This is a genomic window from Pectobacterium peruviense, from assembly GCF_002847345.1.
In the GTDB taxonomy this organism is placed as follows: domain Bacteria; phylum Pseudomonadota; class Gammaproteobacteria; order Enterobacterales; family Enterobacteriaceae; genus Pectobacterium; species Pectobacterium peruviense.
The window spans coordinates 1-115343 of record NZ_LXFV01000016.1; the positions used below are offsets into that span (position 1 = coordinate 1).

Sequence of the window (115343 nt, forward strand, 5' to 3'; positions counted from 1 at the left end):
AGGCACATTGTGCCCGCTATTTTTTACGCTGTCAGGTGTAAGCACAATGTTTTCAAGCACCGCCAGACAAAAATACTCTCTTCCCTACTCGGCTTTTCCAACTAACTGTTCCAGCAGATCGATATGCAGCGGATCGTCATTGAGTGCGGGAATATAGTGGAATGCCTCTCCACCAGCGTGCAGGAAGATTTCACGATTCTGTTCCTCAATCTCCTCCAACGTTTCCAGACAGTCAGCGGCAAAACCGGGGCACATAATCTGAATGTGTTTGACGCCCTGTGCAGGTAGCCCCTTCATGGTTTCATCTGTGTAAGGCGTCAGCCAGGGCTCACGGCCAAAACGCGACTGGAAGGTCATCATTATTTTACCTTCCGGCAACCCCAGTGCGGCAATCAGCGCCTCTGTGGTCGCTCGACAGCGCTGCGGATAGTCATCCCCTTCATTGGCATAACGCACCGGAATGCCGTGGTAGGAAATCACCAATCTGTCCGGTTCGCCATGTTCAGCAAAAGACTGCTCAACACGGTGCTTCAACGCCGCAATATAAGCAGGATGTTCAGCGTAATCACGGATAAAACGAATCGCAGGCAACTGGCGGTTATCACGCAGTTGTGCAGCAAGCCCATCCCACACGGCGGCGGTCGTTGAGCAGGAATATTGCGGATACATGGGCAAGACCACCAGTTGCGTTACACCTTGCGCCAGTAGCTTATCCAGCGCTGAACGCAAGCTGGGCGAACCATAGCTCATGCCTAGCTCAACCGGCGTGTCTGACATACGTGCAGCCAGCGCCTGATGCTGTCGACGGCTAATCACCAACAGCGGCGATCCCCCTTCCATCCAGACCGATTGATAGAGCTTCGCCACTCGTGGGGAACGAATTGGCAGGATGATACCGCGCAGCAGCGGCCACCATAGCAGACGCGGCGTATCCACAACGCGTCGGTCGCTCAGAAACTCAGCCAGATAACGCCTCACCGCCTGCGGCGTCGGGGCATCGGGTGTCCCTAAGTTCACCATCAGCACGCCGTATTTCTCTTGTTTCATCGCCGTCTTCCTTTTATGGAGAAGCAGGCTTTCTTTCAGCCCGCCACTGCGTAACATCAGATTCCTATTGTAGCGAAAAAAAGCTAAACAAATACGGGTAGATAACAAGGGTAATACCGATGCTACTAATAGAGGAAAATAAACAAGAGAAGGTTTCAGAACGAAAAAATGCCAGACAATTGTCTGGCATTCAGAGGGTGGAATCCGGTTCGCTTAGAAAAATTAGCCCAGAATGGTTTCCAGTTCTGCGCGAACTTCTTCCACTTTACGCGTGCCTTCCACTTTGAAATAGCGCGTGTTGCCTGCGTCAGCTTCTTTCTGATAGTAAGAAACCAGTGGCGCAGTCTGCTGATGGTACTCAACCAGACGCTTGCGCACGGTATCTTCCTGATCGTCCTTACGAATGCTCAGATCTTCGCCTGTCACGTCGTCTTTGTCTTCAACTTTAGGCGGATTAAATTTTACGTGATAAACACGACCGGACGCCGCATGTACGCGACGGCCAATGATACGATCGATGATCAGTTCGTCAGGAACTGCGAATTCGATAACGTAATCCACATCGATGCCAGCATCTTTCATAGCATCGGCCTGCGGAATGGTACGTGGGAAGCCATCCAGCAGAAAACCGTTACGGCAATCGTCCTGTGCGATGCGCTCTTTAACCAGAGCAATAACCAGTTCATCAGTGACCAGTTTACCCGCGTCCATGATTTCTTTAGCCTGCTTGCCCAATTCAGTACCGGCTTTTACCGCTGCACGCAGCATGTCACCCGTGGAAATCTGCGGAATACCGTATTTTTCCATGATGAATTGAGCCTGAGTACCTTTGCCTGCGCCCGGAGCGCCCAGCAGAATAATACGCATCGCGTAAATCCCCTTGCTATGTAATATTTATAAAATAAATTTGAAAAACGCTGAACCATACCATTCCAGACGCTTATGCTCAAGGAACGGGCTCGGTTCAGCATCGCGTAGGCAGATGAAAAAAAGTCAGATACCTAAAAATATGGTTTGCCGCCTGCCCAATGTTGCCATTCAGTGTAGACGAAGAAACCCTCGTAAGAGGAAGGAAGAGTAAAAATCGGGGAAGACCCCGGTTGGTTCCGGGGTCTGAAGAACATCAATATCAGGCGCTTAATAGCTGATTCATACGACGAATGAACAGGTTCGGATCGTCAAGCGTACCGCGTTCGGCTAACAGAGCCTGATCCAGCAGCAGTTCAACCCACTCGCCAAATTCAGCCTCATCAGAAACGTCAGCTGCACGTTTAATTAACGCGTGCTCCGGGTTCAGTTCAAAAATGTACTTCACTTCTGGCGCCTGTTGGCCCGCAGCGGCGAACAGTTTCGCCATCTGCGTACTCATCTCGTCGGCATCCGTCACGACAATCGCAGGCGTATCGGTCAGACGGTATGTGAAACGCACGTCCTTAACGCGTTCGCCCAGCAGAGTTTTCACTCGCTCAACAAACGGCTCCAGCGCTTTTTGTGCTTCTTTCTGCGCATCGTTTTCTTCATCAGCCAGTTTATCCAGCGTGTCATCCGCTTTGCTGACAGACTGGAAGGATTTACCGTCGAACTCGGTCAGGTAGCTCATCATCCATTCGTCAATGCGCTCGGACAACAGCAAGACTTCGATACCTTTCTTACGGAACAGTTCGAGGTGTGGACTGCTCTTCGCCGCTGCATAGCTGTCTGCGGTGATGTAGTAGATCTTATCCTGACCTTCCACCATCCGGCTAACGTAATCTTCCAGCGATACCGTCTGCGCGGAACTGTCGGATTGCGTGGTAGCAAAACGCAGCAGTTTCGCGATTGCTTCACGATTGCTACCGTCTTCCGCTGGGCCTTCTTTCAGCACCAAGCCGAATTGTTGCCAGAACGTTTGGTATTTTTCCGCGTCATCTTTCGCCAGTTTATCCAGCATTTGCAGCACACGCTTGGTCAACGCATTACGCAGGTTCTGCGTCACACGGCTGTCCTGCAAAATCTCACGGGAAACGTTCAACGGCAGATCGTTAGAATCTATCAGGCCGCGAACAAAACGCAGGTAGTTCGGCATGAACTGTTCGGCGTCGTCCATAATGAATACACGTTGAACATACAATTTCAGACCGTGTTTATGATCGCGATTCCACATATCCCACGGTGCATGTGCGGGAATGTAGAGCAGGCTGGTGTACTCCTGCTTGCCTTCCACACGGTTGTGGCTCCAGCTCAGCGGATCGGTAAAATCATGGGAGATGTGCTTATAAAATTCGTTGTACTCATCATCGCTGACTTCAGATTTACTGCGCGTCCACAGGGCTTGTGCCTTGTTAATTTTTTCCCAACTAACGGTGGACTCACCGCCTTCTTCTTCGCTTTCTGTCTGAGATTCGATTTCTACTGGCAGCGCGATATGGTCGGAATATTTGCTGATGACAGAACGCACACGCCAATCATCCAGAAACTCGTCTTCACCTTCACGCAGGTGCAGAGTGATTTCCGTTCCGCGATCGTCTTTGGTGATGTCAGCAATCGTGTAATCGCCTTCACCGGCAGATTCCCAATACACGCCCTGATCGGCATTTGCGCCCGCAGCACGGGTACGCACGGTCACTTTATCCGCAACGATGAAGGCAGAGTAGAAGCCCACACCAAACTGACCAATCAGTTGGCTATCTTTAACCTGATCGGAACCCATTGATTCCAGAAAGGACTTGGTGCCAGATTTCGCAATAGTACCGAGATTATCAATCACTTCGTCACGGTTCATACCGATACCGTTGTCAGAAATCGTCAGAGTACGTTTTTCTTTATCCGTAGACACGCGCACGCGCAGGTCGCCATCGCCCGCATACAGTTCTGGTGTGGACAGCGCACGGAAACGTAGCTTGTCTGCCGCATCGGAGGCGTTGGAGATCAATTCACGCAGAAAAATTTCTTTGTTGGAATAAAGCGAATGGATCATCAAATGCAGGAGTTGCTTAACTTCGGACTGGAACCCGCGAGTTTCTTGGCCTTTCATACTCATTGTTGCTTACCTCAATCCTAATATTATTCAGGCTGATTAAACTGACGATAAGTAGCAAGTGGGGATAAACCAAGATGATTTCAAGGGGTAAATTTCAGCGGATCACGAAAATGGTGGAGAAGAAAAGAAGACTGCGGCTGCCAGATAGTGACGCTGACAGCCGACAGATTAAAACCGGAAAGGCTGACGACCCGCGAGCGAATGGGAAAGCGTCGTGCCATCGACCATTTCCAGCTCACCGCCAACGGGAACACCGTGTGCAATGCGGCTTGCCATCACGCCGTGTTGCGCGCAGAGTTCAGCGATATAGTTCGCTGTAGCATCGCCTTCTACCGTCGGATTGGTAGCCAAAATGACTTCGTTTACCGATTCCACGTGCAGGCGCTCTTCCAACCGCCCCAAACCGATGTCGTCCGGGCCAATGCCATCCAGCGGCGACAAATGCCCCATCAGTACAAAGTAACGACCGGCAAACTGCCCCGTCTGTTCAATAGCATGAATATCAGCCGGGCTTTCTACAACGCAAATCTGCCCATTTTGCTGACGGCGCGGATTCGAGCAAATCGCACAAACGTCCTGCTCGGTGAATGTCCGACAATCGCTACAGTGACCGATTTCGGACATCGCCCGCGTCAACGCCTGCGCCAGGCGCATACCACCGCTGCGGTTACGTTGCAGCAGTTGAAACGCCATGCGCTGCGCCGACTTGGGCCCAACGCCCGGCAGGCAGCGCAGCGCTTCCATCAATGATTCAAGAAGCGGACTGGTCTGCATTAGAACGGCATCTTGAAGCCCGGCGGCAATTGCATACCGCTGGAAACCGATGCCATTTTTTCTTTCTGCGTTTCAGCGATGCGGCGAGCGGCATCGTTGAACGCTGCTGCGATCAGATCTTCCAGCATCTCTTTGTCGTCTTCCATCAGGCTTGGATCGATCTCAACACGGCGGCAGTTATGCGCACCGTTGATCGTGATTTTCACCAGACCCGCGCCCGATTCGCCCGTGACTTCCAGATTCGCCACTTCTTCCTGCATCTGCTGCATTTTTTCCTGCATCTGCTGGGCTTGCTTCATCAGGTTGCCAATTCCACCTTTACCAAACATAGTTTTCTCTCTATCACGTCGGGCTGCGCACTCGCAGCGGTTAAACAGGGCGGATACTTTCTTCGTCCAGTTCCGCATCAAAGAAACGCCGCAGCGTTTGAATCGTTGTATCGTCTAGAATCGACTGACGCGCCTGCGCCAGCTTCTCTTCATATATGGCCTGACGCCACTCCAGCGGCGTTCGCACCGCTGGGTTGTCGTCTTCCGTAATCAGTAATTCTACAGGATGCCCATAGTGAGCCGTCAATGCGTCCAGCAGCGTCTTTTGCGCCGCAGGCGAATTCAGATGCCGCTGAGATGAACGTAGATGCAGATGCATCTTGCCTGCCTCATCACTCTCTTTAAACGCATTGAGTGCCAGCTGTTGTACCAGCTTTGGCAGCGTCAGGCGATGGATTTCCGCCGCCCATGGATCCCGTTCCAATGACTCTTCCGCCAGTCGTGCCGCCAGTTCAGGCGTTTTTTCGTGCTCTAATGCCGAACGCAGCGCTTTTGGCGTCGCCACATCGACCTTCTCTTCCTCGACTTTATTCTGCGCCCGCCAACGGTACGCTTCCGGCTTTTTAGGCTCGGTGGAAGAGGTTTTCGCGTTTTGCCGTTGAATGCTGCGCTCAGTTACCGAAGCCAATCGCTCCAGCGCTGAGGTTGCCGGCCGCGTGTTGTCAGACGCTGCCGGTTCAGCCTTTTTTGGTGGTGTACTCCCCTGTTTTCGCAGTAGCTGACTGCGAGCCTGTAACAGTTGGGAAGTCGCATCAGGTAATTCACTCTCACTCTGCTGATCCGCAGAACCGACCGTAGCAGTTGGTTCCCCTAACGGCGGTGCATACGCGGAGGCATCCATCGGCGGTTCGGGAGAATAAGATGACGGTAGTACGTCGCCATGAGATTCAGTGTTGTGCGGCATTGGCGCACGAGCCATCGTCGATGTCGTTGCCGCAGGTTGCTGCTGTGCAGTCGGCTGGATAGAAGGCGCACGCGCAGCCTGAGCAGGCGCGGCACTTACTGGAGCAACAGGTTCGGCAATAATCTGGCTGGGATGAAACGCCAACGCTCTCAACAGCGTCATTTCAGCGCCCATCCGACGGTCTGGTGCAAAAGGCAGTTCTTTGCGACCAATCAGCATCGTCTGGTAATAAAGCTGCACGTCCGCAGGCGGCAACGCTCGCGCCAACTCTCGGATACGGGCTTCAACTGCCGCGTAATCATCGCCCAACGCCGCAGGCAGCAGTTGAACCATCGCAATACGGTGTAACAGCGTCTGGGTTTCCACCAATAGTGATTCCCAGTCCACGCCCCGAGCCGCAACCTGATCGAGCAGTGACATCACCTGTGCACCATCGCCTTTCGCCAGCGCTTCAATCAGTGCCAACGGTTGCTCATCATCCAGCGTACCCAGCATTTGGCTGACTGAAGCCGTCGTGACCTGCCCCTGCCCCATGGCAATGGCCTGATCGGTCAGACTTAACGCATCACGCAGGCTACCATCGGCAGCACGCGCCAGAAGCTGCAACGCACGTGGCTCACTGACGAGATTTTCCGCCTGTAGTACCTGTTCCAAATGCGCACGAATCTGTTCGACATCCAGCGCTTTGAGATGAAATTGCAGACAACGCGACAGAATGGTCACTGGCAGTTTCTGCGGATCGGTGGTCGCCAACAGGAATTTGACGTGCGGAGGTGGCTCTTCCAGCGTTTTTAACAGCGCATTAAAGCTGTGGCGCGATAACATGTGTACTTCGTCAATCAGGTACACCTTGAATCGTCCACGCGCAGGGGCATACTGCACGTTATCCAACAGATCGCGCGTGTCTTCGACTTTAGTACGAGATGCGGCGTCGATTTCAATCAAATCGACAAAACGACCCTGCTCGATTTCTCGGCAGTTATCACACTGGCCGCACGGCGTTGCCGTCACGCCCTGTTCGCAATTCAGCCCTTTTGCCAGCAAACGGGCAATCGTCGTCTTCCCGACACCGCGGGTGCCAGAAAACAAATAAGCGTGATGGATTCGACCTAAGGAAAGGCCGTTAGCCAACGCGGTCAGGACATGTTCCTGACCGACAACTTGGGTAAAGGTTTGGGGACGCCACTTACGGGCAAGAACCTGATAGCTCATCAATACCGCAACAGTCGAGTTATTGAGGCGATCATGCTAACACAGCCACGCCGCTATCGGCGAGACTGTTATGATTAATGTCCGGGGAAGTCAACCAAGCTATAGCAGGTTACACCCATCTCAGTCAGGCGTTGCTCGCCACCCAGATCGAACAGGTTAATGATAAAAGCGGCATCGTTTACCGTGCCACCCAGACGACGGATCAACTTCACCGTAGCTTCAAGCGTACCGCCCGTTGCCAGCAGATCGTCGATCACCAGCACATTATCGCCAGCGGAGATCGCATCGGCATGAATTTCCAACGTATCTGAACCGTATTCCAGCTCATAGCTTTCACTGATCGTTGGACGTGGCAGTTTGCCCGGTTTACGCACGGGAACAAAACCCACACCCAGCGCCAGCGCAACTGGGGCGCCAAACAGAAAACCACGCGCTTCGGTGCCGACAACCTTCGTCACACCGGTGTTGCGATAACGGTTCGCCAGCATTTCAATACTGGCCGCATAGGCCACAGGATCTTCCAGCAGGCTGGTGACATCACGGAACAGTATGCCCGGCTTTGGATAATCGGGTATGCTTTTGATACTGTTTTTAATTAATTCTGCCTGCTGCTGCGCTGTTACGGTCGTCATAGTTGTGCCTGATAAAACGTTCTGAACATACAAATGCCGGTCGCCACAAGGCTTTTATCATCGCGTGATGCGATGAATAAGCATTATGACAAAGAGGAAAATGGCGACCCGTGCACGAAAACGCTCAAATCTAGTCAAAGTGACGGATAAATGCAACCATCCGCACTCTGGGTGGGTATTTTTTGTCTACCCGTCACGGAGGCCGCCGTTTGCGCTATCTTTTCGGATCCGCGCCCTGCGTTTGTTGTTCTGGATCAACCACAGGTAAACGAAGCATGAAGGTCAGCAAAATAGTTAAAATGACCAACAGCAAGATCCTGACCCAGACTAGCTTGACCAGCCAGAGCGAAAGCGCGAACGTCAGCAGAATCATAGTGACGGCCTTCCACTTGGCTCCTGGCGGCAAGGCTCGGTGTTGCTGCCAGTGGCGCAGATAGCTGCCAAACCAGGATCGGTACAACAGCCAGTCATGAAAACGCGGGGACGAGCGGGCAAAACACCAGGCGGCCAGTAACAAGAATGGTGTGGTCGGTAATAAAGGCAATACGACACCCAACGTTGCCAGCACAACGGAAACCCACCCCAGTATAATCAGCAACACGCGATACATATTCACCTTTATGCTTTGTTCACTACCAAATATGTTTTGTCTACTCAATATGCTTTGTCTACGACAATATCCATCACACTTTATCACCACCTTGCCTGATGGATTAGTTAAGATATCCTCATGCAGTAGATAAAGCGACGTAGGCTAGTTATGCGATATGCCACGCGCTGGCACACCACATAAAGGCAGCTTGCTGAATCATCAGCCTTACTGTAAGGGAAAAAAGTGAATACGCATCAATTGCTGCAGGCGCTTGAACAACAAATTAACACGCTGGCGAAAGAGCTTGAACCGTTGGCGGATAAAGCCGTGCCGCAATCTCGCTTTGATCGTCAGCTTTTTAGCAGCTACGGCACCCGACTACGTGACTATCGCGCCGAGGTTGAACAAAACCTGCATGCAATAAAACAGCTGGTCGCCGAACAGCGCACCGATCGTGTGGCATTTCTGGCTGAAAAGCTGGTTAGCCAGATAGCGGCATTGCAGCGTGAACTGGCAACGCAATCATTGCGCAAGCAAGAGCAACGTGCCGCACCACAACAGGAAGATGTGTATCACAAACTGGCGGAGCATCAGGATTATGAACGCCGCTTGCTTTCCATGATTCAGGATAGAGAAAGTCTGCTCATTACACAGACGCTTTTCAGCGAGCAACAACGGCTGCAAAAAGAGCTGGCCGCGCTGGAAGGACGGCTGTCACGCTGCCGTCAGGCACTATTACGCCTAGAGCGCCAGATCGAACGCCGGGAACAAGGACTGTAGCGCTGCAGCTTCGCCGAGAAAGGAGAGGTACTGATTTATGTCACTTGAAAACGCCCCACCCGAAGTCAAGCTGGCGGTTGATTTGATTATGCTGCTGGAAGAAAACCAAATCGACCCTCGTATCGCGCTAGCCGCACTGGCAATGGTACGAGCCGATTTTGAGAAAAAGCTCTCGCAAGAAGAAAGCAATGCTGAATCCTCCACCCAAGGCAAATAGCTCAGCGCTTTAAAGACAAGAGGTGTTAACGCGGGCGAACCACGACTTACTCAGCAGGTTTGCGTAACGCAGGGCTAAAATGCAACATATCGATAAAGGCATCCACCAGCGCTGGCGCTTCCTGATCGAGATCGAAACTTTCCGGCATAAATAACCAGTTTTCCATCACGCCGGAAAAATAAGCCCGCAGCGCAATCGCCGCACGACGGGGATGAATGTCCGTTGGCAACATTCCCATGCGGATGCACTTAATCAGGTTTTCTTCGATATCGACATAGCAGGAAAGATAAAGCTCTTTGCGTGCATTATACGATTGCAACATTTCACCGACAAACTCACATTTGTGAAAAGCGATCTCCATAATGGAACGCCAGTGAGTATCGCTAACGGTTAAACGCAGCATATAAATCAATAATTCACGCATCACACGGAGTGGATTATCAGGGAATTTTGTCTGATACTCTATTTCAAACTCACTGATTTTTGACTCTGCCAGAGCCCAGATTTCATCAAAAATTTCGGCTTTGTTCTTAAAATGCCAATAAATAGCACCGCGGGTCACACCAGCAGCAGTCGCAATGTCAGACAATGAAGTCGCAGACACACCATGCTCAGAGAACACTCTTAACGCAGTATCCAGTATCTGTTGCCGGGTTTCCTGAGCCTGTTTTTTGGTTTTTCGTGCCATGATAATTTGGTTTTTCGTGCCATATCGCTGTATTTGAAGGAAAGTGAGATTTACATACATTCAAGTATGTATGTAACATAGCATGAACATAAGACTATAGCAGCAATGGGTTTTTGAGCTTGTGATCCATTGGTCAATTTCAAATCGGACACTTGAGGTTTATCTATGAACAAAAACAGAGGGCTAACGCCTCTGGCGGCAGTTCTGATGCTTTCTGGCGGCTTAATGCTTGCAGGATGTGATGACGGCAACAATCAGCAAGGCGGCGCACAGCAGCAGATGCCTGAAGTGGGTATTGTTACGTTGAAAACGGAAGCACTGAATGTTATGACCGAACTGCCGGGCCGTACAAGTGCTTACCGCATTGCAGAGGTTCGCCCACAGGTTGGCGGTATTATCCTCAAACGCAACTTCGTTGAAGGATCTGACGTTAAATCTGGCGCATCGCTGTATCAGATCGATCCTGCGACATACCAGGCAAACTATAATAGCGCCAAAGGCTCACTTGCTCAGGCACAGGCTCAGGCAGAAATTGCCCGCCTGACGGTTAACCGCTATAAACCACTGCTGGGCACCAACTACGTCAGCAAGCAGGATTACGATCAGGCAGTTGCCACTTCTCGTCAGGCTGACGCAGCGGTTCAGGCAGCTAAAGCAGCAGTAGACACTGCACAAATAAATCTGGCGTACACCAAAGTTAATTCCCCAATCGAAGGCCGCGTGGGTAAATCCACGGTGACGGAAGGCGCATTGGTGGCCACCGGCCAAGCAACGGCATTAACGACCGTACAGCAGTTGGATCCAATCTATATCGATGTCACGCAGTCCAGTAATGATTTCCTGCAACTGAAGAGAGAGCTGGAAAACGGCACGCTGAAACAGAATGAAGGCAAAGCGAATGTTCGCCTGCTGTTGGAAAACGGTACCGAATATGCCGAAGCGGGTACATTGGAATTCTCTGATGTAACGGTAGATGAAACCACAGGTTCCATCACGCTGCGCGCTATTTTCCCAAACCCACAGCATAACCTGCTCCCCGGTATGTTTGTACGAGCTCGCCTCGATTCCGGTGTTAACCCAACGGCCTTGTTAGTACCTCAACAAGGTATCACCCGCGATCCGCGTGGTCAGGCTACGGCGATGGTTGTTGGGGAAGGCGATAAAGTGGAGCCACGCACGCTTAAAACCAGTAAAGCAATTGGTGACAAATGGTTGGTTACCGAAGGCTTGAAAGCGGGCGATCGCGTTATTGTCACTGGTCTGCAAAAAATCAGACCCGGTGCGCAGGTGAAAGCTAAAGAAGTCGCTCCAGAAAATCAGCAGGCGCAACAAGCGTCAGCAGAACCCGCGAAGTCTTAAGACGTTCTAACAGGAGCCGGTACAATTCATGGCTAAGTTTTTTATAGATCGACCCATTTTTGCATGGGTGCTCGCCATCATGGTGATGCTGACGGGGTTGCTGGCAATTGTTAAATTACCCATTGCCCAGTATCCAACAATCGCGCCACCCGCGATTGAAATAACAGCAAACTATCCTGGGGCCGATGCATCAACACTGCAAGATTCCGTTACGCAGGTTATCGAACAGAATATGAACGGTATCGATAACCTGATGTACATGTCATCAAGCAGTGACTCCTCAGGTACAGTCCAGATTACGCTGACCTTTGAGGCTGGTACCGATCCGGACATCGCGCAGGTTCAGGTGCAGAACAAGCTGCAACTGGCCATGCCTCTGCTACCGCAGGAAGTACAGCAGCAAGGGGTTAACGTTCAGAAATCAAGTAGCAGCTTCCTCATGGTTGCCGCCTTCATTAGTGAAGACGGTAAAATGTCGCAGGAAGATATCGCTGACTACGTGGCCGCTAACGTTAAAGACCCTATCAGCCGTACATCTGGCGTAGGTGACGCGCAGCTATTTGGTTCCCAGTACGCCATGCGTATCTGGTTGGATCCGAACAAGCTTAATAACTATCAGTTAACTGCAGGTGACGTCAGCGCAGCAATCCGTGTTCAAAACAACCAGATCGCCGCAGGACAATTAGGGGGCGCTCCACCGGTTCCCGGCCAGCAGTTGAACGCCTCGATCATTGCGCAAACCCGTCTGAATTCAGCAGAAGAGTTTTCTAAAATACTGCTGAAAGTTAACGCGGATGGGTCTCAGGTTCGCCTTAAAGACGTCGCACGCGTTGAGCTGGGTGCAGAAGGCTACGACGTTATCGCACGTTTCAATGGGAAACCTGCTGCCGGTATCGGTATAAAATTGGCAACAGGCGCGAACGCGCTGGATACCGCAACTGCCGTAAAAGATGCCCTGACGAAAGCGGAAGAGTTCTTCCCTTCTGGCCTGAAAGTCGTTTACCCGTACGATACAACGCCCTTCGTTAAGATCTCGATCAGCGAAGTAGTGAAAACGCTGGTGGAAGCTATCGTACTGGTATTCCTTGTGATGTACCTGTTCCTGCAGAACTTCCGTGCCACGTTGATCCCAACAATCGCAGTGCCGGTCGTCTTGCTGGGGACCTTTGCTATCCTCTCCGCGTTTGGTTATTCGATAAACACCTTGACGATGTTCGCGATGGTTCTCGCCATCGGGCTTCTGGTGGATGATGCCATCGTCGTCGTGGAAAACGTAGAACGTGTTATGGCGGAAGAAGGTCTGCCGCCTAAAGAAGCGACCAAACGATCCATGGAGCAGATCCAAGGCGCGTTGGTCGGTATTGCACTGGTGCTGTCCGCCGTATTCATCCCGATGGCGTTTACTGGTGGTTCAACAGGGGCAATCTATCGTCAGTTCTCCATCACAATCGTTTCGGCGATGGTGCTGTCGGTTCTGGTTGCGTTGATTTTGACACCAGCACTTTGTGCAACACTGCTGAAACCCATCGCCAAAGGCGATCATGGTGAGAAAAAAGGCTTCTTCGGCTGGTTCAACCGGCTGTTTGAGAAGAGCACGCAGCACTACACCGACAGCGTGGCGAATATCCTGCGCAGCACTGGCCGTTATCTGGTCATCTATCTGCTGATTGTTGTGGGCCTGGCACTGTTGTTCTTACGTTTGCCAACGTCTTTCCTGCCGGACGAAGACCAGGGGGTTCTCCTGAACATTGTTCAGTTACCTTCAGGTGCAACGCAGGAAAACACCCAGAAAATCATGGACAGAATGACGCAATACTATCTCGACAATGAGAAAGGTAACGTCAAGTCTGTGTTTACCGTGACGGGCTTCGGGTTCTCTGGTCGTGGGCAGAATGCCGGTTTGGCCTTCGCCAGCTTGAATGACTGGAGTGAACGAAGCGGCGCAGAAAATAAAGTTATGGCGATTGCAGGCCGAGCAAACGCGGCCTTTAGCCAGTATAAAGAAGCTATGGTTTTCGCAGTCAACCTTCCTGCGATTATCGAACTGGGTACCGCAACAGGTTTCGACTTCCAGTTGATTGACCAGGCTAACCTTGGGCACGCAAAACTGACGGAAGCACGTAATCAGTTACTGGGCATGGCAGCACAACGCCCTGATACGCTGGTGCAAGTTCGTCCGAACGGGATGGAAGATACACCGCAATTCCGTCTTGATATCGATCAGGAAAAAGCACAAGCACTTGGTGTGTCACTGTCAGATATCAGCTCAACGTTGGCAACAACGCTGGGTGGTTCTTATGTGAATGACTTTATCGATCGCGGTCGCGTGAAGAAAGTTTACGTTCAGGCCGACGCGCCTTTCCGTATGCTGCCAGATGACATCAAAAACTGGTACATCCGCGGTAGTAACGGACAGATGGTGCCATTCTCCGCCTTCACGCAGAGTCACTGGGAATACGGTTCACCGCGTCTGGAGCGTTATAACGGCCAGCCATCCATGCAAATACAAGGCGAAGCGGCTCCAGGTAAGAGTTCCGGTGACGCCATGGCATTGATGGAAGAGTTCGTCACTAAATTACCGCAAGGTATCGGCTACCAATGGACGGGAATGTCCTATCAAGAGCGGTTATCAGGCAACCAGGCTCCCGCAATCTATGCTATTTCATTGATTGTCGTGTTCCTGTGTCTGGCGGCGCTTTATGAGAGCTGGTCAATTCCGTTCTCCGTCATGCTGGTTGTTCCATTGGGGATCATCGGTGCATTGATTGCAGCGAATATGACGGGTCTTGAAAATGACGTTTACTTTAAGGTGGGTCTGCTAACAACCATAGGGCTATCGGCGAAGAACGCCATATTGATCGTCGAATTTGCTAAAGATCTGATGGAAAAAGAAGGGAAAGGACTGATTGAAGCAACGCTGGATGCTGTTCGTATGCGTTTGCGTCCAATCCTTATGACATCACTGGCCTTTATCCTCGGTGTAATGCCACTGGTAATCAGTAGTGGTGCTGGTTCCGGTGCACAGAACGCCGTTGGTACTGGCGTAATGGGCGGGATGATTACGGCAACCGTGCTTGCTATCTTCTTCGTTCCGGTGTTCTTCGTTGTTGTCCGCCGTCGCTTCGGCAAGAAAGTGGACGACACAACCGCTCACTAAGACAGAACATCACCGATATCTCTTCTAAAAGGCCGCCTAGCGGCCTTTTTTACGTCCCTCCCCTCACTTCCCGACGCACCAAGTTGTTTTCATCTTATCCGTATCTACAGCGGCTTAGAGAATACTGCCGCCTCACAGAAACATAATAGTTGATCCTGATGCTAAAAAAGCGCAACATGATAGATATATTATAACATAACAATTGAGGCAACTATGAAAGCGGGTATTCATCCTGACTATCGCACAGTGGTATTTCATGATACCAGCGCGGATGTCTATTACAGGACTGGGTCAACCATTAAAACCGATCGGACCATTGAGCTTGAGGGGACCGACTACCCTTACGTCGTCATTGAGATTTCTTCGGCATCACATCCCTATTACACCGGGAAGCAAAAAGAATATTCCAAAGAAGGTAGCACGGCGCGCTTCCAGCAGCGTTTCGGGAACTTCTTCAAGTAATCAGAGAGGGTTATTAAATGCAGGTGCTTAGTTCGCTGCGTTCAGCAAAGAATCGCCATAAAGATTGTATTGTGGTCCGCCGTCGTGGGCGAGTTTACGTTATATGTAAATCCAACCCGCGCTTTAAGGCCGTGCAAGGCGGAAAAAAGAAAAAAGGTTAATCTTTCCCTAGCGCATCCCGCTACAGTCTGCGTTATGATACTAACAAGGCTGTACGGGATTACTTTCATGAAAAAACAGCTGAAACAATAAGATAACGAGTCTCCCTCCATCTTATCAATTGAAAGCCTCTTCGCATTACTTCTGCCATTACTCATATTTTCAGATAGAAATAATTAAATAATCCGCAGCCAAGTTTATTCTACGCTGACTGCGACAACAAAAAATCAGAGGTTTAATCAAAATAAATAGCAATGAAAACCTTATCTATTATCCGCGAATTTTACGAACACTTTTGCTATAGTCATATATAGAATGACGTAATCGTAACCAACACGGTAGAGCTATACTTAAGGTTAAGTCATGATATGTTGGTATTTACGCCAACCCTATTTCGCGACATAGTAGATAGTAGGAGGTAAGAAAATCTCTGTTTTTTCATTCATTGCTGAACGAATCACAATGCATCAACGTATTGCCTGTAACAGCATGAATACGAAACAATGCTAATGTCTTTATCTTGCAAGTTTCATCAGTCTACCTGTTTACCAGGTGTTAACCGCAGTAACACTGAATAACGGCTTAACGGAGGGATTGATATGGATGAGTACACACCGAAACATTATGATATTGCCCAACTCAGATTCTTATGTGAGAATCTGTGTGACGAAAGCATAGCAACGTTAGGCGATAGCAGTCACGGCTGGGTCAACGATCCAACATCTGCGATCAATCTCCAATTAAATGAACTTATTGAGCATATCGCTACGTTTATTCTCACATTTAAAATAAAATACCCTAACGAAAGTGAGCTTTCAGAGCAGGTTGAAAAGTATTTGGATGATACTTACGTCTTGTTTAGCAACTATGGCATTAATGATGCTGAACTACGGCGCTGGCAGAAATCCAAAGCAAAATTATTCGGAATGTTCTCAGGGGAGAACGTCTGTACGCCTGCTAAAACTTAAGCAATAATTTATTTATATTTTTTAACCACCAGGTACTGTTTGCATAGGCCATTATGAAAAAAATCGACTATTTGATGCGTTTGCGTAAATGCACAACCATTGACACTCTCGAACGTGTTATTGAAAAAAACAAGTATGAGCTCTCCAATGATGAACTGGAGATGTTCTTTTCCGCAGCCGATCATCGTCTGGCTGAACTGACAATGAACAAACTCTACGACAAAATCCCTACCGCAGTATGGCGATACGTACGTTAATTTCTAACGACTCGCATACAAAAACTGACATTAAATACACTGCGCCGATAATATTATCGGCCTTTGTTTTTATTATCTTTTAATGCATTAATTAAGTAATACTTGTAACAAATTGTATTTTTAATATTAAGTGAAAATGAAAATCGCCCCTCACTTCACGCTTATTCCCCCACCACTTATCATTTATAACAATCGCATCGATAACATTACTAATAGTATATCGTGTGATAAAAACAGAGGGCGTAATAATTGCCGCGATTATTACTCGCTAAGCAAAGAAGCATGAGTAATCTTTCCAGAAAACCGAGAGCAGGAAATGAGACCTATAGAGCCGAAAATGGTGACTCAGAGCTTATGCTTGGAGAGCGACTTAGGGTATGTGGCAAAGGATGGGATCTATGGGTAGAAAACAAAGGTCGATCTGACGATAGCGTGATTATACAGAAGCTAAATTGGTGGAGGCCCCGCCAGCTACATCCCGGCACACACGTCTCCTGCTGCGGCTGCTTCCTTCCGGATCTGACCGAGTCCACAGGTTAGTGTTGCGGGAGAACCGACAGGGCCTCCATTGACGACTTCATAACAGCCTGCACATCATAACCACAGCGTGTCACAAAGCGGTGGGCATTATCGGCGATGAGATAGGCAATTGCAAGCTAACCCATACTAACCGTTGTTTTCTTACTCACCTCACTATGCCACTATGATGATCAATCGGCTTAGAAACACGGGAACACCCGCGGATGTCAGAAGAAAACGATAATTTCCGCCAACGCGTTTTTCAAATTGTCGCGGCGATTCCTTATGGGAAAATAGCGACCTATGGCGACATCGCGCAGCTTGCCGACTCACCCAGAGCATCAAGGCAAGTCGGCGGAGTGTTAAAACGCCTACCGAAAGACAGCAAACTCCCCTGGCATCGGGTAATCAATCGTAAAGGCGAAATATCGCTAGTCGGTGGAGATTATGTGCGCCAGAAGTCTGCATTGCAGGCAGAAGGCATCATTTTTAATCGTCAGGGAAAGATTGATCTTGCTAAATATCGTTGGCAATACGCGCCATAACGGCGCGTATACCTATGTATTACCAGACTGGCTGCGGAGCCATTGATGACGATGCAGGCTGCCCCTGAAGCATATGAGGGGTCTGATTCGTCGGGTTAGATATCATTGATTCCTGATTTTTCGCCGGTAAGGGAACAGAAGCGACAGGTACCAACACCAAATCGGCGTTATTTACCCCGTTGCTAATGACCGGCAAGACGTTCTCCGTCACCATGACGATACGATTGTCGATCGCAATCGCTGCGCTAAGTAAGATACGCGCGTTGGGCTGAATATCAGCTGGGTTATACGGCAACTCAAATTGGAAAGGAGCCTGCTTTCCTTCCGTACGTGTCACGCGCTGAGTAATCACTTTTGAAGGCGCATCAGCCAGAGATGCATCAGATACTGTGACGGTCAAAACCGCGTTGTGAGGTAGCGCAATGCGCTGACGAATATTTACAGTACCCGTTACCGCTGGCATCGCAACAGCCGGGCGCTGAGAGGAAACACTGGTGACAGGTGCACCTGTCTGAGGAGAAACACCATAATCACTTCTCTGTGCACATGCAGCCAGAGTCATCGATAACGTGATACCGCCTAAGATATGCCATAATTTCATTCGGTCAGTCTCCTTTATTATTGTCAGACTACCGGCATCGAAGACCGGCACTCATAAACAGTATGAGTCACTAAACACAATAATGATGGTGCAAAATTCTGATTTTTTTCCTGAAAACCGCACATTCATTATAATAAAAGTCCATGAGTGGATATTTTATACCTTTAAAAACAAATAGATAATTACCCATCTGCATCCATTGAGGCCGATACCATGAGTCAATCACTACAACACCTTCTCGACCTCCTGCATTTAGAGAAACTCGAAGAAGGACTATTTCGCGGACAAAGCGATGATTTGGGGCTACGCCAGGTCTTTGGTGGGCAGGTCGTCGGTCAAGCTATGTCGGCCGCTAAGCAGACCGTTCCTGTCGAGCGTAACATTCACTCTTTTCATAGCTACTTTTTGTTACCCGGCGATAGTCAGAAACCGATTATTTATGACGTTGAAAACCTGCGTGATGGCAACAGTTTCAGCGCTCGCCGCGTTAGCGCCATCCAGAATGGTCGCCCCATTTTTTATATGACTGCGTCATTTCAAAGCCATGAGGAAGGATTTGAGCACCAAAATGTGATGCCAGATGTCGCACCGCCAGAGGCGCTGAGATCCGAGCAAGAAATTGCACAAGATATGCAGCATCTTCTGCCCCCCCGCTTTCGCGATAAATTTATTCAGGCCAGCCCGATTGAGATGCGCCCGGTTAAATTCCATAACCCGCTAAAGGGCGAAGTAGACGAGCCAATACGACACGTCTGGTGCCGTGCCAGCAGCCCGCTACCGGACGATAAGCGTATTCACCAATATCTGCTTGGCTATACGTCTGACTGCAATTTCCTACTCACCGCCTTACAGCCTCATGGCGTTGGCTTTTTGGAACCGGGTATGCAGGTCGCCACGATCGATCACTCAATGTGGTTCCACCGTGATTTCCGGCTGGACGACTGGCTGCTCTATACCGTGGAAAGCACATCCGCATCCGGCGCTCGTGGCTTCGTTCGTGGGCAATTCTATACTCGAGAAGGCGTGCTGGTTGCATCCAGCGTACAGGAAGGCGTGATGCGTCGTCGCCAGCAGTAAATCTGCTGACAAACCATATTACATCGCTAAAACAACGCAGTTTGAACAGCGTTAGCCGTAAAGCAAAACAGGCGTGGAGTTTCCTCCACGCCTGTTCACTGTATCTGAACTGCCTTACTTATTGGTTGTAAGCGCTCTCGCCATGGCTGTTAACATCCAGACCTTCGCGCTCTTGCTCTTCAGGTACACGCAGACCAACGATCATATCCGCTACCTTGAAGGCGACAAATGCCACCACGCCAGACCATACCAGACAAACAATCACGCTGAACAGCTGTACCCAAACCTGATGTGCCATTGTCACACCTTCTGCATAGCCCGTTCCACCCAGCGATGCCGACGTGAATACCCCCGTCAAGATACAACCAACGATACCGCACACGCCGTGAACACCGAACACATCACACGGGTCATCCACACGCAGCCATCTTTTCAGTACCGTTACGCCCCACAGGCCTGCAACACCACCAGCCAGACCGATGATCAGAGCGCCACCCACACCAACCGTACCCGCCGCTGGGGTAATTGCCACCAGACCTGCGATACAGCCAGAGCACGCCCCCAACAGAGAAGGCTTACCGCGCACCAACCACTCACCGCCAACCCATGCCAGAATCGCAGCAGCAGTTGCAACAACCGTGTTCAGGAAAGCCAGAGCAGCGACACCGTTCGCAGCACCCGCAGAACCCGCATTGAAACCAAACCAGCCGATATACAGAATCGCGGTACCGATAAACACCATTGGCAGGTTGTGCGGTTTGAAGGCTTCTTTACCAAAACCAGCGCGTTTGCCCAGCAGGTAAGCACCAACCAATCCAGCAACCGCGGCGTTGATGTGAACGACCGTACCACCAGCAAAGTCTAATGCGCCATCCGCCGCCAGATAGCCACCGCCCCATACCATGTGCGTCATTGGCAGGTAAGAGAATGTCAGCCACAGCCCAACAAAAATCAGCACAGCAGAGAAACGAATACGCTCAGCGATCGCCCCGACAATCAACGCAACGGTGATACAGGCGAAGGAAGCTTGATAAGCCACATGCACAAACTGGTAGTAGGTGCCGCTGATGGACTCAATCCCAATACCTTTCAGCATAAACGTACTGAAACCACCGAAGAAGGCGTTACCTTCGCTGAAGGCCAGGCTATACCCGTAAACCACCCACAGGATACAGACCATCGCGAACGTTACGCTTACTTGCGTCATCATGGACAGAACGTTCTTAGAACGGATCAGGCCGCCATAAAACAGTGCGATGCCCGGTATAGTCATAAAGAGTACCAATGCGGTACAAATCATAATAAAAGCGTTATCCGCTTTATCAATCGTCGGTGTCGCAGCCATTGCCCAGGACGGGAGTAATGCCGCCACACCGAGACCTAATGAAGAGAGTAGTTTTTTCATTTTCATCCATCCCTATTTACGTATCTACGCTAGGTGTTGTTAAAGTGCGGCTTCGTCAGTTTCACCCGTACGAATACGGATAACCCTTTGCAACTCGGCGACAAAAATTTTGCCATCACCAATTTTTCCGGTGTACGCAGCTTTGCTGATGACGTCGATCACTTCGTCCAGTTGGTCGTCTGCAATCGCGATATCAATTTTTACCTTGGGTAAAAAGTTAACGCTGTATTCTGCGCCACGATATAGCTCCGCGTGCCCTTTCTGACGACCAAATCCTTTCACCTCAGTGACGGTGAGCCCCTGGATGCCGACAGAAGATAACGCTTCACGTACATCTTCCAGCTTGAATGGTTTTATCACCACAGTAACCAGTTTCATTTATCTTCCCCCTAGCCATTACGTTCAGGCTTTCGCCCGCCACTTGTTCGATTACGTACTCTATGAAGTCGGTCTACGTCATGATTAAAGCAAACGGTGTGCCATAAATGATTTATCTGGCATAAATCAGGAGGGAGAACGCGATTAGAGAGAGAAAAGTGCAAAAAGCAAACGCGATAGGAATGGAATAGTGAAGAATTCGGAGCAAGCATTGCACTAAATTAGTGCATAGAGAGTATTTTTAGTGCAGAGCGAGTAAAAACTAGAATCACGATGCTTACTGATGGTGCGAAGCGATGCGTAGACTGTTGGTCTGCACCATACGAGGCAGTGCAGACCGTGGCATTACCGATAATCGTGTTATGCAGGGCAAGATTCCGTGCTGATGGCAGCGAGATCCTCTCCGGCCAGCTGTAATTGATACATTTGATAATAACGCCCCTGCTGTTGCAGCAGTTGCTCGTGCGTTCCCCGCTCAACCGTTTGCCCATGATGGAGCACCATAATCGTGTCGGCCTCAACGATAGTGGAAAGCCGATGGGCGATGATAATCAAGGTCGTCTGTTCCCTGATGATGCGCAGCGCCTTTTGCACCGCCTGCTCCGTGCCTGAGTCGATATTCGCAGTGGCCTCATCGAGAATCAGGATTTTAGGCGTTTGCACCAAGACTCGCGCAATCGCTAACAGCTGTTTTTGTCCGGTAGACAGGTTGTTTCCTTGCTCACCGATGCGCGTATGCAATCCTTCAGGAAAATCTCGAACCAGTTCAGCAAGCTGTACCACTTCCAGCACGTGCCAGACGGCCTCTTCGCTGATATCACGTCCCAGCGTCACATTCACAAACATCGACTCCGCCAGCACAACGGGATCCTGTTGGACCATTGCCACATTTTGGCGCAAAACGGTATGAGAGAGCGTCGATAGCGGCCGACCATCAAGCTGAATTTCACCCTCATCTGGCGCGTAATACCCCATAAGCAAGCTCGCTAGTGTACTTTTCCCACTACCGGTATGCCCGACTAAGGCGACAAATCCGCGATCAGGTATCGTCAGAGAAATATTCTGTAGCACACGTTTTTCTGTGCCATAGGAGAAAGAGACATCGTCAATATCGACGCGCCCGGTAACCAGAGGACGCTCGTCATTGCCGTAGGTCTGCTTTTTGCCATCCATCAGTTCAAAGATACGTTCACCAGCGACGACCGCCTGCTGTAACATGGACTGCTGGGTGGTCAACTCAATCAGTGGTTCATTCAGGCGGCCAAGGTAGTTGATAAACGCGTACAGAACCCCAACGCCAACCGATCCCATCGAGCTAAAACCAAATTGCATCAACAAGCCACACAGTACCATCGCGGCAAATAAGCTCAGCAGCGGCCGCAGCAAAAAACCTTCCAGACGCAAGGCCTTCATACGCGCTTCATAATGTTTATGGCTGGCTGCACCCAACTTCTTGCCAAAGTGTGCCTGCTGGCGAAATTGCTGAATGACGCCCATGCCATTGATCACTTCGTTGAAACCATCGTTAATGTCCGCCAGATAGCTTCGCACCTTGCGCACCGTCGGCGTACTAAAGCGATGGTATAGCACCATGACCGTTGCGACCGCGGGGAAAATCATCAACGCGACGAGCGCCATCTGCCAGTTCAGACTGAACATCGCCACCAGCATTGCACCAACCAACGCCGCACTGCGTAATACCGTTGACACCACCATGACGTACAGATCTCTAACTACTTCGGTGTCATTGGTGACGCGTGAAATCAACTGTCCAACAGGTTGTGTATCAAATGTGCTAAGCGGCTGACGCAACGCGGCATCCATTACATCAATACGCAGTTGCTGAACAACACCCACAGCGACCCGATTAAACAACAGCGTCTGAAAATAGTGCAGCGAGGCTGCCAGAATTTGCAGCAGGATATAGGCCATTGCCAAGCCAGCCGCAATCGCCAGCGGAAATTGATCTTTTGCCACCAGATCGTCAATAAAATAACTGACCAAGACGGGACCAGAAACTTCAGCGATAGCAGCAATCCACAGCATCAGGACACCCTGTAACAACGGTTTCCGCCAAGGGGAACCATAAGCTAGCAGACGTTTCAGGGTGGGCCAAAACCGTTGAGGGCTATTCATTTTCCGCTCCTTCCAACTGCGGCACATCATCCAGCGCCGCCTCCAGTTGTTGATAACGGTACATATCTCGATACCAACCGGGCTCTGCTGCCAACGCTCTGTGCGTGCCACGCTGCGCTGTTTGTCCCTGTTGCAACACCACGATTTCGTTCGCTTCAGTTAGCGCGGACAGGCGATGTGCGCTGATGATCAGCGTCCGTTTCTCACCCCATGTTTTGAGATTCTGTAAAATCTGGTGCTCCGTTCGCCCATCAACCGCAGACAGCGCATCATCCAACACCAAGATCTCAGCATCTAGCAATAACGCACGCGCAATCGCAATCCGCTGTTTCTGACCGCCCGATAGCATCACACCACGCTCGCCAACCTCGGTCTGGTAGCCCTGAGGCAAACGCAGAATATCGTCATGAACACTCGCAAGCCGCGCCGCCTGTTCAACCTCTTGTTGCGTGGCATCAGGCCGCCCTAGTGCAATATTTTGCGCTACCGTGTCCGAAAACAAAAAAGGCATTTGCCCTACAACGGCAAAACGGCTCCGGAGTTCATCCAAACGAATCGTGTTCAAGGGACGATCGTGATAGCGAATCTCTCCCGGCAGAGTATCGAAATGACGTAAAATCAACGCCAGCAGCGTACTTTTCCCTGACCCTGTCGGCCCACATAACCCCAGCATATTCCCCGGCGCCAACGTAAACTGAACATGTTGTAAAGCATCACGGGTATTATCCGGGTAGCGAAATGCAGAGAGATTCACTTCCAACACGCCCCGTCCGGCAGGCAATGACTCTTCACCGTCTTTCACCACCAGCTCTTCCGCAAGCATCTGACGAATGCGGCCATATGCCGCGCTGCCACGTTCCACAATATTAAACATCCAGGCTAGCGCCAGCATCGGCCAGATCATCAATCCCAGATACATGACAAAGCTGGTCAATAAACCCAGCGTTATCGAACCGTTAATCACCATCCAACTACCGCCACCAATCGCCAGCAAATTTGAAAGCCCGACGGCAATATAAATTGTGGGATCGAAGCGTGCATCAACCTGAGCGACGTGCATGTTTTTAGCGCCGGCATCCGCCGCAACCTGTGCGAAACGCGAAGATTGGTAGTTTTCCAACCCAAAGGCTTTAATCATCCGAATGCTGGTTAAGCTTTCCTGCGCCTGATCGTTAAGCGAAGAAAACGCCGCCTGTGCGGATTTAAAACGGTTATGCAGTTGGGTGCCGTAGCGTTTGATGAAAAGTGCCATGACAGGCATGGGGAGCAGCGCCAGCAGGGTAAGTTCCCAGCTGATTTGAGTGCACATGACAACCAGCACAGCACAGCCCATCACCATCGAATCGACCAGCGTCAGTACGCCCTCCCCGGCGGCAAAGACTACGCGATCGACATCGTTCGTGGCGCGCGCCATCAGATCGCCAGTACGATTGCGTTGGTAAAATGCAGGATGCTGGCGACTCAGTTGGCGGTAAAAATCCTCTCGTAACTCAACGGCCAACTGGTATGACGCCCCAAACAGGAACACGCGCCACACGTACCGCAATAGATAGACCATGACGGCGGTAAGCAGCATCACGCCAATCCACTTCATCATTTCGGTCATCGACATGCCGTGTTGCGTCACACCATCGACAATAACGCCGACCAGTTTTGGAGGGAGTAATTGTAGAATAGCAATCGCAATCAATAGCGCGACCGCACCCAGATAGCGCCGCCATTCACGACGAAAATACCAACTCAGTTGAGCAAACAGTCTCACGCGGTTTTCATTCCAATAGCCAAATGGGTCATGACAGACTCAGAAAAGTGATTATTAAAAGACGGATGCAGGGTGAATCACAGGGATAAAGGCAGTGCCGTGGTATGTTTGATTCGTTCCATAGCAAAGCTAGATGTTACATCGACCAGCCCGGGAATACCATTCACTAACCGCTTATAGAAATCATCATAGCTTTTCATATCAGCGACCTGGACCTGCATCAGGTAGTCGTATTCGCCCGCCATGCGATAAAAGGCCAGCACTTCCGGCATGTCGGACACCACGCGAGTGAAGGTCTGATACCAGTCACGATTGTGCTGCTGCGTTTTCAATAAGACAAACGCGGTTAGCCCTAATCCCAGACGTTCATTATCCAGCAGCGCCACCCGAGCCCGAATGATTCCCTCTTCTTCCAGACGCTTAAGACGTTTCCAGCACGGCGTGGATGTCAGATTAACCGCATCAGCCAGCGTCTGAAGCGAAAGCGTGCAATCCTGTTGCAACATACTCAGCAGTGTTCGATCAATTTTATCCAGCATAGTGTTACCCAATATGTTTTACCCAACATAACGCCGATCCATAGAAAGCGTTTCCCTACTTTCCGCCATTAAGAGATAAAAGCAATGTTCTTTCCGCCCAAACGCGAGGGGATGGCATTATTGGTGCCATCAGTATAGCTGATGACCTTAATGACTTTTGCAGCAAGACCATCACCGTCACCATGATTTTTAGGATAGCGACCCTTCCTGTATCTCGATAGTAAAAACATCCCCACATGAATCAATAAAGAGTAAATAATTCCCTTAAACTACCCATCAAGAGATAAAAAGGTAATTTTTTTATCCTGAAAACTCGTTAATCTATTCGCATAGCTATCTAACCGAGTTTTCATCATGACTAATGCCTGGGTTAAAAATGCCATCAGCGCTATCGAAGCAGATTTTCAGCGTTCGGCTGATACGCATCTTATCCGCCTTACCCTGCCGGATTATCCCGGTATCTATTTTTATCTCAAAGATGAAAGCACACATCCCAGCGGTAGCCTGAAGCATCGACTGGCGCGCTCCTTGTTTCTCTACGGGCTGTGTAACGGTTGGATTAAAGAAGGCACGCCAATTATCGAAGCGTCATCTGGCAGCACCGCTGTATCAGAAGCGTATTTTGCACGCCTGCTTGGCTTACCGTTTATTGCCGTCATGCCGTCCTGCACCGCAAAGAGAAAAATAGAGCAAATCGCTTTCTATGGCGGACGCTGCCATTTTGTTGAGCAGGCGGGACAAATCTATGCCGCATCCGAACAGCTCGCGCAAGAGATGAACGGCCACTATATGGACCAGTTCACCTATGCGGAACGCGCCACTGACTGGCGTGGCAACAACAATATTGCCGACAGTATTTACCGCCAGATGGCTCGTGAACCCCATCCTGTACCAGACTACATTGTGATGAGTGCCGGTACGGGCGGCACATCAGCCACGCTCGGGCGCTACATTCGCTATCAGGGGCTGGATACGCAATTGGTCGTCGTCGATCCAGAAAACTCCGTTTTCTACGACTGCTATCAGAAACAGGATCGTTCCATCATTGGCCCGTGCGGCAGTCGGATAGAAGGTATTGGTCGCCCGCGTGCCGAGCCTTCTTTTATTCCAGGTGTTATTGATAGCATGATCAAAGTGCCGGATGCTGCCAGCATCGCAACACTGTACTGGCTGGAAAGCGTATTAGGCCGAAAAGCGGGTGCCTCTACCGGCACGAATGTCTGGGGCATGCTGCAATTAGCCAAAGAAATGGTTAATCGTGGCCAAAAAGGTGCGATTGTGACCCTGTTATGTGACAGCGGCGAACGTTATCTGGACACCTACTACAACAGCAGTTGGGTAGAAAAAAACATCGGCGACATTGGCCCTTACCTCAACGCCCTGAACAATCCGAAGATGTCCGCTATCATGCAGGAACCCAGCCTAGCGTGAGGCTGGTGTATTCAGCGCGCGGACACAGCGCTGAATACAGGCTATTTTTCAGGTAACCTGGTTTCAGGTAACATAGCAACTTTGCACCGCAGTGCGTTAGAGACGTCTTGCGGTTAACGTCGCGTTAAGGTGAATGAAGAATGAAACGTGCTGTTGTCGTTTTTAGCGGTGGACAAGATTCCACAACCTGCCTGATTCAGGCTCTGCAACATTATGATGACGTCCACTGCATCACCTTCGATTACGGACAACGCCACCGCGCGGAAATTGATGTCGCCCAAGAACTCAGCCAGAAACTGGGTGCAACGGCGCATAAGGTTCTGGATGTCGGCTTACTGAATGAACTCGCCACCAGCAGCCTAACGCGCGACAGCATCCCGGTTCCTGATTACGACGCCAATGCACAAGGCATTCCCAACACCTTCGTTCCGGGAAGAAACATTCTTTTTCTGACTCTCGCTTCTATCTACGGCTATCAGGTTGGTGCAGAAGCCGTCATTACTGGCGTGTGTGAGACCGACTTTTCCGGTTACCCAGACTGTCGCGACGAATTCGTAAAGGCGCTAAATCAGGCTATTGTCCTTGGTATCGCCCGCGATATCCGCTTTGAAACTCCACTAATGTGGCTCAATAAGGCCGAGACCTGGGCGCTGGCGGATTATTACCAGCAGCTCGATACCGTGCGTTACCACACGCTAACCTGCTATAACGGTATCAAGGGTGATGGATGTGGTCAGTGTGCCGCCTGCCATTTACGCGCAAACGGACTCGAACAATATCAAAAAGACGCTGTAGCGGTCATGGCCTCACTGAAGCAGAAAGTCGGGTTACGCTGAGACTTCGGCACACAAAAATTTCACACAAAGTAAAAATAGCATGCCACTTCGTACAGAAGCGGCATGTTGCTTTATGTTAACGACGAATCTCGTTTAAGTGTTCCAGTAACTCACCCTCAAGCGGCAGTGCTTTTTGCGTCAATAAATCAATGCAGACAAATGTCAGCGTTGCATCCGCTACATCACTTTCATCAGACACTCGGGTTATCTTCTGACTGATCACGCCACTTTTCGTATTCATCTGAAGTAATTCACTATCAACACGCAGAACGTCACCGAGAACGGCAGGCTTGCGATAGTTGATATTGATGTTCACTACGACGAAAGCAATGTTGTTACTCTGCATCCAGCCAAAAGCGGGCAACGTTTCCAGCCATTGCCAACGCGCCTCTTCCAAAAACTCCAGATAGCGCGCGTTATTAACGTGCTGATAAACATCAATGTGATAACCACGAACGGTAATGAAAGTCTGCATAACACTCATGCTCCTGTGACAAAACCAACAACTGGTATGACCTGACAATTAGCCTAGCAGAGGTTCGCAGCCCCGAGGAAGTGCTCAACTGGGCTGCGACCGGTATCACAGTATTAAAAGCATCACAGTTTTAAACGAGAGAGATTACGTTCAACTAATGCAGCGCCAATTCCTGGGACCTCAGTTAATTGATCGATCTGGGTAAAAGCGCCATTTTGCTCACGATAGCTAACGATCGCTTCCGCTTTTTTAAGGCCGACACCGTTCATTATTTCAGCCAAATCCGCAGCGTTCGCCGTATTAATGCTTACCTTATCCTCATCACCATCAGGAAGCGTTGCTTTTTCCGCTTTCTGATCTGCTGGCGCAGACTTCACCGCCGTCGCTGTACTGTCAGCGGCTTTAGCTGCAGCCTGGCCCAGTAATGGCAACCCAGACAAACTCATTCCAATGATCAAACACAGTGCTTTTATTCCTGATTTTTTCATGCTGTTTCCTCCTTGTGTGTGACAGCACGGCTACCTTGCCGCAGACCCATCAACACCGCAAACAGCAGAATTTAAATGTGGAAAAGGCCGCGAAAGCGGCCTTTAGTTGTTGCAACGATTTGCAAATTTTTGCGGAGCTTATTGCTGTTCCTGCGCCGCATTGCCTATCTTGATTTTCGCTTCACTACGCAAGCTGGACAGCAGAGAATCAAACAGCGCGCCCAGAGAACCTTGCTGAACCTGGCTGGCAAACTGTGTTTTCTGCTCATCGCTTAGCTGATGTGGCGTCACGCTATCCAGCGCAGCCAGCACGATGTTACCCGCCTGATCCTGAGTAATCGCATAGGACGGCTTATCTTTTTGTGGATGCGGCATAGCAAAAATCGCCTCAGCCGTTGCATCACCTTGAGAGATAGAAGACATCGTTTTTGCTTCACCAAAGCTCAACCCGGCAGCTTTAAGCGCGTCATCTTTGCCTTGCTTCAGCTCAGCCAGAATTTTTTCAGCGTCCACGCGAGCCTGCTGTTCAGCCTTCTGACGCTTCAACGCCTCTACGATCTCGGTACGAACCTGATCCAAAGGGCGAGTGCTTTCAGGCTTGTGCTCAGAGATACGCAGAACAAAAGCACGGTCACCGTCAACGTTAATCACATCAGAGTTGTTGCCCGCAGCACCGTTCTCACCCAGCAACGCACCGCTAAAGATAGCCTGCGTTACCGGTTGGAAGTTCAGCGCGGCTGGAACCTTCTCACGCGTGAACCAGTCTGTCTGCGTTGCTTTCACGCCGGCCGCTTCTTCTGCTGAAGCCAGAGATTCGTTGTCATTGCTTGCCGCTTCGCTGGTTTTTTGTTGCAGCGCATAGTAACCATCCTGCGCTTTCTCGTGCTTCACTTTCTCAGCAATCTCGGCACGCACTTCGCTCAACGGTTTGACCTGCTGTGGCTGAACATCATCCAGACGCACAATCAAATAACCAACAGATGATTTAATCGCTGCGGAAACCTGACCTTTCTCCGTCAGTTTTGCCTGCTTAAGCTCATCAATCATGCTGTTTTCGTCCATCCATCCCAGATCGCCACCGTTGCGACGTGAGATGATGTCCGTTGATTTTTCTTTCGCTAACGCAGCGAAGTCGACGCCTTGCTTAAGCGAATCCAGAACAGATGCTGCATCGGCCTCATTCTTCACCTGAATAACGCTGAATTTTTTGCGTTCAGGTTGGGAATAGTCGTTCTTATTCTGTTCGTAGAAATCGTTGATAGCCGCATCGTCCACTTTCACGCTATCCATGATGCTTGCTGCATCCAGCGTGATATAGCTGACTTTGAATTCTTCTGGTGCGATGAAATTCCCTTTGTTCTGGTCGTAATAGCCCTGAACTTCATCGTCAGCAACCGCTTGAGCTTTTGCCTTGGCAGCAATATCAATGGTTGCCACACGAACAACGCGATCCTGCGCAGCCAGTTTCACCAGATTATCGATCTCCTGCGGCAGCAGGAACGATGTATTGCCAAAACCGCGAATCAGCTGTTGTGAAGTCAGTTGCTTACGCAGCATCTGAGCATACATATCCGGCGTTACGCCCAGTCGACGAACCTGATCCAGATACTTTTCATTATCAAAACGGTTATTTGTCTGAAACGCGGGAACGTCAAAGATCGCCTGTTTGATTTGCGCATCACTGATGTTTAGTCCCAGCTTGTTGGCATACTGATCCAACAAGGTTTCATCAATGAGTTGGGAGAGTGCCTGCCTACGCAACTGCTGCATGTAACCGTCATTACTCGCCAGGAGAGAGAAATTCTCACCCAGGGTTTCCTGCTGACGACTGCGTTCGTTTTGTACCGCCTGCTCAAGCTGTGCACGGGTAATTTCCTGCCCGTTCACCTTTGCAGCGTAATCTCCTGAACCACCAATAAGATAATCACCAACGCCGGTTAAAACGAATGATGCGATGATCAAAGCAAGAATAATTTTGAGCACGACGTTATTCGCGGCCGTACGTAAATTGTCCATCATAATGTGACAACACTCCGCTGTAGAATGGATAAAACTCCCTGCGCTGGCCGGAGCCATGCATCCTTGCGACTGCTATAGCCCAATACAAGGCTAGGGCGCACTTAAGCTTATTGCCCGCCACGTTCTGTCGAGTGTCGGGAATGTATAGTCCTGATAAATAAAAGGCACATCATAAAATGATGCGCCTCGTATCTTACCCTACCAATATCATTGCGTCAGGTATTGTTTGGCACCCGAAGTGGTTATCAGCCAAACCTGTGACGTAATAATCAGTTAACGGCGTCTTTCAGCGTTTTACCAGCACGGAATCCTGGTACTTTTGCCGCAGGGATACTGATTTCCTTACCAGTTTGCGGGTTACGACCGGTACGCGCAGCACGTTCACGCACTGAGAAAGTACCAAAGCCAACCAAAGCAACATCATCCCCTTCTTTCAGGGATTCGGTAACGGAACCAATAATTGCATCTAACACACGCCCTGCTGCCGCTTTGGAAATATCAGCATCTGCGGCAATTTTGTCGATCAATTGTGACTTGTTCACTCTGTCATCCCCTCTGGAATTCTCTTATCGCGCTTCAATGTCCCAAGACGCGACACGTAACTTATAATCAATACTGTCATGTCTTAGCCAGTTACGGCTAAAACTAACAGTGCTCTAACTTAGCGGTACAAAAAAAAGCTGGCAAGCACGATTTCACTCACCAGCCCTGATTTTCTCTAGGGTTTTTGCGACAGGTCACTATTTTGCCTTGGCCTTGGCTCTGGCTTTAGGGGTCGAGACCACCTGAATACCAGAAGGCGCATTCTGCAACGCTAACGCCAACACTTCCTCGATACGTTTCACCGGATGAATTTCCAGATCGGCAATCACGTTCTGTGGGATTTCTTCCAGATCGCGCTTGTTGTCATCAGGAATCAATACCGTCTTGATACCACCACGATGTGCGGCCAACAGTTTCTCTTTCAGACCGCCAATCGGCAGCACCAAACCACGCAGGGTAATCTCACCCGTCATCGCCACATCAGCACGCACCGGGTTACCGGTCAGACAAGAAACCAGCGCAGTACACATCGCGATGCCCGCACTCGGGCCGTCTTTTGGCGTCGCACCTTCAGGAACGTGAACGTGGATATCACGCTTCTCGTAAAAATCAGTATTGATGCCTAATTTTTCCGCTCTGGCGCGAACGACGGTAAGCGCAGCCTGAATCGACTCTTGCATGACCTCACCCAACGAACCGGTATAGGTCAGTTTACCCTTGCCCGGCACGCAGGCGGTTTCAATCGTCAACAGATCGCCGCCAACTTCCGTCCAGGCCAATCCAGTCACCTGCCCTACGCGATTTTCATCGTCCGCACGGCCATAGTCAAAACGCTGTACCCCAAGGAAATCCTTAAGGTTATCGCCCGAAATCTGAATATGCTTAGTGGATTTATCCATCAACAGCGTTTTTACTGCTTTACGGCACAGTTTGGAGATTTCACGCTCCAGACTACGCACGCCAGCCTCACGCGTGTAATAACGGATAATGCCAACAATTGCACTGTCTTCTACTGAGATTTCGCCCGTTTTCAGCGCATTACGTTCAATCTGCTTCGGCAGCAAGTGCTGCTTGGCGATATTCAGTTTTTCGTCTTCGGTATAGCCAGAAAGACGAATGACTTCCATACGGTCAAGCAACGGCGCTGGGATGTTCATGGAGTTAGACGTCGCAACAAACATCACATCGGACAGATCGTAGTCGACTTCCAGATAGTGATCGTTAAACGCGACGTTCTGCTCAGGATCGAGTACTTCCAGCAAGGCAGAAGCCGGATCGCCACGCATATCGGAAGACATCTTGTCGATCTCATCCAGCAGGAACAGCGGGTTTTTCACCCCGACTTTCGCCATTTTCTGGATCAGTTTGCCAGGCATTGAACCGATATAGGTACGGCGATGCCCACGGATCTCCGCTTCGTCACGCACGCCACCTAGCGCCATGCGCACATACTGACGTCCAGTCGCTTTGGCGATAGACTGGCCGAGTGAGGTTTTACCCACACCTGGAGGCCCTACCAGACACAGAATCGGCCCTCTAATCTTGCTGACACGGCTCTGTACTGCGAGATATTCAAGGATACGTTCTTTCACACGATCCAGACCATAATGGTCGGTATCCAGCATTTCCTGCGCTTTCAGCAAGTCTTTCTTCACTTTGCTGCGCGCATTCCACGGTACCTGCACCATCCAGTCGATATAGCTGCGCACCACCGTCGCTTCCGCAGACATTGGCGACATCATCTTCAGCTTTTGTAATTCAGCTTCGGCTTTTTCACGCGCGTCTTTCGGCATTTTTGCCGCTTCAATCTTACGCTTTAACGCTTCGTGTTCATCCGGTGCGTCATCCATCTCGCCCAGCTCTTTCTGAATGGCTTTCATTTGCTCATTCAGATAGTACTCACGCTGGCTCTTTTCCATTTGCTTCTTAACACGGCCGCGGATTCGTTTTTCTACCTGCAATAGGTCGATTTCGGATTCCATCATCGCCATCAGGTACTCTAAGCGTTCAGTGATGTCGAACATTTCAAGTACAGACTGCTTATCAGCCAATTTCAGCGGCATATGCGCAGCAATGGTGTCGGCTAAACGCGCGGCATCGTCAATGCTGTTCAGAGATGTCAGAACTTCCGGCGGAATCTTCTTGTTCAGCTTGATGTATCCCTCAAACTGATTGATTGCCGTGCGCATGAGAACTTCCTGCTCGCGCTCATCAATCGCCGGGGAATCAAGATATTCTGCGTGTGCAGCGAAATGCTCACCGCTGTCAGAAAGCGTCGTAATACGCGCACGCTGTAACCCTTCGACCAGCACTTTTACCGTGCCGTCTGGCAGTTTCAGCATTTGAAGAATTGAGGCTACTGTCCCTACCGAGAAAAGATCGTTAATACTTGGCTCATCCGTTGAGGCCTCTTTCTGTGCCACCAGCATGATCTTCTTATCATGATCCATTGCGGCTTCAAGGCACCGAATCGATTTCTCCCGACCAACAAACAACGGAATGACCATGTGCGGATAAACCACCACATCGCGCAATGGCAATACGGGGATTTCTATGCGTTCGGAACGCTCAGGGTTCATAGAGCTCTCTCTTAGTTTCGTTTCCGCCAGGTTATGGGAATCTCGTGAAACGCGGTTTTCACGGTTTCATCAAATAGGTATTTGAGTATATGGGGATAAATGTCTCACATTCAACGACCAGCATGCGTGTAAAAAACAAATGGGGGATAAATCCCCCATTTTTATTTTTTGATACAGCCAAATTGATTAATTATTCGCCGGAAGCCTGCTGTGTCTCAGGCTTGCCATAGATCAGCAATGGCTCGGACTGGCCCGCAATAACAGATTCGTCAATGACGACTTTATCCACGCTATCCAGAGATGGCAGGTCATACATGGTATCGAGCAGAGCAGCTTCAACGATAGAACGCAGGCCGCGAGCACCAGTTTTACGCGCCATTGCTTTCTTGGCAATCGCCGTCAGCGCTTCATCGCGGAATTCCAGATCAACGCCTTCCAGATTGAATAGCGCTTGATACTGTTTGGTCAGCGCATTTTTCGGCTCACGCAAAATCTGAATCAGTGCGTCTTCGCTCAATTCTCTCAGCGTCGCAACGACAGGCAGACGACCGATAAACTCAGGAATCAAACCGAATTTAATCAAATCACCCGGTTCAACATTGCTTAACAGCTCGCCTTCGGTCGCTTTTTCAGCCGATCCTTTAACCGTTGCATTAAAGCCGATGCCGCGTCCCGTATCGGTACGTTGCTCGATCACTTTATCTAGCCCAGCGAACGCACCGCCACAGATAAAGAGGATCTTGGAGGTATCAACCTGCAAGAACTCTTGCTGCGGATGCTTGCGCCCACCTTGCGGCGGAACCGCTGCGATGGTTCCTTCGATCAGCTTCAACAGCGCCTGCTGCACGCCTTCACCAGACACATCACGGGTGATAGACGGATTGTCTGACTTACGAGAAATCTTGTCGATTTCATCAATATAGACAATCCCACGCTGCGCTTTCTGCACATCGTAATCGCACTTCTGCAACAACTTCTGAATGATGTTTTCAACATCTTCACCAACGTAACCGGCTTCGGTCAGCGTGGTAGCATCCGCCATAGTGAACGGAACATCCAGGAAACGCGCCAGCGTTTCAGCCAGCAGCGTTTTACCGCTCCCGGTCGGACCGATCAGCAGGATATTACTTTTACCCAGCTCGATCCCGTTGCTGCTGTCACCATTACGCAAGCGTTTATAGTGGTTATATACCGCAACAGCCAACACCTTCTTGGCCTGTTCTTGACCAATGACGTAATCGTCAAGGTGGCGGCGAATTTCGTGCGGCGTCGGCAACGCACTGCGCTCACGGTGTGGCGCCACTTCTTTAATTTCTTCGCGAATAATGTCGTTACACAAGTCAACACATTCATCGCAGATATACACCGACGGCCCGGCAATCAGCTTACGCACTTCATGCTGGCTTTTGCCGCAAAAAGAGCAGTACAGTAACTTTCCTGAACCGTCTTTGCGCTTATCTGTCATGAGTTAAACCTCTTCTTCGTCTTTTGCCCGCAGGCCAACCACAGCGATATCGCTACAACGAACGCCGATACTTATAGCCAATACGCGTCAAATAACCCCGCACAACAGACTATCGGTCGAACACTGATTTTTAGCTACACCAAAACCGCTACTATGGCGGAGAATTACCCACGGTTAGTGAATACGGAGTCTACCAAACCGTATTCTACTGCCTCACTGGCAGAGAGGAAACGATCGCGCTCTGTGTCTCTCTCTAACGCTTCAAGAGATTGTCCCGTGTGTTTCGCCATCAGCTCATTCATTTTGGCTTTCACTTTCAGTATTTCTTTGGCATGGATTTCAATATCCGTTGCCTGCCCTTGGAAACCACCCAATGGCTGGTGAATCATGACGCGCGAGTTAGGCAAGCAAATACGTTTGCCTTTGGCTCCCGCCGTCAACAGGAATGCGCCCATTGAACAAGCCTGTCCCATACAGATCGTGCTGACATCCGGCTTGATAAACTGCATGGTGTCATAAATGGACATACCCGCAGTAATCACGCCACCTGGAGAGTTAATGTACAGATAAATGTCTTTTTCTGGGTTTTCGGCTTCCAGAAACAGCATCTGTGCCACAACCAGATTCGCCATGTGATCTTCAACCTGACCAGTCAGGAAGATTATCCGTTCTTTTAGCAGACGGGAATAGATATCGTAAGAACGTTCCCCACGCGAGGTCTGTTCAACCACCATCGGCACTAACGCCATATGAGGTGCTTGTCTTTCTTGTTCGCCACTGTATGACATTCACGTCTCCTAGATAAAATGCGTCCGGCACTCTTATTGCGTTGTTCAATCATTGCATTGCTCAATTCTACTAGAGATAGGTAGGGATGACTATGGAACCCCACCCCGCCCTGTTGAACAACCCAACGGCCGAGAATCCTTACCTGCTGTGCCAGCGTTTCCTCTTCAGTGAGTGGGGGCACATGCATTGTATTTCAAGCTTACACTATCAATCGCTCTCTATTAAAGAGCCAATTGTTTTATTATTAACACGTTATCGGCACAGCAAATCTGTGGTTTAACTCTTTGCCTGAACTAATAAATTCTCTGCCTAAACTAATAAATTCTTCGCCTAACTTAATAGTAGTGCAATTTCAGGCGGTCATCCCTTGCGTATTGTCTGACGAGAACGAAGACGTTCAACACCGAAGATCAAAGATCGCCTGAACGATCGCCATCAGCACAACGATTACGCAACGCTATAAGCAAAAAGCCCGCGCCATAAGGCACGGGCTTTAATAGGGAAGCACCCTGCTACGCAATAAACAATGTTGATATCAACAAGGTTTATGCCGTAGTCGTTTGATTCATCAGTTCGTTGAAGCTTACTGATTTCTCAACCACTTTGGCTTTAGCAAGCACAGTTTCTACCGCTTGCTCTTCCAGAGCGACGTTACGCATGTTGTTCAGCAGCTCTTTATTCTTGCTGTAGAACTCGATAACTTCCTGCGGATCTTCGTAAGCAGAAGCCATCTCTTCGATCAGTGTATTAACGCGTGCTTCGTCAGCTTTCAGCTCGTTGCTGCTGATCACTTCGCCCAGCAGCAGACCGATCACAACACGGCGTTTCGCTTGCTCTTCGAACAGCTCGCGCGGTAATTCCTGCGCTTGCTTCTCGTTGCCGCCAAAACGCTGTGCAGCCTGACGACGCAGAACATCGATTTCGCCATCGATCAGTGCAACTGGCACTTCGATTTCGTTTGCGTTGATCAGCCCGTCCAGAACCTGAGTTTTCACACGGTTACGCACCGCGCCTTTCAGCTCACGTTCCATATTTTTACGAACTTCAGCACGCAGACCTTCCTGAGAACCATCAGCCACGCCGAAACGTTTGATGAATTCTTCAGTCAGTTCAGGCAACTCACGCTCTTCAACTTTCTTCAGGACGATAACGAACTGAGCCGCTTTTCCTTTCAGATTTTCAGCGTGGTAGTCTTCTGGGAAGTTCACGTCGATAGTGAATTCTTCGCCCGCTTTGTGCCCAACGATACCATCTTCAAAACCAGGGATCATGCGGCTCTGGCCCATTGCCAGTACAAAGTCAGACGCTTTTCCGCCTTCGAAGACTTCACCGTCGATAGAACCCGTGAAATCGATCGTTGCACGATCTTCTGCTGTTGCAGCACGGTCGGTTTCTTTCCATGTTGCCTGTTGCTTACGCAGCGTGTCCAGCATGGTATCAACGTCAGCATCAGTCACTTCAACAACCGGTTTTTCAACTTCGATTGCTTCCAGACCTTTCAGTTCGACTTCCGGGTACACATCAAACTCAACAGAGTAAGTGAAGTCGCCACCTACGGCATATTCGCCAGGGATATAGTTAGGCGCGCCAACCGGATTAATTTTTTCTTTGATGATAGCGTCAACAAAGTTGCGCTGCATCAGGTCACCCAATACGTCCTGACGCACAGAGGCACCATAACGCTGAGCAACAACATTCATCGGCACTTTGCCTTTACGAAAACCGTCAATACGTACTTTTTTGGCCGCGTTGACCAGCTCGCTCTTCACCGCACTCTCAATGATGTCAGCAGCAACGGTAATCGTTACGCGACGTCCCAGACCTTGAGTGGTTTCAACTGAAACTTGCATCTTGTTACCTCAAAAAATCACAGTGATCGGTCAACCCCAAAACTATTCTCGCGACGAAAAACTCTCACGACAGCAAAGCTTATTCAGACTGCCACCACCTAAGGTGCACCGCACGAATCAACCCCGCAGAACCGGGAAATTGCCAACCCCGTCCTTGTAGTCAGAAGCGTCCCGAATACATTCAGGAAAAATAGACGCAGCATTATAGCGATATAGAGAGGATGAGTCGAGAACGGCGGGCAGACTATTACAGCAACGAATTCACACTTTTTGTCAGTAACCCGCTCCGATATGTCAGGAACGGGCCATATTCATGACTTAAGAAAGGATGCCAGCACCACCGCAGGGCGGTGAAGAAGGGACGGCGTTTTGCAAGCTGACCCACTCTTTTGTCGTATACGTATGCAGCGCTAACGCATGCACCGAACCCGCAAGTTCCGCAGCCAGTACGGCATAAACTGCGCGATGTCGCCCAATCACGCGCTCCCCAGTGAATTTATCGCTGACCAGCACAACTTTAAAATGACTTTCCGCTCCAGCAGGCACGTTATGCCGATAGCTTTCGTCAGTGACCTCTAAATGAACGGGTTCAAAACCCACACGCAGCTTCTCTTCTATCGTTTCACGCATCATACGGCTACCCTTTCGGCTTGGGGAAAATGGGAGATCAACGTGACATGACTGTCATTCACCGATGCCCGAATCATTATATACCCGTAATACTTCAAGCCGCATGTGCGTTGGCTGCACTCACTCACCCGAATCACTTACTTGAGTAAGCTCATCGGGATTCCTTCCCTTGCCGCCTTCCTGCAACTCGAATTATTTAGGGTATAACCTTAGCGGTTTTCAACCTGTTATGCGTAAAAACGGCATGACGAGCAGAAGCGAGTTCTCAACAGGTTGATATGTAATCGACGGTATTGATGTGACAAAAACAGTTTTTTCAGGTCAAAAGCATGAAAAAGATGAATTTCAGGACAATTTACCTGCTATCGACTCTTTTTCCTGCCAGTGGCGATGATATGATATCAACAATATTTGTCAGCTCACCACACTAATCATTATTGAGAAAATACGAATGTTAAAAAAATTATTTTTCCCTCTTCTGGCCGTCATCCTGCTTGCCGGGTGTGCAGCAAAAAGCAACACGCTGAACGTCACCCCAAAAATTAGCCTGCCTTCTCAGGATCCTACGCTGATGGGCGTGACGATTAGCATCAATGGTGCAGACCAGCGCGCCGACCAGGCTCTGGCAAAAGTGAATCGCGATGGACAACTGGTTACGCTGACACCTTCCCGCGATCTGCGCTTCCTGCTGCAAGAAGCACTGGAGAAACAAATGACCGCGCGTGGTTACATGATCGGCACTGGCGGCCCAGTCGCCTTGCAGATCGTGGTTAACCACCTGTACGCCGATGTCTCTGAAGGCAACCTGCGTTACAACATCACGACCAAAGCAGATATATCCATCATGTCTCAGGCCGCAAATGGCAACAAGCAGGTGAAAAACTACCGCTCAACCTATAACGTTCAGGGCGCTTTCACTGCGAGCAACGAAAAAATCACTGATGCGGTTAACACCGTGTTAGGCGATGTCATCAACGACATGGCGCAAGACACCAGCGTAAGCAGCTTCGTCAAAGAAAACGCCCGTTAATTTCTGTACGCCGCTTCCCTTGCTCCTGACCTATCGCGGAGCAAGGGAAAGGACTCTTCATGTTTAGTCGCATCATTACTTTATTCAGCCAACGTAATTCGCTTTTTATGCTGTTACTTGGCTTCGCTTCCGGTTTACCACTGGCATTGACCTCCGGCACATTGCAAGCCTGGATGACCGTCGAGAATGTCGATCTGAAAACCATTGGTTTTTTCTCTCTGGTTGGCCAAGCCTACGTATTCAAGTTTCTGTGGTCCCCGCTGATGGACCGCTACACCCCACCGTTTCTTGGCCGACGCCGTGGCTGGCTGATTCTCAGTCAACTTCTGCTGATTGCTGCCATTATTGGTATGGGGTTTATGAACCCAGCTCGCGATCTCTGGTGGCTGGCTACGCTGGCGGTTCTGGTCGCGTTCTGCTCGGCTTCTCAGGATATTGTTTTTGATGCCTATAAGACGGATTTACTTCCCCCTGAAGAACGCGGTACGGGTGCGGCTACCTCAGTATTAGGCTACCGGCTTGCCATGCTGGTTTCAGGTGGACTGGCGCTGTGGATGGCCGATCGCTATCTCGGCTGGCAGGCAACCTATTGGCTGATGGCAGGGCTAATGCTAATCGGGGTATTCGCTACTTTGTTAGCGCCGGAACCACTGAATAGCCAGCCTGCGCCGCGCACTATGGAGCAAGCGATTGTTGCCCCTCTACGCGATTTTTTCGAACGTAATAACGCCTGGCTCATTCTTCTGTTGATCGTCTTATACAAACTCGGTGACGCCTTTGCGATCAGTTTAACGACAACCTTCCTGATACGCGGCGTTGGCTTCAATGCGGGTGATGTCGGGCTGGTTAATAAAACGCTTGGGCTATTCGCGACCATCGTGGGCGCGATTTACGGCGGATTACTGATGCAGCGGCTCTCATTGTTCAGAGCGTTGATGTTGTTTGGACTCCTCCAGGCCGTTTCCAATGCAGGATACTGGCTGCTGGCTATCACAGATAAAAGTCTCTTCACCATGGCCAGCGCTGTTTTTCTGGAAAATCTCTGCGGCGGTATGGGAACAGCAGCCTTTGTCGCACTGTTGATGACGTTGTGTAATAAATCCTTCTCAGCTACACAGTTTGCCCTGCTCTCTGCCCTTGCAGCCGTCGGGAGGGTTTACGTCGGCCCTATTGCAGGCTGGTTTGTCGAATCCTACGGCTGGGCATGGTTCTATCTATTCTCGATTTTTGCCGCATTACCGGGCTTGGCAATCCTGATGATTTGCCGCGAGACACTAGAATTTACTCAGAAAACAGACACCTTTCAGTTACGCACACGCTTTCAGAATTATTACAAAAAGGCCTTATATGTGTTAGGGCTAGGAGTGATATTACTGGCACTCTGGCTCATTCTGCTCATCAGCAATGCGTTGGAATGGTCTTCATTACATCTGTTGGCAGAATACCTGCTCACCGCAGGCTGTACGTTCGCACTGTCGGGCATTTTCTTCGGTAGCTTGCTGGACTATCTGTCACTCAGACGAGCGTCTAAGCCATCCGTACACTGATGATATTCGTTCAGGTAGCGCCATTTGCTGCCTGAACCTATTACACCATTTTCTTTATTTAATTATTTTTTTCATAATTATCTTGCTAGAGGAAATTTTATTTCCTCGTAAAATCTCTCCAGAAATAATTTCATTCGTTATCAAAAACACATGTTGTGCAAAAAACCTCACCAAACTAACAACAGAAAATAAGCGTTACAGTCAGTTGTAATTTCTTATTATCCATCCATACTCTCATCTGGGTAGCCGCTTAATTTGCTGTTTTTAAATACCATTTTTATTTTGGCTATCTTTGTGACATTAAGGGCAAAAAACAGCAACAATCGGCTGACATAACCTTAATCATGTTTACAGTGCAGTAACCTTCCCGTAAAATGCCCGCTCGCATGAAATGACAATAGAGCCCTTGTTATTGAGGTCGCTAGATGAGACTCAAGAAATACAATAAAATTTTTGGGATGCTGTCTTTATTTGCAGCCACTGTTCTACTGAGCGGTTGCGATATGGCGCTAATGAACCCCAAAGGAGAGATCGGGTTAGAACAAAGATCGCTAATACTGACTGCCATCGGGCTGATGTTGATCGTTGTGATTCCCGTTATCGTTATGACGATAGCTTTTGCCTGGAAGTTCCGTGCTTCTAATGAAAAGGCAAAATATACCCCGAACTGGTCACACTCCAACAAGATAGAAGCTGTAGTCTGGACTGTACCAATTATCATTATCGTTATTCTTGGCACGATTACCTGGAAGACGACTCACTCGCTTGATCCGTACAAGCCGCTGGTATCAGACGTCAAACCTATCAATGTCGAAGTTGTTTCGCTTGACTGGAAATGGTTGTTTGTTTACCCAGATCTTGGTATCGCTACGGTTAACGAATTGGCTTTCCCTGCCAATGTGCCTGTTGCATTCAAGATCACATCCGACTCCGTGATGAACTCCTTCTTCATCCCTCGTCTTGGTGGACAGATTTATGCCATGGCCGGAATGCAGACGAAGCTCCATTTAATTGCTAATGAACCGGGCAAATATGACGGTATCTCTGGCGGTTATAGTGGTAAAGGCTTCTCTGGTATGAAGTTCACAGCGATTGCCACACCAACCCAGCAGGAATTCGATCAGTGGGTTGCGAACGTTCGTGCGTCCGCCAAGACACTGAATACCATGGATGAATTCAACACGTTGGCTAAGCCAAGTGAATTCCATCCTGTCGAATACTTCTCCAGTGTCCAGCCGGATTTGTTCAATAATATTATTCGCAAATTCATAGGCAATGACATGAACATGCAACATCATGGTGAAGGCATGAAGCCCGATGAAAACATGCAACACGGTGAGGGTATGAACATGGGCGAGCATAGCTCGCACAAAGGAGCCGAGGGATAATACGATGTTCGGAAAACTTACACTCGATGCGGTTCCGTACCACGAACCCATTATTATGGTCACCGTGGCGGCGATCATCGTTGGTGGCCTTGCGCTGCTGGCGGCAATCACTTATTTAGGTAAGTGGAAATGGCTGTGGGCCGAGTGGTTTACCTCCGTAGACCACAAGAAAATCGGTATCATGTATATCATCGTCGGTTTGGTGATGATGATACGTGGTTTTGCCGATGCCATCATGATGCGCGGTCAGCAGGTTCTTGCCTCTGCCGGGCAAGAGGGCTTCCTAAACGCTCACCACTACGATCAGATCTTCACCGCGCACGGTGTCATCATGATCTTCTTCGTGGCAACCCCATTCGTTGTTGGCTTGATGAACCTTGCGGTTCCCTTGCAGATCGGTGCGCGTGACGTTGCTTTCCCATTCTTGAACTCCCTCAGCTTCTGGCTGTTTGTGGCTGGCGTTATCTTGATCAACCTCTCTCTCGGGGTCGGTGAGTTCGCGCAGACTGGCTGGGTGGCCTATCCGCCGCTTTCAGGAAAGGAGTACAGTCCCGGCGTCGGGGTCGATTACTGGATATGGAGTCTACAGATATCCGGTATAGGTACCACGCTGACTGGCGTTAACTTCTTCGCGACAATTCTGAAGATGCGTGCGCCAGGCATGACGCTGATGAAAATGCCAGTATTTACCTGGACAGCGCTGTGTACCAACGTGCTGATCATTGCCGCATTCCCGATATTGACCGTTACCATTGCGCTGCTGACGCTTGACCGTTACCTCGGCACCCATTTCTTTACCAATGATATGGGTGGCAACATGATGATGTACATCAACCTGATTTGGGCATGGGGTCATCCTGAGGTTTACATTCTGGTGCTGCCGATATTCGGTGTTTACTCCGAAGTGGTTGCTACCTTCTGTAGAAAACGTCTGTTTGGCTACACCTCACTGGTGTGGGCAACCATTGCGATTACGGTTCTGTCGTTCATCGTTTGGCTGCACCACTTCTTTACCATGGGGTCCGGCGCGAACGTCAACGCCTTCTTTGGTATAGCCACTATGATTATTTCAATCCCAACCGGGGTTAAAATCTTCAACTGGCTGTTCACTATGTACCAAGGTCGTATTCAGCCTCACTCCACGATGCTGTGGACCACGGGCTTCATCATCACCTTCACCATCGGTGGGATGACAGGCGTACTGCTGGCCGTACCGGGCGCAAACTTTGTCTTGCACAACAGTCTGTTCCTGATTGCTCACTTCCATAACGTGATCATCGGCGGCGTGGTGTTTGGTTGCTTCGCGGGTATTACTTACTGGTTCCCGAAAGCCTTTGGTTTCACGCTGAACGAAACCTGGGGTAAACGCGCGTTCTGGTTCTGGATTATCGGCTTCTTCGTTGCCTTTATGCCGCTGTACGTCCTCGGCTTCATGGGAATGACGCGTCGTCTGAGCCAGCAAATCAACCCTGAGTTCCACGCCTTGCTGGTTGTGGCCTCCATCGGTGCAGTATTAATCGGTATCGGTGTACTGTGTCAGGTTATCCAGTTCTACGTCAGTATCCGTGACCGTGACCAGAACCGCGATCTGACAGGCGACCCGTGGGGTGGACGCACGCTGGAGTGGGCAACCTCTTCTCCTGCACCGTTCTACAACTTCGCTATCGTGCCGCATGTTGACGAGCGTGATGCTTTCTGGGAAGCGAAAGAGAAAGGTGAAGCATACAAACGTCCTGCCAGCTATGAAGAGATTCACATGCCGAAGAATACCGGCGCAGGTGTGATTATCTCGGCATTTAGCCTGGTATTCGGTTTCGCTATGATCTGGCATATCTGGTGGCTGGCCATCGCTGGCTTCGCAGGCATGATTGTGACCTGGATTGTGCACAGCTTTAATCAGGACGTGGATTACTACGTACCGGTTAAAGAAATTGAGCAAATTGAGAATCAGAATTTTGATCAACTCAGTAAGGCAGGCGTGAAACATGTCAACTGAAACTCTGACTAACCACAATACTGCCCATGCTGAGCATGGGCACCACGACACAGGAGCCAACAAGGTCTTCGGCTTCTGGGTCTACCTGATGAGCGACCTGATCATTTTCGGGTCACTGTTCGCAACGTATGCAGTACTGGTTAACGGTACTGCGGGCGGCCCGAGCGGGAAGGACATTTTCCAACTGCCCTTCGTGCTGGTAGAAACGTTTGCACTGTTGTTCAGTAGTATTACCTACGGCATGGCAATGATCGCCATGAACAAGGGCAACAAATCTCAGGTTAATACCTGGCTGGGTGTGACTTTCTTGTTCGGTCTGGTGTTTATCGGGATGGAAATCTATGAATTCCATCACCTGATCGTGGAAGGTTATGGCCCGGATCGCAGTGCGTTCCTGTCTGCTTTCTTCGCGCTGGTCGGCACCCACGGGCTCCACGTAACGGGCGGTCTTATCTGGTTAGTCATCATGATGATTCAGGTGTCCAAACGTGGCCTGACTGCAACCAACAAAACGCGTCTGATGTGCCTGAGCCTGTTCTGGCACTTCCTCGACGTGGTGTGGATTTGTGTCTTCACCGTTGTTTATCTGCTGGGGGCAATCTAATGAGTCATTCAACAACCGATCATGCAGGTGCCAGCCACGGTAGCGTTAAGTCATATGTGATAGGGTTTGTTCTGTCCGTTATTTTGACAGTCATTCCTTTTAGTATGGTCATGAGCGGCACTGCCTCACATAACGCCATTCTTTTCACGGTGGTGGGATGTGCAGTTGTTCAAATTCTGGTGCATCTGGTGTACTTCCTGCACCTGAATACGTCCTCAGAAGAGCGCTGGAACGTGGTGGCTCTTGTGTTTGCCGTCCTGATTATCGCGATTGTTGTCGTGGGCTCCATCTGGATTATGATGAGCGCACACCACAATATGATGATCCAGTAACCGAGCCGTAAAAGATGATTAAGCAATACCTGCAAGTTACTAAACCAGGAATTATTTTCGGAAATCTGATTTCCGTTATCGGTGGGTTTCTCCTTGCGGCACAAGGCCGCATTGATTATCCCTTGTTTCTCGCCACCCTCGTGGGTGTGTCGTTAGTCGTTGCGTCTGGCTGCGTGTTTAACAACGTCATTGACCGCGACATCGACAAGAAAATGGAGAGAACCAAAAATCGGGTTCTGGTAAAAGGACTGATTTCGCTGAAGGTAACGCTGGTTTACGCATCGCTGTTAGGTATTGCGGGCTTTGCTCTGCTGTACATCGCAGCCAACCCGCTGGCTATGTGGCTGGCGGTGATGGGCTTCGTCGTGTATGTCGGTGTGTATAGCCTGTACATGAAGCGGCATTCTGTTTATGGCACGCTGATTGGAAGCCTGTCCGGCGCAGCACCACCGGTTATCGGTTACTGTGCCGTCAGCAACCAGTTCGACGCTGGTGCGCTGATCCTGCTGTTAATCTTTAGCCTGTGGCAGATGCCGCATTCCTACGCGATTGCGATTTTCCGCTTCAAGGATTATCAGGCAGCCAACATCCCCGTTCTGCCAGTGGTGAAAGGTATCTCCGTTGCGAAAAACCACATCACGCTCTATATCGTCGCATTTGCAGTAGCAACATTGATGCTGTCTCTCGGCGGTTATGCAGGCTACAAATATCTGATCGTTGCCGCAGCAGTCAGCGTGTGGTGGTTGGGTATGGCGTTGTCTGGCTATAAAAACGCGATTGATGACCGCGTATGGGCAAGAAAACTGTTTGTTTTCTCCATCGTCGCGATTACCTCACTGAGCGTCATGATGTCCGTGGATTCAATGGCTCCAACGCATGAAGTCCTACTGACCTACCTGCGTTAATCACAAGCCACGTTCTATGCATTAAGAAAAACAGGTGGCTCGTCCACCTGTTTTTCTTAATGCAAACGTCCTACACGCTACTCTTCGGGTCGTCACAAACGACGTTGAAAACGCTCCCTGCATTTTTTCTTTTCCCCCTATTTCCCCTTCCGCCAAATCACGTAACAAACCTATCGTTTACTGTCTGGCCAATAACACACTAAAATAGCGCCAATTGTTTTCAGAGGTAATGAATGAACGATAATAAAATGACCCCAGGCGAATTACGCGCCACATGGGGCTTGGGTGCCGTTTTTTCACTACGCATGCTTGGCATGTTCATGGTGTTGCCCGTTCTGACCACCTACGGTATGGCATTACAAGGTGCCAGTGAAGCGCTGATCGGGATTGCGATTGGTATCTATGGCCTGATGCAGGCTATTTTCCAAATCCCCTTCGGTCTGGTCTCCGACCGCATTGGCAGAAAGCCGTTGATCGTCGGGGGGCTGCTGATTTTTGCACTTGGTAGCGTCATCGCTGCACTGAGCGATTCTATTTGGGGCATTATCCTTGGCCGAGCATTGCAAGGCGCGGGCGCCATCTCTGCCGCCGTCATGGCGCTGCTTTCTGACCTGACTCGTGAACAGAACCGAACCAAGGCCATGGCATTTATCGGCGTAAGCTTTGGCGTCACCTTTGCTATCGCGATGGTCATTGGCCCTATCGTTACTCACGCCTTCGGTTTGCAGGCGCTCTTCTGGGGCATCGCCGTCCTGTCACTCGCGGGTATTGCTATCACGCTGACCCTGATTCCTTCCGCACCAGCACACGTCCTAAACCGAGAATCAGCGATGGTGCGTGGCAGTTTCCGCAAAGTACTCGGCAATAGCCGCCTGCTGAAACTGAATATCGGCATCATGTGTTTGCATATTTTATTAATGTCGAGCTTCGTCGCGCTACCCCGCGCAATGGAATCCGCAGGACTGGCTCCGCAGGAACAATGGAAAGTCTATCTAGTCACCATGCTGGTCTCCTTTGCTGGCGTCGTGCCTTTCATCATTTATGCTGAAGTGAAAAGACGGATGAAGCAGGTCTTCATCGGCTGCATCGTGGTACTGGTAGCGGCAGAGATTGTTCTGTGGGCGTCAGGTAACCATCTCTGGCAAATTATCGTCGGCGTACAGCTGTTTTTCCTGGCTTTCAACGTCATGGAAGCACTGTTGCCATCGCTAATCAGCAAGGAATCACCCGCGGGGTATAAAGGCACTGCAATGGGCGTTTACTCCACCACACAGTTTATCGGTGTAGCAATTGGAGGAAGTCTCGGTGGCGGGCTGTTTGAGCTTTATGGTGCATCAGCCGTGTTTATGGCTGGCGTGGCTATTGCGGCCATCTGGCTACTTGTCAGCTTCACCATGCAGGAACCGCCCTACCTTAGCAGCCTGAGAATCGCACTGTCCGATTTAGCATTGCAGGATAGTGAGCTGGAACAAAAAATTCGCACCCAGCCAGGCGTCGCCGAAGTGGTTATCGTGCCGGATGAATACAGCGCCTACGTGAAGATAGACAGCAAAAAGACCAATCGCCAACAGTTAGAACAATTAGCGGGTCAAGCCTAAGTTAAGCAAAAAGCCAGCTTTCGCTGGCTTTTTTCATCGGCAGATGGCTAAAAACATCAATCACGGAAGTTGGTAAATTGGAACGGCTGTCCCAGATTGCCACCACGAATCAACGCCATCACACCCTGTAAATCGTCACGTGCTTTACCGGTGACGCGTACCTGTTCACCCTGAATCTGCGCCTGCACTTTCAGCTTGCTGTCTTTAATCAGCTTGATGAGTTGCTTCGCCAGCGTAGTTTCAATACCTTGCTTCAGCTTCGCTTCCACACTGTACGTTTTACCGCTGTGTTCCATCTCTTCAGGGATTTCCAGCGCACCGCCTTCAATACCTCGCTTAACCAGCTTTTCACGCAGAATATCAACCAGCTGTTGTACCTGAAAATCAGATTCGCTGGCCACTTTGATACTCTGTGATTTCTCATTCAGTTCAAAGCTGGCCGGAACATTACGAAAATCCCATCGGGTGCTCAGATCGCGTGTCGCATTTTCCACCGCGTTACGGACTTCCTGCATATCAATTTCCGAAACAATATCGAAAGATGGCATAATTCGCTCTCCTGACAAATTTGGCTGGCGAGCATAATAACCGCTCTTCTGCGATAAGCAAGATGCCAGACACGATCCCGATTTTTACTCTGCATCAGGTAAACAGGCCGAATAGCACAACATCACGATGTGAATGATAGCCTAAGATGAGCGATCGACAGCGCCCGCATCAAACAAGGGAGACGCACATGAAAATCACCGTTCTTGGCTGTGGCGCGCTGGGCCAACTTTGGCTCGCCGCGTTACATCAGCAAGGGCATGATGTCCAAGGATGGCTGCGCATTCCGCAACCGTATTGTTCGGTCAATGTCACCATGTTGGACGGCCAGCACTGCAATCTCAACCTGACAGCTAACGATCCCGATCATCTTGCCCAGAGCGAACTGCTGCTGGTCACGCTAAAAGCCTGGCAAGTTTCCGATGCCGTTACCGTACTGTTGCCCCAGCTTAACCCACATTGCACGATTCTGCTGTTACATAACGGGATGGGTACGCGGGAAGAGTTGCCGTCACTACAGCAGCCGCTGGTGCTCGGTATCACCACTCATGCAGCACGGCGCGACGCAACCAACGTTGTACACATTGCCGCAGGCACGACGCATATCGGTACGTTTAACGGCGACAGCAGTCAAAGTCATTTAGCTGAAATGCTGCATCAGGCCTTGCCGGATGTCGCCTGGCATACCAACATTAGCGCCACTTGCTGGCTGAAGCTGGCAGCTAACTGCGTCATCAATCCGCTAACGGTGAAATATCACTGCACCAATGGCGAGCTTTCTGCGTATCCGGAGCTTATTGCCTCACTTTGTCAGGAAGTGGTCAATGTCATGGAACGGGAAGGCTTCCATACATCGCGAGATAGCCTGCTTATCTACGTTAATCAAATTATTCAGAACACCGCGGCAAACACCTCATCAATGTTGCAGGACATCATCGCTCAGCGGCATACCGAAATTGACTACATCACTGGGTATTTACTGCGCCGTGCGCGTCTCCACGGCTTAATACTCCCCGAAAATGCCCGCCTGTTTGACTATATTAAGCAAAAGGAAAATGATTATGACCGCATCGGCGCTGGTGTGTCTGGCACCTGGTAGTGAAGAAATTGAAGCCGTCACCACCATAGATTTGCTTGTCCGCGCGGGTATAACGGTAACACTCGCTAGCGTAGCCAGCGATGGCAATCTTGAAATCGTCTGCTCACGCGGAGTCAGGCTATTGGCCGATGCGCCACTGGCTATGGTCGCCGATCGGCCTTTCGATGTCCTGGTGTTACCGGGTGGGCTAAAAGGCGCGGAGTGCTTCCGCGATAGCCCAATTCTGGTGGAGTGCATTCGACAGACGCATCTGGAAGGAAAAATTGTCGCCGCGATGTGCGCCACGCCTGCTCTGGTGCTTGAATATCATCAGTTGTTCCCCGTGGGAAACATGACGGGCTATCCCACATTCAAAGAGAGCATCGCGCCAGAGAAATGGATGGAAAAACGCGTCGTCTACGATCCACGCGTGAATTTGCTAACCACACAAGGGCCTGGCACCAGTATGGATTTCGCTCTGAAGATCATTGATTTGCTGCTGGGGAAAGAAAAAGCCGCCGAGGTCGCCGCGCAGATCATCCTGCCGCCGGGGATTTATAACTATCGCGATTAGCGTAGATGAAAAAGGCGCGTACGCGCCTTATTCTATTACGGACGGTATACCTTCACATTGCTAAAACCTTGCTCACGCAGGTAAAGCGCCTGCAAGCGACTCATCACGCCACGCTCGCAGTAAAGCAGGTAGGTTTTGCTCTGATCCAAATCGCCAAACTGCGTACCCAGCTTGTAGAACGGTAAGGATTTGATTTCGATCTGAGCCAATTCAAGCGGCTTATCATCCTGTTCATCTGGAGAACGGATATCCAGCAGTACGTCGGTTGGCGCAAATGATGCAACCGTTTCGACTTCAACCACTTCTTGCTTGGTCTGCTCGGCGATCTCACGAATATCAATATTGCGCGCTTCGCTCACCACACGATCCAGGATAGAGAAATCAAAGTGGCCCTCTTCGGCCTCAATCTTCGCTTTCACTGCCTTCACCGTCGGGCTTTTGGAGATCACACCGCAGTATTCCGGCATCGTTTTAGCGAAATCTTCCGTGCCCAGTTCGCGAGCCTGTTTGATAATGTGTTCTTTATCATGAGAAATCAGCGGGCGCAGAATCAGGGTATCGGAGGCATTGTCGATTAAACGCAGGTTAGTCAGCGTCTGGCTGGAAACCTGCCCTAACGCTTCACCGGTCACCAACGCCTGAACACCGTAACGCTCGGCAATTTTGGAGGCAGCACGCACCATCATACGTTTCAGCACGACGCCCATCTGGCCGTCATCGACCTTCTCCAGAATTTCACCGACAACGGGATCGAAATCGATAGCAACAAAACGAACACGGTGTGAACTTCCAAAACGGTTCCACAGATAATGTGCCACCTGTTTCACACCAATCTCGTGTGCTGCGCCGCCAAGGTTGAAGAAGCAGTAATGCACGCGGCATCCGCGACGCATCAACATATAGCTGGATACACCGGAGTCGAAACCACCGGAAATCAGTGATAACACATCTTCCTGCGTGCCAATCGGATAGCCGCCGATCCCCTCATTGCGACCTTTAATCAGCAGCAGACGATCCTGTTCGATTTCCAGATGCACAGTGACCTGCGGCGCAGTGAGGTTGACTCGCGCAGTCTCAATATGCTGGTTCAAACCGCCGCCAACATAGCGCTCCACGTCCTGTGAGCTAAACTCATGCTTACCGCGGCGTTTTACCCGCACACAAAACGTCTTGCCTTCCAACCGTTCACGATACAGCACCAACGCCTGTTCAAAGATGTTGTGCACGTCGGTATAGGCGTGGTCTTCAACTTCCAGAATATGGTGAATACCCGGAATTCTCGTCAGTGCATCACGAATCGCTTCACGCTGATTTTCGTCTTTAGCCCGAACTTCGATATGATCCCAGTGACGGACAACCGCCAGCGTTTCATCATAGTGTTTTAATACGTTGCGAATGTTTCCGGTTAGAATCTTGATAAAGCGCAACCGAACAGATTGGCTCTTGATGGTGATTTCCGGGAACAATTTAATGATAAACTTCATGGTGGCTGTCGTTACTTGATCAGAAAGGTGTAAATAAATTTACCCTGGGCACTAAAATCACGTTATCGGTAAAATCAGCCAGAACAGAGATGATTTTACCAATAGCATCCAAGGCGCGGAGTATATCATTATATGCAGATATACTGTGCGTTTTAACCGTATAATCGTCGCGCCATCCACGGATGACCAAACGCAACACCACGCTTTGCCGCCACAAGCCAACGGCGTATAACACCAGGATTCCGAAACCACTATGCCTAAGAAGACCGAGCAGCCAGTCAGCTTTGAAAGCTCACTGAACGAACTGGAAAAAATCGTTACCCGCCTCGAATCAGGTGAACTGCCGCTGGACGATGCGCTAAATGAGTTTGAGCATGGCATCCAGCTCGCTCGTCAAGGGCAGCAAAAGCTGCAACAGGCCGAACAGCGCGTACAAATTCTGCTGAGCGACGATCCCGATGCGCCGCTGTCACCGTTTACGCCGGATAATGACACGCTATGACCGATTTCAGCGCGCAACTGAATGCGCATTATCAACGCACTAACCGTATGTTGGGGCATTTCATCGCCAACCTCCCCTTTCAGAGTAGTCCACTGGTCAATGCGATGGAGTATGGCTCACTCTTAGGGGGCAAACGCCTGCGTCCGTTTCTGGTTTATACTACTGGTGAACTGTTTGGCATGCCGCAAGAAAGTCTGGATGCTCCAGCTTCGGCAGTAGAGTGTATCCATGCTTATTCATTGATTCATGACGATTTACCGGCGATGGACGACGACGATTTGCGCCGCGGACAGCCGACCTGCCACATCAAATTTGGCGAAGCCACTGCCATTCTGGCGGGCGATGCTTTGCAGACGTTGGCCTTCTCCATTCTGGCCGATGCGCCAATGCCGCAGGTCTCTGACCGCGATCGGCTGGCGATGATTTCAGAACTCGCGCAGGCAAGTGGCGTAGCTGGCATGTGCGGCGGTCAGGCTTTCGATCTGGAAGCAGAAGGCCATCAGGTCGATCTGACTGCATTAGAGCGGATTCATCGCCACAAAACAGGCGCCTTGATCCGCGTCGCCGTTCGGATGGGTGCGCTAGCCGCGGGTGATACTGGCCGCGCAGCATTGCCCCATCTGGATCGCTACGCCAACGCGATTGGGCTCGCCTTTCAGGTTCAGGACGATATTCTCGATGTTGTTGGCGACAGCGCGACAACAGGCAAACGTCAGGGTGCAGACCAGCAGTTAGGTAAAAGCACCTACCCCAGTTTACTGGGGTTAGATAACGCACGAAAAAAAGCACAGGAGCTCTATCAGGAATCACTGGCATCGTTGGACGATCTTGTCGCATCCAGCCCGATCCCCCTGAATATTGCGCCACTACAAGCGCTGGCGAATTTCATCGTTGAACGCGATAAGTAATTACTTAATGAGTCTCTAATGAGTTTTGATACCGCGAAGTACCCTACATTGGCGTTAGTGGAAACACCGGATGAACTTCGGTTGCTACCGAAAGAGAGCCTGCCAAAGCTGTGCGATGAGCTGCGCCAATATCTGCTGGACAGCGTCAGTCGTTCAAGCGGACATTTTGCTTCAGGGTTAGGGACGGTTGAGTTAACGGTTGCGCTGCACTACGTCTATAACACGCCTTTTGATCATTTGGTATGGGATGTCGGCCATCAGGCTTACCCACACAAGATCCTCACAGGTCGTCGCGATCGTATTTCAACGATCCGCCAAAAAGGCGGTTTGCACCCCTTTCCGTGGCGCGATGAAAGTGAATATGACGTATTAAGCGTCGGACATTCATCCACCTCAATCAGTGCTGGACTGGGTATGGCCGTTGCCGCCGAGCGTGAAGGCAAAGGTCGCCGTACCGTTTGTGTAATCGGTGACGGCGCAATTACCGCAGGCATGGCCTTTGAGGCAATGAACCACGCGGGCGACATTAAATCCGATCTACTGGTTGTGCTGAACGACAATGAAATGTCGATTTCGGAAAACGTCGGCGCATTGAACAACCATCTCGCACAGCTGTTATCCGGCAAGCTATACGCCAGCCTGCGTGAAGGCGGTAAAAAGGTCTTATCCGGCCTGCCACCCATCAAAGAACTGGTGAAACGCACCGAAGAGCACCTTAAAGGCATGGTTGTGCCAGGTACGCTATTTGAAGAGCTGGGCTTTAATTATATTGGCCCAGTTGACGGCCATGACGTTCAGGCATTGACGCATACGCTGAAAAACATGCGCAATCTGAAAGGCCCACAGCTTCTGCACATCATGACGAAGAAAGGCAAGGGTTACGCCCCCGCCGAGCAGGATCCGATCAGTTGGCACGCGGTACCAAAATTCGATCCAGCCAGCGGTACGTTGCCAAAAAGCAAAGAAGGCGCACAACCCACCTATTCCAAAATCTTCGGTCAATGGCTACAGGAAACTGCAGCCAAAGACAGCAAGCTCATGGCGGTCACGCCGGCGATGCGCGAAGGATCCGGCATGGTGCAATTTTCCCGCGACTATCCGCAGCAATATTTTGACGTGGCGATTGCCGAACAACACGCCGTCACATTTGCTGCAGGTCTGGCTGTCGGTGGCTATCATCCGGTCGTCGCTATTTACTCTACTTTCCTGCAACGCGCCTACGACCAGGTCATCCACGATGTCGCAATCCAGAATCTACCGGTTCTGTTTGCTATCGATCGCGGCGGTATTGTTGGTGCAGATGGACAAACGCATCAGGGTGCATTCGATCTCTCTTTCTTACGCTGTATCCCGAATATGATCATCATGACGCCTAGCGATGAAAATGAGTGCCGTCAGATGTTGCACACAGGCTATCACTACCAGAAAGGCCCTACGGCAGTGCGCTATCCACGTGGAAACGGTACGGGTACTGAGCTGACACCACTATCAGAGCTGCCAATCGGCAAGGGTGTGGTGCGCCGTCAGGGAGAAACGATCGCGATTCTGAATTTCGGTACACTCTTGCCAGAAGCTCAGGCTGCGGCAGAGAAATTAAACGCCACACTCGTCGACATGCGTTTTGTGAAACCGCTGGATGAAGCATTACTTGAAGAGCTGGCTCAGTCTCATAGCACGTTTGTGACGCTGGAAGAGAATGCGGTTATGGGCGGTGCGGGGAGCGGTGTGAATGAATTCTTGATGGCGAAACGCCTTGCTGTCTCGGTACTAAACATTGGGCTACCAGACGTATTTATCCCACAAGGTTCGCAGGAAGAAATTCGCGTCGATCTGGGTCTGGATGCCGCAGGCATTGAGCGCAGAATCACGCAGTGGATGGAATAAGCGATTAACGCAAACCGGGGCACATGGCCCCGGTTCAATAGTGCCGTAACGTCAGAATATCGGCCAATGATGGCCTATAAAATAGATAATTCCCGCAGAGATCACCCCTGCGACGATATCATCGATCATGATCCCCATACCGCCATGCACGTTGCGATCAAACCAGCGAATCGGCCAAGGCTTCCAAATATCCAGACAGCGAAAGACGAAAAATCCCGCCGCTACCCATTGCCAGCTATCCACCGGGATCGCCATCAGGGTAATCCACATACCGACAAATTCGTCCCAGACGATGCTGCCGTGATCGTGAACACCCATATCTTTTGCCGTTTGATGACACAGGTAAACACCGATACAAATACTCAGCATCACCAACAGCGAATACAATTCAAGCGGCAGGAAAGACATGAGATACCACAGTGGAATCGCTGCCAGCGATCCTACCGTACCCGGCATCCAAGGCGATAAACCGCTACCAAACCCCGTCGCCAACAAATGCCACGGATTACTCAGCCGTAAGCGACGTTTTGCCACTTCAGCGCCTTTCGTCTTATTCTCGGAATCAGTTTTGCTCGCTAAAATGGTCATACCCCTTCCAGTTCAGCTCGGTCGCTTTATTATCCCTGAAAAAACGTAATCCTTCAGATGAAGGCCCGATTTGCCCGATACAGGTATAGGTGGCACCGAGATGCCCCAAGGCAAGCTCCAGCGCACCACGGTTAATTTCCGGCACGGTAAAGCACAGCTCATAGTCTTCACCACCAGATAACGCCCAGCGCAAAGCCTGTTCTTCGTCAGTACAGCTTCGCAACCAATCAGATTGTGGGATCGCATCCAGATGAATACGCGCACCGCATTCGCTGGCTTTAAGTATATGCTGTAGATCAGAAATGAGGCCGTCGGAAAGATCGATAGCCGAGCTGGCGAGATCGCGCAGCGCCTGCCCTTGCAGGATTCTGGGCTGAGGACGAAGATGACGCTGAAGCAGCCCTTGCCGCGCTCCATCATCATCAACGTGAAGTCGATTCTGGAGGATAGCCAGGCCAGCAGCGCTATCACCTAATGATCCAGTAACATAAATCCAATCGCCAATTCTGGCCCCACGGCGCGTTAACGCTCGGCCAACAGGCACCAGACCGTGGATAGTCAGCGTAAGGCTAAGCGGACCGCGCGTCGTATCACCGCCCACCAACTGCATGCCATAGTAATCAAGCAGTTCAAATAAGCTGTCACTGTACGCGGACAGCCATTGGCTGTTGCTTTGAGGTAGGGTAATAGCGAGAGAAAGCCAGGCAGGATCGGCGCCCATTGCAGCCAGATCGCTTAAATTCACTGCCAGAGATTTGTAACCCAGATCGGCGGGATCGATATCAGGTAGGAAATGAACACCAGATACCAGCGTGTCGGTACTCACCGCCAGCATCTGCTTATCTGCCACCGTCAGTAACGCACAGTCATCACCGATGCCTAATTCAACATCGCGACGTGAACTTCGAACCCGATTAAAATAGCGGGCAATAAGGTCAAACTCACCTTCAACCATAACCTTTCCAGCCAGCCTATCATTCAAAAGCGATCAGGGCCGGATATCCGGCCCTGATTCGATTCATTTTACTTCTTGCCTTTCCGTACACTCGGAGCAGCTTTGTCGAGCACGCCATTCACAAACTTATGGCTATCTTCAGCGCCGAAGATTTTAGCCAGTTCGATGGCCTCGTTAATCGCCACCTTGTAAGGAACGTCTTCGCGCTTGCTCAGCTCAAACATCGCCAAACGCAGAATCGCTTTTTCAACCTGTCCCAATTCGTTAATCTGGCGAGACAGGAAAGGTGCCATCAGTTGATCAAGCTTCTCAGCTTGAGTGGCAACGCCCGCCAGCAATTCACGGAAATAGGTAATGTCGACATCTTTGACATCCTGCTCGCTCAGGAATTGGTGTTCAACATCGGCAATATCATTTTTAGATAATTGCCAGGAGTAAAGCGCTTGAACCGCACATTCACGAGCGCGGCGACGAGCAGCAGGTTTCACGGAATTCCCCTTACTTAATCAGGCTTACTTAATCGCTTTCAATACATTAATCATTTCTAGCGCGGTCAAGGCAGCTTCTGCACCTTTGTTCCCCGCTTTCGTGCCAGCACGCTCAATCGCCTGTTCAATACTTTCCGTCGTCAGAACGCCGAAAGAAACAGGGATTTCGCTGTCCATCGCAACGGAGGACAGGCCAGAGCTACATTCGCCAGCAACAAATTCAAAATGCGCTGTTCCACCACGGATGACCGTTCCCAGAGCAATAACAGCATCATAACCGCCATTTTTCGCACTTTTAGTCAGCGCACGAACCGTCAATGGCAGTTCGTAAGCACCCGGCACCCAGACAACGGTGATGTTTTCGTCTTTAACCTGACCGATGCGTTTCAAGGCATCAATCGCACCTTGCAGCAGGCTGTCGTTAATAAAATGGTTAAAACGCGCAATCGCAATCGCCACACGAGCATCAGGAGTAGCAACAACACCTTCGATAACGTTCATAGCTTTCCTTTATCTGGTCTTTATGCCCCGTAGGGGGGCGGATTCTATCATAATTTTTGCTGGCACGTATTCGGTTTTGTCGAACACGCACCGCGTATTTACATGCACATCAGAATTTGGGTCTCAGGCGTAATCGTAAATCTGGGCCAACCTGGCGCACCTCTGCGATGTCAAATTCCGGTGCCTGAGACAGCTGATTCAGCCCAGGCAAGAGGCACAGCGAACGGGCATTTTCACCCAATAGTTTGGGGGCAAGATAAACGATAAGCTCATCAACGACACCAGCATTAAGCAGCGCCCCTGCCAGACTGGCACCCGCTTCAACCCAGACAGAGTTAATCTGACGTCTTCCCAGCACCATCATCAGCGCCACCAGATCAACCCCACCATTGTGCTGCGGTAGCATGACTTGTTCAACGCCCAGTGGCCATGCCTGCTCATCAGCCTGCACCCGCGCTAGCCAGGTCTCACCCGGTTGGCTAACAATCCGATGCTGTGGTGTAACCCGCTGTTGGCCGTCCACAATGACCCGAACAGGCTGTCTGAGATCGGCTTCGGAATAGCGCTTCTGGACATCAGCATCCAGCTCTGACCACCGTACAGTGAGAGAAGGATCGTCGGCCAAGACTGTCGCACTGCTGCTTAGAATCGCCGCACTCTCAGCGCGAAAACGCTGTACATCCTGCCGCGCCTGCGGTGAAGTAATCCACTGGCTTTCTCCCGATGCCATCGCAGTGCGCCCATCCAAAGATGCCGCCATTTTGAGTTGTACGTAAGGAAAACCCGTCCGCATGCGTTTCAGGAAACCTACATTAACTTTCTCGGCTTCAGCCATCATCAAGCCATGACTAACGGCAATCCCCGCCTGCTGTAAGCGATGTAAACCACGACCCGCAACCTGCGGGTTTGGATCCTGCATTGCAGCAACCACACGGGAAACGCCAGCAGTAATCAGCGCATCGGCGCAAGGCGGCGTTCGGCCATGGTGGCTGCACGGTTCCAGCGTGACATAGGCCGTGGCGCCATGCGCACGTTCCCCCGCCATTCTCAGCGCATGTACCTCTGCGTGAGGTTCACCAGCACGGAAATGGTAGCCTTCGCCGACAATTTCGCCATCACGCACGATCACGCAGCCAACATTAGGGTTGGGTGCTGTCGTAAAACGGCCACGGCGCGCCAGTTCTAACGCTCGCGCCATGTATAATTCATCCTGCGGCGACTGGCCGTTTTCCTGAAAAGCACTCATTCCCGAACCTCTTATCTCTGTCGAATCGACACGATTTAATCCTGCAAACGCGCAATCTCTTCGCCAAATTCACGGATATCTTCAAAGCTGCGATACACCGATGCAAACCGGATATAAGCGACTTTATCCAGCTTTCTCAATGCTTCCATCACCAAATTCCCCACCATCTTGGTGGTCACCTCTCGTTCTCCGGTAGCACGAAGATGAGATTTAATGTGATTAATCGCCATTTCGACGTCATCAGAACTCACAGGCCTTTTTTCCAGCGCCTTTAGCATGCCGCTGCGCAATTTATCTTCATTAAAAGGCTCGCGCACTTCATTGCTTTTGATGACTCGCGGCAGTACCAGTTCAGCCACTTCAAACGTGGTGAAACGTTCATGACAAACCAGACACTGCCGACGACGACGGACTTGCGAACCTTCGCCGACCAGACGGGAATCAATGACTTTGGTATCAACAGCGGAACAAAACGGGCAATGCATGATGTGTCCTGACCAGTAATCCTTAACGTAGAGACAGTTTACCCTGAATTAACGGACTAACCAAAACTCCTGATCCACGTTGCGAAGGGTTTCGCATCTCTTCTGATAGCGGGATGAAAAAAGCCGCCTCTCCTATGACTCAGGCTTAATCACAGCTAAACTCAGCAACAGGGATTAACGGATCAATGAATATACCCTAAATAATTCGAGTTGCAGGAAGGCGGCAAGCGAGGGAATCCCGATGAGCTTACTTGAGTAAGTGATTCGGGTGACTGAACGAAGCCAACGCACATGCGGCTTGAAGTATGACGGGTATAAAACATCGAAAGGGGAACCACAGATATGAGAACCCGATATCGCGTACTGACCTTCCTGCCAGCACTACTTTTGCTTGCAGGGTGCGCCGAACAGCGCCAGATGCCAAAATTGCAGAATCAGATAGGTCAGTTAAATCAGCAATTACAAACGCTGACCGATCAGGCCACCGCGTTAGAACGACAAAATGCGTTGAACTCCCAATCCACCTCTGGCGTTTATTTACTGCCCGCAGCACAAACCAGCACCATGCTGGAAAGCAGTATTGGCAGACTCAGCGTATCGCTACGCAATATCGAGACAGAAGCGAATGGAACAAGTGCGTTACTGCACATTCGCACACTTGATGCGAAAGGGCTGCCAGCCTTTGGCGCACAGCTTGATTGGGGACGACTCGACCCCGTGAGTGGTAAACCTTTAGCTGGCGACACACAGACACAGTCTTTTGTTGTCTCTCCCACGCTGTTACCAAAATCCGAAGCACTTATTGAATTACGTCTGAGCGGCCTGTCGCCGGAAGAACTTGGTTTTGTTCGAGTGCATCAGGTTCAGGAAATACAAAGTCCGCCACCTGTTGCCGCAACCGAGTCCCCCTAACACATGTCCCTGCGCTAAAATGCAAAAAACCCCGCAACGCGGGGTTTTTTATGTTTACGGTCAGCAGATTAAGGCAGGATAGACGGTTGGTCCGCCCCTTCTTTTTCCACTTTTTGAACCAGCAGGTGTTCACGCGTCATACCCAGTTTCAGCGCCAGAGCAGAAGAAACGTAGATAGAAGAGATCGTACCGATGATTACACCGATAAACATCGTCAGTGAGAAGCCATGCAATAACGCGCCACCGAAGACCATCAAAATCAAAATCATCGCCAGCGTGGTTGCTGAAGTGATGATGGTACGGTGCAGCGTCTGCGTCAGAGAAATGTTGGTAATTTCGTAAGGCGTTCCACGACGAATCTTGCGGAAGTTCTCACGAATACGGTCAGACACGACGATCTTATCGTTAAGTGAATAACCAATTACCGACATCAGCGAGGCAATTATCGTTAGGTCAACCTCAACATAAAACAGAGATAGTAGACCCATCGTAATAATTACATCGTGCGCCAAAGCCAGCACGGCCCCCAGCGCCAGACGCCATTCAAAGCGAAAACCGATATAAATAAGAATGGCAATCAACGCAGACAACAGCGCCAATGCGCCTGCCTGTGCCAAATCGCTTCCCACACTCGGCCCGACGAACTCAATACGTTTTACCGTTGCATGCTGCTGGAAGGTATCATTCACCACCGTCAGCACTTTGTTACCGAGCGCTTCGTTTTCGCTGCCAGAAACGGGTGGCATACGCACCATCACGTCACGGCTGCTACCGAAATTCTGCACCTGCGGCTCTGAAAAACCAGAGGTTTCCAATGAGCTACGCAGTACATCGAGATCGATAGGTTTCTCAAGGTTAATCTCAATGACTGTACCACCGGTAAAGTCGAGCCCCCAGTTGAAACCACGTACACCCATGATCGCGATAGAGATAATGATCAGCAGACCGGAAATCACAAATGCCAATGTGTCCCAGCGCATGAAATCATAGACTTTACGCCCATGGTTTAGTTGTTCAATGCTGTATTCCTGTGCCACAACGCACTCCTAGATAGACAGTTTGTTGATACGTTTACCGCCGTAAAGCAGGTTAACGATGGCACGAGTACCGACGATCGCCGTAAACATTGAGGTCGCAATCCCAATAGCGGTAGTGATAGCAAACCCTTTGATAGAGCCTGTCCCCACAGCGTACAGGATGATGACCTTAATCAGAGTGGTGACGTTCGCATCAACAATCGAGCTAAATGCACCTTTGTAGCCCTCATGAATAGCCTGCTGCACAGAACGGCCATTACTGAGTTCTTCCTTGATACGTTCGTTGATGAGTACGTTAGCATCCACTGCGACCGCCAGCGTAAGCACGATACCCGCGATACCCGGCATGGTCAGCGTAGCCCCTGGTAGCAGCGACATCACGCCAACAATCAATACCAGGTTAGCGACCAGTGCACTCGTTGCGATGACACCAAACTTCTTGTAGAAGAAGACCATGAAGAGGATCGATGCGATCAAGCCCCACAAGCAGGCTTCCAGGCCCTGAGTGATGTTTTGCATCCCCAGCGTTGGACCAATGGTACGTTCTTCCACGATCTGGATTGGAGCAATCAGCGCACCCGCACGTAACAGAAGAGAAAGCTGACGTGCTTCGTTCGGGTTATCAATACCAGTGATACGGAAGCTGTTACCCAATCGCGACTGAATCGTCGCCACGTTGATGACTTCTTCGTGTTTTTCCAGTATCGAACGACCCGTAGCATCTTTCTTGCCGCTGTCTTTGTATTCCACAAACAGCGTTGCCATCAGCTTGCCGATACTGTCCTTGGTGAAGTTGGACATGGTGTTGCCACCAGCGCTGTCCAGAGAAATATTCACCTGAGGCTGATTGTATTCATCCGTACTTGATGTCGAATCGGTAATATGGTCGCCCGTCAGAATCACGCGTTTGAACAACACAACGGGTGAACCGTCACGCATGTTTTTCACTTCAGAGTCGCCCGGCACACGGCCGTTCGCCGCTGCAGTCGAATCAGCATTACTGTTGACCAGACGGAATTCCAGCGTAGCAGTTGCGCCAAGAATTTCTTTCGCGCGCGCCGTATCCTGAATACCCGGTAACTCAACAACGATGCGGTCAGCACCCTGACGCTGTACCAGCGGTTCGGCAACGCCCAGTTGGTTCACACGGTTACGCAGGATATTGATGTTCTGCTGTACTGCGTATTCACGTGCTTCACGCAGACGCTCGTCAGACATCACTGCGCGTAGCAAGTTGCTACCGCTGCTGCTGAGAACCAGATTGCGGTGACGAGACGTCAGATAATTGAGGCCATCATCACGCGTTTGAGCATCACGGAAACGAATTTCGACGCCGTAATTATCAATCTTGCGCACAGCGGCATAAGGAATGTTCTTTTCACGCAGATCGCTGCGCAAAGAGTCCATGGTTTGTTCTTGCAGTTTACCCAGCGCTGTATCCATATCCACTTCCATCAGGAAGTGGACGCCGCCGCGCAGGTCAAGCCCCAATTTCATCGGTTCAGCGCCTAACAACCGCAGCCAGGTTGGCGTGGCAGGTGCAAGGTTTAGCGCGACGACGAATTTTTCGCCCAGCTCATTAACGAGCGCTTCACGCGCGCGGAGCTGAATATCAGGGTTAGAGAAGCGAGCCAGAATTGCACCGTTTTCCAACGCAACTGACTTACTGGTAATATTTTGTTCTTTTAGAACATTCTGGACTTGGATCAGCGTCGTTTCGCTGGCGGCGGTTCCCCGCGCGCCAGTAACTTGTACCGCCGGATCCTCACCATATAGGTTAGGAAGTGCGTAGAGCAGGCCGACAAACAACACCACGACCAGCATCAGGTACTTCCACAAAGGATAACGATTTAACACGGCAGTTCCCTTCGGGAAAATCGGAAATTACAGGGCCTTAATCGTGCCCTTCGGCAGCACGGCAGCCACAAAATCACGTTTGATAACCACTTCATTGGTTTCGTTCAACGCAATCGCAATATAGCCAGTGTCGGACACTTTGGTCACGCGACCAACCAGACCGCCAGTCGTTAAGACTTCATCACCCTTGCCGATGGAGTCCATTAACTTTTTGTGTTCCTTGCCGCGTTTTTGCTGAGGACGCAGGATCATAAAGTAGAAAATCAGACCAAAAACGGCCAGCATAATAACCAGAGAGTACGGGCTTCCCTGAGCCGGAGCGCCGGTTGCAGCTACAGCATCGGAGATGAAAAGACTCATTTAAATATCCTCTTTTTTGTCAAAAGATAAGCTATCAAAAAGATAAATTATCAACCTTACAATCGTAAAAACGCTTCACAGCAAAATGCTATTCATAGCAAACGGGCTGTCAGTTGCTTGCGGCAACGTCTTTTTCAGCAAGCGGCGGAATGGCTTTGCCTATCCGTTGGTAAAAATCCACCACAAAGTGCTCTAATTTACCCTCTTCAATGGCCTGACGTAAACCTGCCATTAAACGCTGATAATAACGCAAGTTATGGATGGTATTGAGCCGTGCTCCGAGTATTTCGTTGCAACGGTCAAGATGATGCAAGTAGGCGCGGCTATAATTGCGACACGTGTAGCAATCACAGTGTTCATCCAGCGAACTGACGTCATCTTTATGCTTCGCATTACGGATTTTCACGACGCCATCAGTCACAAAGAGATGCCCGTTACGTGCGTTGCGCGTTGGCATGACGCAGTCAAACATATCGACGCCGCGGCGTACACCTTCAACCAGATCTTCCGGTTTGCCAACACCCATCAAATAGCGCGGCTTATCTTCTGGAATCTGCGGGCAAACGTGCTCCAGAATACGGTGCATGTCTTCTTTCGGTTCACCCACCGCCAAACCGCCCACAGCGTACCCATCAAAGCCAATGTCTACCAGCCCTTTTACGGATACATCACGTAAATCTTCGTAAACACTACCCTGAATAATGCCGAACAGCGCATTTTTATTCTCTAGCTCGTCAAAACGCTCGCGGCTGCGTTTCGCCCAACGCAGTGACATCTCCATGGAGCGCTTGGCGTAATCCCAATCGGCAGGATACGGCGTACACTCATCAAAGATCATCACGATATCGGAACCGAGATCGTGCTGAATCTCCATCGATTTTTCCGGGCTAAGGAAAATCGAGTCTCCGTTGATCGGATTACGGAAGTGCACACCCTGCTCGGTAATCTTGCGAATATCGCCGAGACTGAACACCTGAAAACCGCCAGAGTCCGTCAGAATCGGGCCGTGCCAGTTCATGAAGTCGTGCAGATCGCCGTGCAGCTTCATGATTTCCTGACCGGGGCGTAGCCACAGATGGAACGTATTACCAAGCAAGATCTGTGCGCCAGTCTCTTTCACTTCTTCCGGCGTCATGCCCTTCACCGTGCCGTAAGTGCCCACGGGCATAAACGCAGGGGTTTCTACCACGCCACGATCAAAAATCAATCTACCGCGTCGCGCACGGCCGTCTGTTGTTTGTAATTCGTACTTCACTTAGCCTCCAGCATCAGAAAAACAGTCTGATGGTCATGATGTATTAATGCCTGACAGAGCGTGATCTGTGGCATCACTATTATGTAGAAAGCAGGATTTATCCCACTTTCTCTTGTTCGGCCATCGGGTTATGCGTAATAAACATCGCATCACCGTAGCTGAAAAAACGATACTGCTCTGCCACCGCTTCACGGTAGGCAGACATCGTGTTCTGGTAACCGGCAAAGGCCGACACCAGCATAATTAACGTCGACTCGGGCAAATGGAAATTGGTCACCAGCGCATCAATAATGCGGTAGTGATAGCCCGGATAGATAAAAATCTTGGTATCACCGAAGAACGGAGCGATCGGCGCATCCTGACTGGCCTGCGCAGCACTTTCCAGTGAACGTACCGAGGTAGTGCCAACCGCGATCACGCGATTTCCACGCGCCTTGCTCGCCAGCACAGCATCGACGACATCTTGCGGCACTTCGGCATATTCAGCATGCATGATGTGATCTTCAATCGTATCAACGCGTACCGGCTGGAAAGTACCTGCACCCACGTGCAGCGTAACGAACGCCATTTCGATGCCCTTCTCGCGCAGCGCGGCCAACATCGGCTCATCAAAATGTAAGCCCGCCGTCGGCGCAGCTACAGCCCCCGGACGCTGGCTATACACCGTCTGATAAAGCTCACGGTCGGCGTCTTCATCAGGCCGGTCGATGTAAGGCGGCAGCGGCATATGACCGATGTCATTCAGAATCGACAGGACATCGCGAGCGTCATCGAAATGCAGCTCAAATAGCGCGTCATGACGAGCGACCATCGTAGCCTTGACGCTTTCATCATCACCCAGCAGCAGTTCCGTGCCCGGCTTTGGCGCTTTTGACGCCCGAACGTGGGCGAGAATACGATGGTCATCCAACACACGTTCCACCAGCACTTCCAGCTTGCCGCCACTGACTTTGCGACCAAACAAGCGTGCCGGAATCACACGCGTGTTGTTGAATACCAGCAAATCACCCGGATTCAATTTCTCCAGCAAATCGGTAAACACACCGTGCGTTAGATCCCCCGTCGGCCCATCCAGCGACAACAGGCGGCAACCACTACGTTCCGCTTGTGGATAATGGGCAATCAATGATTCAGGAAGTTCAAACGAAAAATCGGCAACACGCATGGCAATTCACTTAGCTGTTAATACATAAAAATGGGCGGCCTAGTCTAGAGCCGCAAGCGCATGGCTGCAAGGAATAAGCACCTGAGTCGTGGAATGCATGATACCCAATAGATTTCGAGATACAGGAAGGCGGCAACTGAGGGAGTCCCTAGGAGCTTACATCAGTAAGTGACTGGGGTGACAAATCTGCTGGGAGCAGATTTGAACGCTGCTTGCAGCGGCCCTTCAGGGCGAGGCCCACGACGGGCCGAGTATTTAAGGGCAGCCAACGAGCCTGTAACTCGAAAGATGAAGGGTATATACTGTTGCCATGAATTTTCTTGCCCACCTTCATCTGGCCACGCTGGCCGACAGCTCCCTGTTAGGTAATCTGATGGCGGACTTTGTTCGCGGCAACCCACAGGACAGCTACGCTGACGAGATCGTCGCGGGTATCCGTCTGCATCGCCGCGTTGACTCACTGACCGACAGCCTGCCGGAAGTCAAACAGGCGCGTCAGTATTTCAGTGATGAATTCCGCCGCGTCGCCCCCATCACGCTCGATGTCTTGTGGGATCACTATCTTGCACGTCACTGGCTACAGTTGGTGCCGGACACGCCTTTACAGACCTTTATCGACGGCGCGCAATCACAAATCGAGCCCCATCTGGCGCAAACCCCTGAACGCTTTCAGAACCTGAATCTCTATTTGTGGCCGGAACGTTGGATGACGCGCTATGCGGAATTGCCGTTTATCGCCGATGTGTTGCACAGAATGTCGGTGCGCCGTCCGAAGCTGGCCGCACTGTCCGGTTCTTTTCAGGATATCGAGCTGCACTATCACCAATTTGAAATACTCTTCTGGCAATTTTATCCACGCATGATGCAGCTAGCGAAAACGCAGCAGCTGTGAGTTCATAACTTTTCCGTTTTTCTACGCAACCTATTGTCCTTTCAATTAAAAGGGTTAATGTGGTTTCTTGAAAGGAAATAGCGATGAGTTCAATAGACAAAAGCTATCTCATTGATTGGTCTCTTTGCCTGTATTCACTCAAGCAGAATCCCTATACTGATCGCTGTCTTTTACATCCTCCGATTATTAACCGCTATCTACAGGAGTAATTATGGTCCTGGTAACTCGTCAAGCCCCAGACTTCACCGCAGCTGCCGTTTTAGGCAGTGGCGAAATCGTCGAAAATTTCAACCTGAAGAAGCACATCAACGGTAAAGCTGCCGTGATTTTCTTCTGGCCGATGGACTTCACCTTCGTTTGTCCATCAGAACTGATTGCTTTCGATCACCGCTATGCCGAGTTCAAAAAGCGTGGCGTAGAAGTGGTTGGTATTTCCTTCGACTCCGAGTTTGTTCACAACGCATGGCGTAAAACCCCTGTGGATAAAGGCGGCATCGGTGAAGTGCAATACGCGATGGTTGCTGACATTAAGCGTGAAATTCAGAAGGCCTACGGCATTGAGCACCCAGAAGCCGGTGTTGCACTGCGTGGTTCTTTCCTGATCGACAAAAACGGCGTGGTTCGCCACCAGGTGGTGAACGATCTGCCGCTGGGTCGTAACATCGATGAAATGCTGCGTACCGTTGACGCACTGCAATTCCACGAAGAGCACGGCGAAGTGTGTCCTGCACAGTGGGAAAAAGGAAAATCAGGTATGGGCGCATCACCAGATGGCGTAGCAAAATACCTGTCTGAGAACGCAGACAAGCTGTAATCCCATCCTTGCCCTCATGGGTAATGTGATAATCAAGCCAGTTGCTATGCGACTGGCTTTTTCTTTGTCAGTAGTTTCCCACTAATCATTTTCTTCACTACTCATCTTCCACACGCTATCCCAAATAATACAAAAGGTTGACTAGGAGCGCTAAATCCTTAGCCTTAATGCCACATCGTGTTAACGCACGACAGATTGATGGAATAAAAGGAGAACGCATGCAACAAAACCTCGCGCTGTGGTTGAGAGAAGCAGACATACAACACGCTGGCATCATTGCATTACTGATTGTTCTTGGGCTGATATTGCTCATTTCTGCCGTCATTCACCTGATTTTGCATCAGGTTGTGCTGAAAGGAATGGTTCTGCGTTCACTCAATAAGCCAGGAAAGACAGAAGGCCACGGGTGGAAACAGGCGCTGACGCAACACAACCTGTTTAACCGGCTGGCCTTCTTACTACAGGGGGTAATTCTCAATATTCAGGTCTTTGTGTGGCTTCCCGCGCAAAGTGAAACCCGTGAAGCGCTCATCATCTGCTCCCAAGTGTGGATTATGATTTTTGCGCTGCTGTCTCTCTTCTCGCTACTCGATGTGCTGCTCAATGTGTCCGCCCGAACCAAGGTCGCTGCGCAGCTGCCGCTGCGCGGTATCTTCCAGAGCCTGAAACTGATCGCCACTATCGTCATCAGCATCATGGTGGTGTCACTGCTCATAGGGAAATCACCACTGATTCTGATTAGTGGTTTAGGTGCGATGGCCGCTGTGCTGATGTTGGTGTTCAAAGATCCGATCATGGGGCTAGTCGCAGGCATCCAGCTTTCCGCCAACGACATGCTAACACTGGGTGACTGGCTCGAAATGCCGAAATATGGCGCTGATGGTGCCGTCATCGACATCGGGCTGACGACGGTAAAAGTGAAAAACTGGGACAATACCGTCACCACCATTCCCACCTACTCGCTAGTGTCCGATTCCTTCAAGAACTGGCGTTCGATGTCAGAATCTGGGGGACGGCGCATCAAGCGTAGTATCAATATCGATACCACCAGCGTGCATTTCATGACGGAAGACGAGCAGGTACGATTGCTGCGCAGCAAGTTACTATCGGCTTATATTCAGAGCAAGAAGAGCGAGTTAGATCAGCACAATGCGCAGTCCGATTCCGACCTGACATCACCACTGAACGGCCGTCGCCTGACAAATCTGGGGACGTTCCGCGCCTACCTTCAGGTTTACCTACGCACCCATCCGGGGATTCATAAAGGAATGACGCTAATGGTACGGCAGCTTGCGCCAACGTCTGAAGGGGTACCGCTGGAAATTTACGCGTTTACCAACACCACCGCCTGGGTTGATTACGAAAGTATCCAGTCTGATATTTTCGACCATATCTTTGCAATATTACCGGAGTTCGATCTCCGTATTCATCAAACACCAACTGGCCACGATATGCGGATAATGGGACAGCAGATGACGACTCCGAAAGCCTAGAATCGGCTAAAAAAAGCGCTCTGTTCTGAGCGCTTCCTCTGATAGCAAGCGGCTAGCTTAATTCTGTGCAGCCACCGCGCTCTGACGCTTTTTCTTCCAGACATAGCCCACTAAAAGCACCAATATCCAGACGATGCCGACATACAGTGATATGCGGGTATCCGGGAAGTAGCCAATCAAACCGATGATGAAGAACAGGAAGACGATACCGAACACGGAGGTTGCGATCCCCCCACGCAGCGGGAATGCCAATGCCTTCACTTCATCAGGGCTCAGGCGGCGGCGGAATGCGATCTGAGAGAACAGAATCATGATCCACACCCACACCGTCGCAAAGGTGGCCAGTGAAGCAATCACCAGGAATACTTTGCCAGGCATAATGTAATTCAGGTACACCGCCACCAGCAGTGCCATCATCATCACAACGACCGTTACCCACGGGATACCACGTTTGGAAACACGACTAAACACCTTCGGTGCATGACCCTGCTCTGCCATCCCGTGCAGCATACGGCCTACGCCGAATACATCACTGTTAATCGCCGACAGAGAAGCAGTAATCACAACAAAGTTCAGAATGCCTGCCGCCGCTGTAATACCCATATGCTGGAACGTCAGTACAAACGGGCTCCCATTGGTGCCTACCTGATTCCACGGGTAAATCGACATAATGACGAACAGCGTGCCGACATAGAACACCAGAATACGCCACGGTACAGAGTTAATCGCACGAGGGATGGATTTATGCGGGTCTTTGGCCTCACCGGCGGTGATCCCGATGATCTCCACGCCGCCATATGCAAACATCACGAGTTGTAGCGATAGAATCATCCCCATCACCCCGTTACTGAAGAACCCGCCATTAGTCCACAGATTATGGATGCCGGTGGGTTTGCCACCGTTGCCAATACCCCAGATAATGATGCCGATCCCGGCAGCAATCATGATGATTATGGTAGCCACTTTGAAGAAAGAGAGCCAAAACTCCAGTTCGCCAAAGGCTTTCACATTCATCAGGTTGATAGCACCAATGATAAGCACCACGCTCAAGACCCATACCCAGTGCGGCACAGCAGGGAACCAGACGCCCATATAAATGCCAAACGCGGTCACATCAGCAATGGCGACAATCAGCATCTCAAAGCAGTAGGTCCAGCCAGTGACATACCCCGCCAACGGCCCGAGATAATCCTGCGCATAGCGAGAAAAAGAGCTGGACTGCGGGTTATGCACCGACATTTCGCCCAGTGCACGCATGATGATATACGCGACAATCCCACCGATCAGATAAGCCAGCAATACACTGGGACCAGCCATTTGGATCGCGCTAGCGGAACCATAAAACAGACCGGTTCCGATCGCCGAACCAAGGGCGATAAAGCGGATATGCCGCGTGCTTAACCCACGCTTGAGCTTGGAGGATGGTTGTTCCATTGATAAGCAACCCTGTCTTATAAAAGAAAAACTTACAAAAAGAAAAACCACAGGCAAATACCTGTGGTGCAGAAACCCAACGCTGTGCTGGAACAGTAGGATATCCCTACCACCCCAGCGCGATCAGGTATGAACGATATTATTGATGTACCGTAACTTCCTGACGACCACATAGTCTGTCGTAAATCACTGCAACCAGTAAAACCAGCAGTGACGGTGGCAGCCAGGCCAACCCTTGCTCACTCAGCGGCAGGTTGAGGCTCCACTCTGGCAACAGCGATTTGAAAGCCGACGATTTTATACCATCAATCATGCCAAATAACAGGCTGACTAGCATGACGGGGGCCACAATACGTGAAGCGCTATTCCACCAACGCAGCGTAAAACTCAGTAAAACCAGAATGATACACGGTGGATAAATTGCAGTCAGCACAGGAATGGAAAGTTGAATCAGGTGGCTCAATCCAAGGTTGGACACCACCATTGAGAACGCCCCAAGAACAAATACCAGCGTGCGATAGGACAGCGGCAGATATTGTGCAAAGAATTCAGCACACGCACAGGTCAACCCCACCGCCGTCACCAAACACGCGATAAAGATTAACAACGCCAGGAAGCTGCTTCCCATGTTACCGAACGTGTGTTGCACATAAGCGTGGAGAATCTCAGCCCCATTCAGTGCCTGCGGCGCCAGTTCACCGCTGACAGAACCGAGCTGGAACAGGCTCAAATAGACCAGTGTCAGACCAATGCCCGCAATTAACCCAGCCCACACGGTGTAACGCGTCAGCAGCACTGAACTCGTCACTCCACGCGAACGTGCCGCATTGACGATCACGATACCAAATACCATCGCACCCAGCGTATCCATCGTCAGATAGCCGTTAACGAAGCCATTGGAGAACGGCAGATGCTCATACGCTTCTGTTGCAGGAATCGGCGTACCCGCAGGCCACAGCACCGCAGCAATACCCAGTACCGCCAAAGCAATAATCTTCAACGGCGCCAGCACATGGCCGACCGTATCCAGCAGTTTGCCCGGGTACAGGGAAATGCCGATGACGATAGCAAAATAGATCAGGCTGTAAATGAGAAGTGGAGCAGCGCCATTACCGACCAAAGGAGCCAGACCGACTTCAAACGAGACGGTTGCCGTGCGCGGCGTCGCGAACAGCGGCCCAACAGCCAGATAGCACACGGTGGCCAAGACCACACCGGCCTTTTTGCCAATTGGCGAGCTTAGCGCATCAACGCCGCCGCCGACTCGGGCAAGAGCGATCACAGTCAGCACAGGTAGGCCAACCGCCGTCAACAGGAAGCCGATTGCCGCAGTCCAAACATGCTCTCCAGCCTGCAATCCCACCATAGGCGGGAAAATAATATTTCCGGCCCCCACGAATAAAGCAAAGGTCATAAAACCTAATGCCACAATATCTTTGGAAGTTAAACGATGACTCATAGTGATGTCGTGTTGCCTGTATCAAATCGATAAAAAGAAAATCGTGTCGTTTATCGCCGCCAGAAGCCGTTCACAAATGAGTAGCCCGAAGCATGATGCCAACACTCTGGCGACGCGAAAGATGGTGAGCATAGAAGAGTTATTTTTTGCACAGCCATATTGGGTGCTAAGTAAACCGTTTATAGCGTAAAAAGACAAGCGGAGATCCAAAAACCAGAGTATCTAGCCTATTTACACTAAAAAATAAGAATATAAATTGGTTTATCATGATTTGCATAACACATGATTTGCGCATTTATCGATATTTCATTGCAATAAAACTGACAAAATCTGGCATAAAATGCGTCGTTCGATCATAAAAAAACATATTGCACAAAAACGTCGCAGGTAGAAAGCAGGATAATGGCCACAAAAAAGGCCGGATCGCATGATCCAGCCTCTGTATATCCATTATAGGGATAAGGTTACCTCATCGGTGTCACCAGACGCGATTGGCGATATCCACGACAAGCTTCAACTTATTCCACTGCTGATCTTCCGTCAGGCTGTTGCCCTCTTCCGTTGAAGCAAAACCACACTGCGGGCTCAGACAAATCTGGCTGAGATCGACATATTTTGCCGCTTCCGCGATACGCGCCTGTACGACTTCAGCCTCTTCCAGCTCGCCGTTCTTCGTGGTGATCAGTCCCAGCACAACCTGCTGATGGCCCGGCTTAACAAAACGCAGCGGCTCAAACCCACCCGCTCGCTCAGTATCGTATTCCAGGAAGAATGCATCGACATTCACTTCCCCAAACAGAATTTCTGCAACAGGCTCATATCCGCCTTCAGAAATCCAGGTCGAACGGAAATTGCCACGACAAACGTGCAAGCCGATAACCAGATCGGCAGGTTTATCAGCCAGTGCTTTATTCAGTACGTCGGCATAGGTACGTGCCAGCTGTGCAGGATCTTCACCACGTTCACGGATCTGGCGTTTTTGATCGTCAGAGCACAGGTAGGCCCACACGGTGTCATCCAGTTGCAGGAAGCGACAGCCTGCATCATAAAATGCGTGAATCGCATCGCGCCAGGTTTGCGCCAGATCGTCGAAGTAGTCGGCTAGATCGGGATAAACCGTCGCATCAATCGCTTTTCGTCCACCGCGGAAATGCATCACGCTCGGGCTAGGAATCGTCATTTTAGCGACTGCATCGCCAGAGATACTGTTCAAGTAGCGGAAATGATCGAGCATCGGGTGCTGAGGGTTAAAACTCACTTTATCCACGACACGAATCGCATGGGATTTGGTCTGAATACCATTGAATTGAATACCCTGATCGGCTTCATAGCGTTCTACACCGTGCAAATCAGCAAAAAAGTCAAAGTGCCACCATGCACGGCGCAACTCACCGTCCGTCACAACCTGCAAGCCAGCTTCACGCTGCTTTTCTACCACCCGCAGAATCTCACGATCTTCAATATTCCGCAGCGCGACATCATCAATCTCGCCCGCCTGATGCTGAAGACGCGCCTGCTTAATCGCAGCCGGACGCAAGAAACTGCCGACGATATCGGCACGGAAAGGGGATAAGGTGTTCGCCATATGTCGCTCCTGACATGTTGTCAGCACTCACCTTCATGAAAGAAGCGTGCTGACAGATAGTTTCAATATGAAATATTTACCCAGAGGGATAGTTACATTTAATCTTATTTAGCCATCTGGACGTCTAAATTTAAAACTATCCTGTCACGTAGCGAATCGCAGGGCAATAGAAGAATTTTCACATCACGTGAATAAAATTCATATGACGTGAAAATATTGCCAAGTCGTAATGGGGAAAGGAATTATTCAGGCAGGCCAATCTGTTGACGCGCCTGACGACGCGTTTCTTCCGGCAGCGGCAAATAGCCATCCTGATTCACCAGCGATTGTCCCGTTTCGGACAGCACGCGCGCCAAAAATGCCGCCGTCAGCGCCTCCAGCGGTTGTCCGGGAGCTTTGTTTACATAGATGTAGAGATAACGGGTATAGGGATACAATCCACTGCGAATATTTTCAGTCGAGGGATAAATGTAGTCAGTGCCTTGCGCGGCGAGTGGCAACATTTTTACACCGCTGGAACGAAAACCCACGCTGGCATAGCCGATCGCATCGGTTGATGCAGCAACCGCCTGCACAACGGACGCCGAACCGGGCAGCTCATTGACTTGAGGAAGAAAATCGCCGCGGCATAGCGCTTTTTGCTTAAAGAACCCATAGGTTCCCGATGCTGAATTGCGCCCATAGCGCAGTAGCGTGCGCTTTTCCCAACTACCGCGTAGCCCAAGATCGCCCCAGTGTTTTATCGGCTGATGGTTACCGCAGCGCTGCGTGATCGAAAAGATAGCGTCCAGCTGTGACAAATTCAGCCCTGACAGAGGGTTATCCTGATTAACCAACACAACCAGCGCATCCATTGCCACCGGCACCGCCAGCGGCGGATAGCCATAATGCTGGACGAATGCCTCAATTTCGCTGGCCTTCATCGCCCGGCTCATTGGCCCAAGCTGCGCGGCTCCTGATGCCAGAGACGTTGGCGCGGAGGATGACCCAGCGGCCTGAATCTGTAAATTCACGTTCGGATAATGCTGGCTGAAATCCGCCGCCCAAAAGGCCATCAGGTTAGCCAGCGTATCCGACCCCGCGCTGGAGAGGTTACCCGCCAGCATCTGGCGAGGCTGCGCGAAGCAAAACGCGCTGAGCAGCAATAAAAAAACGCTCGCAATACGTATGGCGGACTTCATGGATAGCATTTTCCGTCAGGCTGAAGGTTTCACCGTATTTTCAGCCAGAGAGGTAGGGACAATCAACCGATTCGGCAACGTAAAGACAAAACGTGACCCCAGACCATCCTCACTCATGATTTCCAAACGGGAATCATGATGACTAAGCGCATGCTTAACAATCGCTAGCCCCAGCCCGCTGCCACCCGTCTGTCGCGAGCGCGCTTTATCCACGCGATAAAAACGTTCAGTCAGACGCGGCAAATGCTCGGCGGCAATCCCCGGCCCGTTATCGCTGACCTGAAATTGCGCACCTTGTGGGATCTTCTGCCAGCAGACTTCGATACGTGTTCCCTCTGGCGTATGGTTGACCGCGTTATACACCAGATTAGATACCGCGCTGCGCAGCTGTTCTTCGTTGCCAAACACACGGAGATTTTCATTCACACGAAAGACGATTTCATGACGCCCCTGACTCAGGGTCTGCGCTTCACGCTGCAACACGCGCAGCATCAGTGGAATATCGACTTTTTCATTCAGATCGATCGCCGTCGCCGCTTCAATGCGGGACAACGTCAGCAGTTGTTTAACCAGCCCGTCCATGCGTCGGGTCTGCTCCTGCATGGTACTCAACGCTTTCCCGCGTAGCGCCGCATCCAGCGTTTCTTCCTGCATCATTTCCAGATAGCCCTGCAACACCGTCAGCGGGGTTCTCAGCTCATGACTTACATTGGCAAAAAAGTTACGTCTGGCACCTTCGAGCTGGTGCATTTGCGTAATATCACGCACCACCATCAGCAGCTGCCCTTCAGAATAAGGCATCACGCGGAATTCAACATGGTGGGAATTATTCAATTGCAACGTGAGAGGACGGCTAAAATCCTGTCCTTTCATGTAATTCGTAAATTCAGGATAGCGCAATAAGTTGAGGATATTCTGACCGTTATCTTCCGGCCAGCGGAAATTGAGCAGGTGCTGCGCCAGATGGTTACACCAGAAGATCGTCCCCTCTTCGGTGGTGATCACCACGGCATCCGGCAAGGATTCAGCACCGCTGCGAAACCGCTTGATCAGGAGCGCCAGTTCCCGGCGTCGGCGTCGGTTACGCAACTGCATCTGATAGAGCCCGTAAAACAGCGGCTCCCAGCTCCAGCGACCGGGCGGCGGCGTCATACTGCGGTCAACCCACAGCCAATAAGAAAGTTTGAGCTGGTTATAAAAATTCCAGCAAAGCAGGCCTAAAACGGCGACCAGCAGAAACCAGGGCAGATAGCCAAAAATCAGCCCCAGCAGTAGCGCGGGTAAACAAAAAAAAGCTAGCTCCAATGCCAGCCTTTTCCAGGATAAACGTTCTAGCACGTTAGTGTTTCTCCGGTTACGACCACCTCAGTAACGCGTTGAAAAACGGTAGCCCGTTCCCCGAACGGTTTGCACCATTTTGTCATGTCCGCTGGTTTCCAGCGCTTTACGCAGGCGACGAATATGGACGTCGACAGTACGATCTTCAACATAAACGTTAGTGCCCCAAACGTGATTCAGCAACTGCTCCCGGCTATAAACACGTTCAGGATGCGTCATAAAGAAATGCAGCAGTTTAAATTCCGTCGGCCCCATATCCAAGGCGTGCTCTTCGGTCGTCACACGATGCGACGAAGGGTCGAGACTCAGGCCGCGCATTTCAATCACTTCTTCCACCGCCATCGGTGAAATTCGGCGCATAACGGCTTTGATACGCGCTACTAATTCTTTAGGTGAAAACGGCTTAGTAATGTAATCATCCGCCCCTACTTCAAGCCCACGCACGCGGTCTTCTTCTTCGCCACGCGCGGTCAACATCATTACCGGAATATCACGCGTCAGTGCTTCGCGCTTCATATGCTTGATGAATTGCAGGCCCGAACCTCCTGGCAGCATCCAGTCCAATAACACCAGTTCAGGGAAAGGCTCTGACAGTTGCGTTACCGCGCTGTCATAATCTTCGGCTTCAACTGGTTGATAACCATTTTGTTCCAGTACAAAGCAGACCATTTCACGAATTGGTGCTTCATCTTCCACGACTAATATGCGTTTTGCCATTGTTAATCCTGTCGTTAATCATCGTCGCTGTTAGCAGGCGAAAGGCATTATGCGTCAGTTTTATGACAGATTTATGAAAAACGCACTGCCCTCCGTCGCATGATGTTACAGCGCGTACATCCTATTTTTCGAGCCGCTTTCCAAAGTCTTGATTCCACCGCGACAGCCGTCATCCCTGCTATATATAATCATGGCATTACGGTGACAAAGCACCATCGCGACGACACACCATTCCACATAATGGACAATGACAACGTCATCCAACGCCGCACGGCATGAATATCGAGAGAGCACGATGCGCATTATCCACACCGCCGATTGGCATTTAGGGCAATATTTTTATACCAAAAGCCGCGCTGCTGAGCATCAGGCTTTTCTGCATTGGCTTATCGCTCAGGTGGAACACCACCACGTCGATGCCATTATAGTCGCAGGCGATATTTTTGATAACGGTTCGCCTCCCAGCTATGCGCGGGAAATGTATTATAGCTTCGTGGTAGAACTACAGCGCACAGGCTGCCAGCTTGTCATTCTCGGCGGCAACCATGATTCCGTCGCGATGCTGAATGAATCCCGCGGTTTGCTGGCCTGCCTGAATACGCGGGTGATTGCCTGCGCCAGCGACGATCCTGCCCAGCAGGTGCTCCTGCTGGAAAACCGTCAGCGGCAGCCCGGCGCCCTGCTCTGTGCGATTCCTTTTTTACGTCCGCGCGATGTACTAACCAGCAAAGCCGGACAATCCGGTGATGAAAAACAGCTCGCGCTACAGGAAGCGATTACCGCGCATTACCAGCAGTGTTACCAGTTGGCTTGCCAAAAGCGCGGTGAGCTTGGCCTGCCGCTACCAATTATTGCAACCGGTCATCTGACGACGATTGGTGCAACCGCTTCGGAATCCGTGCGCGATATCTACATTGGTACGCTCGATGCCTTCCCTGCTCAGGCTTTTCCCCCTGCGGATTACATTGCACTTGGGCATATTCACCGCCCGCAGCGCGTGACCCAAAGTGAGCACATTCGCTACAGCGGCTCCCCCATTCCGCTGAGTTTTGATGAACTCGGCAGCGAGAAATCCGTTTGTCTGGTCAGTTTTATACCCGATGAGCCGCCGAAAATAGATCTACTGCCCATTCCCGTAACCCAGCCGATGCAGTTGATTAAAGGCAGTCTGAGTGACATTGAACAACAGCTGTCCGCCTTCGAGAACTATCAGGGCGATAAACCCGTGTGGCTGGATATCGAACTCAGCACGCAGGATTATCTGAGCGACATGCAAAAGCGCGTTCAGGCGATGACCGAGAATCTGCCCGTTGAGGTACTGCTGCTGCGCCGCACGCGCGAACAGCGTTTGCAGGCGATTACTCGTCAGGACAAGGAAACGCTAAACGAATTGAGCGTACATGACGTTTTTGAACGTCGTCTGGCAACGGAGACAGAAATGGAAGACGGTCGCCAACAGCGTGTGCGCACGCTGTTTAATCAGGTTATTGATGAATTGGAAAATAGCGAGTCTGCCGAATGAAAATCCTCAGTCTGCGCTTAAAGAATCTCAACGCGCTGAAAGGCGAATGGAAGATCGACTTCACGCAGGAGCCATTTTCCAGCAACGGCTTGTTTGCGATTACCGGCCCAACAGGCGCGGGAAAAACTACGCTGCTGGATGCCATCTGTCTGGCGCTTTATCACGAGACACCACGGTTGGGTCAGCTTTCCGCTGGTAATAATGACCTGATGACCCGCAACACGGCAGAGTGTCTCGCCGAAGTAGAGTTTGAAGTTAAAGGCGTCGGATATCGCGCCTTCTGGAGCCAGCGTCGGGCTAGAAATTCGCCGGATGGTAATTTACAGGCCCCCAAGGCCGAACTCGCCCTCATTGAAAGTGGCAAAATCCTGTGTGAAAAGCTCAATGATAAGAAAGAGATGACCACGCAGCTCACTGGACTGGATTTTGGCCGTTTTACACGATCTATGATGTTGTCGCAGGGGCAATTTGCCGCGTTCCTCAACGCAAAAGCAGACGACAGAGCGGAACTACTGGAAGAACTAACCGGTACGGATATTTACGGACTGATTTCCGAACGCGTCTATGAAAAACACAAACAGGCAACCGTAGCACTGAGCACGCTACAGGCGCGCGCGTCAGGTATTCAACTGTTGACCGATGAGCAGCGTCAGCAGGTAGAAACACAGCTTGCCGAGCTGCTCCAGCAAGAGCAACAGGGCAACGCCGAGCGTGAGCAAGCACTGACTACGCTACGCTGGTTTGAGCAATTGACGCTGCGGCAAACGCAGCTCACCAACACGCAGGCACAACACGCGAGCGCCGAATCAGCCATTCAGCAGGCCAAGCCGCAGCTCGACAAGTTAGCCACCAGCGAACCGGCAGAAAAACTGAGGCCGCTACATCAGGAACGAGAGCGGAATCGGCAGGAATCCCTTACGCTCGTCCAGCAGATTGAACAACTGACTGAGAAACAGAGCGCAGAACAGTTGGCTTTGACAACGTTACACCAGCAGGAAGAAAAGGCAGATCAGGACGTTAATGGGCATAAACAGGAACGTCAGAAACAAGAGTTGTTGATCAACGAACAGGTTGTTCCGCTTGACCATCGTATTGCCACGTTGGAGCAGCAAAAAGCCCAGCAGCAGGACGAGCTGGAAAAAACACAGCGTCGCCTGCAAACGGACGAAAGCAAACAAACACAGATCGCGATGGAGCAACAGCAGGCCAAACAACTGCTTGAACAAATCCAGTCTTACCGTCAGCAACACGCGCATCATCAGCAGTGGGGAGAACAACTTCCTCTGTGGCGCACACAGTTTCGGCAGTTGCGCCAGCTTCAGGACGATCAGCAGAAGCTGAGCCAAAAACAGATACAGCACACCGAACTGTCGACAGCGCTCCAGCAAGAGACTGCAACGCTGGCAGCACAACAGCGTGAACAACAAACGGTCGTTGATGCCGCGCGCGAGTTGTTCACACATCACGATGAGACACGGAAAAATCAGGAAACTCAGCAGCCGCTTTCCGCCTTGCACCAGCGGTTTCATCAACTCATCGACCAGCGAACCGTACGCCAACAGCTCGCGGCAATCAGCGACCAGTTCCAGCGTCTTTACGCCCGTAAACAGCAGCACCTCATCAGACAAGATGAGATACAAGGGCATATCAGCCAGTCAGAAGCCTTAAAGAAACAGCAACAGTCTGAGTACGAGCAACGCACCCAGCATCTGATCGATCTGGAAACCATGTGCCGGCAGGAAGAACGGATCGTTAAGCTGGAAGCTGAACGGCAACGGTTACAGGCTGGCGATCCTTGCCCGTTGTGCGGTTCGACCGAGCATCCGGCGATTGAACGCTATCAGGCGCTGCAACCATCCGAAACTCAACGTCGCCTGACGGCGCTACAGCAGGAAGTAAGCCAATTAGCAACGGCACTGGCGAATACGACTGCACGGCTGGCCTCGCTAGAGCAGCAGCGGGAACAACGGCAACAGGATATCGCTCAGAACGATGGCGAACATCAAACGCTGTTGCAACAGTGGCAAGATGTCAGTGAGCGCTTACAAGTTAACTATACGCTGGAACAGCAGGACGAGGTTGCTGCCTGGTTTGCACAACGCGAGGCCGAAGAACAGGATATTCGCCAGCAGATTAGTACGCGTGAACAACAGCAAAAGCAGTGGCAGGAAAGTAAGGATTCACTGACAACTAATGAGGCATTGCTGCGGGAACTCGACCAAAAAATTGCGTTGAATACCCAGCAACAGACCTCGCTACGCGTTGCACAGGAAGAAACCGCACAGTCACTGCAAAGCGTGCAGCAGCAGCTCACGCAGTACGCTCAGGAAATCACGCAGGCGCTGGCAAATGCAGGTCTTATTTTGCCGGAAGATGACGCTCAGGATGGCTGGTTGGTTCAGCGCGAGAGCGAATGGCAAGACTGGAAAACCAGAGAACAGGAGCAGTCTCGCTTAATCCCTAGGTTAGCCACGCTGGAAAGCGATGTTCAGCATCTGAATCACAGCATGATCGAGGCAAAGCAGCTACTACAGGCGCAGCAACAGCAGTTGGAACAGCACAACAACGCACTCAACACGAGCCAACAAGCGCGGCTAGCACTGTTCGGCGACAGGAAAACAGCGGATGTGCGTGAACAGCTGCAACGGAGCAGCCAGCAGTATGACGACGCGCTCCGGTTAGCCCAGTCGGCACGTCAGCACGCAGAAACAACGTTGAGCCGCCTGACGGGAGAACTGACCCGCACACAGCAACAATATGAACAGAGCACGCACCAACGTGATAGTGCGACTGAACGGTTTACTCAGGCTTTGCAGCAAAGTGCTTTTGCTGATGAAACCGCCTTCCTGAATGCGCTGCTTGATGAACAGGAACGGCAGACCCTGCAAGCATTGAAAGAGAAGCTGTACCAGAGCTTGCAGCAGGCAGCAGCGCTTCACCAGCAGGCTGAACAGGCATTACTTGAGCTGCAACAAAAACGGCCTGCATCTCTACCAGAAGAAGCAACGCGGGAATTGGTACAACAGCAGCTGTCAGAACAGGACGAAGCGCTGAAAACCAACCTGCGGCAACAGGGGGAATTCCAACGTCAGCTATCTGACGATCGGCAACAGCGCCAGAACCAACAGGCCTTGCTTAACGAGATCGCCCAAAGCCAGCAAATGTGTGACGACTGGGATGCGTTAAACTCGCTGATCGGTTCAAGTAAAGGGGATAAATTCCGCAAGTTTGCTCAGGGGCTAACGTTGGATCATCTGATCTACCTCGCCAATCTCCAGCTTTCACGCCTGCACGATCGTTATCAGCTAAAACGTAAGCCCGGTGGCGAGCTGGAACTTCTGGTGATGGATACCTGGCAGGCAGATGCCGAGCGCGACACAAAAACGCTATCCGGCGGCGAGAGTTTTCTGGTGAGTTTGTCGCTGGCGTTGGCGCTATCCGATCTGGTCAGCCATAGAGCCAGCATCGACTCTCTGTTTCTGGATGAAGGCTTCGGTACGCTGGATGCCGAAACGCTGGATATCGCGCTGGATGCGCTCGATAACCTCAACGCCTCCGGTAAAACCATCGGCGTCATCAGTCATGTCGAAGCCATGAAAGAGCGAATTCCAGTACAGATCAAAGTGCAGAAAGTTAACGGGCTGGGCGTCAGCAGACTGGCACCGCAGTACGCCGTTTAGCCTTTACTCCGTCTTTGGCCATAGCCAGGCGGCTCCGCGTACCCCGCTGGAGTCGCCGTGTATGGCCTGCCGCACAGGCGTTTCGCACTCACCGCCGAAGATCCACTGTTTAATCTTTTCCGGCACAGTCTGATAAAGGCGAGAAACATTGCTCATTCCGCCCCCCAGTACCACCACGTCAGGATCGAGCAGGTTAATCACATGCGCCAGCGATTTTGCCAAACGATGTTCATAGCGCTGCAATGCCAGCTCTGCGATGGCATCCCCCTGCTCTGCTAAGGCAATGATTGCTTCGCCCTTGTGCGGCTGACCGCTCAGGTGCTGATAATCCAGCGCAAATCCCGTACCGGAAATAAAGGATTCAATGCAGCCAGACTTGCCGCAGTAGCAGGGAACCGTCTGCCGATAGCGCAGTTCATCGTCATCCATCCAGGGCAACGGGTTATGCCCCCATTCGCCGGCAATACCGTTGCCGCCGACGTGAGCTTGTCCGTTCAGCGCAATTCCCGATCCACAGCCAGTGCCGATGATGACCGCGAAAACGGTCTGCTTCCCTGCCCCGGCACCGTCTACCGCTTCTGAAACAGCAAAACAGTTCGCGTCATTGGCGACCCGCACGGGTCGATTTAGCAGCGTGGCAAGATCGAGATCCAGCGCCTGACCGTTGAGCCAGGTGGAGTTGGCGTTTTTTACCTTGCCGGTAAACGGCGAAAGCGTACCGGGAATGCCTACGCCGACGCTACCGTGGCAGCCGATCGCTTTTTCAGCCATCTCCACCAGTGTGACAATAGTCCGCAGGGTTTCCGGATAGTCATTTCTTGGCGTCGGCATACGTTGCCGAAAACGTTCTTGCCCCTCGTCATCCAACGCAATGACTTCTGTTTTCGTCCCGCCCAGATCGATACCGATTCTCATGATGTCTCCCCACGTGTGGTAAATAGGCCCGCGTAAGTTTGCCACCGACCTGAAAACTTTCTTATATAGATATATACCCTAAATAATTCGAGTTGCAGGCAGGCGGCAAGCGAAGGACAAATTCGTCGGGAACGAATTTGACCAGCCAACGGCTGGCCTTCGGTGAGAGACAGGATGTCTCTCATTTCATCCCGATGAGCTTACTTGAGTAAGTGATTCGGGTGACTGAGCGAGGCCAACGCACATGCAGCTTGAAGTATGACGGGTATAACCAGAGAAACCAATCAACTGCAATCCAAAGCGTGATAGGTATTCCTCTGAATCCGGGTATTTTATTCCACATTGCGGCTTCGAATTCGTTATCATGCGCGCAACATTACAAACCCGCGTGCAGACCTGCGCGCCCAGTCAGGGATAACACCATGTTGTGGTTTAAAAACTTAATGATTTACCGTCTAAGCCGTGACAGCATGCTGTCCAAAGATAACGTTTTGTCTGCGGATGAAATGGAAAAACGGCTCAGCGCCTTCGCGTTCACCCCGTGCGGCAGTCAGGATATGATGAAAACGGGTTGGGTATCGCCGATGGGATCGCATAGCGATGCATTAACGCACGTCGTTAATGGGCAAATCGTTATCTGCGTTCGCAAAGAAGAAAAAATTCTGCCGTCTCCCGTCATCAAACAAACCCTTCAGGCCAAAATTGAACGTCTGGAAGCGGAGCAGCACCGCAAGCTGAAAAAAACCGAAAAAGATTCGCTGAAAGACGAAGTGCTGCACAGCCTGCTGCCACGTGCATTCAGCCGTTTCAGCCAGGTCTGGCTGTGGATCGATACGGTTAATGGCCTGATTATGGTCGATGCTGCCAGCGCCAAAAAAGCGGAAGACACATTGGCGCTGCTGCGAAAAACGCTGGGTTCTCTGCCTGTTGTACCGCTGACGATGGAAAATCCTATCGAGCTGACGCTGACCGAGTGGGTTCGTTCCGGTGAGCCCGCAGCTGGTTTTGCGCTACAGGATGAAGCTGAGCTGAAAGCGATTCTGGAAGACGGTGGCGTTATCCGCTGTAAAAAACAGGATTTGGTCTGCGATGAAATTGCCGTGCATATTGAAGCGGGCAAGCTGGTTACCAAGTTGGCGTTGGACTGGCAGGAACGCATTCAACTGGTCTTGTCTGATGACGGCTCGGTAAAACGATTGAAGTTCTCAGATACCTTGCGGGAACAGAATGACGATATCGATCGGGAAGATTTTGCTCAGCGGTTTGATGCCGATTTCATTTTGATGACCAGCGAGCTGGCTGCATTGATTGCGAATTTGATTGAAGCGTTAGGCGGCGAAGCCCAACGTTAATACGATCGATTGTTAATACAGTCGGTGATTGCCCGCCGCCGTTCAGGCGGCGGGCGATACCTCATCAGCGACTGAATCCGTTAGACTCGGAATGCCCCGACAACGGAATTCAGTTCTTCAGCCTGTGATTGCAACGCACCCGAGGCAGCGGCAGATTCCTGCACCAGCGCGGCGTTTTGTTGCACCATCGAATCCAACTGCGCGACGGCTTTGTTGATCTCGTTAATGCCACGCATTTGCTCATCTGCTGCATGCGTAATTTCAGACATCACCGAGCTCACCGTAGATACACCACCGACAATTTCATTCATCTTGTCGCTGGCCTGACGAACCTGTACTGAGCCAGACGTCACACTGGAGACCGTCGCTTCAATCAGCTCTTTAATTTCTTTTGCGGCCTGCGCACTACGCTGTGCCAGACTGCGAACTTCACCCGCGACAACGGCGAAACCACGGCCCTGTTCACCCGCTCGCGCTGCCTCTACGGCGGCGTTAAGCGCCAGAATGTTAGTCTGGAACGCAATGCCATCAATCACACCGATAATGTCGCCAATTTTGCCAGACGCGACCACGATTTCTTCCATCGTGACAATCACATCAGACACGACTTTGCCACCCGTACCGGCATCTTTCGACAGCAGCAGCGCTTTAGCGTTAACCTGTTGCGCAGATCCTGCCGACTGCGTTACCGCAGCAGAGATTTCTTCTAGTGAAGCCGCCGTTTGCTGAATACTCGACGCCGCAGATTCCGTACGCGCAGAGAGATCGTTATTTCCCGCTGAGATTTCATCCGCAGCAACCTGAAGCGATGCGCTGATATCCCGAATCTGCACCATTACCTGGCTGATCTTATCGACAAAAATATTAAACGAGCGGGCAATTTGTGACACTTCATCATGCCCTTCATCCGGCAGACGTTGCGTCAGATCGTTGTTGCCACTGCTGATATCATCCATTGCGTCGCGGATTTGCAGCAGGCGCTTGAGCGTTGACGTGATGATGAAGCCAATAATCAGCGTCCCCAACAACGCGATGATGACGAGCGTAATGACCGATGTGGAGAGCAGAGAGCGCATGCCTGCGGTAGCTTCGGCTTTATCCAGTGCCACCAGCATGTACCAGCTTGTGCCGGTAATCGGCTTTGCCAATACCAGCTTTGCCGATCCAGAGAAATCCACATCGCGGGCGCTATCTGCTGAAAGCACGTCGTTCAGATTAATTGCGGGGGCGATGTCAGTGATATTTTTCAGCGTCAGTTTTTCATCCGGATGCGCAATGATCGTACCGTTACGGTCAATCAACACGCCGAAACTCCCCGGGCTAGGGTTGATAGCCTTGACGTTTTCGATCACGCTTTTCATCGTCACGTCACTGCCGACTACGCCTCTGACCGTACTTCCTTCCAGCACCGGTGCGACAAAAGAAACGACCAGCGTATTCGTTACCATATCAACGTACGGCGCAGTTGCCAGCGGCTTACCTTCCTTTACTGCCTGCTGATACCAAGGCCTGATAGTAGGGTTGTAATCAGCAGGAATACCGCCTGGATCGGCAAACTTGGCAGTACCATTGGCGTACCCCATGTATACGTTCAGGAACCCGCCAGATGCCACAATCTGTTTAAACAACGGAATAGGATCTTCATCCTGAATGGCGCGGTCATGCAGTGCGGAGATCATCTGCGTTTTAGAAGCAACCCAGTCGCTCACCGCGATACTGTGGCTCGTCGCTACCGCATCAAGCGTATTCTGGATCGATTCCTTATTTGCGTTATTAGCTATGGTGTAATTAAGAAAGGTATTGATAACAAGTGAAAGTACAACAATGGTCGAACAGGCCGCAAGAATGCGGGAACGGGTCGTTTTCAGCATAAAATACTCTTTGCGTAGAATAGTTATACTATCCATAACGGCACAGTAAAATAAAACTTGAGTACGATCACATTTTACAGCCGTCATTTATCTTAAAAGTTGCTTTGAAAATTAATACGTTCAACCAAGTCATTACGTAAAAAAAGAGAAGTAATGAATAACTTGCTACAAAACCGAAGTAAAAAACCACGATAAAGACACAGCAAAGAATAAACCACTTATTATTTTCCATAATAAAAAATTATTGATAAGGTTGATTATTCATTGATTTTTAACAAATCAGGGATAATTCTTAATAAAGTCACTATTATTCCGTATTATTAATTAATAAACTCAATTAAACAAAATAACTCATATATGGAATTAATGATTAGTGTTACGAGAGGAAAATGAAAAGTGTCTGTCGACTCTAAAAAATAGCGGGGCAACAAAAAGTGGCTTTCCATTCATAACGGAAAGCCACTTTCTTTTTATTGGTAAGGAGGGGGGGAATTACAGGTATTTACACAAATAAGAGGTCGGCTCGACCACCTGTAAATTGAACTCGCTTTTTCCTGGAACAAAAAACGTTTCTCCCGGAGTGAAAACCTGCCAATCCGGTGCGCCGGGCAACAGTACTTTCAATGCCCCGGTGATCACAGTCATTTCTTCCGGCTGTCCGGTTCCAAACGTGTATTCACCCGCATCCATAACACCGACACTAGCGCGACCAATGCTGTCGCCTTCAAAACCGATTGACTTGACCTTCCCTGCAAAATACTCATTTACATTCAGCATAGCGCGGCACCTATTGTCGAAAAATTCATGAAATTCATCTTAAAAGGAGAGTTGAGCCACTGTCACGATCTATTCATTGAAAGTTAGTGCTCAGTAACACTGACTGATGATTATTTTGCCAGTTCCCGTTTGCTACCCTACGCTGCCGACGAGCGCAGCACCTTCAACACGCTTGTCACAATAGCGTCCGGCGTCTGCGACGCATCAATAACGTGATGCGCCACACCGCGATAAAGCGCTTCACGCGCAGCCAGTACGTCGGCCATTTCCTCTGCGATGGGACGACCTGTCAGCGTAGGTCGCTGGTCATCCTGCGGATTTTCTTCCAGTCGCTGAGCCAGCAGTTCTGCATCCGCGTGGAGGTAAATGACGATGCCTTTATCATGCATAAAACGACGATTGGCTTCCGCTAGCACCATTCCGCCGCCTGTTGCGACGATGCAGCGGTTAGACGCCACCTGCTGAAGCGCCAGACTTTCACGCTGGCGGAAACCATGCCATCCCTCCTGCTCGACCACATCAGCGACTGTCATATTGGTCGTCTGCTGCATAAACAGGTCGGTATCGACAAAGTCATATCCCAACGCCTGCGCCAGTTGATGCCCAATGGTGGTCTTCCCACAGCCTCTGGCACCAACCATAAAAATGGGGTGTGTCATGTAATGACGAATCCTTCTTTTTTACTCACCCGTTCCGCCCGATATCAAGTTGCACACGCGTTGGCGGTACCGCAACTCAAACTATTTCGGATATCAAAGATAAATGGGGTGATTACCTGCTTTGTCGTGGGCTGAATCATACCGATAAAATCGACAGAGAGGGAAGTGACTTCTCAGTGGGAATGAAAAGTTGAATAACTAAAAGTAAAAATGGGATGACAGTAAATATACCCTAAATAATTCGAGTTGCAGGAAGGCGGCGAGCGAGGGCATCCCGATGAGCTTACTCAAGTAAGTGATTCGGGTGACTGACAAGTCTGCCAGAGGCAGATTCGAACGCTGCTTGCAGCGGCCCCAACGGGGCGAGGTCCACATAAGTGGCCCGAGTAGCGACGCCAACGCACATGCAGCTTGAAGTATGACGGGTATAAAAAGCCCCGCGTTTAAAGGCGGGGCTGGCACACTAAAAAACCGCACAAGCGATTAATAAGCGTGGAAGTAATCCTGAATTACCGCTGGGTTCGTCGTTTTTGTCAGCGCCAGCATCAGCAGAATACGTGATTTTGCTGGGCTAAGAGAATCGGCAACCAGACCAGGTTGACCTGCATCTGGTGGGACGATACCGCTGCCGGTACGGCTGGAACGCACGACAACAATGCCTTTGCTTTCCGCTTTGCGGATGCCGGCGTCGCCGCGCTTGGATACGCTACCTGCGCCCATGCCCGCATACACGATGCCTTTTACGCCGTGCTTGATAGAAGCGTCATACATGTATTCTGGGTCATCCTGATAACCATAAATAATGTCGACGGCTGGCAGTTTATCGATGTTGGTCACATCAAACACAGAACGCGTGGTGTGAACTTTATCCAGACGAGTCTGGTAGTAAACTTTGTCACCGATAATCACGCCCAGATAACCTTCTTCTGGCGCTTTAAAGGTATCCAGCGTAGAGGCGTTGGTTTTGCTGATGAAACGGGCAGATCCAATACGGTCGTTCAATACAACCAGCACACCACGACCGCGGGAGTTTTTATCCGCTGCCACTTTTACTGCACCGTACAGATTCATCGGGCCGTCGGCACTGATTGCCGTTGCCGGGCGCATCGCAGCAACAAAGACGACTGGCTTGTCGCTTTTCACCGTCAGGTTCAGAAAATAAGGAGATTCGTCGAGCGTATCCGTACCGTGCGTAATGACCACGCCATCAACATCGCTGCGTGCCAGCAGCTCGTTCACGCGCTTGCTTAGCGTTAGCAACACATCGCTGGTCATATTTTCACTGCCGATGCTGGCAACCTGCTCACCTTTGATATTGGCAAGCGTTTTCAGCTCTGGCACTGCTTGAATCAGCGTCTCTACGCCCAGCGCACCGGCTTTATACCCAGTGGTTTGCGTATTGGCCGCTGCGGAACCCGCTATCGTACCGCCCGTTGCCAAAATGACAATGTTAGGTAGATTTTCTGCCGCATTTGCCAGAGACGAAAAGCAAACAAAAACAACAACGAATAATGCGTTAAACATCCTTTTCATAACATATACCAACTTATTGAGTTAAGTGGCAGACCAGATACGTCAGGTGCCTGATCTGTAAGTAAAAAACCTCAACTCTGTTGGCAGCCTGCCAACATTGGCGCTTATAATGCCCCAGAATTCAACGAATTAATATATGCCCGTCAGACTTCAGGCTAATGGTGTGTCATGACTCACAGCGCGACATTTTTGCCGCGCTGCCTTGCGCTAGCGGCTAATCTGCGAGACGGCATCCTGCGAGGCCTGTTCACGCGCGGCACCCGTCAGTTCTGACAGCGTACCCTGATGCATTTCAAGCAGACGGTCGGCATGTTCAAAGTAGTGATCGTCATGGCTGATCGCCACAATCGTTTTCCCCAATGCGCGCAACTGCGGTAACAGCTCAAGATAGAACACGCGGCGGAATTGCGGATCCTGATCGGCGGCCCATTCATCCAGCAGCAAGATGTCGCGCTGTTCGGCGACCGCCAGCAGTAGTGCTACACGCTTACGCTGCCCTTGTGAGAGCTGCAAATTCATCACCTGATGATTCTCCAGCGTCAGCTTATGCTGCATGTTTAGGCGCTCCAACCAGCCATCGACCAGCTCCGTATCCGGCTCCGCTCCCTGCGGCCCCATCATTTGTCCGAACAGGTGGAAGTCGGTAAAAATGGCAGAAAATAGCTTTTGATAATCTCCTCGCGTTTCCGGCGTAACCGGATGGTTATCCAGCAGCAACGTACCCGACACTGGCGTATAAAGCCCTGTCAGCAGCATCGCTAGCGTCGATTTCCCGCTCCCGTTCCCACCAATGAGAAACACCAGCTCGCCGCGTTTTATCACCAGATTGATTGGCCCAACTTCAAAGCCGGAATCGTCATAACGAAACACCACGTCACGTAGTTCCAGTGTGTGCCAATCGGCAGGCGCCATTGCAGAGGAAAAAGATTCCTGATAATCAACCAAATCAAAACGTTTCAACTTATTAAACGCCACTTGCGCGCTCAACAATGTTGGTAGTGCACCAACAGCCTGAAGCATCGGCGTCCGTAAAAAAAGCAGCGTAAGTGAGTAAGTCGCCGCGACATTGGTATCCGCCCAGCCGAGATTGTTTGCCATGAAAAAAACCGCGCCAATCACGCCCAGCATCATAATATTCGACCAGTTCACCGCGCTGAGATGGAAGGTGTCGGCGCGAATCACATTCTGTCGATAATCTTGCGCATTGGCCTGATAAACCTCGTCATACAGTTTTTGCGCCCGCTCCCGATTGAGCGTCAGTTCCTTACGGCCGTTAATCACGGTTTCGTAATCTTTCTGAAGGCGGTCTTCCGCTTCTCGAACCTGAGTAAGATGGCGGTACACGCGGGAAACCAGCATGAATCCGCCCCAGAGGGTTATCACAATCCAGATGGACGTCACGACTAGCATTTTTGGAGAGAGCCACGCCAGATAAGCCGCTGAGCCGATAGTCAGCACAATACCCTGAATCAGCTCCGGCAGGCGCACAAACGCGATGGTGATATTGCGGATATCGCTGGACAGGCTGGCGAGCAATTGCGCACTCCCAATCTGCTCAATACGAGCAATGTTGGTATCCAGAATTCGCTTGATAAATTGCCCGCGCAGGCGATAAACGAAATGGTGCCCGAGCGTGGTCAACGCCAGTTGCGATACCAGCGTCACCCCCATAAGAAGCAGCAGTAAGCCCAGAAACTGTGGCAAGACGCTCAACGATTGATTGACCGTTTCAATCAATTGCAGGTTGATAAAGGCAATCAGCCCAATGCCTAAGGCTGCGCTCAGTAAACTTAAAATAATAACGGCGAGAAATGGCCAACGGTATTGTTGGTAAACAATGCGGAGCAACTCCATAACAACCTGGTCTCTATGATGAAAACAATCGTCCGCAGTGTAATGGTGATAACTGTGATATCAAGAATAATTCTCATATTCAGCCCGCCCCCCAACTCCCCCCCCTCAAATTCACGCCCAGTGCTGTAGGCAAAACGCATTAGCAATCATGATAAATCATCACAATTCGTTATCACTTTTTACCGCTATCTTGGTTAACGCTCATTTTTTAGCGCCAAAAAACAATAAAAACATATTGATACAATAAATACAGATAAAGACACGGTTACCTGCGAAATCCCTACCCCCTCCCTTAACCCGAATGTACGCCAAAAGCGCACCACCACGCCATCAGGAACGCTAAGTGATGGTAATTCAACATGATAATTAGTGAGATAATAATTAAATAAGAAAACCAGTCCGCTAAACCATTTAATACGTAAGAATATTGTCATAATTTTTATTTTCAAAACATTTCAAAAAAGTTGGATCTTTATCTAAGCCGCACCTATAAACATCAAGAATTGGATGAATATCATCCCGATGGCCTAATCCCCGTAAAAGAGGGATAGCACACCGTATCTTTAGCCACTCTTACTGTTTTTTTGTTTCTGAACCAGGTCAGCTTTAGCGCCCTTCTTTTTGGTTGCGCATATACCCATACCTATCCACTACGGCACTCAATCTGTTGGGAGAGGTATAAGACAATGGTTGCAGATAAGTAAGAGGCTACTTCATGTCAGATATGAATATTATTTCGGGAAATACAAATATCCTGTCACGTAACGGTGGCCAATTCATCAGTACAGTCCCTCAGGGAGCAACAAATGTCGAGCTGCTGGAAAGCAGCACCGTTCGAATCAATGCCACACCAGACATCGTTTCTCGCTATGAGCGCGTCGGCAACGATCTTATCTTGCACATGAAAGACGGCACAACCGTCCGCTATGAAAGCTTCTTCACGCTGGACGCGGCTGGCTACCACAGTGAACTGGTTTTTGATGATGGTACTCGGCTCATCCATGCGCAGTTCTCCGGCGCAGCAGCCGCAGAAGGGGCCGCACTTACAGCAGAAGCCATTGCCCTGACGCCAGAATACGCTGCACTGGGTGATATGACGTCATTACTGATCGGTAGCACCGCCAGCACGCTATCGACCGCCACGTTGGGCAGCGTTCTCGGTGCTATCGCTCTCGGCGGAGCTGCTGTTGCAGGGGTCGCGGTCGCCGTTGCCTCATCGAGCGATGACAACACCACACCGGCTCCTGCACCAGCCCCCTTAACCATTGATACCTTCGCGGGAAATAATGGGCTGAACCGTACGGAAATCGGCCAACCTCATATCCTCAGTGGGAAAACAACAGGCGTCAGCGCAGGGCAAACGGTCACCATCACGTTGAATGGCGTGGTTTATACCACCACGATAGCCGCCGATGGCAGTTGGCAATTTACGCTACCTGCGGATGCATTTACTGGGCTGGAAGACGGCATTTACGCATTAAAAGTGAGCGTGCCGGGTGCGAACGGCGTCGTCCATGAAAGAACCCTCGATCTCACCATTGATACCCTGCCACCAAATTTAACCGTTGATAAATTTACCGGTGATAATTACCTCACCGTAGGAGAACTGGCAAACGGCCAGATCCTCAACGGAACGGGTGAAGTGGGCCAGCAAGTCACTATCTTGCTCAATGGGAAAACCTATAGCGCCACCATTAATGCAGCCGGTAGCTGGACCCTGACGGTTCCTGCGGCGGACCTGCGCGCACTGAGCGAAGGCGAACACGCGCTGTCGTTCACGGTTACCGATAATGCCGGTAATATTACCGTGGTCAACCGCACCGTTATTGTCGACACCACACCGCCGGAACTGTCCCTGTTACCCTTTACCGGAAACAATCTGCTCACCGCCGACGAACTGCAATCCTCACAGTTTGTCTCCGGTACGGCTTCCCTGTCGGATGTCGGCCAGACAGTGACAGTGACACTCAACGGTATCACCTATACCACCACCGTAGAGAGCGATGGTGCATGGAGTGTTTTCATTCCCTCCGGCGATATCCAGGCGCTGACTAACGGCTCCTACAGTCTGGTGGCGTAACTAACGGATAAAGCAGGCAACACCACTACGCTACCACCACAAACCATCACGGTGGATACCAGCGCCGAAGCGGTCAACATCAGTATCATCTCATTTGATAATCGCCTGAATGCCGTGGAAGCAGGACAGCCGCTAACCATTGATGGCACGACGGCCAACGTTGCTGCGGGTCAAACGGTTACCATCACATTGAACGGAAAGCCCTACACCGCAACAACGGGGGCAGACGGCAAATGGTCTGTGGACATCCCTAGCGCCGACCTGCTTGCTCTGACGGATGGCAGCAACACCATTACTGCCAGCGTGCAAGGGATAAGCGGAGAAACCGTCACCGTCGACCACACGCTGGATGTACACATCAATACCCTTCCGTCCATTACGCTGACGCCGCCTTTCACCGACGGCGTATTAAACGGAGCAGAGGCAGCGCAGGATCAGGTCATCAGCGGGGAAACCGGAATTAGCGGCAGGGGCCAGACCGTCAGCCTGACGATCGGCGGGTATTATGTTACCGGAACGGTGGATGCCAACGGGCACTGGACGGTCACGATCCCTAAAGACGTGCTGCAAAACCTGCCATCGGATAACGTTAGCGTATTGGAAATTGTTGTTCGCGATATTGCAGGCAACGAAACCACGGTGACGCAAAACATCAACGTGGATACAACCCCACCCACACTAACCGTCTCCGCCATCGCTCAAGACAATATCCTCAACGGCGCAGAACTGGCAGTCGATCAGATCGTCAGCGGAACGGCATCGCTTAGCGAAGCAGGTCGTACAGTCACCGTTACACTGAATACCAAACCTTACACCGCTACCGTCGGTAGCGACGGGAACTGGAGCGTCACACTGCCAACGGCAGATTTAGTGGCTATCGCTGACGGTAACCAGAGTCTGACCGTTACGCTGACGGATGCCGCGGGCAACACCACAACGGTTACCCGTCCGCTCACCATTGATAGCGGCGCAACCACAGCCCCAACCATCACCATCAATAACTTCGCAGACGATAACGTTATTGATGGTGCGGAAGCCAAAGTCAGCCAGCAGTTAAGCGGAACGACAGCTAACGTAGAGGCTGGGCAAGTTGTCACCATTAGCCTGAATGGAAAAACCTATCTTGCTACCGTGCAATCCGGCGGTGTCTGGAGCATCAATGTTTCAACGGCGGATATAGCACTACTGGCAGACGGTGCACACAGTATTAGCGTTAGTGTGAATAACAAAGCAGGCAACGGAGCGAGCGGAAGCCGGGATATCAACGTAGATAAGTCTGGCGACAGTATCGCGATCAACATCGTCGCCAGTGACAACCTGTTAAGCCGAGCAGAATCCCTTCAACCGCTGGCGATCAGCGGTAATACCGCCAATGTTCCTGCGGGGCAGACAGTTACCGTTACGCTGAACGGGAAAAATTACACCACCACCGTTGCAGCAGATGGCAGTTGGACATTGCAAATCCCCAGTGCCGATCTCCAGCTTCTGTCAGACGGCAATGCTACCGTAACCGCTAGCGTAAATGCGGCGGGAGGCGGTGCTGTAACGGACGCTCACACTCTCGGCGTCCACATTCATACTCTGCCTCAACCGACGATCGATACCCCGTTCGGCAATGGATCCTTGAACGGCGCAGAGGCGTTGGTCAGCCAGACGATTACCGGCCACACCGGCATCAGCGGCGCGGGCCAGAGTGTCATCTTGTCTCTCGGCGGTAAGTCTTATACAGGAACGGTTGATACGGCAGGCAACTGGAAAGTCACCGTCCCTGCGGCCGATCTCCAGCAGTTGCCAGAAGGTGATAACACGCTGTTGGTGACGGCACAGGATGCCGCGGGCAATCAGGCTGGCCATACGTTTGTCAGCCATACCGATTTCACCGCCCCGACCCTGACCATCGGCACCATTGCGGGCGACGACACCATCAATCTGGTCGAATCACAAAACAACCAGACCGTCAACGGCACCGCGTCAATCAGCGAAGCAGGTCGCACCGTCGTTATCACTTTCGATGGGCAGTTCTATACCGGCGTTGTTGCGGCCAATGGCAACTGGAGCATCAATTTACCCACCGCCGCCCTGCGCGGCATGACCGATGGCAGCTACACGCTATCCGCTTCGCTAACCGATGCTGTCGGGAATACCGCCAGCGTCGAGAAGTCCGTTACGCTGAGTGCCGACCCTGCGTTCCAGCCAACGATCTTCGTTAATGCTTTTGTTGATGAAAATAACCTTATCAGCGCGGCGGATCTCAAAGTCAGCCAGTGGCTGACGGGCACCAGTTCGAATGTGGAAACAGGTCAGGTCGCCACCATTCTCCTTAACAAAAAATTCTACTTTGCTACCATCCAGAGTGGTGGCAATTGGGGTGTAGAAATTCCGGCTGAGCATATGGCTGAACTCAGCGAAGGAATGGTAGCTATCTCTGCCCAGATTGCCGATCTGGCAGGGAACACCGGGAATCATGAAATATGGTCTTCTATCGACACCAGCAGTGACAGTATCTCTATCAGTATTGTCGCAATTGATAACCAGATTAATCGCCTCGAAGCATCACAGCCGCTGACCATTTCGGGTTCGACGGTCAACGTCACCCCGGGAGAAAGCGTTACCGTTACGCTCAATGGCAAGACCTATACAGGCACGATTGCCGCGAACGGCAGTTGGAGCATCACGATCGGCAGTAGCGATATGCTCGCGTTACCGGATGGCACAGCAACCATTACCGCCAGCGTCGCCAACCCCGGCGATATCCCAGTGACCGCCAGCCGCAACATTGATATCCATATTAATAACCTACCACAGCCCACGATCGACCAGCCTTTCGGCGACGGAATACTTAACATCATCGAATCGACCAGCGGGCAGAACCTGACAGGGAAAACTGGCATCAGCGGAGGGGGCCAAAGCGTCATTGTCACGCTTAACGGCAAAACCTATACAGCAACCGTGGATAATCAGGGTAACTGGATCGCAGCACTTCCCGCCTCAGACCTACAATCCCTGTTAACCGGCGTGCAAACCATCCGTGTAGAAGCGACCGATACCGCAGGCAACAGCATACAGAGCACTCGCGATGTTACCGTCGACATGGCTCGCCCTATTCTGACGCTGAAACCGCTGACCAGCGACGGTATCATCAATGCGGCCGAAAGTTTGAACGATCAGCTGATCTCCGGTCATGCGCTACAAATGGATGCCGGACGCACCGTCATTGTCACCGTCAACAATAAAAATTATCAGGCACAAATTCAGGCTGATGGGAGCTGGAGTACCACTATCCCTGCAGCCGATCTCCAGGCGTTAGCTGACGGCAATTACACGGTTACGGCGACATTGACCGGGGCATCGGGTAACAGCACCACCAGCACGGGGTCATTAACGCTGGATGCTAGCCCTGCGAACCAGCCTCTTCTCACCGTCAATGCTATCGCGCTCAATAACATCATCGACGGTGGTGAAATCAACGTTTCACAAATCATCAGCGGCAGCAGCCTGAATGTCGAAGCTGGGCAGCGCGTTACCGTTACACTCGGCGACAATACCTACACCACAACCGTTGACAGCAACGGCCAATGGCGCGTCAGCGTACCCTCTGTCGATCTCCTTCATCTGGCACAAGGCACACATACCGTCACGATCGGCGTCAACGACGTCAGCGGTAATCCGGCAACACTCAGCCAGACGATTACCGTGAATACCGCCCTGAGCGGTATCGCCATCGATACCGTCGCAGGCGATGACAAACTGAATCAAACCGAAGCCGCGCAAGATCTGACCATCAACGGCAGCAGCCAGAACGTGGCTACGGGCACCGCCGTCACAATCATGTTAAACGGGAAAAGCTACGGTGGGGTTATACAGCCGAACGGTTCCTGGAGCATCACCGTGTCTGCGGCAGATGTCAGCACGCTGGCCGACGGTTCGTCAACGTTAACAGTCACCACGGTAGACAGTACGGGGAATGTATTAAGCGGCAGCCGTACCATTGACGTGTTTACCCACAGTAACCCAATACTGACGCTGAACACGCCGTTCAGCGACGGCATCCTCAATGCCGCAGAGGCTGGCGTTATCCAGACGCTCAGCGGCACAACCGGTATCGCCTCACCAGGGCAAATCGTCACCGCTACACTAGGCGGTGTGACTTACACAGGGATCGTTGATACGGCAGGCAACTGGATGATTTCTCTGCCTGTGAATGGCCTGCAAAATCTGCCAAATGGTGCAACAACATTGCAGGTTAGCGTCAGCGACGCAGCCGGAAACAGCAATACCCTAACCAGCAATGTTACCGTGGCTCGTACGCCGCCTACGTTGACAGCGGCCAACTTTGCTACCGACAACGTACTGAACAGCACCGAGGTGCTGAGTAATCAGTTGCTCACGGGTACCGCCTCGCCGTCAAGCGCTGGACAAACCGTCACCGCGACGCTGAATGGCAAAACCTACAGCGGCACCGTCGGTAGTGATGGCACCTGGAGCATCAGCATTCCATCAGCCGATCTGAGCAGCTTGTCCGATGGCAGTTACAGCATCGTGACTCGTCTGACCGATGCCGCAGGCAATACCACCACCACCACGCAGACCATTGGTGTCGATGCCAGCCCGTTAAACGCACCGGTCATCATGGTGGGTACTTTCGCCAGTAACAACATTATTGACGGTGCGGAAGCACGAGTCAGTCAGGTACTCAGCGGCACCAGTAGGAATGTTGAGCAAGGCCAGACGGTGACGATTGTCTTCAATGGCAAACCCTATACTGCCGTGGTTCTGTCAAACGGGAGCTGGAGCACCACAATCTCGGATACCGATATGGCGCTGCTGGTTAATGGCAGCCAGACCATTACCGTTAGCGTGAGTGATGTCTCCGGCAATACCGCGACATCCAGCAGTACCGTCACGGTCAATACGAATGCAAGTGGTCTGTCTATTGCGCCAATAACCGGGGATAACCAGCTGAATGCGCTGGAGGCGGCAAACGGTATTACGATTAACGGTAGTGCCGTCAACGTAGCACCGGGAACGAATGTCAACATCATACTCAACGGGAAAACCTACACCGTACAGGTGCAGCCAGACGGTACCTGGAGCGCCATGGTTCAATCCGGCGATCTGCAACTGCTGGGTGATGGCGTCATCGCAGTTCATGTGACCGCCGTCGATCAGGCTGGCAATGCCCTATCGAGTACGCAGCAGTTAGGCGTCAGCATCAATAACCCACCGGTAGCGTCGTTGAATATGCCATTCAGCAACGGTTACCTGAATGCCAATGACGCACTGTCTGGGCAAACGCTCTCTGGTAGCACAGGCCTTCATGGATCCGGGCAAACCGTCAGTGTCACGGTTGGCACCACGGTCTATTCCGGTACGGTTGACAGCAGCGGCAACTGGATCCTTCAACTGCCATCGTCCGCTCTGACTGGGCTGGCAGACGGCCTACTCAATATTTCCGTTACCGTCAGCGATGCGGCAGGTAATACCTCCACCGTTCAAGGAGGCGCATCTGTTGATTTGACCCCACCGGTGCTGACCATCAACCCGATTGGCATCGACGATATCATCAACATCGCAGAAAGCCTGCTGCCGCTGCAAATCAGTGGTACGTCTCCCATCAACGACAGCGGTCGCCCCATCATTGTCAACGTCATCATCAATGGGCAGATCTATCAAGGGCTGGCACAAGCCGATGGCACCTGGAGCGTCACCGTGCCTGCTGGCGACTTGCAAAACATGCCAAACGGCATCACGGCCATCACCGCCACCTTGACCGATGCCGCAGGCAATACCGGCACGGTCAGCCATACAATTACGCTGGATACCGACCCAGCTAAAGCACCGACTCTGACAATAGCCACACTGTCTAACGATGATTATCTCAATCTGGCAGAGTCGGGACTGCCATTGACACTCTCCGGCAGCAGCCAGAATGTAGAGCAGGGCCAGCAGGTCACCCTTGTCCTCAACAATCAGACCTGCTTTGCCACCGTGGGTGCAGATGGCAGTTGGAGTGTTCAGGTTCCAGCCACGGATGTCGGCAATTTGCCTGATGGTAAGCAAACCGTGAGTGCCAGCGTGACCGACGTAAGCGGCAACCCCGGTTCAGCTACCCACGCGATTACCGTCATCACCGATGCCGCCAACCTGCCGAGCATCACCATTGCGACGCTGTCAGGCGATGACATCATCAGCGCGCAGAATAGCCAATCTGACTTGCTCATCTCGGGCTCAACGACGAATGTTCAGACGGGACAGCGTGTGACGGTGATGTTGAATAACAAAACCTACATGGCTACCGTTGGCGCTGACGGCAGTTGGAGCACCACGGTTCCCGCCAGCGATGTTCAAAATCTGCCACAGGGTAACCAAGACGTCACCGCGGCGGTGAATGACATCGCGCAGAATCCTGCCACGGCGACCCATCCGTTTACGGTCGATACCATCCCACCGCTGCTGTCCATCGACATGCTGGCCGATACCAGCGATATCGGTCTGGCAGACGCGCTAGCCGGATTACCGCTGAGCGGCAAGGCCGAAGCGGGTCTCCAGGTCACTATCAAAGTCGGTGTGGCTGTCTATAGTACCGTTGCTGACAGTAACTGTATCTGGCAGATCGCCATTGCAGCGGCCGATCTGTTGGCGTTGGGTGATGGCGTGAAAACGCTAGCAGCCAGCGTGACGGATGGTGCAGGCAATGCCAGCGCGACCAGCATTGATATTACGTTGAAAACGCAGTCGCTCCCGACGCTGACGCTGGATTCGCTCTATGACAACAATGTTCTGACTGTCGCAGAACTGGCGACAGCAACGACGATTGGCGGCAGTTACACCAATCTGCCCGTTGGGACAACCATTCAGGTCACGATAGGAACTTACACCACGACGGGCGTGACGCTCGCGGGCGGCCTGTGGAGCGCCACCATTCCGGCCAATGCGCTTAGCATTCTGGCAGATGGCAACATGCAGGTCAGCGTGACGGTAACAGACAGTGCAGGCAATACCGGCAGTGCGAGCGGCGCATTGGATGTCGTCATCAACACCAATTTCGCGGTCAGTATCGCTACCCCGTTTGTTGATGGCGTGCTCAATCAGGCAGAAAGCACGGTCGATCAGCTGCTGACGGGGACAACGGGGTTCATCGATCCAGGCCAGAGCGTGTCGATTTCGGTAACCAACGGTACGATCACCACCACCTACAACGCGACCGTAGCGGCAAACGGCCAGTGGAGTGTGACGCTGCCCGCCGCCGATCTCGCTGCATTGGGTGATGGGACACACGCCATCAGCGTGACCGCCACGGACCATGCCGGCAATACTGGCTCAGGCAGCGGAACCTTCACCAGCGTCATTGTCGGTGTTCCCGTTGCGTCGCTGGATACTCCGTTCGGTGATGGCAAACTGAGTCTGGCTGATGCGCAGCCGGGCGCGATACTATCCGGACAAACAGGGCTAACCAGCAACGTGGGGCAAACCGTGTCGGTCAGCATTAACGGCACAAGCCTTCCCGCCACGGTGAATGCCAATGGCAGTTGGTCATTATCGCTGGATCGCCAGACGCTGATTGACCTGCCGGATGGCACGGTGAATTTCACCGTCATCGTGACTGACGCGGCGGGCAACACCAGCACCACAACAGCCACAGCAAGCGTGCTGACCACCACCCTGCCTGCGGCCACATTGGATCTACCGTTTGGCGACGGCATCCTGAACGCCACTGAAATTCAGGCCATCCAGACATTAACCGGTAAAACCGGTATTACCAGCGCGGGTCAGGAAGTCATCGTGACGGTGACCAATAAAACCACGCTGGCAGAAACCACCTTTACCGCCACCGCAGACGGGTTAGGCGGCTGGTCCAGAGATCTGAGCCCTGCCGATTTGGCGATCTTTACCGAAGGCAACTACAGCATTAGCGTCAAGGTCACCGACTGGGTGGGCAATACCAACACCAGCACTTCGCTCGATGTGAGTTCAGCGCAGACGCTGCCAGCCCCCCTTATCGACGTGGTGCCGTTTGGCATAGATGGCATCCTGAGCAGCGCCGAAGCCGCATCTGCACTGACCTTCTCGGGTCGCACGCAGATTGGCGGCAACGGGCAAGGTGTAAAACTGGAGATCGACCTCAACGGCATCCGCTACACCGCGACGGTAGACAACGCGGGCAACTGGTCGGTTACACTGCCGCCTAATGCCTTGAACTCACTGGTCGACGGCCAGCATACCATCACGGTGACAGCCGTCGATGCCGCTGGCAACGTGGGCTCCGCACCGATTTCCTTTACCAGCGATCTCACCCCACCGGCCATTACGCTGAATACGCCGTTTGACGATGGTTATCTGAATATTGTCGAAGCCGCAACGTTGGCGGGCAGGACATTAAGCGGCAACGCCGGTGACGCAGTGAGTGTGAACGTCACATTTGGAGGGCAGCCGCTTGTCGTACAGCTTAGCGGGGGAATATGGACCGCAACGCTAACGCCAGCTCAGCTTTCCCTGCTTGCTGACGGCACCCACAATATCAGCATTACGGCAACGGACAGTCTGGGTAACAGTAGTACGTTGAATTCTCAGGCAATCCTTGCCGTACAAGCCGCCCCGACGGTCTCTATTACCGCCTTTGCGGGTCTGAATGGCCTTGATTATGTCGAAAGCCGCACCACGCAGGCGGTCAGCGGGACATCAACCGGTTTGGAAGTCGGGCAAAATGTCACCGTCAGGCTGAATGGCAATGACTATACGACGAAAGTGCTCACCGGCGGGATCTGGAGCGTTAACATCCCGTCTTCGGCGCTCATTGCGCTGTCCAATACACAGCACGCCCTTTCCGTCAGCGCGGAAGACCGAGCCGGAAACCCAACGACACCGGCCAGCGTTAACTTTAACGTCAACCTGACGCCACCGCCGACGGTGATGACCATTGACCCAATTTCGACCGACAACATCATCAACGCCGCAGAGATAGGCGGCAACATCACGATCTCTGGGCGCTCTATCGGTCCTTCGTCAGCGATGTCACTCATACAAGTTTCGATTAACGGAGTGGCACTTCAGACCCCTCCTTTCATTGTCACCGACATCAACGGTAACTGGAGCACAACTATTTCAGCTCTGCCAGCCTTTGCTGGTCAGGGGTCTATTAGCGTAACGGCCACATCAAATGACGCTACCCTGACAACATCCGTTATCGTGGACACCATTGCCCCAGAATTAAACATCGCTTCCTTTGCATCAAACAATGTGCTCAATGCAACGGAAACCACGACAGAGCAGGCGATTACGGGTACCGCCTCAGTCGCAGATGCCGGGCAAATTGTCTCGATTAGCCTGAATGGGAAAACCTACAGCGCGCAGGTTTCCGTGACAGGAACCTGGAGTGTCAATGTGCCGGCCGCCGATCTGGCGTTGCTCGCGGATGGCAGCCACACCATCACGGCGACCCTCACCGATAAAGCGGGCAATACCACCACCGATACGCAGGCTGTTACCGTCGATACCGCCATCCCGCTGCTCGGCGTCACGCTGTTTGATGACAACATTCTGACGCTGGCAGAGGCGCTGGCAGGCGGAGCGATTACCGGGACGGGCGAAATAGGTGCCACCGTGACGCTCACCGCAGGGCCGTTAACCGGCACCACCACTGTCGGCCCTGACGGCAACTGGAGTATCCCAGTGCTGTCCGCCGATCTGCAAAGCCTGACAGACGGGGTACAGGTCATCGGCGTCACGCTGACGGATACCGCCGGCAACACGGCACACCTTGATGCCACACTGGACGTCGCCCTGAACCAAACGCTCGGCGCAGGCATTAATGATATCTTCGGTAACGACGGTATCCTCAATCTGGCCGAATCACTGGTCACACAGGTCATCAGCGGTAACGCAACCGGCAACTATCTGGGCGCGAAAGTACAGGTCACCGTGTTAGGCTCAATGGTGGAAGGCACCGTCGGGGCCAACGGAGCCTGGAGCATCGCCCTTCCCCCGAACCTGTTCACAAGCCTGAGCAATGGTCTGCTGGCGGTTAACGTCGACATCATCGATTCACACGGCAACGTGAAGAATCAACTGGTCAACATTGACGTGTTGAAATCGCTGCCGGTCATTAACTCCGTTGTGGCCTTCACGGACGGCGCGCTGAATGCGGCTGATGTCGCGACCAGCCAGATTATCAGCGGCGTGGTCAGCAATGTGAATATCGCCGCTGGCGCAACGGTCGCCGTGACGTTGGGCACCAAGGTTTACACTGGAATTACCGTCGGTGCCGGTGGGACCTGGAGCTTATCCGTCCCTGCCCTCGACTTGCAGGCCTTACAAGATGGCACGCTGGCGCTGGGCGTCGCGGTCACCGATCACGCAGGCAATACCGCCAGCCAGATCGTCAACGTTCCAACCATCATCAGGAATCTGCCGAGCATTACGCTCAACCCAGCCTTTGGTGATAGCGTGCTCAATCTGGCCGATCTGCTGGTCAACCAATCCCTCAGCGGCACCGCCACGGGTCTGGTTGGCAGAACCATTACGCTCAGCGTCTCAGGCTCACAAATAGCGACAGCCGTCGTCGGGGCAGATGGCAAATGGAGTGTCGCAGTCACCCCTAGCGTATTGGGTATTCTGCAAGGGTTGGGCAACGGTGATTTCACCGTGGCTGCAACTGCAACAGATACCGTGGGCAATAGCGCCAACGGTAGTGCAGGTATCAAGTTCGATTTCACACAGCCTGTGATTACGCTGAACCCGGTGTTTGGCGGCGATGGCTTCCTCAATGCCGCAGAAGCCGTGGTGGCACAAACAATCGGTGGCGTGGTTACCAATGCAGGTGTGGGATCGCAAGTTACCGTTACCCTTGGCAGCAAAACGTTCCTGTCTACCGTCGGGGCGGGTGGCGTATTCAGCCTGACGCTGCAACCGTCCGATCTTAGCGCACTGGCAGATGGCAGCGCGACGCTTGGCGTGTCCGTCACCAATACCTCCGGCAACATTGGCACAGTCAATAGCGCCATCAACATTATTGCCAAAAACTTGCCGATAATTAGTCTTGGTTCGCTGTTTGGCGGTGATGGTTTCCTCAATGTCGCAGAGGCGGCGCTGACGCAGACGATCAGCGGCACTACCACCAACGCGATAGCAGGATCGTCGGTGGTGATACGCATCGGTACCCTGACATTGAACGCCACCGTCGGCAGCGATGGCACCTGGAGCACCAGCGTAACGCCGCTGCAATTGTCCGGTCTGACCAACGGCAACCTCACCGTCAGCGCGACAGTGACCGATCCGGCAGGCAACAGCAATGGCATCAGCACTGGCCTTAATATTGCCATACTGCCGCCAACCATCACGCTTAATACGCTGTTCAACAATGGCGTACTGGATCTCACCAGCCTGCTGAGCGCACAAACTATCAGCGGGACAACGACCAATGTGGCAGCGGGTACCGCCCTCAATGTCACATTGGGAAGCAAAACCTACACCACAACGGTCGGTGCAAACGGCAGTTGGAGCCTGCCGGTTCCTAACCTCGATCTGAAAGCCCTCACCGATGGTGTCAATAACATCGGCGTCCGCCTGGTGGATGCTGCGGGTAACGTGGGCGAAAGAACCGGCTCTCTGAGCGTGGCGATTAATGCACAGCCAACGCTGACCATCAACCCGCTCTTTGGCGGTGATGGTTTGCTGAATGCGGTCGAAGCGGCTGCGGGTCAGCTCATCAGCGGCACCAGTACCAATGCGATAGGTTCCACTATCCAGATCTCGCTGGGTACCAAGACGTATTCTGCCGTGGTGCAAAACAACGGGACCTGGTCCGTCAGCCTGCCATCACTCGATCTCAATAGTTTGACGGACGGAACGCTCTCTCTCAGCGCGTCGTTGACCAACTCAGCAGGAAAAACGACCAGCGCGGGTGCCTCGGTCGGCGTGGGCGTTCACGCGTTGCCAACCATCAACCTCGGTTCCCTGTTTGGCGGAGACGGTTACCTGAATCTGGCTGAAGCTGGCGTGAACCAGATCATCAGCGGAACCACGACCAATGCGGCTGGCGGTAATGTCACGCTGACCGTGGGTGGACTCGTGGTCAGCGCTGCCGTCGCCAGCAACGGCACCTGGAGCATCAGCGTACCGAGCGCCAATCTGCTCAACATTACTGATGGTAATTTATCCGTCGGCGTCAAAGTCACCGATCGCTATGGTAATACCAACAATACGAGCGCCAACGTCATCGTCAAAACTCACCAGCTACCGCAGTTGGGCATTGACGCGGTGGGGTCGCTGATCGGGAATACCGTTGGTCTGTTGGCGAACGGCGTCACCGTCAGCGGGACATCACGCTACGTGCAGCAGGGTGCAAAAGTTAACGTCACGCTGCTTGGTCAAACGCTACAGGGCACTGTCGGTGCTGACGGCAAATGGAGCGCACAGTTCACTAGCTCGTTGTTGGGCATCAACATTTTCAACGTGGCCGCGATTCTTACCGCGCTGCTGGGCACGGCGGTTGAAGCTTCCGTCACCGATCAGGCGGGTAACTTTACTGGGGTGTCCGCCGGACTCACATCCGGTGTCACCCTTGGGTTGCCACTCATGAGCATGATGGCGCTGGATGTCGACGATCACAGTCTTGCTCAGGTGGCCTCGCTGTCCATTGAACAGACCGATAGCGGGGAAAGCACCGATGTGCAAACTCTGCATGTCAGCTCGAAACTAGCGGCAGCTACACTCAGCGATACAACCACCATCGACAATAGCGCCAGCACCGAAGTGGATGACAGCGTGTATGCCATCGGCGGCGTCGTCATCAGTCTGGCCGACGGCAGTGTGCAAACAGGTACGGATGTCGAAGGCGGCGAAGGGGATGATCTTATTACGCTCTCAACCCTCGACTTTACCCAGATCGATGGGGGCGACGGCATTGATACGCTGGTTCTGGATGGCATCGAACTCAATCTGGATCTCACCGCGTTGGGGCTGAAAATCGACAACGTGGAGATCTTCGATTTAGGCCAAAACGGTACCAACAGCATCACGCTGGATCTCGACCGCGCCCTGAACGTCACCGACCGGCCAGAAGATGATCTTCTGATCCTCGGAGGAGAAGGCAGCAAGGTGAACCTGATCCCAGGTGACGGAGCCTGGAGCACGGTAGAACAGCGCGATATTGACGGTCAGCACTTTGATGTCTACCACCATTCATCGTTGGATAGCGCCAACAGTCTGGGAGATGTACTGGTGCAGCAAGGGCTGCTCGTCAATATGGTGTAACCGTGGGTTTAACCCCACAGCCTCTGACGAGGAGACTGTCTCTTATAAGTTTATGGTGAGGTTTTACTGCTATCCGGCGTAAAAATCATGCATCGGTGGGCATGAGTACCGAGTGAGCGGCATGGATGCCGTGAAAGTCAAACGCGGCACTGGCGGCTCGAAACGTACTCATGAACACCGATGGCACCGCGTAGCGGCATAGAGATATGCCCAAGAAACAGTAGAAACTGCCTCGGTAGCGGCATAAATATGTGTAAAGGAACTAAAACAAAGAGTAATGAAAACAGGGGCAATTGATGCACACACCATTTTTTATCAGGGGCATGTTTTTTCCGCGCAATCGTACTTTTCTGACTAATACACCACGTTATGTGCTGGCGCTTGGGCTGGCCTGCACCAGCCTTCCCTTCTTCTATAGTCCGCCGTCGCTCGCTCAGGCCGTCGCGTTTGACTGGTCCGCCGCACCAACAGAACAACAGGTCGAGAGTCTGGATCTCAAGCAGGCCATTCTCCGCGCGTTCGCACGCAATCCGCAAATCGCCCAGGCCTCAGCACAAATTCGCGTCGGCGACGCCGATCTGCGCGTGGCGCAAAGCGCCTGGTTTCCGCAAATCGGCCTGAGCGGTAACGTCGGCCGGTCAGATCAAAGTGATACCGGCGGCACGATGAGCAACAACTCCACCGCGGGCATCACGCTGAAACAGCTCCTGTACGATTTCGGCAAGACAGGCGGCAGCATTGATGAACAGCACAGCCTGTCAGATGCCTACCGCTACCAGCTCTATGGCATCATGACCACAGTCGGCCAGCAAACCCTACTCACCTACCTGAAAATCAAACGCTATCAGGAACTGAGTCAGGCGGCAGAGCGCAATATCACTTCACTCAGTCTGGTAAAAGATACCGCGACGCTCCGCTCCGAAGCCGGTCTCAGCACGCAATCCGACATCCTGCAGGCGGAAACCCGCATCGCGGGCATGAAGGCGACGCTGGAGCAATACCGTGCGCTGGAGCGCTCCTCGCTGGCACAGCTCAGCGTATTGACCGGTGTTCTCCCTGCCGCCCTGCCCGACCTGCCCCGCGTGCTGCTGCAGCAAAAGATTACGCTCAAGGCGCTTCCCTATCAGCAGAGTAATGCGGTGCTGAGCGCGCAGTCCAAGCAGGAGGCCTCGCGACACCGCATTCGTCAGGCGGAAGCCCAGCACTGGCCTACCGTTGCCGTACAGGCGGGGCGTACCCGCTATGAAACCGATCGGCGTAATTACTGGGACGACCAGCTACAGCTGGTTGTGGAAGCCCCGCTGTATCAGGGCGGTGCCGTCAGCGCACGCGTTGATGCCGCGTCAGGCACGCGCGAAGCCGCGCAGGCTGAGGTCGAAGCAGCGAAGCTGGATATGAACCAGAAAGCGGCAACGGCCTATGCCGACCTCATCGGTGCACAGCAGCGTGAAAAAGCCAGTCAGCAGCAAATCACCAGCGCGACCTATACGCGTAACGTTTATCAGGATGAATACAAGCTCAGCAAACGCAGCCTGAACGACCTGCTCAGTGTCGAACAAGACGTGTTGCAGGCCGAAACCTCGCGCATCGGCGCGTTATACGACGGCTGGGAGGCGGCGGTGAACTATGCCGCGGCCGTCGATAATCTGCTGGATATGCTGGGTATTGAACGTTATCAAGCCAGTGGCGAGACGCTCCCGTCGCTGTAAGCCGGCTTGCCTGCCGGATAAGAACATGCAGGAATGTAAATGACACAAGTCACCAACACTGAGATCTGGATTGCCGCGATGGCGCGCGCCGCCGCCCACTACGGGCAAGTGGTCGATGCCCAGTCGGTACGCCAGCAGATGAGCTGGTATGAACAGCTTCCCATCGCCCGCCAGTTAGAACAGATCAGCCACCTGATGGGGCTAACCATCAGCCTGCGACACGTGGAGAAGATCCGCTGGCGCAACAAAATTCTCCCCGTGCTGGCAGAAACCGATGACGGTGGCGTCATCGTCATCGAATCAGTGAATGACGAGGGGATCGCCACCTACTGGCTGGATGATGGCGGCGACCTTCAGCGAGAAGCGGAACTGACAGAGCTCATCAAACACAGTCAGGGCATTATCGTACTGGTCGGCATCGCCGAGCGTGGTCGAGACTCCCGCATCGATGATTTCGTCAAACCGTATCGCAAGCACTGGTTCTGGCAACATTTTCGCGGCGCAAAACGGCAGATCGGTGAAATCTCTCTGGCGTCTATCGTGGGTAACGTTCTCGCACTGGCAGGGATCCTGTTCTCCATGCAGGTGTATGACCGCGTGATTCCGGCGCAGTCGATCCCGACGCTGTGGGTGCTGTTTTTCGGCGTGCTGCTGGCCGCTGCACTCGAATACGCTATCCGGTTGTCGCGCACCGTCGTCTCCGATTTGATGGGCAAAAGCATCGATCTGAACGTGTCAGGGATGCTGTTCGCCCGCGCACTGGCGATAAAAAATGAAGCCCGCCCGAAGTCCACCGGCTCGTTTATTTCGCAACTGCGGGAAATCGATCAGGTGCGTGAACTGCTGACCTCAACGACCGTCGGTGCCGCCGCCGATATGCCGTTTGTCTTTCTGTTTCTCGGCATCATGGCGATGATCGGCGGCCCGTTGGTGTTTATTCCCATGCTGGCAATCCCGCTGATTGTGATCCCCGGCCTGATGCTGCAATGGCCGATGGCAAAGCTCGCCAAGGAAGGGATGCGCGAAAGTGCGTTGCGCAATGCAGTGCTGGTCGAGTCCATTGAAGGGATCGAAGATATCAAAGCCTTGCAGGCGGAACCCTACTTCCAGCGCCAGTGGGAGCAGACGCACGAAGTCAGTGCCTCCATCGGGATGAAGCAACGCGTCTGGGGGGCTCGACTCAGCGGCTGGGCATCAACCGTCCAGCAGTTAACCTATGCTGGCATGCTGGTGTTCGGTAGCTATCTGGTGCTGGCGGGCGATATCACTACCGGTACGCTCGTGGCCTGTAGCCTGCTTTCTTCTCGCACTATCGCCCCGCTCATGCAGCTCACAATGGTTTTTTCGCGCTGGCAGCACGCCAAAACCGCCATGACCGGACTGGACGATCTGCTGCAAAAACCGCTGGATCGGCCGGAAGAGGGAAAAATAGCGCACTGCCCGATCCTTCAGGGCCACTTCCAGCTCCACAATGTCCAATACAGCTACGATCCCGAGCAGGGCGATACGGCTTTACAAATCGTGAAGCTGGACATCAAGCCAGGGGAAAAAGTGGCGCTGCTGGGTAAGGTCGGCGCAGGTAAATCTACCCTGCTCAAGCTGCTCGCCAATCAGGCAACCGCGACACGCGGCAAGGTGATCATTGATGGTGTCGACATCAGCCAGATCGACCCGGCCGATGTCCGCCGCCAGTTGGGTTTCCTGTCACAGGACTCCCGCCTGTTCTTCGGCAGCCTGCGGCAGAACCTGATGCTCGGTAATCCGCATGCCACCGAACAGGAGCTGCTACAGGCACTGCGTATTAGCGGCGCACTCAGCTTGATCCAACAGGACGCCGCCAGTCTGGATCGTATTATTCATGAGGGCGGACGCGGTTTATCCGGCGGGCAGAGACAGATGATCCTGCTTAGCCGAATGCTGTTACGTAATCCTCAGATTGTGCTGCTCGATGAACCCACCGCGTCGATGGACGAGCAGTTGGAAGGCCACGTTATTCACCAGTTAAGCAGTTGGCTCACGGGCCGTACGCTGGTTCTGGTGACGCACCGCCCGGCCCTGCTCAGGTTGGTTGACCGCGTGATCGTTATGGATAGCGGACGCATCGTGGCAGATGGCCCGCGTGACCAGATTTTGAAGGCCGTCAGTAAACCGGCAGATAGCGCACAAAGCGTGGCGTAAGGGGAAACACAATGAGTAGCATCACGATCCATGATGACCTGAAACGCCAGGGTCGACGCGTCTCCGTCATTATCTGGCTCAGCCTGCTGGGGCTGGTCGTGTTTTTTGTCTGGGCCAAATTCGCCGTGCTGGATGAAGTGTCCGTCGGGAGCGGTAAGGTCACCCCGTCGACCCGCGCGCAAGTGATTGAAAGTCTGGATGGCGGGATCATCGGCCAGCTCTATGTGCAGCAGGGTAACGTCGTCGAGAAAGGGCAGGTGTTGGCACAGTTGGACATCAACCGCTTTCAGTCTGTCTACGGCGAAGCGTTCTCGCGCGTACAGACGCTGCGGGCGTCGGCTGAACGTCTGCACGCCGAACTCAGCGGCGCACCGTTAAAATTCAGCGCAGAAACCATGAAGGAGCCTGCGCTGGCCGCGCGGGAACGTCAGCTTTATGAATCGCGTTTGCGCAATCGCGATGAAACGGTCGCCAACCTGCAACAGTCGATGCAGTTGGTGGAGCAGGAGCTGCGGATGACGGAGCCGCTGGTGCAGCGCGGTGCCGCCAGCGCCGTTGAGGTGATTCGATTACGCCGACAAACTACTGAAATACGCGGGAAAATCGATGAAGCACGCAACCAATACGCCGTGCGGGCGCGGGAAGAACAGGTCAAAAACAACGCCGATCTGGAGGCACAGATGGAAGTGGTCAGCGGAAAAGCCGACCAGCTCAAGCGCGCCACCATCACGTCCCCGGTGCGTGGGATTGTGAAAGACATTCAGGTCACCACCGTTGGCGGGGTTCTGCAACCGGGCGGTAAACTGATGGAGATCGTACCGCTGGAAGATCAGTTGCTGATCGAAACGCGCATCAATCCACGCGATATTGCCTATATACGACCGGGTTTGCCTGCCACGGTAAAAATCACCGCCTATGATTCTTCCATCTACGGCAATTTAACGGGGGAAGTCGAAAGCGTGTCGCCCGATACCCTTCAGGACGAAGTTAGGCGCGATCAGTTTTATTATCGCGTCTATGTGCGAACGATGCAGGCGGAACTGACTAACAAGGTGGGTGAGAAATTCCCTATCGTGCCCGGCATGGTCGCCAGCGTAGAGATAAGAACGGGCCAGAAAAGCGTGCTGGATTATCTGATTAAGCCTCTGAACAAGGTCAATGAAGCGCTGCGGGAGCGTTAAGTCAGCACACTCAATGCACGCTGTCATTTTATAAATAACGGTGCTGCGATTGCTGACAAAGTGAGTCGAGCGGTGATAATGGGTAGATCGTAAAGACGCTGCAAGTACCTCCCTGTAAGCTCGAGCCGCGCCATCCCTGGCGCGGACGCTTTACTCTTCTATCCCATTACCCCCGTTCTCGTTCCGTAAATAGGTTTGTCAACGGTCTGAACGCTGTCATGACAAAACAACGAATAATGGAACTACTTCTTAACGTTGACGTTCTTGATTTGCCATGTGCTGTCGCTGGTCAGTTTGACATTCTTCATCGTCACTTCTATCGGCTTTTTAGCATTCTCACCGTTCAGTACCACGACGCCCTTGGTTTCAGATGTCACATCCTTAAACGTGATATCGCTCCAGTCCGGGACATTACTCCCTTCTTTTTTCTCATACACCGTATCAATCACGATCGGTTTCGCCACGTTCTTCATCACGACATTGCTATACCGAACACCGTTGACCACGCCAGCGGCCGATTTATCGCTTTTAATGCGTAAGCCATTGGTGGTGCCGTTCATCTTCAAATCATCGACCGTGACATTATAAACGCCCATGGTTTCGCTACCGATCGACATGCCATGTCCGGTACCAAAGTCATTATGGAGGATGGAGATATTGCGTGTTTCTGCCCGGCCTTTATACGCTTTGATCGCGACGTTATCGTCACCCGTTGAAATATTACTGTAGGCAATAGTGATATTTTTTGACGACATCGGATCAATACCGTCGGTATTTCTGGCGGTGGATGGCGTTTTAATCGTGGTTTTCCACGCGGTGAAACCATCACCATCGCTGAACACGACGTGGAAGTTCGGAGAGTTAATGAGAGAGACGTTATACAGCGTAAAATTCTTGCTCTTATTAATCTGAATCAGCCGAGGGGTATTCTGTTTTAACTTTTTCACTTTGGCATCGGCGGCCAGCTCCCACCAGCTCACCTTTTTATCTTGAAGCTTCACGCCCCCTTGCCCATCAATGGTGCCCGGCCCATAGATTCCGCTATTCGTGGTACTCACGGCGGTAATAAAAGCGTCACAGCCTTTACCGTTTTTATCAACTACACCACAGGATGAAGGCGCGTTCTCAAAAGACTTGGCGTTATTTATAGCTCGCAGGGTCACCCCTTTGTCGATTAATAAGCTGGCGCCTGAAGGTAGGGAGAGCGGACCGCTGAGAAAGACGGAAGAACTTCCCGCGCTCAATCTTACCGCTTTTCCCTGCCCGCAATTATTCAGTGCTTTTTGAATGGCACTGGTGGCCGTGCTGCTATCTGCTTTAAGTACCGTACAAGAAGTCGGTACTTTCGGTTCACTCACCGTTCGCGAATCAGAGGCCCATGCCGAAGCACTGAACAGGCCGATAAGGCCCAGTGATAATGATAAAACGCGTTTGCCTGATTGATATTCCATGTCAAACCTTACTTTATAGATATCCGCAATTTTGTTGTCACTAAAAAAGGAATTACGCTTCCTTCTGGCTTAATAAGAAAAATAAAACGCTTTTATAGAAACTAAAAATTGTCGGACATACACATGTAGATTAATAAAAGTCCATTTACATAAAACCTTGCCTATACCCGTCATACTTCAAGTTGCATGTGCGTTCACTCACCCGAATCACTTACTTATGTAAGCTCATCGGGATTAAATGAGAGACATCCTGTCTCTCGCCGAAGGCCAGCCGTTGGCTGGTCAAATTCGTTCCAGACGAATTTGTCATTCTCTTGCCGCCTGCCAGAAACTCGAATTATTTAGGGTATGTGTTTCTTGGAAAAGACATACGGTTTACGCGTGATTAAATTATCACCAGAAAATTAAATGAAGTATCAACAGAACGTGGAAACAAAACGAATCCCGTCACGTGCATCTGTCGGCGAGTGGTAAGATTTTTCTCTCTTCAGAGATATTCATTTTTCTTATTTTTTAATAAGAACCTTCCGAATATTTATTAATTGATCAAAAAATAATTAAATAAAATATAATAAACAACAAATAAAATTAAATATAAAATAATAACAGACTAAATTAAATAACCTGATTAATCTCAACAATTCCGCCGAATTATTATTCATTTCATATTCTCTACTATATAATCTCCCTCGATGCGCTAGGACTCCCTCTTTATTCCCTAAATAAAGAGAAAAAATATCCGTTTAATTTACAAGGAAAAACACATGTTTAAGTATTTAACACCGATATTTTTATGTACTGCTGCTTTTTCTTTTCAGGCTCAAGCTGATGACACAATGTTAATGCTGCTGAAAAAAGATAATGCTACCTATTTAAGTTGGTCTACCGATGCAGGCAATGTAGTTCGCCAGGATGTGTATCGCAGCACCAGTAATAATCAATCTGGCAGCGAAAAAATCGCAGAACTCAATTCCACCGACAGAACCTTTGCGGATTTAACCGCTAATCCGAAGTCGGAATATTGGTATTGGGTGGATACGGTTAGCGGCAATAATAGCGTCCTGAAATCTAATGCAGCATCAACAGCGCCAGCGCCATTACGTGCAGCGCCGCTGAAAGCAGCTAGTCCAGAATGTAAAGCTGGGGCGGTTATCAAAGATAAAACCGTCGACTGCGGCGGTATTACTCTGGGTCTGAGTTGTAAAGGCGACGGTGACGATCAGCCTCCTGTTATCACGCTGGAAAATGCCACCATCAAGAACCTGCGTATCTCTGAAAAAGGCGGCTCTGACGGTATCCACTGTAAATCAGGTAACTGCCGTATTGAAAACGTGATCTGGGAAGACGTCTGTGAAGATGCAGCAACCAACCTGGGTAAAACCATGACCATCGTCGGCGGTGTTGCCCATAACACCACCAATGGCCCTGGCGGCAAGCCGGACAAAGTGCTGCAACAGAACTCCAAGAACAGTCACACTATCGTACAGGGCAACTTCACCCTGACGGGTCAACACGGCAAACTGTGGCGCTCTTGTGGTGACTGCACCAACAACGGTGGCCCACGTAACCTCACCATCATCAGCGCAACCGTTAACGGCACCATCGACAGCATCGCTGGCGTAAACCGTAACTTTGGTGATGTCGCTGAAATCCGTGATTTGCGTATTAAAAACTACAAAGCAGGTAAACCTAAAATCTGTGAAGAGTTTACTGGTGTAGAAAAAGGCAAAGGCACACCAACAAAACATGACGAGCAGTGGGATACCAAGAACTGCAAAGTCAGCCGTTCAAACGTTAAAGCCCTGTAATTCAGCCAGTAGAACTATATATATACTCTACATAATTCGAGTTGCAGCCAACACATATGCAGCTTGAAGTATGGCGAGTTTACGTTAATGCCCCTCTGGGGTCCTGTGACGCATCAACCCTCAACAGACCGTGCTACAAAGCACGGTCTGTTTCATTTCATTATCCTTGCTGCAATTCAGTAAACCGCGTGCACTTCAGCGCCAGCTCAACACCACGCAGTTCCGCCAGCCCTTTCAACCGCCCAATTGCCGAGTAGCCGGGATTGGTTTTCTTTTTCAGATCGTCCAGCATCTGATGCCCATGATCTGGACGCATAGGGATCGGACGACGATCGCCCGCCTTTTGACGACGCAGCTCTTCCGCCAGAATGGCATTGATGATCGCCACCATGTCCACATCCCCCTGCAAATGCGCCCCTTCGTGGAACGAGTTAGGATTCTCTTCACGACAGGTGGCACGCAGATGGGTGAAATGCACGCGATCGGCAAACGTTTCCAGCATGTTAACCAGATCGTTATCTACCCGCACACCGTAAGAGCCCGTACAGAAGGTAAAGCCGTTATGAAGGCTATCGACCGTCTGCTTTAACCAGCGCATGTCGTCAATCGTTGACATCACGCGCGGTAGCCCAAGAATCGAACGCGGTGGATCATCGGGGTGAATAGCCAGTCGGAGACCCGCGGCTTCAGCCACTGGCACAATTTCGCGGAGGAAATGCGCAAGATGCTCACGCAGTTTGGCATGATCGATACCATCATAC

89 protein-coding genes, 1 other RNA gene and 1 pseudogene (1 of these 91 running past the window's edge) are annotated in these 115343 nt (G+C 51.4%); 39 read left to right on the plus strand and 52 right to left on the minus strand.

Annotation, left to right across the window (positions count from 1 at the left end; translation table 11 throughout):
- Window positions 1-84 precede the first annotated feature (84 nt).
- From hemH to A0G03_RS13355, 8 genes are all read right to left on the minus strand, one after another.
- Complete coding sequence (hemH, locus tag A0G03_RS13320; RefSeq protein WP_048259166.1) at window positions 85-1047, minus strand: ferrochelatase; 963 nt, start codon at window positions 1045-1047, stop codon at window positions 85-87.
- Window positions 1048-1269: 222 nt separating this feature from the next.
- A complete protein-coding gene (gene adk / locus A0G03_RS13325) occupies window positions 1270-1914 on the minus strand; it encodes an adenylate kinase (protein WP_048259159.1) in 645 nt (214 codons plus the stop codon).
- Window positions 1915-2176: 262 nt separating this feature from the next.
- Window positions 2177-4060, minus strand: a complete 1884-nt coding sequence (gene htpG, locus A0G03_RS13330; RefSeq protein ID WP_189315178.1) for a molecular chaperone HtpG — start codon at window positions 4058-4060, stop codon at window positions 2177-2179.
- Between the two features lie 174 nt (window positions 4061-4234).
- A complete protein-coding gene (gene recR, locus A0G03_RS13335; RefSeq protein WP_048259157.1) occupies window positions 4235-4840 on the minus strand; it encodes a recombination mediator RecR in 606 nt (201 codons plus the stop codon).
- On the minus strand, window positions 4840-5169 hold the full coding sequence (locus tag A0G03_RS13340) for a YbaB/EbfC family nucleoid-associated protein (protein WP_005976112.1): 330 nt from the start codon (window positions 5167-5169) through the stop codon (window positions 4840-4842). Before A0G03_RS13340 ends, recR begins: the two co-directional genes overlap by 1 nt.
- 40 nt (window positions 5170-5209) lie before the next feature.
- The gene (gene dnaX / locus A0G03_RS13345) at window positions 5210-7285 is read right to left on the minus strand and encodes a DNA polymerase III subunit gamma/tau (protein ID WP_048259156.1); all 2076 of its coding nucleotides are present in this window, start codon (window positions 7283-7285) and stop codon (window positions 5210-5212) included.
- Between the two features lie 74 nt (window positions 7286-7359).
- Window positions 7360-7917, minus strand: a complete 558-nt coding sequence (apt, locus tag A0G03_RS13350; RefSeq protein WP_010303030.1) for an adenine phosphoribosyltransferase — start codon at window positions 7915-7917, stop codon at window positions 7360-7362.
- A 214-nt stretch (window positions 7918-8131) separates the two neighbouring features.
- A complete protein-coding gene (locus tag A0G03_RS13355; protein ID WP_048259155.1) occupies window positions 8132-8527 on the minus strand; it encodes a DUF454 family protein in 396 nt (131 codons plus the stop codon).
- A 225-nt stretch (window positions 8528-8752) separates the two neighbouring features.
- On the opposite strand from A0G03_RS13355, the gene priC reads away from it, so the two are divergent.
- Together priC and rsmS are read left to right on the plus strand one after the other, a co-directional pair.
- Window positions 8753-9289, plus strand: coding sequence for a primosomal replication protein PriC (gene priC, locus A0G03_RS13360; RefSeq protein ID WP_048259154.1), 537 nt, complete (start codon window positions 8753-8755; stop codon window positions 9287-9289).
- Between the two features lie 37 nt (window positions 9290-9326).
- Entirely contained in the window at window positions 9327-9506 is a 180-nt protein-coding gene (gene rsmS / locus A0G03_RS13365; RefSeq protein WP_048259153.1) for a pleiotropic regulatory protein RsmS, read from the plus strand.
- A gap of 46 nt (window positions 9507-9552) precedes the next feature.
- Here the strand turns inward: rsmS and acrR are convergent, their stop codons facing one another.
- Complete coding sequence (gene acrR, locus A0G03_RS13370; RefSeq protein ID WP_048259152.1) at window positions 9553-10194, minus strand: multidrug efflux transporter transcriptional repressor AcrR; 642 nt, start codon at window positions 10192-10194, stop codon at window positions 9553-9555.
- A gap of 165 nt (window positions 10195-10359) precedes the next feature.
- Here acrR and A0G03_RS13375 point away from each other — a divergent pair, with 165 nt between their 5' ends.
- The 6 genes from A0G03_RS13375 to A0G03_RS13400 all read left to right on the plus strand — a co-directional run bounded on the left by A0G03_RS13375 (window position 10360) and on the right by A0G03_RS13400 (window position 16556).
- Entirely contained in the window at window positions 10360-11553 is a 1194-nt protein-coding gene (locus A0G03_RS13375) for an efflux RND transporter periplasmic adaptor subunit (protein ID WP_048259151.1), read from the plus strand.
- A 28-nt stretch (window positions 11554-11581) separates the two neighbouring features.
- Window positions 11582-14710, plus strand: coding sequence for an efflux RND transporter permease subunit (locus A0G03_RS13380; RefSeq protein WP_048259150.1), 3129 nt, complete (start codon window positions 11582-11584; stop codon window positions 14708-14710).
- Between the two features lie 213 nt (window positions 14711-14923).
- Entirely contained in the window at window positions 14924-15172 is a 249-nt protein-coding gene (locus A0G03_RS13385; RefSeq protein ID WP_048259149.1) for a type B 50S ribosomal protein L31, read from the plus strand.
- A gap of 17 nt (window positions 15173-15189) precedes the next feature.
- Window positions 15190-15333 (plus strand): type B 50S ribosomal protein L36, encoded by a 144-nt coding sequence (ykgO, locus tag A0G03_RS13390; RefSeq protein ID WP_005976091.1) that lies wholly within the window; start codon window positions 15190-15192, stop codon window positions 15331-15333.
- Window positions 15334-15930: 597 nt separating this feature from the next.
- Window positions 15931-16299: an Hha toxicity modulator TomB gene (gene tomB, locus A0G03_RS13395; protein ID WP_005976089.1), complete on the plus strand. Its 369-nt coding sequence runs from the start codon at window positions 15931-15933 to the stop codon at window positions 16297-16299.
- Window positions 16300-16352: 53 nt separating this feature from the next.
- Window positions 16353-16556, plus strand: coding sequence for an HHA domain-containing protein (locus A0G03_RS13400; RefSeq protein ID WP_011092758.1), 204 nt, complete (start codon window positions 16353-16355; stop codon window positions 16554-16556).
- Window positions 16557-17018: 462 nt separating this feature from the next.
- On the opposite strand, the gene ffs is transcribed toward A0G03_RS13400, so the two are convergent.
- Window positions 17019-17115, minus strand: an RNA gene (gene ffs, locus A0G03_RS13405) — signal recognition particle sRNA small type.
- A gap of 184 nt (window positions 17116-17299) precedes the next feature.
- On the opposite strand from ffs, the gene A0G03_RS13410 reads away from it, so the two are divergent.
- Window positions 17300-17620: an MGMT family protein gene (locus tag A0G03_RS13410; RefSeq protein WP_015839360.1), complete on the plus strand. Its 321-nt coding sequence runs from the start codon at window positions 17300-17302 to the stop codon at window positions 17618-17620.
- Between the two features lie 19 nt (window positions 17621-17639).
- Here the strand turns inward: A0G03_RS13410 and A0G03_RS13415 are convergent, their stop codons facing one another.
- A complete protein-coding gene (locus A0G03_RS13415; protein WP_048259148.1) occupies window positions 17640-18221 on the minus strand; it encodes a YbaY family lipoprotein in 582 nt (193 codons plus the stop codon).
- Window positions 18222-18434: 213 nt separating this feature from the next.
- Here A0G03_RS13415 and tesB point away from each other — a divergent pair, with 213 nt between their 5' ends.
- On the plus strand, window positions 18435-19298 hold the full coding sequence (gene tesB / locus A0G03_RS13420) for an acyl-CoA thioesterase II (protein WP_048259147.1): 864 nt from the start codon (window positions 18435-18437) through the stop codon (window positions 19296-19298).
- 118 nt (window positions 19299-19416) lie between these two features.
- On the opposite strand, the gene amtB is transcribed toward tesB, so the two are convergent.
- From amtB to A0G03_RS13445, 5 genes are all read right to left on the minus strand, one after another.
- Complete coding sequence (gene amtB, locus A0G03_RS13425; protein WP_048259146.1) at window positions 19417-20703, minus strand: ammonium transporter AmtB; 1287 nt, start codon at window positions 20701-20703, stop codon at window positions 19417-19419.
- A 39-nt stretch (window positions 20704-20742) separates the two neighbouring features.
- Window positions 20743-21081, minus strand: coding sequence for a P-II family nitrogen regulator (gene glnK / locus A0G03_RS13430; protein ID WP_002208627.1), 339 nt, complete (start codon window positions 21079-21081; stop codon window positions 20743-20745).
- A gap of 360 nt (window positions 21082-21441) precedes the next feature.
- Complete coding sequence (locus A0G03_RS13435; RefSeq protein WP_048259145.1) at window positions 21442-23217, minus strand: SmdB family multidrug efflux ABC transporter permease/ATP-binding protein; 1776 nt, start codon at window positions 23215-23217, stop codon at window positions 21442-21444.
- The gene (locus A0G03_RS13440; protein WP_048259144.1) at window positions 23210-24979 is read right to left on the minus strand and encodes a SmdA family multidrug ABC transporter permease/ATP-binding protein; all 1770 of its coding nucleotides are present in this window, start codon (window positions 24977-24979) and stop codon (window positions 23210-23212) included. The genes A0G03_RS13435 and A0G03_RS13440 overlap by 8 nt, the downstream gene beginning before the upstream one ends.
- 77 nt (window positions 24980-25056) lie before the next feature.
- Window positions 25057-25518, minus strand: a complete 462-nt coding sequence (locus A0G03_RS13445; protein ID WP_048259143.1) for an Lrp/AsnC family transcriptional regulator — start codon at window positions 25516-25518, stop codon at window positions 25057-25059.
- Between the two features lie 354 nt (window positions 25519-25872).
- Here A0G03_RS13445 and A0G03_RS13450 point away from each other — a divergent pair, with 354 nt between their 5' ends.
- On the plus strand, window positions 25873-26949 hold the full coding sequence (locus A0G03_RS13450; protein WP_048259142.1) for a PLP-dependent cysteine synthase family protein: 1077 nt from the start codon (window positions 25873-25875) through the stop codon (window positions 26947-26949).
- A 140-nt stretch (window positions 26950-27089) separates the two neighbouring features.
- Window positions 27090-27785 (plus strand): 7-cyano-7-deazaguanine synthase QueC, encoded by a 696-nt coding sequence (queC, locus tag A0G03_RS13455; RefSeq protein ID WP_048259141.1) that lies wholly within the window; start codon window positions 27090-27092, stop codon window positions 27783-27785.
- A gap of 76 nt (window positions 27786-27861) precedes the next feature.
- Here the strand turns inward: queC and A0G03_RS13460 are convergent, their stop codons facing one another.
- The 9 genes from A0G03_RS13460 to bolA all read right to left on the minus strand — a co-directional run bounded on the left by A0G03_RS13460 (window position 27862) and on the right by bolA (window position 38626).
- A complete protein-coding gene (locus A0G03_RS13460; protein ID WP_048259140.1) occupies window positions 27862-28260 on the minus strand; it encodes an acyl-CoA thioesterase in 399 nt (132 codons plus the stop codon).
- A gap of 122 nt (window positions 28261-28382) precedes the next feature.
- Complete coding sequence (locus A0G03_RS13465) at window positions 28383-28748, minus strand: helix-hairpin-helix domain-containing protein (protein ID WP_048259139.1); 366 nt, start codon at window positions 28746-28748, stop codon at window positions 28383-28385.
- Window positions 28749-28886: 138 nt separating this feature from the next.
- Window positions 28887-30767, minus strand: coding sequence for a peptidylprolyl isomerase (gene ppiD, locus A0G03_RS13470; protein WP_048259138.1), 1881 nt, complete (start codon window positions 30765-30767; stop codon window positions 28887-28889).
- Window positions 30768-31036: 269 nt separating this feature from the next.
- Window positions 31037-31309 (minus strand): nucleoid-associated protein HU-beta, encoded by a 273-nt coding sequence (hupB, locus tag A0G03_RS13475; RefSeq protein ID WP_005976031.1) that lies wholly within the window; start codon window positions 31307-31309, stop codon window positions 31037-31039.
- Between the two features lie 198 nt (window positions 31310-31507).
- Entirely contained in the window at window positions 31508-33889 is a 2382-nt protein-coding gene (gene lon / locus A0G03_RS13480) for an endopeptidase La (RefSeq protein WP_048259137.1), read from the minus strand.
- Window positions 33890-34079: 190 nt separating this feature from the next.
- Complete coding sequence (gene clpX / locus A0G03_RS13485; protein ID WP_048259136.1) at window positions 34080-35354, minus strand: ATP-dependent protease ATP-binding subunit ClpX; 1275 nt, start codon at window positions 35352-35354, stop codon at window positions 34080-34082.
- 164 nt (window positions 35355-35518) lie between these two features.
- Window positions 35519-36142 (minus strand): ATP-dependent Clp endopeptidase proteolytic subunit ClpP, encoded by a 624-nt coding sequence (gene clpP / locus A0G03_RS13490; RefSeq protein WP_048259135.1) that lies wholly within the window; start codon window positions 36140-36142, stop codon window positions 35519-35521.
- Between the two features lie 546 nt (window positions 36143-36688).
- Entirely contained in the window at window positions 36689-37993 is a 1305-nt protein-coding gene (tig, locus tag A0G03_RS13495) for a trigger factor (protein ID WP_048259134.1), read from the minus strand.
- A gap of 318 nt (window positions 37994-38311) precedes the next feature.
- Complete coding sequence (gene bolA / locus A0G03_RS13500; RefSeq protein ID WP_048259133.1) at window positions 38312-38626, minus strand: transcriptional regulator BolA; 315 nt, start codon at window positions 38624-38626, stop codon at window positions 38312-38314.
- A gap of 448 nt (window positions 38627-39074) precedes the next feature.
- Here bolA and A0G03_RS13510 point away from each other — a divergent pair, with 448 nt between their 5' ends.
- The 8 genes from A0G03_RS13510 to A0G03_RS13545 all read left to right on the plus strand — a co-directional run bounded on the left by A0G03_RS13510 (window position 39075) and on the right by A0G03_RS13545 (window position 48023).
- Entirely contained in the window at window positions 39075-39653 is a 579-nt protein-coding gene (locus A0G03_RS13510) for a lipoprotein (protein ID WP_048259132.1), read from the plus strand.
- 59 nt (window positions 39654-39712) lie between these two features.
- On the plus strand, window positions 39713-41200 hold the full coding sequence (gene ampG, locus A0G03_RS13515) for a muropeptide MFS transporter AmpG (RefSeq protein ID WP_048259131.1): 1488 nt from the start codon (window positions 39713-39715) through the stop codon (window positions 41198-41200).
- 425 nt (window positions 41201-41625) lie between these two features.
- Window positions 41626-42588: a cytochrome o ubiquinol oxidase subunit II gene (cyoA, locus tag A0G03_RS13520; RefSeq protein WP_048259130.1), complete on the plus strand. Its 963-nt coding sequence runs from the start codon at window positions 41626-41628 to the stop codon at window positions 42586-42588.
- 4 nt (window positions 42589-42592) lie between these two features.
- The gene (gene cyoB / locus A0G03_RS13525; RefSeq protein WP_048259129.1) at window positions 42593-44584 is read left to right on the plus strand and encodes a cytochrome o ubiquinol oxidase subunit I; all 1992 of its coding nucleotides are present in this window, start codon (window positions 42593-42595) and stop codon (window positions 44582-44584) included.
- Entirely contained in the window at window positions 44574-45188 is a 615-nt protein-coding gene (locus A0G03_RS13530) for a cytochrome o ubiquinol oxidase subunit III (RefSeq protein ID WP_011092735.1), read from the plus strand. Before cyoB ends, A0G03_RS13530 begins: the two co-directional genes overlap by 11 nt.
- Entirely contained in the window at window positions 45188-45520 is a 333-nt protein-coding gene (locus tag A0G03_RS13535; RefSeq protein ID WP_011092734.1) for a cytochrome o ubiquinol oxidase subunit IV, read from the plus strand. Before A0G03_RS13530 ends, A0G03_RS13535 begins: the two co-directional genes overlap by 1 nt.
- 14 nt (window positions 45521-45534) lie before the next feature.
- A complete protein-coding gene (gene cyoE / locus A0G03_RS13540) occupies window positions 45535-46425 on the plus strand; it encodes a heme o synthase (RefSeq protein WP_039301634.1) in 891 nt (296 codons plus the stop codon).
- A 233-nt stretch (window positions 46426-46658) separates the two neighbouring features.
- On the plus strand, window positions 46659-48023 hold the full coding sequence (locus A0G03_RS13545; RefSeq protein WP_048259128.1) for an MFS transporter: 1365 nt from the start codon (window positions 46659-46661) through the stop codon (window positions 48021-48023).
- Between the two features lie 56 nt (window positions 48024-48079).
- Here A0G03_RS13545 and A0G03_RS13550 read toward each other — a convergent pair whose 3' ends face one another.
- Window positions 48080-48571, minus strand: a complete 492-nt coding sequence (locus A0G03_RS13550) for a YajQ family cyclic di-GMP-binding protein (RefSeq protein WP_011092731.1) — start codon at window positions 48569-48571, stop codon at window positions 48080-48082.
- A gap of 188 nt (window positions 48572-48759) precedes the next feature.
- Between A0G03_RS13550 and panE the strand changes: the two genes are divergently transcribed.
- Together panE and yajL are read left to right on the plus strand one after the other, a co-directional pair.
- Window positions 48760-49668, plus strand: coding sequence for a 2-dehydropantoate 2-reductase (panE, locus tag A0G03_RS13555; RefSeq protein WP_048259127.1), 909 nt, complete (start codon window positions 48760-48762; stop codon window positions 49666-49668).
- Entirely contained in the window at window positions 49631-50221 is a 591-nt protein-coding gene (gene yajL / locus A0G03_RS13560) for a protein deglycase YajL (RefSeq protein ID WP_048259126.1), read from the plus strand. Before panE ends, yajL begins: the two co-directional genes overlap by 38 nt.
- Window positions 50222-50256: 35 nt before the next feature.
- On the opposite strand, the gene thiI is transcribed toward yajL, so the two are convergent.
- Window positions 50257-51705: a tRNA uracil 4-sulfurtransferase ThiI gene (thiI, locus tag A0G03_RS13565; protein WP_048259125.1), complete on the minus strand. Its 1449-nt coding sequence runs from the start codon at window positions 51703-51705 to the stop codon at window positions 50257-50259.
- A 253-nt stretch (window positions 51706-51958) separates the two neighbouring features.
- On the opposite strand from thiI, the gene xseB reads away from it, so the two are divergent.
- The 3 genes from xseB to dxs are packed head-to-tail and all read left to right on the plus strand — an operon-like array spanning window position 51959 to window position 54999.
- Complete coding sequence (gene xseB, locus A0G03_RS13575; RefSeq protein WP_011092727.1) at window positions 51959-52207, plus strand: exodeoxyribonuclease VII small subunit; 249 nt, start codon at window positions 51959-51961, stop codon at window positions 52205-52207.
- Window positions 52204-53115, plus strand: coding sequence for a (2E,6E)-farnesyl diphosphate synthase (ispA, locus tag A0G03_RS13580; protein ID WP_048259123.1), 912 nt, complete (start codon window positions 52204-52206; stop codon window positions 53113-53115). Before xseB ends, ispA begins: the two co-directional genes overlap by 4 nt.
- 18 nt (window positions 53116-53133) lie before the next feature.
- Complete coding sequence (gene dxs / locus A0G03_RS13585) at window positions 53134-54999, plus strand: 1-deoxy-D-xylulose-5-phosphate synthase (RefSeq protein ID WP_048259122.1); 1866 nt, start codon at window positions 53134-53136, stop codon at window positions 54997-54999.
- A gap of 51 nt (window positions 55000-55050) precedes the next feature.
- Here the strand turns inward: dxs and pgpA are convergent, their stop codons facing one another.
- The 6 genes from pgpA to nrdR form a co-directional block, all read right to left on the minus strand.
- A complete protein-coding gene (pgpA, locus tag A0G03_RS13590) occupies window positions 55051-55587 on the minus strand; it encodes a phosphatidylglycerophosphatase A (RefSeq protein ID WP_048259121.1) in 537 nt (178 codons plus the stop codon).
- Window positions 55562-56542: a thiamine-phosphate kinase gene (gene thiL / locus A0G03_RS13595; protein WP_048259120.1), complete on the minus strand. Its 981-nt coding sequence runs from the start codon at window positions 56540-56542 to the stop codon at window positions 55562-55564. The genes pgpA and thiL overlap by 26 nt, the downstream gene beginning before the upstream one ends.
- 68 nt (window positions 56543-56610) lie before the next feature.
- Window positions 56611-57030 carry a transcription antitermination factor NusB gene (gene nusB, locus A0G03_RS13600; RefSeq protein WP_048259119.1) on the minus strand — a complete coding sequence of 140 codons (420 nt, stop codon included), beginning with the start codon at window positions 57028-57030 and terminating at the stop codon, window positions 56611-56613.
- A gap of 24 nt (window positions 57031-57054) precedes the next feature.
- On the minus strand, window positions 57055-57531 hold the full coding sequence (ribH, locus tag A0G03_RS13605) for a 6,7-dimethyl-8-ribityllumazine synthase (protein WP_048259118.1): 477 nt from the start codon (window positions 57529-57531) through the stop codon (window positions 57055-57057).
- A 109-nt stretch (window positions 57532-57640) separates the two neighbouring features.
- Entirely contained in the window at window positions 57641-58777 is a 1137-nt protein-coding gene (gene ribD, locus A0G03_RS13610; RefSeq protein ID WP_048259117.1) for a bifunctional diaminohydroxyphosphoribosylaminopyrimidine deaminase/5-amino-6-(5-phosphoribosylamino)uracil reductase RibD, read from the minus strand.
- Window positions 58778-58812: 35 nt separating this feature from the next.
- Window positions 58813-59262, minus strand: coding sequence for a transcriptional regulator NrdR (nrdR, locus tag A0G03_RS13615; RefSeq protein ID WP_011092719.1), 450 nt, complete (start codon window positions 59260-59262; stop codon window positions 58813-58815).
- 342 nt (window positions 59263-59604) lie between these two features.
- Between nrdR and A0G03_RS13625 the strand changes: the two genes are divergently transcribed.
- Window positions 59605-60174: a SadB/YajI family lipoprotein gene (locus A0G03_RS13625; protein WP_048259116.1), complete on the plus strand. Its 570-nt coding sequence runs from the start codon at window positions 59605-59607 to the stop codon at window positions 60172-60174.
- Window positions 60175-60242: 68 nt separating this feature from the next.
- Here A0G03_RS13625 and secF read toward each other — a convergent pair whose 3' ends face one another.
- From secF to queA, 5 genes are all read right to left on the minus strand, one after another.
- Window positions 60243-61211: a protein translocase subunit SecF gene (gene secF / locus A0G03_RS13630; protein ID WP_048259115.1), complete on the minus strand. Its 969-nt coding sequence runs from the start codon at window positions 61209-61211 to the stop codon at window positions 60243-60245.
- Between the two features lie 9 nt (window positions 61212-61220).
- Window positions 61221-63068 (minus strand): protein translocase subunit SecD, encoded by a 1848-nt coding sequence (gene secD, locus A0G03_RS13635; RefSeq protein ID WP_072062000.1) that lies wholly within the window; start codon window positions 63066-63068, stop codon window positions 61221-61223.
- 27 nt (window positions 63069-63095) lie between these two features.
- Entirely contained in the window at window positions 63096-63428 is a 333-nt protein-coding gene (gene yajC, locus A0G03_RS13640; RefSeq protein ID WP_048259113.1) for a preprotein translocase subunit YajC, read from the minus strand.
- A 109-nt stretch (window positions 63429-63537) separates the two neighbouring features.
- Complete coding sequence (tgt, locus tag A0G03_RS13645; protein ID WP_048259112.1) at window positions 63538-64683, minus strand: tRNA guanosine(34) transglycosylase Tgt; 1146 nt, start codon at window positions 64681-64683, stop codon at window positions 63538-63540.
- Between the two features lie 97 nt (window positions 64684-64780).
- Complete coding sequence (queA, locus tag A0G03_RS13650; RefSeq protein WP_048259111.1) at window positions 64781-65848, minus strand: tRNA preQ1(34) S-adenosylmethionine ribosyltransferase-isomerase QueA; 1068 nt, start codon at window positions 65846-65848, stop codon at window positions 64781-64783.
- Window positions 65849-66158: 310 nt separating this feature from the next.
- Between queA and A0G03_RS13655 the strand changes: the two genes are divergently transcribed.
- From A0G03_RS13655 to A0G03_RS13665, 3 genes are all read left to right on the plus strand, one after another.
- Window positions 66159-66740, plus strand: coding sequence for an acyl carrier protein phosphodiesterase (locus A0G03_RS13655; protein WP_048259110.1), 582 nt, complete (start codon window positions 66159-66161; stop codon window positions 66738-66740).
- A gap of 211 nt (window positions 66741-66951) precedes the next feature.
- On the plus strand, window positions 66952-67554 hold the full coding sequence (locus A0G03_RS13660) for a peroxiredoxin C (RefSeq protein ID WP_048259109.1): 603 nt from the start codon (window positions 66952-66954) through the stop codon (window positions 67552-67554).
- 218 nt (window positions 67555-67772) lie between these two features.
- A complete protein-coding gene (locus A0G03_RS13665; protein ID WP_048259108.1) occupies window positions 67773-69047 on the plus strand; it encodes a mechanosensitive ion channel family protein in 1275 nt (424 codons plus the stop codon).
- A gap of 57 nt (window positions 69048-69104) precedes the next feature.
- Here A0G03_RS13665 and proY read toward each other — a convergent pair whose 3' ends face one another.
- From proY to phoB, 6 genes are all read right to left on the minus strand, one after another.
- On the minus strand, window positions 69105-70481 hold the full coding sequence (gene proY / locus A0G03_RS13670; protein WP_048259107.1) for a proline-specific permease ProY: 1377 nt from the start codon (window positions 70479-70481) through the stop codon (window positions 69105-69107).
- Between the two features lie 139 nt (window positions 70482-70620).
- Window positions 70621-71940, minus strand: a complete 1320-nt coding sequence (gene brnQ / locus A0G03_RS13675) for a branched-chain amino acid transport system II carrier protein (RefSeq protein WP_048259106.1) — start codon at window positions 71938-71940, stop codon at window positions 70621-70623.
- A 478-nt stretch (window positions 71941-72418) separates the two neighbouring features.
- Window positions 72419-73525 (minus strand): cobalamin-independent methionine synthase II family protein, encoded by a 1107-nt coding sequence (locus tag A0G03_RS13680; protein WP_048259105.1) that lies wholly within the window; start codon window positions 73523-73525, stop codon window positions 72419-72421.
- 242 nt (window positions 73526-73767) lie between these two features.
- On the minus strand, window positions 73768-74706 hold the full coding sequence (locus A0G03_RS13685) for a PstS family phosphate ABC transporter substrate-binding protein (RefSeq protein WP_048259104.1): 939 nt from the start codon (window positions 74704-74706) through the stop codon (window positions 73768-73770).
- Window positions 74707-74721: 15 nt separating this feature from the next.
- Window positions 74722-76044, minus strand: a complete 1323-nt coding sequence (phoR, locus tag A0G03_RS13690; RefSeq protein ID WP_048259103.1) for a phosphate regulon sensor histidine kinase PhoR — start codon at window positions 76042-76044, stop codon at window positions 74722-74724.
- Between the two features lie 27 nt (window positions 76045-76071).
- Window positions 76072-76761, minus strand: coding sequence for a phosphate response regulator transcription factor PhoB (phoB, locus tag A0G03_RS13695; RefSeq protein ID WP_005975981.1), 690 nt, complete (start codon window positions 76759-76761; stop codon window positions 76072-76074).
- Window positions 76762-77056: 295 nt separating this feature from the next.
- Here phoB and sbcD point away from each other — a divergent pair, with 295 nt between their 5' ends.
- Together sbcD and A0G03_RS13705 are read left to right on the plus strand one after the other, a co-directional pair.
- Window positions 77057-78283 (plus strand): exonuclease subunit SbcD, encoded by a 1227-nt coding sequence (gene sbcD / locus A0G03_RS13700; protein ID WP_048259102.1) that lies wholly within the window; start codon window positions 77057-77059, stop codon window positions 78281-78283.
- Complete coding sequence (locus tag A0G03_RS13705) at window positions 78280-81963, plus strand: AAA family ATPase (RefSeq protein WP_048259101.1); 3684 nt, start codon at window positions 78280-78282, stop codon at window positions 81961-81963. The genes sbcD and A0G03_RS13705 overlap by 4 nt, the downstream gene beginning before the upstream one ends.
- Window positions 81964-81966: 3 nt before the next feature.
- Here the strand turns inward: A0G03_RS13705 and mak are convergent, their stop codons facing one another.
- On the minus strand, window positions 81967-82878 hold the full coding sequence (gene mak, locus A0G03_RS13710) for a fructokinase (protein WP_048259100.1): 912 nt from the start codon (window positions 82876-82878) through the stop codon (window positions 81967-81969).
- Between the two features lie 422 nt (window positions 82879-83300).
- Between mak and rdgC the strand changes: the two genes are divergently transcribed.
- Window positions 83301-84230 (plus strand): recombination-associated protein RdgC, encoded by a 930-nt coding sequence (gene rdgC, locus A0G03_RS13720; protein ID WP_048259099.1) that lies wholly within the window; start codon window positions 83301-83303, stop codon window positions 84228-84230.
- Between the two features lie 80 nt (window positions 84231-84310).
- Here rdgC and A0G03_RS13725 read toward each other — a convergent pair whose 3' ends face one another.
- The 5 genes from A0G03_RS13725 to A0G03_RS13745 form a co-directional block, all read right to left on the minus strand.
- Window positions 84311-86101, minus strand: coding sequence for a methyl-accepting chemotaxis protein (locus A0G03_RS13725; RefSeq protein ID WP_048259098.1), 1791 nt, complete (start codon window positions 86099-86101; stop codon window positions 84311-84313).
- Window positions 86102-86593: 492 nt separating this feature from the next.
- Window positions 86594-86878, minus strand: a complete 285-nt coding sequence (gene ppnP, locus A0G03_RS13730; RefSeq protein ID WP_005975968.1) for a pyrimidine/purine nucleoside phosphorylase — start codon at window positions 86876-86878, stop codon at window positions 86594-86596.
- Window positions 86879-87015: 137 nt separating this feature from the next.
- The gene (gene aroL, locus A0G03_RS13735) at window positions 87016-87537 is read right to left on the minus strand and encodes a shikimate kinase AroL (protein WP_048259097.1); all 522 of its coding nucleotides are present in this window, start codon (window positions 87535-87537) and stop codon (window positions 87016-87018) included.
- 483 nt (window positions 87538-88020) lie between these two features.
- On the minus strand, window positions 88021-89070 hold the full coding sequence (locus A0G03_RS13740) for a type II asparaginase (RefSeq protein ID WP_189339482.1): 1050 nt from the start codon (window positions 89068-89070) through the stop codon (window positions 88021-88023).
- Window positions 89071-89277: 207 nt separating this feature from the next.
- A complete protein-coding gene (locus A0G03_RS13745) occupies window positions 89278-90924 on the minus strand; it encodes a multidrug ABC transporter permease/ATP-binding protein (protein ID WP_048259095.1) in 1647 nt (548 codons plus the stop codon).
- A 715-nt stretch (window positions 90925-91639) separates the two neighbouring features.
- Here A0G03_RS13745 and A0G03_RS21995 point away from each other — a divergent pair.
- The 6 genes and pseudogenes from A0G03_RS21995 to A0G03_RS13765 all read left to right on the plus strand — a co-directional run bounded on the left by A0G03_RS21995 (window position 91640) and on the right by A0G03_RS13765 (window position 111323).
- Window positions 91640-93004, plus strand: coding sequence for an Ig-like domain-containing protein (locus A0G03_RS21995; protein ID WP_223250534.1), 1365 nt, complete (start codon window positions 91640-91642; stop codon window positions 93002-93004).
- 15 nt (window positions 93005-93019) lie between these two features.
- A pseudogene (locus A0G03_RS13750) lies at window positions 93020-104995 on the plus strand (beta strand repeat-containing protein); the annotation flags it as partial.
- Between the two features lie 75 nt (window positions 104996-105070).
- On the plus strand, window positions 105071-106255 hold the full coding sequence (locus A0G03_RS22060) for a hypothetical protein (RefSeq protein WP_341865902.1): 1185 nt from the start codon (window positions 105071-105073) through the stop codon (window positions 106253-106255).
- A 296-nt stretch (window positions 106256-106551) separates the two neighbouring features.
- Window positions 106552-107964: a TolC family outer membrane protein gene (locus tag A0G03_RS13755; protein ID WP_048259094.1), complete on the plus strand. Its 1413-nt coding sequence runs from the start codon at window positions 106552-106554 to the stop codon at window positions 107962-107964.
- Between the two features lie 39 nt (window positions 107965-108003).
- The gene (locus tag A0G03_RS13760; RefSeq protein ID WP_048259093.1) at window positions 108004-110142 is read left to right on the plus strand and encodes a type I secretion system permease/ATPase; all 2139 of its coding nucleotides are present in this window, start codon (window positions 108004-108006) and stop codon (window positions 110140-110142) included.
- Window positions 110143-110153: 11 nt separating this feature from the next.
- Window positions 110154-111323, plus strand: coding sequence for a beta-barrel domain-containing protein (locus tag A0G03_RS13765; protein WP_048259092.1), 1170 nt, complete (start codon window positions 110154-110156; stop codon window positions 111321-111323).
- Window positions 111324-111565: 242 nt separating this feature from the next.
- Here the strand turns inward: A0G03_RS13765 and A0G03_RS13770 are convergent, their stop codons facing one another.
- Window positions 111566-112774: a glycoside hydrolase family 28 protein gene (locus A0G03_RS13770; RefSeq protein WP_048259091.1), complete on the minus strand. Its 1209-nt coding sequence runs from the start codon at window positions 112772-112774 to the stop codon at window positions 111566-111568.
- 764 nt (window positions 112775-113538) lie between these two features.
- Between A0G03_RS13770 and pelI the strand changes: the two genes are divergently transcribed.
- Window positions 113539-114582, plus strand: coding sequence for a pectate lyase PelI (pelI, locus tag A0G03_RS13775; RefSeq protein WP_011092691.1), 1044 nt, complete (start codon window positions 113539-113541; stop codon window positions 114580-114582).
- A 160-nt stretch (window positions 114583-114742) separates the two neighbouring features.
- Here pelI and uxuA read toward each other — a convergent pair whose 3' ends face one another.
- Window positions 114743-115343, minus strand: the 3' portion of a protein-coding gene (gene uxuA, locus A0G03_RS13780) for a mannonate dehydratase (protein ID WP_048259090.1). 596 nt of this gene lie beyond the right edge of the window; only the last 601 of its 1197 coding nucleotides appear in the window; its start codon lies beyond the right edge, outside the window; it ends in the stop codon at window positions 114743-114745.

Coding starts and splice junctions, on each gene's coding strand:
- A0G03_RS13625 (WP_048259116.1), top strand. CDS start 59,605: ATGAGAACCCGATATCGCGTACTGACCTTCCTGCCAGCACTACTTTTG.
- A0G03_RS13770 (WP_048259091.1), bottom strand. CDS start 112,774: ATGGAATATCAATCAGGCAAACGCGTTTTATCATTATCACTGGGCCTT.
- recR (WP_048259157.1), bottom strand. CDS start 4,840: ATGCAGACCAGTCCGCTTCTTGAATCATTGATGGAAGCGCTGCGCTGC.
- rdgC (WP_048259099.1), top strand. CDS start 83,301: ATGTTGTGGTTTAAAAACTTAATGATTTACCGTCTAAGCCGTGACAGC.
- dxs (WP_048259122.1), top strand. CDS start 53,134: ATGAGTTTTGATACCGCGAAGTACCCTACATTGGCGTTAGTGGAAACA.
- mak (WP_048259100.1), bottom strand. CDS start 82,878: ATGAGAATCGGTATCGATCTGGGCGGGACGAAAACAGAAGTCATTGCG.
- adk (WP_048259159.1), bottom strand. CDS start 1,914: ATGCGTATTATTCTGCTGGGCGCTCCGGGCGCAGGCAAAGGTACTCAG.
- A0G03_RS13415 (WP_048259148.1), bottom strand. CDS start 18,221: ATGAAATTATGGCATATCTTAGGCGGTATCACGTTATCGATGACTCTG.
- A0G03_RS13550 (WP_011092731.1), bottom strand. CDS start 48,571: ATGCCATCTTTCGATATTGTTTCGGAAATTGATATGCAGGAAGTCCGT.
- A0G03_RS13760 (WP_048259093.1), top strand. CDS start 108,004: ATGACACAAGTCACCAACACTGAGATCTGGATTGCCGCGATGGCGCGC.
- xseB (WP_011092727.1), top strand. CDS start 51,959: ATGCCTAAGAAGACCGAGCAGCCAGTCAGCTTTGAAAGCTCACTGAAC.
- A0G03_RS13355 (WP_048259155.1), bottom strand. CDS start 8,527: ATGTATCGCGTGTTGCTGATTATACTGGGGTGGGTTTCCGTTGTGCTG.
- bolA (WP_048259133.1), bottom strand. CDS start 38,626: ATGATGCGTGAAACGATAGAAGAGAAGCTGCGTGTGGGTTTTGAACCC.
- A0G03_RS13445 (WP_048259143.1), bottom strand. CDS start 25,518: ATGCTGGATAAAATTGATCGAACACTGCTGAGTATGTTGCAACAGGAT.
- queC (WP_048259141.1), top strand. CDS start 27,090: ATGAAACGTGCTGTTGTCGTTTTTAGCGGTGGACAAGATTCCACAACC.
- yajL (WP_048259126.1), top strand. CDS start 49,631: ATGACCGCATCGGCGCTGGTGTGTCTGGCACCTGGTAGTGAAGAAATT.
- A0G03_RS13680 (WP_048259105.1), bottom strand. CDS start 73,525: ATGGCGAACACCTTATCCCCTTTCCGTGCCGATATCGTCGGCAGTTTC.
- pelI (WP_011092691.1), top strand. CDS start 113,539: ATGTTTAAGTATTTAACACCGATATTTTTATGTACTGCTGCTTTTTCT.
- lon (WP_048259137.1), bottom strand. CDS start 33,889: ATGAACCCTGAGCGTTCCGAACGCATAGAAATCCCCGTATTGCCATTG.
- cyoA (WP_048259130.1), top strand. CDS start 41,626: ATGAGACTCAAGAAATACAATAAAATTTTTGGGATGCTGTCTTTATTT.
- A0G03_RS13410 (WP_015839360.1), top strand. CDS start 17,300: ATGTCAGAAGAAAACGATAATTTCCGCCAACGCGTTTTTCAAATTGTC.
- cyoB (WP_048259129.1), top strand. CDS start 42,593: ATGTTCGGAAAACTTACACTCGATGCGGTTCCGTACCACGAACCCATT.
- ppnP (WP_005975968.1), bottom strand. CDS start 86,878: ATGCTGAATGTAAATGAGTATTTTGCAGGGAAGGTCAAGTCAATCGGT.
- A0G03_RS13685 (WP_048259104.1), bottom strand. CDS start 74,706: ATGAAGTCCGCCATACGTATTGCGAGCGTTTTTTTATTGCTGCTCAGC.
- panE (WP_048259127.1), top strand. CDS start 48,760: ATGAAAATCACCGTTCTTGGCTGTGGCGCGCTGGGCCAACTTTGGCTC.
- A0G03_RS13450 (WP_048259142.1), top strand. CDS start 25,873: ATGACTAATGCCTGGGTTAAAAATGCCATCAGCGCTATCGAAGCAGAT.
- tesB (WP_048259147.1), top strand. CDS start 18,435: ATGAGTCAATCACTACAACACCTTCTCGACCTCCTGCATTTAGAGAAA.
- tig (WP_048259134.1), bottom strand. CDS start 37,993: ATGCAAGTTTCAGTTGAAACCACTCAAGGTCTGGGACGTCGCGTAACG.
- A0G03_RS13545 (WP_048259128.1), top strand. CDS start 46,659: ATGAACGATAATAAAATGACCCCAGGCGAATTACGCGCCACATGGGGC.
- A0G03_RS13765 (WP_048259092.1), top strand. CDS start 110,154: ATGAGTAGCATCACGATCCATGATGACCTGAAACGCCAGGGTCGACGC.
- thiI (WP_048259125.1), bottom strand. CDS start 51,705: ATGAAGTTTATCATTAAATTGTTCCCGGAAATCACCATCAAGAGCCAA.
- ppiD (WP_048259138.1), bottom strand. CDS start 30,767: ATGATGGACAATTTACGTACGGCCGCGAATAACGTCGTGCTCAAAATT.
- tomB (WP_005976089.1), top strand. CDS start 15,931: ATGGATGAGTACACACCGAAACATTATGATATTGCCCAACTCAGATTC.
- yajC (WP_048259113.1), bottom strand. CDS start 63,428: ATGAGTCTTTTCATCTCCGATGCTGTAGCTGCAACCGGCGCTCCGGCT.
- apt (WP_010303030.1), bottom strand. CDS start 7,917: ATGACGACCGTAACAGCGCAGCAGCAGGCAGAATTAATTAAAAACAGT.
- dnaX (WP_048259156.1), bottom strand. CDS start 7,285: ATGAGCTATCAGGTTCTTGCCCGTAAGTGGCGTCCCCAAACCTTTACC.
- phoB (WP_005975981.1), bottom strand. CDS start 76,761: ATGGCAAAACGCATATTAGTCGTGGAAGATGAAGCACCAATTCGTGAA.
- thiL (WP_048259120.1), bottom strand. CDS start 56,542: ATGGTTGAAGGTGAGTTTGACCTTATTGCCCGCTATTTTAATCGGGTT.
- A0G03_RS13530 (WP_011092735.1), top strand. CDS start 44,574: ATGTCAACTGAAACTCTGACTAACCACAATACTGCCCATGCTGAGCAT.
- cyoE (WP_039301634.1), top strand. CDS start 45,535: ATGATTAAGCAATACCTGCAAGTTACTAAACCAGGAATTATTTTCGGA.
- A0G03_RS13465 (WP_048259139.1), bottom strand. CDS start 28,748: ATGAAAAAATCAGGAATAAAAGCACTGTGTTTGATCATTGGAATGAGT.
- ampG (WP_048259131.1), top strand. CDS start 39,713: ATGTTTAGTCGCATCATTACTTTATTCAGCCAACGTAATTCGCTTTTT.
- A0G03_RS13510 (WP_048259132.1), top strand. CDS start 39,075: ATGTTAAAAAAATTATTTTTCCCTCTTCTGGCCGTCATCCTGCTTGCC.
- acrR (WP_048259152.1), bottom strand. CDS start 10,194: ATGGCACGAAAAACCAAAAAACAGGCTCAGGAAACCCGGCAACAGATA.
- ykgO (WP_005976091.1), top strand. CDS start 15,190: ATGCAGGTGCTTAGTTCGCTGCGTTCAGCAAAGAATCGCCATAAAGAT.
- rsmS (WP_048259153.1), top strand. CDS start 9,327: ATGTCACTTGAAAACGCCCCACCCGAAGTCAAGCTGGCGGTTGATTTG.
- ribD (WP_048259117.1), bottom strand. CDS start 58,777: ATGAGTGCTTTTCAGGAAAACGGCCAGTCGCCGCAGGATGAATTATAC.
- sbcD (WP_048259102.1), top strand. CDS start 77,057: ATGCGCATTATCCACACCGCCGATTGGCATTTAGGGCAATATTTTTAT.
- A0G03_RS13435 (WP_048259145.1), bottom strand. CDS start 23,217: ATGAATAGCCCTCAACGGTTTTGGCCCACCCTGAAACGTCTGCTAGCT.
- ispA (WP_048259123.1), top strand. CDS start 52,204: ATGACCGATTTCAGCGCGCAACTGAATGCGCATTATCAACGCACTAAC.
- A0G03_RS21995 (WP_223250534.1), top strand. CDS start 91,640: ATGTCAGATATGAATATTATTTCGGGAAATACAAATATCCTGTCACGT.
- A0G03_RS13745 (WP_048259095.1), bottom strand. CDS start 90,924: ATGGAGTTGCTCCGCATTGTTTACCAACAATACCGTTGGCCATTTCTC.
- A0G03_RS13460 (WP_048259140.1), bottom strand. CDS start 28,260: ATGCAGACTTTCATTACCGTTCGTGGTTATCACATTGATGTTTATCAG.
- brnQ (WP_048259106.1), bottom strand. CDS start 71,940: ATGAGTCATCGTTTAACTTCCAAAGATATTGTGGCATTAGGTTTTATG.
- A0G03_RS13660 (WP_048259109.1), top strand. CDS start 66,952: ATGGTCCTGGTAACTCGTCAAGCCCCAGACTTCACCGCAGCTGCCGTT.
- A0G03_RS13385 (WP_048259149.1), top strand. CDS start 14,924: ATGAAAGCGGGTATTCATCCTGACTATCGCACAGTGGTATTTCATGAT.
- glnK (WP_002208627.1), bottom strand. CDS start 21,081: ATGAAACTGGTTACTGTGGTGATAAAACCATTCAAGCTGGAAGATGTA.
- queA (WP_048259111.1), bottom strand. CDS start 65,848: ATGCGTGTTGCCGATTTTTCGTTTGAACTTCCTGAATCATTGATTGCC.
- A0G03_RS13705 (WP_048259101.1), top strand. CDS start 78,280: ATGAAAATCCTCAGTCTGCGCTTAAAGAATCTCAACGCGCTGAAAGGC.
- A0G03_RS13740 (WP_189339482.1), bottom strand. CDS start 89,070: ATGAAAAGGATGTTTAACGCATTATTCGTTGTTGTTTTTGTTTGCTTT.
- A0G03_RS13725 (WP_048259098.1), bottom strand. CDS start 86,101: ATGCTGAAAACGACCCGTTCCCGCATTCTTGCGGCCTGTTCGACCATT.
- clpP (WP_048259135.1), bottom strand. CDS start 36,142: ATGTCATACAGTGGCGAACAAGAAAGACAAGCACCTCATATGGCGTTA.
- aroL (WP_048259097.1), bottom strand. CDS start 87,537: ATGACACACCCCATTTTTATGGTTGGTGCCAGAGGCTGTGGGAAGACC.
- htpG (WP_189315178.1), bottom strand. CDS start 4,060: ATGAAAGGCCAAGAAACTCGCGGGTTCCAGTCCGAAGTTAAGCAACTC.
- pgpA (WP_048259121.1), bottom strand. CDS start 55,587: ATGACCATTTTAGCGAGCAAAACTGATTCCGAGAATAAGACGAAAGGC.
- A0G03_RS13665 (WP_048259108.1), top strand. CDS start 67,773: ATGCAACAAAACCTCGCGCTGTGGTTGAGAGAAGCAGACATACAACAC.
- amtB (WP_048259146.1), bottom strand. CDS start 20,703: ATGAAAAAACTACTCTCTTCATTAGGTCTCGGTGTGGCGGCATTACTC.
- hemH (WP_048259166.1), bottom strand. CDS start 1,047: ATGAAACAAGAGAAATACGGCGTGCTGATGGTGAACTTAGGGACACCC.
- A0G03_RS13380 (WP_048259150.1), top strand. CDS start 11,582: ATGGCTAAGTTTTTTATAGATCGACCCATTTTTGCATGGGTGCTCGCC.
- A0G03_RS13755 (WP_048259094.1), top strand. CDS start 106,552: ATGCACACACCATTTTTTATCAGGGGCATGTTTTTTCCGCGCAATCGT.
- A0G03_RS13375 (WP_048259151.1), top strand. CDS start 10,360: ATGAACAAAAACAGAGGGCTAACGCCTCTGGCGGCAGTTCTGATGCTT.
- A0G03_RS13400 (WP_011092758.1), top strand. CDS start 16,353: ATGAAAAAAATCGACTATTTGATGCGTTTGCGTAAATGCACAACCATT.
- A0G03_RS13655 (WP_048259110.1), top strand. CDS start 66,159: ATGAATTTTCTTGCCCACCTTCATCTGGCCACGCTGGCCGACAGCTCC.
- A0G03_RS13340 (WP_005976112.1), bottom strand. CDS start 5,169: ATGTTTGGTAAAGGTGGAATTGGCAACCTGATGAAGCAAGCCCAGCAG.
- proY (WP_048259107.1), bottom strand. CDS start 70,481: ATGGAACAACCATCCTCCAAGCTCAAGCGTGGGTTAAGCACGCGGCAT.
- ribH (WP_048259118.1), bottom strand. CDS start 57,531: ATGAACGTTATCGAAGGTGTTGTTGCTACTCCTGATGCTCGTGTGGCG.
- A0G03_RS13535 (WP_011092734.1), top strand. CDS start 45,188: ATGAGTCATTCAACAACCGATCATGCAGGTGCCAGCCACGGTAGCGTT.
- nrdR (WP_011092719.1), bottom strand. CDS start 59,262: ATGCATTGCCCGTTTTGTTCCGCTGTTGATACCAAAGTCATTGATTCC.
- clpX (WP_048259136.1), bottom strand. CDS start 35,354: ATGACAGATAAGCGCAAAGACGGTTCAGGAAAGTTACTGTACTGCTCT.